Raw genomic sequence first — 113,484 nt, forward strand, 5'->3', positions numbered from 1 at the left:
CAAGAAGGTCATTGCTTTCAAGCGCGCCATCATCGCGGCAGGCTCCCAAGCCGTGCGTTTGCCTTTCATGCCCAACGACCCGCGTGTGGTGGACAGCACCGGCGCTTTGGAACTCAAAGAAGTGCCCAAGCGCATGCTGATTTTGGGCGGCGGCATCATCGGCCTGGAAATGGGCACCGTCTACAGCACGCTGGGCGCGCGCCTGGACGTGGTGGAAATGATGGACGGCCTGATGCAAGGTGCGGACCGCGACTTGGTGAAGATCTGGCAAAAGATGAACGCCAAGCGCTTTGACAACATCATGCTCAAGACCAAGACCGTGTCTGCACGCGCCTTGCCCGAAGGCATTGAAGTCACGTTCGAGAGCGCCGAACCCGGTGGCACGGCCCCCGCACCGCAGGTGTACGACCTGGTGTTGCAAGCGGTGGGTCGCACGCCCAACGGCAAAAAACTCGCCGCCGAGAAGGCTGGCGTGGCGGTGACCGACCGTGGCTTCATCAACGTCGACATCCAGATGCGCACCAACGTACCGCACATCTTCGCCATTGGCGACATCGTGGGCCAGCCCATGTTGGCGCACAAGGCGGTGCATGAAGCGCATGTGGCGGCCGAAGTGATTGCGGGCGAACTGCAAGGCAACAAAGAACTGGCAGCTGCGGCGTTCAACGCACGCGTCATTCCGAGCGTGGCCTACACCGACCCCGAAGTGGCTTGGGTGGGTTTGACCGAAGACCAAGCCAAAGCGCAAGGCATCAAGGTGAAAAAGGGCTTGTTCCCTTGGACGGCCTCGGGCCGTGCTATTGCCAATGGCCGCGACGAAGGCGTGACCAAACTGCTGTTTGACGATTCCCCCGAGGTGCATGCAAATGGGGGCCACGGCAAGATATTGGGCGGCGGCATGGTCGGCACGCACGCGGGCGACATGATTGGTGAAATCGCCTTGGCGATTGAGATGGGCGCAGACGCCGTAGACATCGGCAAAACCATCCACCCCCACCCCACGCTGGGCGAAAGCATCGGTATGGCGGCGGAGGTGGCGCATGGCAGCTGTACGGACGTGCCGCCGAGCAAGAAGTAAACACTTCGCGTCGTCAAAGAAAAAGCCCGGACGGGAAACCGTCCGGGCTTTTTAGCTGGTGGCGCACAGCAGGCTTTCGGTTTCCCCTACGCCGAGGTGGCTCGCGAACGCTTGCTGTCGCGCTTGAGCCGAATTTCAACTGTCCGACCCACTGCGCTCGCTGCTTTGACCAGGGTGTCGAGCTGAATGGACAGATTGCTCGGGTCCAATACACGGTCCAATTGGGACCGACTGGTGGCCATGCGTTGCGCCATATTCACTTTGCTGAGCTTGCCGCTTTGCATGGCGTCGTCCAGTTGCTCGGCCAATGCGCGTTTGAGCGCACGGGCCTGCACTTCTTCATAGATGCCGTCCTCTTTGAGGAAGTCATCAAAACTGCTGCCCGTGTGGGGATTGACTTTAGTTGCTTTGGCCATTGATCCACTCCTTCAAGCGTTTGGTCGCCAGTTCAATATCGGCGGGGTTGGTTTGCTGGGTCTTTTTGACAAAGGCATGCAGCAAAATCATTTCGGACTCCTCCACAGCAAAAAGCACGCGTGCGATGCGGTTGCCGATCTTGCTGCGAACCTCCCAGATTGGCCCTCGCAAATGATCGACCCGTGGTTTGCCTATGGGCCATTTGTATTGGACATAGGCAATGTCTTCGCCTACGGTTTGGCGTTCCGCTTTGTCCAAAGTCTTCAGCCATTCGCTCACCGGCTCGCTGCCAAGTGCAGACCGGTAGAAGATGGCAGGGATTTTTCTGCTCGACGACATTTATAAAGTGTACCTTATAAAGTACTTTTTGTCGGTGTGTCTGTGACCAACCGCAGCTACACCAACGTTGAGATCCAGATGCGCACCAACATGATTGGCGAGATCGCTCTGGCCATCGAAATGGGCGCAGACGCCGTGGATATCGGCAAAACCATCCACCCGCACCCCACGCTGGGCGAAAGCATCGGCATGGCGGCGGAGGTGGCGCATGGCAGCTGCACGGATCTGCCGCCGAGCAAGAAGTAAAGTACTTCTCGCTGCAAACAAAAAAGCCCGGGCGGGGAACTGTCCGGGCTTTTTTTGTATTCTTCCAATGTCCGGCAATCACCTGAATTTAAGCGGCGATCAAACGGCTTATTCACCGCATCTCAATGCGCCCCGAGGTAACACCCCTCAGCCCGCTCCCCATCCGCTTCATCACCTTCCTCGCTGCACAGCGCGGCAATCAAAGCTTGGTCCACCACATGGCCGGGTAGCAGCAGCTCTTCATTCGTCCAACGTTTGACCAAGTGGCCATTGGCCACGCCGCCGGTGTGTGGGGCTTGGTAGGCACGGCGGTGTTGCATGGTCACGCCGCTGTTGGCGTTGGCGATGAAGCGGCTTTCGCCCAAGGCCCAGGGTTCAAAGTAGGCGTTGGCCGCCGCATCCACCTGCCGGAAGTAGCTGCGTGCGCCTTCGGCGTGGAGCTTTTTGCGCACGGTGCGCGTGATGAGGCCTTGCAAGTGGTCGAGCGCGGCATCCTCCATTTGATCGAGGGCTTCGGGGCTCATGTCTTGCCCGGCCAGGGCCGCGTTGCTGGCCAGCTCGGCGGGCAGCACTTGCACCATGGCTTTGACCACATCGCGGTGCGGTGCCACGGCGGTGGCCACGGCGCGTGTTTGCGGCTGGATGGGGCAGCGGATTTCGACAAAGCGCGGTTTGACGGGGCCTGTGCAGCCATCGTGGTGGTAGTACTCGCCTTGGCTGAGGCGCCCTTTGCTGGAGCGCCCGCGCACATCGCGGTAGGTGGGGTGCTCTGTGTGTGAATTCAGGCACACCACCAAGCCGGTGGCATCGACCAATTGGTAAAAGGCCTCGCGCAATTCGGGCAACAGGAGTTGGTCGTGCAGGTAATCGGTGGGCTCTGAGCCTTCATGACCGACTTCGCCTTCAATGACCAACACAAAGGGCTTGGGCCTGCGCACGCGCCACAATGCGTTGGCAAATTCCAGCACCGAGCTGGCGTGGGCGATGTGTGGCTTGGCGCTGTGGCCCGTGGGGTCAGACATGGGAAGAATTCAGTGTGCGGTCGGGCTCGGACTGCGAGCAGGGGATTGACAGTAATTTTAGGGCTTCATTTCGCGATGGCTCAGACCAAGCCCAAGGCGTCCCAGACCCGAATCGCGGCATACGCGTCGTTGGCCGCGTAGACCAACTGTGATTCGGTCAGGCGGGCATTGGCCCAGTTGCTGGTCGCCGCTTTTTTGGACTTCATGAAGCGCTGGTTGAACAGCACCGCCACAGCGCCTTTGACGCCCATGTCTTTGCGGTAGCCGCGTTGGTGGAACACGGTGTTGAGTTCCAGAATGCCTTGAGGCTCGATGCCCAGTTTGTGGATGATGCGTTTGCGGTCATCACCCAAGCCAAAACCGGCTTTGGCGATGCCTTTGAATGCCAGCAAATCGGCGGCCACGTTTCGGCATTCGGGTTCGTGCAGCTGAAACACCCAAGCCCGTTCGGCGGTAGACAGTTGCAGGATGTGCGGGCCGTCAGACTGCTCGCCCACCTTGAAGGTTGGTTTGGATTCGGTGTCAAAACCCCAAGCCTGCGCGAGCACGAGTTGGTCATAGGCACGGCCAGCCTGCGCACCGGTGCTCACCAAGGTGATGCGGTCCAGCCCGAGTCGCTCGAACGCGGGGAGGAGGGCGATGGCCTCTTTGTCGGGGGTGGCGCGCTGCGGGGTTTGGTTTTGCATGCTTTGGCCGGTGGTCATTCGCGGGCCTGTTTTTTGGCTTTTTTCGAGCCTTCTTTGCGTTGGGTGCGTTCTGCGTCGGCTTTCTTGCCTTCGGCCAGCCATTGGGCAAATTCTTCGGGTGTTTCCAGCGTCACGCGGCCCAGAGCGGCAGACCTGAAATCGTGGATCACCAACTCGGCTGCTTTGGTCGTGTTCACACGCCCGCCGCTTTGTAGGGCGCCGCGTTGGCGGGCAATGGCTTCGAGCATGGTTTCGTCGGTGTGGCTGGCCACGTCTTTGATTTTGTAGCGGGCTTCCAGTGCTTGTGGGTAGTTGGGGATCAGGTAGTTCAGCAACTCCAGCGCCACCACTTCTTCGTCGAACGCGTTCACGCCAATGGCACCGCTGGCAGCCAAGTTGAACCCGCTTTGCTCGACGATGATGCGAGGCCAAAGAACGCCGGGCGTGTCGTACAAATAAAAATCATCGGCCAGCGTGATGCGCTGCTCGAGTTTGGTCACACCCGCTTCGTCGCCCGTTTTGGCGGCGCGTTTGCCTTTGAGGGTGTTGATCAGCGTGGATTTGCCGACGTTGGGAATGCCGCAAATGAGCACGCGCATGGGTTTGACCATGCCACCCCGGTTGGGGGCCAATTGTTGGCACGCTTCAATCAAGGCCTTGGCTGGCGAAACCATGCTGGTGTCCAGACCCAAGGCACGCACATCGGGCAAGGCGTTGTAGTGGCGCAACCAGGCGGTGGTTTGCACCGGATCGGCCAAGTCTTGCTTGCTGAGAATTTTCAGGCCTGGTTTGCCTTGAATCAGCTCGGCCAGCATCGGGTTGGCGCTGGAGCCGGGCAAGCGGGCGTCGAGCATTTCGATGACGACGTCGATGTCTTTGATGCGTTCCCCAATCGCTTTGCGCGTGAGGTGCATGTGTCCGGGAAACCATTGAATCGCCATAAAAGCCGCTGCCAACCGAAAGTCAAAGAGGGTGATTGTCGGTCACTTCAGGCTCGTACCCGGATTTTCTGCAATGGCTCGCGGGCGAGCAAGCCATTACGTCTCGCAACAATATTGGTTTTGCTCTAACGAACCAAATCTTCCATGGCATCGATCACCAAGCTGGTGCCGATGGCGATCAACAAGATATCGGAGGCGACTCGGACATATTTGTAGCCCGGCGGTGGCACGCCCAATGTGACAAGCACCGTTCTGGGCAACTCGTAATAAACCACACCTTGCGGCAGTGGCACGCCTTTGTGCCATTGTTTGGCCTGGCCTGGAGGCAAGCAGCCGGTGCCCTTTTTGGCCAAACCCGGCGGGCAAAACCCCATGTTCTCGGGTCTGCTGTAGTAGCTTTTTGCGGCCTCTAGGTGGTGCGATTGGAAATACTGCCCGATCCGAATTTCTGCAGCAGGTGAGGGTGCCGTCATGTGGTGCGGCATGAAGGGCGGCATCTCTGCAGGCGGGTGATGGGGATGCCAATGTTTGCTGCGTTGCTGCTTGGCGGCAGGGTGTTGATCGGGCGCTTTGTGCACCTGCGGCGCATGAGGCGCTGGCTTGTCTTGGCGCTGTGCTTTGCGCGGGGCTTGGTCATCGGCTCTTTGCGCTTGTGCAGTCTGTGGCAGCCACAAGACCGGCAGCAGGGCCAAGCAAGCCATGTAAACATATCGAGGAGTGGTCATGTTGGGCTTTCTTCATGGTGATACAAAACACCAGACCCGCACAAGTTATCTGACCAGATGCGCTTGCGCTGTTCGCCAACACCCACAAGTTCGATGCCGCATCACGGGACATGCCCCATCAACCGAACGCCCATGAAAAAAGGCAGCCTGGTGGAACACCATGGCTGCCTTTCGGCGGAAGCAATTGGAAATTACTTCTTCTTGTTCACGGCTGCTTTGAAAGCGGCACCAGCGCTGAAACGGGGCACGGTAGCGGCTGCAATTTTCAGCTTCTCGCCAGTGCGTGGGTTCTTACCAACGCGAGCGGCACGCTTGGCGGCTTTGAAGGTACCAAAGCCAATCAGTTGCACGTCTTGTTTTTTGGCAACCGTCTTGGTGATGATTTCAACCAGCGCGCTCACGGCACGGCCGGCAGCGGCTTTGGACATGTCAGTTTCTTTGGCCAATGTTTCGATCAGTTCTGCTTTGTTCAAGATTTTTCTCCAGATGAATAGAACGGCGAGATTTTGCCACGCAACGTGCGCTTGCCCACATAATTTTCTTAATTTAACCAACTTCTTTGACCGATGTCACTTTACATAATATACATCGTATGAATCAAATGGTGAAGCAAAGGGAACTTGAGATTCACGCCGACAGATCACCAACCCGTTTTGACCGGTTTGGATGCGGGCATGGATGCTTCAGCCGCTGGCGGCAAAACCGGCGCTGACGATTGCGCAGCGTTGGCTGTTGAACGTGTATTGACCGGACCTGCTGGGGTCGTGGCTTGCGATGACGCTGTCTGCGCAGTCACATCGTCTGCCACCAGTTTGGGTGTCTGAGCCTTGGCCGCACGCGCAGCCTGGCGCTGCAGACCTGTTTGGATCAACTCTTTGGCATTTTGGCGATGACCACGAACAGCGAAATCGAGGGCCGTCAAACCCAACTGGTTTTTGATATTCAAATCGGCACCGGCCTGGATCAAGACCTTGACCGCTTCGGGGCTGCCGTACATGGCCGCCATCATCAATGGCGTGCTGCCGTTGGGCGATTCGGCGTCGATGTACGCGCTGTTTTCGAGCAAAAATTCGATCACGGCGACTTGGCCCGTGGATGCGGCGTAATGCAAAGGCGTCCAGCCGGGTTTGTTCACATCGGCGTCGAGTTCGACCAACTGCTTGACCAAGGGCAAATGGCCCTTGAGTGCCGCCAACATCAAAACACTTTCATCCTTGTCGTTGCGGACCTCGACTTTGATTTTGGGCCAGCTAAGCAACAACTGTGTGACCTTGGGCGAAGGCTCGCGCACGGCCAGCATCAGGCCAGCATGACCTGCGGGATTGACGGTGTTTGGGTCAAACCCGCGTTGCAGCAAAGCCTGAACAGTCCTGACATCGTCGAACTGAATCGCTTTGAAATAGTCTTCGTAAGAACCTGCCCAGGAGGGCAGGTTAATAAAAATAAATCCAATTAAAACAACAGCTTTTTCAATTAAATTAATATTTAACATGAGGTTTTAGACGGCTGTTTTGGCGAACAAATTCAAGAAATTGCGAGTCGTCAACTCGCCAATCGCCTCCGAAGTTGAACCGCGAAGCTCACCCAACAACTTGGCAACATGCGGAACATAAGACGGATTGTTCAACTTGCCACGGTAAGGCACAGGAGCCAAATAGGGGCTGTCGGTCTCGATCAGCAGGCGGTCATCGGGGACAAATTGGGCGACTTCGCGCAGATCAGCTGCGGTCTTGAAGGTCAAGATGCCCGACAAAGAGATGTAAAACCCCAAGTCCAAGGCCGCTTTGGCCACCTGCATGCTTTCGGTGAAGCAGTGAAAAACGCCCCCCGCCGAGCCAGCGTCACCCGATTCGCCCTCTTCTTTCAGGATGGCAATGGTGTCATCCGACGCTTGCCGGGTGTGAATGACCAAGGGCAAGCCGGTTTGACGCGCAGCCCGAATGTGGGTGCGAAAACGCTCGCGCTGCCATTCCATATCGGCGATGGTGCGCCCGCCTTTGCGCTCGTCCATCTGGTAATAGTCGAGCCCCGTCTCGCCGATGGCCACCACCTTGGACCGGGCCGCACCATCGAGCAGGTCTTGCAAACTGGGCTCGCGCACGCCTTCGTTGTCGGGGTGCACGCCCACCGTCGCCCACATGTTGTCGTGCGCCATGGCCAAGCCGTGCACGCTGTCAAAGTCTTCCATCGTGGTGCAAATGCACAGGGCGCGGGTCACTTGGGCGGCTTCCATGGACTGCAAAATGCTGTCCAGCCGACCCATCAGTTCCGGGAAATTCAGGTGGCAATGGGAATCGGTGTACATCGTTCAGCCCTTGGACAGCAGGGTTTGTTGGGCATCGGCGGTCAGCGCTTCGAGCATCAGACCGGCATTAAAAGGGTGCTCGGCGGTGCGGGCCGATTGCATCAGTCGCTTGAACCAATCCGTGAGCACCATGACCGATGCCGAGGTGGCGGGCAACTGGGCGGCATCGAAAAAACGCGGCGCAGCACCTGCTTGACGCAACACCAGGTCGTGACAAAGCTTTTGCAAGGCATCAATGGCTTGGGCGGAGCTCATGTCGGCCAAATGCCGCGCATCGCCTTGGCGCATGGCTTTGGGCAGCGCGGCCCACCATTCGGGGGACAAACCCGATTCGGCCTGCCGCAACACATCGGTCGGCCTGCCGCCTGCGCTGCGCAGCAAAGCCTGCGCCACAGGCGCTTGCACGCCCTGCCCGGTCAACCAGGCCAGCGCTTCATCGGCCTCAGGCCACTTCATGGTGTGGGCCAGGCAACGGCTGCGGATGGTGGGCAGCAGCATGTGGCTGGCCTCGGTGGCCAGCACAAAACGCACATCGCCTGGCGGCTCCTCAAGTGTCTTGAGCAAGGCATTGGCCGTGATGGTGTTCATGCGCTCAGCCGGAAACACCAGCACCGCTTTACCGCGCCCACGGGCGTCGGTGCGCTGCGAAAACTCCACCGCATCGCGCATCGCATCCACACGGATTTCTTTGCTGGGCTTGCGGGATTTTTTGTCAATCTCGTCCTGCGCTTTTTCGGACAAGGGCCAGCCCAACTCGATCATCACCGTCTCGGGCATCAGCACGGCCAAGTCGGCGTGGGTGTGCACGGCAATGGCGTGGCAACTGGGGCAATCGCCACAAGCGCCCTGTGGGGTGGGCTTTTCGCACAACCACGCCGACGCCAAAGCCAGCGCCAATTCGTATTGACCCAAGCCCGACGGGCCTTGCAGCAACCAGGCATGCCCACGCTGGGCCAGCAAATCGGTGGCTTGGCGGGCAATCCACGGGGCGTTCAAGGGCGCGCTCATGCGCCATCCCGCCCGAGCCATGCACCGACCACACGGCTCACGTTAGCTCCAACGGCGTCCATGCTTTGGGCAGCATCGATGCGTGCAAAACGGTCTGGCATCTCGGCTTGCCGTTTGGCATACCCTGCTCGCACGGCCGCAAAAAAGTCAGCGGGCTGAGACTCAAACTTGTCGGGCACCCGGGCTGAAGCCAAGCGCTCAGCCGCTATGTGTGGGTCCAAGTCGAACCAAACCGTCAAATCGGGCTGGCGCAAAGCCCCATCGGGCAAAGCCTGCACCATGCTTTCGAGCTGGGCCAGCACCTGCCAGTCAAAGCCGCGCCCACCGCCTTGGTAGGCAAAAGTGGCATCGGTGAAACGGTCACACAAGACCACATCGCCCCGGGCCAGCGCGGGTTCGATCACTTGCACCAAGTGCTCACGGCGAGCGGCAAACATCAACAGCGCTTCGGTCAGCGCGTCCATGGGTTCGTGTAAGACCAGTTCACGCAACTTTTCGGACACCGGCGTGCCACCAGGTTCGCGGGTGCGCACCACCGCCCTGCCCGCTTCTCGACAAAGCTGGGCCACGCGCTCAATGTGTGTGGATTTGCCCGCACCGTCGATGCCCTCAAAAGTGATGAATGTGCCGCGTGTCATAAAGGTGTGATGTGAATATTCGATTGTCGCTCAAGCGGGGAGCTAAGCCCGTCAGCAGCACGTTGTCTGTTGGCCAAGCGGATGTCTTCACTGTCCGCGCTGGTAGCGGTTGACGGCCCGGTTGTGTTCATCGAGCGTGGCGCTGAAGTGGCTACTGCCATCGCCCTTGGCCACAAAGTACAGGGCCTGCGTTTTGGCGGGTTGCACCGCGGCCAGCAAAGCGGCTTTGCCGGGCATCGCGATCGGCGTGGGTGGCAAACCGGCTCGCGTGTAGGTGTTCCAAGGCGTGTCGGTGGTCAAGTGCACACGGCGCAGGTTGCCGTCAAACGCCTCACCCAGGCCATAAATCACCGTCGGGTCGGTCTGCAATCGCATGCCAATGCGCAGTCGGTTGTTGAATACGCCCGAAATCAAAGGGCGGTCAGTGCCCTTGCCGGTCTCTTTTTCGACGATGCTGGCCAACGTCAGCGCTTCTTCAAGCGACCTGACCGACACCCCGGCTTGACGAACATCCCAGGCCTGTTGCAGGTGTTTGTCCATGGACTTCATGGCCCGTTGCAAAACGGCCAAGTCGCTCGCGCCCTTGGCATAAGAATAGGTGTCCGGGTAAAAGCGCCCTTCCGGGGCCACGCCCGGGCGACCCAGTTGTGCCATCAAAGCGTCGTCGGCCAAAGCGCGGCTATCGGGCTTGAGGTTGTCGGCCTTGCCCAGCGCCTGGCGCACTTGCCGCCAGTTCCAGCCTTCCACAATCGTCACGGTGCGCAGGCTTTCTTCGCCTCGCACCAGCATGTTCAGCAGCCTTTGGGGCGTGGTGCCGGGCGCAATTTCGTAGCTGCCTGCACGCATCTGGCGCGATTGGCCCGACAGGCGAAACCAGGCGTACAAGAGCGAGGGTGAGGTCTGCGCCCCGGCGTCGGCCACGGCTTGTGCAATCGCTTTGGGCGATGTGCCGGGCTCGATCGACAAATCCAGCGCGGCTTGACGCGCATTCAGCGGCTGCTGAATCCACCAGAATGCACCGGCGCCCAGGCCCAGCGCCATCACCAGCAGGCTTGTCAGTAACTTCATCAAGCCTTTGAGCACGGCCATGTCCTTTGTTCGGGTGTCGAAAACGTGGGGGGATGATAATTCACGCCTTGCCAGACGACAGAGCCGCCCCATGAACACCCTTGCCCCATTCAGCCCTCACTCCCAGACCCTTTTGAACGGCGTCAGCGCCCTGCCCCACTTGGGCGTGATTCAGGCCCAGGGCGAAGATGCGGCCAACTTTTTGCACAACCAATTGAGCAACGACGTGCTGTTGCTGCCCGTGGGCCAATCGCGACTGGCGGCTTTTTGCTCAGCCAAGGGCCGCATGCAGGCCAGCTTTGTCGTCGTTAAAACTGCGCCCGACACGGTTTTGCTGGTCTTGAGCCTGGATTTGCTAGCCCAGACCCTCAAGCGCTTGTCCATGTTTGTGATGCGCGCCAAAGTCAAAATGACCGACGCCACCGGCCAGTGGCAGCTGCGCGGTTTGGTGGGCGACAGTGCCAAGCACTTGCTGGGCGATGCCGCGCCGTGGCAAAGCACGGTGACGGAGGGTGCTCATGCCCTGGCCTTGTACCCGTCTGTGCTGAACAACGTTCAAGTGCCCCGCGCCTTGTGGCTGGCACCCGTAAATCAGTCACTGCCTGAAGGCCCAGAATTGTCCAGCGATGTGTGGCATTGGTTTGAAGTGATGAGCGGCGTGACGCTGATCACCCAGCCCCTGTTCGAGGCTTTTGTGCCGCAAATGCTCAATTACGAATCGGTGGGCGGTGTCAACTTCAAAAAAGGCTGCTACCCCGGCCAGGAAGTGGTGGCCCGCAGCCAGTTTCGCGGCACGCTCAAGCGCCGCACAGCGCTGGTGCACAGCTCAGTGGCAATGAGCGCCGGGCAGGATGTGTTCACACCGGCTGACCCCGAACAGCCCTGCGCGACCGTGGTGCTGTGCGCGGCACGGCCTGACGGCGAAGGTTTTGATGCGTTGGTGAGCGGCACGACCGAGAGCATGCAAAGCGGTTGGCATGTGGGCAGCGCCGAAGGCGTGGCCTTAGAGTTGTCGCCCTTGCCCTACGCCTTGCTTGCAGACATTTAAGGGGTCCAGCTGGCGCCAACACTGCTGAAAATTTCAGCGATTGGCATTTGCCAGGAATCAGGTCCTAAAGTGTCAGTGGCAGAAGCGTCAGCTCAATTCACGCGCCATCTCGATGTGCGCAATTCCCGCTTCTTCAAAAACCGCGCCATGCGGCCTGAATCCTGAGCGTTTGTAAAACCCTTCTGCGCTGCATTGCGCGTGCAAAACGACTTGGGTGTCGCCCCGGTCTTTGGCTGCACTCATCAGGGCTTGCAGCACACGTTGGCCCAAATCGCTGCCGCGCATCTGCTTCTTAACAGCCATGCGGCCAATGCGGGCCACACCAGGAGCGTGTTGCAACAAGCGGCCTGTGGCCAATGGCATGCCCATGCGGTTCAGGGCCACGGCGTGCAAGGCGGTGTCGTCTTCGTGGTCCCACTCCAATTCGGCAGGCACTTTTTGCTCGTTCACAAACACCTCGGTGCGCAGCGGGCTGGCCAGTTTCTGAAAGTCGTGCCAAGAGCCCATATGCACTTGCACCATGTCTTCCCCGCGCTCAAAGCCTTCCAGCATGTCGCGCAAAGGGGCCGGGATGGGCTGGCTTTTCTTGGCCACCGGGTCGGCGTACACATAAACCAGCTCGCTGGTGATCAGCAGTTCATCGCCCCGAAAAATCGCGCCCGCAAAGGTCATGGACGAGTTGCCCACGCGGTCGCAGCGCATGCACACGTCCAGAAAATCGTCCATCTCGGCGCTGGCGTGGTACTCGACGCTGGCCTTTTTGACAAACAAATCACCCCCAAGCTGGTGCATGGTTTCGGCATAAGGCATGGCCAATTGCCGCCAATAGTCGGTCACGGCGGTGTCGAAGTACATGAGGTAGTGACCGTTGAACACGATTTTTTGCATGTCAACTTCAACCCACCGCACGCGCATGCGATGAGAAAAACGAAAATCTTGGCGTTTCATGAATCAGTTCCTGTTGTGAGCTGGATACCCGCATGCGCGGGCATGACGGATTTAGGGTAAGTGGGTGAGCAGAAAATGGGCTTTCGGGAATGGAGTGAGCACCTGCGCGGGTATGACGAATTTAGGGTAAGTGGGTGAGCAGAAAATGGGCTTTAGGGAATGGAGTGAGCACCTGCGCGGGTATGACGAATTTAGGGTAATTGTGGGAGCAGAAAATGGGCTTTGGGGAATGGAGTGAGCACATGCGCGGGCATGACGGGTATTTGTGGGTTTGTCATGCCCGGCTTGACCGGGTATCCATGACTTCAAAGGCGGCCCTCAAAGCCCGGCCAGCATCGGCATGCGCTTGCAGGGCGTCGGGGATGGCGCGGCCCATGGTGATGAAACCATGCACCACGCCTTTGTAAATTTCAAGGTCGACCGGCACACCCGCCATGCGCAAGGTGTCGGCGTATTGCACACCCTCGTCCACCAGCGGGTCGCATTCGGCCAAGCCGATCCAGGTGGGTGCCAGGCCACTGTGGTCGGGGGCGTTGCCGGGGGCAAAACGCCAGTCGTCGCGGTCTGCTTTGTCGATGTAGCCGTCAAAAAACCAGTCGATGGTCTCTTTGTCGAGCATGAAGCCGTCGGCAAATGTGTGGTGCGAGGCGGTGTCTTGCCGACCGCCGCAGCCTGGATAAAACAACAACTGCAAAGCCAGTTTCAAGCCCTCATCGCGGGCCATCAAGGCGCACACGGCGCTGAGCGTGCCGCCCGCGCTGTCGCCGCCCATGGCCAGGCGCGTGCTGTCCAAACCCAGGGTCTGTGCGTTTTGATGCAACCAGTTCAGCGCATCCCAGCTGTCGTGCACCGCAGTCGGAAATCGGTGCTCTGGCGCCAGGCGGTAGTCCAGTGAAACCACCGCGCAATGCCCGTGGCGTGAGAGCTGGCGGCACAGCACGTCGTGGGTCGTCAGGCTGCCCACGGTGAAGCCTCCGCCGTGGATGTACAGCAACACGGGCAAAGCAGACTCGCCTGTCACTTGTTTGGGGGCGTAAAGCCGGGCGGGCATGGCATGCCCATCGCGGGCGGGGATGTGGATGTTTTCTACCCGGTCCACGTGCGGTGCGGGTTGCAGGTCCAGCATGGGTCCGCCGATGTCGTAAAAAGCACGGGCCTGAGCAGGCGTCATGGCGGTCATGGGCGGGCGACCTGCGCGGTGCACCCGCTCGATCAAGCTGCGTGTGGCGGCGTTCAACAGGGCTCGGGGGTTGGTGTGGTGGCTGCTCATGGGCAAAAAGATCGACAGGGCCGTGGGTGGTGAGATCGGTTCAAACAGCAAAAGTGGCCAGTGAGAAAGGCAAGGGCCAACAAGGGTGACAGCACCCGCATGCCCAAAGGCCATTCCTGCCTCAAAATGGGCTTTGATCGTACAACGCCCTGCCAACCCAGGTCTGTCACTTGGTCGTTGTTGGGCGCAACAGTTTGGAGTATTGCCCCATGTCATTCATCAATTACGTCACCCAGATCCAGATCGACTTTGGCGCAGTCAAGCTGCTGCAAGCCGAATGCGAACGCGTGGGGATCCACAAACCCTTGATCGTGACCGACGCGGGCGTCAAAGCCGCTGGCGTGTTGCAAAAAGCGCTCGACGCCCTGCCCGGTTTGCCGGTCACGGTGTTTGACCAGACCCCGTCCAACCCGACCGAATCGGCGGTTCGCGCCGCAGCGGCCATGTACAAGGCCAACGGCTGCGACGGCTTGATCGCGGTGGGCGGAGGCTCGGCGATTGATTGTGCCAAGGGCGTGGCGATTGCCGTCAGCCACGAAGGCCCGCTCAAAACCTACGCCACCATCGAAGGCGGCTCGCTCAAGATCACCGACCGCGTGGCCCCCATCATCGCCATGCCCACCACCAGCGGCACCGGCAGCGAAGTGGCACGAGGCGCGATTTTGATCCTGGACGACGGTCGCAAAGTGGGTTTTCACAGTTGGTTCATCGTGCCCAAAGCCGCCATTTGCGATCCCGAACTGACCTTCGGACTGCCGCCCATGCTGACCGCCGCCACCGGCATGGACGCCGTAGCGCACTGCATGGAAACTTTCATGGCCGCGCCCTTCAACCCGCCCGCCGACGGCATTGCGCTGGATGGCTTGGCCAGGGCTTGGGGACACATCGAACGTGCCACCACCAACGGACAAGACCGCGAAGCGCGTTTTAACATGATGAGCGCCAGCATGCAAGGTGCCATGGCCTTCCAAAAGGGGCTGGGCTGCGTGCACTCCCTGAGCCACAGCTTGGGTGGCGTGAACCCACGCTTGCACCACGGCACCTTGAACGCCATGTTTTTACCGGCCGTGGTGCGTTTCAACGCTGCAGCCGAGTCGGTGCAAAAAGACAACCGCCTGAACCGGATGGCCCAGGCCATGGGCCTGCACAGCGGCTCGGACATTCCTGATGCCATCCGTGACATGTGCGCCCGCCTGGGCCTGCCCAGTGGTTTGGGCGCGATGGGCGTGACCGAAGGGCTGTTTGACGCGGTGATCACCGGGGCGCTGGCCGACCATTGCCACAAGACCAACCCGCGCATTGCTTCGGCAGACGAATACCGGGACATGCTGTTGACCAGCCTGTGAGGCTGGGGCCTGCTGGCGGGCGAAAAGCGCAGGTCCTTGAAGATCCGCAAGCAATCCCTGAGGGGATAAAGCGCCAATCCATGGCGTTGGTGATCCTGGTCAAGAGGGGCGTGGTGGACGCGTTTTCAACCGGGCTTTGGCCTTCTCCCTGGCCAGTGCTTTGGCCAAATGCCCTCGCGCTGCCGCATCCCAAGCCGAGCGCGCCCAGCGCACGGCTTCACTGGCATCGTCAAATACCGCCTCGGGCGCAGACCAATAAGACAGCGCCACGTCTTTGCCCTTCATGGAGAACGTAAAGGGCGTGAGGCCCAGAGCCTCAAATTCAGGGCGATTTTGCGCATCGGCTTTGAAGAACAGCTGTTGGTTCATGACGATGGCAAACATCAGCCCCTCGTGGTACAGGCCATGTCCACCAAACATGCGCCGGGCAGACACGGTGCCCCAGTCTTCGAGCAGCTCTTGCACAAAGGGTATGAAATCGCTCATACCAAAGCCGGTGAACCAAGCGCGGAACGGTGTTTCAAGCGAGCGCCAAAAGGGCCATGCGTGCCATGTGGGCCATCAAGGGGCTTCATGGCCCGGCATCTTGGCCCCCACGTGGATTTCGCCACGCGCTTGGGCCAACTCGACCTGACGTTGGCGCTCGGCCAGTTTTTCTTTTTGCTCGGGTGTGCGCTGGTCATGGCAATGCTCGCAGCTGACGCCCAAAACGTAGTGTGGCGACAACTTGTCTTGTTCGCTCAGCGGCCAGCGGCATGAGCGGCACAGATCATGGCTGCCCATGCCCAAGCCGTGGCCTACGCTCACGCGCTCATCAAACACAAAGCACTCGCCTTCCCAAATGCTTTGCTCGGGCGGAATTTCTTCCAAATACTTGAGGATGCCGCCTTCGAGGTGGAACACTTCATCAAAGCCGCGCATTTTCATGAGTGCGGTGGATTTTTCGCAGCGGATACCGCCTGTGCAAAACATGGCCACCTTGGTCTTTTTGGCGGCGTCGCCCTGCAAATGGGGCTGCGCGTCCAGCCAGGCGGGCAGTTGCACAAAGTTCTTGATGTTTGGGTTGACCGCGCCCTTGAAGGTGCCAATGGCCACCTCGTAGTCGTTGCGGGTGTCGATGACGACCACGTCCGGGTTGGCCAGCAAGGCGTTCCAGTCGGCGGGTTTGACGTACTGCCCCACGGTCTTGTTGGGGTCCAGCTCGGGCACGCGCAAGGTGACGATCTCTTTTTTGAGCTTGACCTTCATGCGGGTGAACGGCGGCTTGGGGCTCCACGACTCTTTGTGCACCAAGCTGGCCAAACGCGGATCGGCCCGCAAAAAAGCCAGCACAGTGCGGATGCCGTTTTCAGGCCCGGCGATGGTGCCGTTGATGCCCTCGTGCGCCAAAAGCAAGGTGCCTTTGACCTCGTTGGCCTCGCAACAGGCCTGCAAAGGCGCTTGCAGATCGGCGAAATCAGGCAGATCGACGAATTTGTAGAGTGCGGCGGTGAGGTAAGGGGTATCGGGTTGCATGCCCTGATTATCCCAGCCCGGCCATTTGACAGGCCGTTTGCATGCCAACACAGCCGTTAAAGGGGCCGAATGCCCTTCAAATCGGGCCGTGCAAGCCAATGAGCAAACTCATCCGCCAGTTGCTGGCTCGCACGGGCTGCGGCTTGCCACACCTTGACCCGACCCGCCAGATCGCGGTCATAGGTCATGAAATCCTGACGGTCGGGCAGTTTGCCGTTGGGCAGTGTTTTGACCCATTCGGGGTTGGGGGCCAAGACCACGGTGTGGTCCAAAAACGGACTGGCACCATGACGCCATTTCAGGACTTTGTCGAGCCAGCCTGGCACCACGTTTTTCTGGAAATGAGGGTACAGCACGATGGCACGTACGGGCCCCTGTGCAGGCGTGGGTGCCATCCAGTTCAGGTGCAGGTGGTAATCGGTGATGCCGCCGTCCCAATACGCGCCAGCGGGTGCACCGGGGATGTCGTGCACGGCTTTGAGCGCAAACGGGATGGAGCAGCTGGCCTGTAGCGCGGGCATGAAATTGCCTTCGGTCAAGGTGACTTTGAGGGTACGGAAATCTTGAGCGTCAAAAGGCAGTGCAGCACCTTGCCCAGAAAAAACCACGCGCTCCAGCCACCCGCCCAAGGCGCGGCGGCTCAGGGCATTGCTCAAAAATGCACCTGCATACCCCAGCGGCGTGGCCAAGGGGTGTTCGCGGTGCAGCACATGCCGCCCATGCGAGGTCACGATGTGCAGGCGAAATCGGGGGTGGCTCAGCGCCTCTTGGATTCGCCCACCATAAAAAGCCTGCAAGCTTTGACCAAAGGCTTCGCTCACCTGCTCGGCGCTCACGCGTTTGTGGCCCGGCAGCGGTTCGTAGTGCTGCTGAATGTAGTCGCGCTCCAACCGCGCAAACGCCGCCACGGGGTCTGTAAGGCAGGCAGTGGCCATGCGCCATGCGCCGATTGAAGCGCCCACCAGGTCCACACTTTGGCTGCTTTGCGCCAGCCATTCGCCAAAAATGAAGCGGTCCAACGGCCCAAGGATCAGCCCTTTCGGCCCACCAGCTGCCCCCGGAATGACGCCAATGTGCTCCGGCTTGAGACCGTGTTCACGGATGTGGGCCAGGGCCTTGGGGCCGGCGTGGATGTGGAGGGCTTGCATGGTGTTTACTTCTTCAACCCCTGCAACTTGGCAAACGCACTGGCCATGGCCGAGCCTGCACCGGTTGCGGGGGGCGAGGTGTAGCCACCGCCGCCACGCTGGCGGTTGTCTCGCCCTGCCCCTTCAAACTTGTTGTCTCTTGGCCCATCGCGCCGTGCAGGGGCCGCGTCGAGTTTCATGGTCAGGCTGATGCGTTTGCGGGCCACATCCACTTCAAGCACTTTCACCTTGACGATGTCGCCGGTCTTGACCACTTCGCGCGCGTCGGTAACGAACTTGTTGGCCAATTGGCTCACATGGACCAAGCCGTCCTGGTGCACGCCCAAATCGATGAAGGCGCCGAACTGGGCGACGTTGCTCACGGTGCCTTCGAGCGTCATGCCCTCTTTCAAGTCCTTGATGTCTTCTACCCCATCGGCTAATCGGGCCACTTTGAAGTCGGGGCGCGGGTCGCGGCCCGGTTTTTCCAGCTCACCCAAGATGTCTCGGATGGTGATGGCGCCGAATTTGTCGTTGGCGAACAGTTCGGGTTTGAGGGTTTTCAAGACATCCGCTCGGCCCATGATCTCTTGGATGGGCTTGGCCGTTTTGACAATGATTTGCTCGACCACAGGGTAGGTTTCAGGATGCACCCCGGTCATGTCCAAGGGGTTGTCCCCTCCCCGAATGCGCAAAAAGCCTGCGCTTTGTTCAAAGGTTTTGGCCCCCAAGCCCGTGACTTTGAGCAGGTCTTGCCGGTTCTTGAACATGCCGTTGGCATCGCGCCAGCGCACCACCGCCTTGGCCACGCTGCCAGACAGCCCCGACACGCGCGACAACAGCGGCACACTGGCGGTGTTCAGGTCCACCCCCACCGAGTTCACGCAGTCTTCGACCACGGCATCCAGGGTTTTGGCCAACTCGCTTTGGTTCACGTCGTGCTGGTATTGGCCGACGCCAATCGCTTTGGGGTCAATCTTGACCAGTTCAGACAGCGGGTCTTGCAGACGCCGGGCGATGCTGGCTGCGCCGCGCAAACTCACATCCACATCGGGCATTTCTTGGCTGGCAAATTCGCTGGCCGAGTAAACCGAAGCGCCCGCTTCGCTGACCACGACTTTTTGAATCTCAGCGCCACCGTGCAGACGGGCCAATTGCTTGATCAGGTCACCGGCCAGTTTGTCGGTTTCTCGGCTGGCGGTGCCGTTGCCGATGGCGATCAGGTTGACCTGGTGCTTTTCGCACAGCTTGGCCAGGGTGAACAGCGAGCCTTCCCAGTCCTTGCGGGGCTCGTGAGGGTAAACGGTGGCGGTGTCCACCAGTTTGCCGGTGGCATCGACCACGGCCACTTTCACGCCTGTGCGGATGCCGGGGTCCAGGCCCATGACCACGCGGGGGCCTGCGGGGGCTGCCAGCAACAAATCGCGCAGATTGTCTGAAAACACCTTGATGGCGACTTTTTCAGCCTCTTCGCGCAAGCGGGTAAACAGGTCGCGCTCGGTGGACAGGCTCAATTTCACGCGCCAAGTCCAGGCCACGCATTTGCGAATCAGATCGTCCGAGGGACGGGCCGCGTGGCTCCAGCCCAGTTGCATGGCAATCTTGCCTTCGGCAATGCTGGGTTTGCCGGGCTCAGGTTCAACAGGCAGCACCAGCTTGGCGTCCAGCATCTCTAAAGCGCGACCGCGAAACACCGCCAAAGCACGGTGCGAGGGCACCCGGCCAATCGGCTCGTCGTATTCAAAGTAGTCGCGGAACTTGGAAACGTCCGCGTTGTTTTCGTCTTTGCCATCAGACAGCTTGCTTTTAAACAGGCCTTCCTGCCACAGCCATTCGCGGAGGGTTTGGACCAACGAGGCGTCTTCGGCCCAGCGCTCGCTCAGCAGGTCGCGCACGCCATCGAGCACGGCGGCTGTGGTGGTGAAGTCCGCGCCTTCAATCGCACCAGCAGCCAGCACAAAAGCCTGCGCCTCGGCGTGCGGATCGAGCGTGGGGTTGGCAAACAGCATGTTGGCCAAGGGCTCCAGCCCAGCCTCGCGGGCAATCATGCCTTTGGTGCGGCGCTTGGGTTTGAAGGGCAGGTAAATGTCTTCCAGTTCCTGCTTGGTGGGGGCCGCCTCGATGGCGACCAACAACTCGGGCGTCATCTTGCCCTGCTCTTGAATGCTTTTGATGACCGCAGCGCGGCGGTCTTCAAGCTCACGCAAATAAGCCAAGCGGGCTTCCAGTTCACGCAGCTGGATGTCGTCCAGCCCATCGGTCACTTCTTTGCGGTAACGGGCGATGAAGGGGACGGTGGCACCGCCATCAAGCAAGTCCACCGCGGTTTTGACCTGGTCAGGGCGGATACGGATTTCTGCGGCCAGTTGGGCCAGGATTTTCTGCATGTCTCAGGTCACATCTTGAGGGGAAAGCGGGCAAGTTTGCCACAAGCGCTCAGCCTCAGACCTGCCTCAGAACGCTTGTTGAAATTCTCGATTTCTGATTCAGACATCTTTAATAAAACAAATAATTCATCAAAATCATTGACGTTAAACCATCAAAAAAATAAACTAATTAAAATTGATAAAACAATTGTCAAAAAGGAGTGGTTGATGAATTTGATGATTAAAAAAAGAGTACGCAGGGTCCATCGCGCAGTCTGCGTGGCCCTCGCAGGGATGTTGATGGTTGTTTTGACGGGTTGTCAAACGCTGGGTGGCGCTGCGATTCCGGCTGCGGAATATGAAAATTTCACGCCTAAATCGCCAGAAAAGCGAATCATGAAAGAGGTCTCTGTTCGCTGGGAAATCCGAAACGATGTCGCCCAGTACTGTGCGCGTTCGATTGGCATGGGCCGTGAGCAGGCCTACTTCACCCCGCCCGTGGCGTGCGCGGTCTGGCAAGTCGATAAAAAAGAATGTGTGATCGTCACAGGCAGCCCAACCTCACATGTGGCGCTCGGTCACGAACTTCGCCATTGCTTTGAAGGCCACTTTCACTGACCAGCCTTTGAACCCCAACACTGTCGCGTTGGGGCTCAAAGGCTTTGAGGGCGTCAAATGCTGCGCAAGGCTTGGCGCAGGCCCTCGCCCACTTCGGGTTTGGCGGCAAAAGGGTCGGGTGGGTTGCTACCCTGAACAATGGCCTCCATCCGGCTTTGCACATTGCCCAGCGCCTGCGGGTGGCTGTATATATAGAACTGGCCGCTGGTCACGGCATCGAACACTTTTTGCGCCACATCGGCGGCTGACACCTTACCGCTGCCAACCGCTTTGTCACTCTGGGCCTGGCCAATCAACTGGCTGGCGGTGGGCTTGTCAGCGGCCAGTTCGGTTGGTCGGTTGCGGTGGCTCTGGCTGATACCGGTGGGCACAAAGTAAGGACACAACACACTGGCGCTGACCTGATCGCTGACCAGCTGCAAATCCTGATACAGCGTTTCGGTCAAGGACACCACGGCGTGCTTGCTGACGTTGTAGATGCCCATATTGGGCGGCGTGAGCAAACCCGCCATGCTGGCGGTGTTGACCAAATGACCTTGGTACGCTGGATCGGCCTTGGCTGCTTCGAGCATCATGGGCGTGAACAAGCGAACGCCATGCACCACACCCCAAAGGTTGACGCCCAGCACCCATTCCCAGTCAGCGACCGAGTTTTCCCAAACCAAGCCCCCTGCCCCCACGCCCGCGTTGTTGAACACCAAATGCGGTGCACCAAAGCGCGCTTTCACGTCGGCAGCCAGTTGCGCCATGGCCACCGCATTGGACACGTCCACTTGGCGGGCCAACACCTGCACGCCTTGCGCCTTCATTTCGGCCTCGGCTTTGTCGAGTGCGTCTTGTTGCACATCGACCAGCACAAGGTTCATGCCCAGTTTGGCGCCAATGCGGGCACATTCCAGACCAAAGCCCGAGCCCGAACCGGTCAAGACGGCGGTTTTGCCTTTGAAGTTTTCGATCATGCTGATGCCTTTTTCAAAGTGAAGCCCACGCGTGGGAAATGCACATGCACAGTGCCTGCACGCTCATCGCTGCGTTTCAAGGTGTAGCGGGTGCGGGTGGCTGCGACCAACTCACCCTCGGTCGGCTCCAGGCCAAAGTGGTCGGCGGCGATCACCACGGCGCTGCCCAGCGCGATGCCGTGCTCATCCTGAAAAACCTCGCCCTGCAAAGATGCTGGCGTGGATGTCTGGGCCACTTGCAGCGCTTGTTCAGCACTGAACTTATCCGGCGTGCCGTGCCCGATGGCTTGCATGCGGACCATCCAGCTTTTCACCTCGGGTGTGGCGTCCAGAATGCCGGCCAAGGCGGGCGTGCGCTCCTGCGTGAACCAAAGGGGGTGGTAAGCCGCAAAGTCGGCCACACAGGGCTGTGCACCGAACAAAAAATCCTGTCCGTGCAGCATGTTGGCCAAGCGGCGCAAGTAGCTTTTGTAGGTGGCCGCGGCGTCTGCAGACGACATGCGGGCTGCGCCGCCGCGCATGGCACCCCGGTCGGCCACAAAGGCTTGCACGCTTTCAGCAGGGGCACCTGCAAACACCTGAGCAACACCTGCGGGCTGGAAGTTGTAGGCCATGGCGGCCGTGAACAAGGCGCTGTCTGCCCATTGCGCCACGATGCGCGCAGCGCCTTTGACGGCGTCAGGGTAAATCGTGGACTTGGGGCCGATGTGCTCCAGCACATCACAAATGAGCGCGGTGTCGCAATAAATGTCGGCACCCACCTGCAGCACGGGTGTTTTGCGGTAGCCCCCAGTCAGCGCCGTCAGGTCGGGCTTGGGCATGATCATGGGGATGAACACGCTCTTCCAGGCCAATTGCTTGTAGCCAAAAATCAGCCTTATTTTTTCGGCAAACGGCGAGGTCGGGTAGTGGTGCAGGATCAGATCGGACATGTGGCTGGCCTCAGATCAGTTTGACCAGCTGCTTGCCAAAGTTCTTGCCCTTGAGCAGGCCCAAAAACGCCTCAGGCGCAGCCGCCAAACCTTGGGCCACGGATTCGCGCGGACGCAGTTTGCCTGTGCCAACCAAGGTGCCCAGCTCTTGCAGTGCTTCGGGCCAGACTTCCATGTGCTCGCTGACGATGAAGCCTTCGATCTTCATGCGGTTCACCAAGATAAGGGCTGGATTGGCCATGGGCAGTGGTGCACCGTCATAACCCGCGATCATGCCGCAGACCGCAATGCGGGCGAAGGCGTTGGTGCGCAACATCACCGCATCGAGCACCATGCCACCCACGTTTTCAAAATGGCCGTCAATGCCGTTCGGGCAGGCTTCGCGCAATGCCTTGGACAGCGAGATGTAATCCTTGTGCTCTTTGTAGTCGATGCAGGCGTCAAAGCCCAGTTCGTTGACCACGTAATCGCATTTGTCTTTGCCACCAGCAATGCCCACCACGCGGCAGCCGCGTGCTTTGGCCAATGCACCATAAGCGCTGCCCACAGCACCGCTCGCCGCGCTCACGGTCACGGTCTCGCCTGCTTTGGGCGCGATGATTTTCACCAGGCCATACCAAGCGGTCACGCCCGGCATGCCGACCGCGCCGAGGTAATGCGACAAGGGCACATGGGTGGTGTCCACCTTGCGCAAGGCGCCCAACACATTGGCATCAACGACGCTGTATTCCTGCCAGCCCCCCATGCCCACGACTTGGTCACCTGCCTTGAATTTGGGGTGGCAACTGTCCACCACCTCGCCCACGGTCCCGCCGATCATGACCTCGCCCAGCGGCTGGGGCACGGCGTAGCTTTTGCTCTCGTTCATGCGGCCGCGCATGTAAGGGTCCAGGCTCATAAAGTGGTGTTTCACGAGCACTTGGCCATCCTGCAAAGCGGGAACAGGCGTTGCGACCTGTTTGAAGTTGGCCACAGTGGCCTCACCTTGAGGGCGATTGTCGAGAACGATTTGATGGTTGAGGGTCATGTTTGTCTCCGGAAATAAGTCAATGTAAAAAATCAGTCGGTCGAGGGTGCTGACGCCTCACGGCGGGCCACATATTTGAAAGTGCCTGTGGCGTGAGCGCACAGTTGCCCTTGGGCATCGAACACACGGCCCTCTGTGAAAGCCATGCTGCGCGTGCGGTGTAAAAGTGCGCCCTTGGCCACCAGCTTTTCAGCGCCCGAAACTTTGGCCGGGCGCATGAATGTGGTTTTCATTTCGATGGTGACCACGCCCATGTCGGGGTCTACGCTGCGAGCGGCTGTGGCCATGACCACATCGAGCAAGCTCATCACCGCGCCGCCGTGCGTCACCGCAAACGAGTTTTGGTGTTCGGCGGCAGGCGCGTAATGCAGCTCGGACTGGCCACCCTCGAATTTTTCGAGGGTGAAGCCCAGAAGGTCCACAAAGGGAATGTGCGCGCCAAAGGGGATGCTCATGCGGAACCTCGGGTAAGACTCAACCGCCAATGATGGCGCTCACGCCACCATCGACAGCCATCCACTGGCCAGTGATGTGTTTGCCAGCGTCAGAGGCAAACAACAGCGCAAGCCCTTTGAGGTCTTCGTCATCGCCCAGGCGTCTCAGTGGCGCTCCTTGGGCCAGCTTGTCGGCACCGAGTTTTTCCAGCAAGCCATAGGTCATTTTGCTGGGGAAAAAGCCCGGACAAATGGCGTTGACGGTGATGCCGTGCTCGCCCCACTCACCCGCCAGGGCGCGGGTGAAATTGATGACCGCCCCCTTGGAGGTGTTGTACGCAATGGTTTTCATCTCTGAAGGGTTGCCCGCCAGACCGGCAATGGACGCCACGTTCAAGATGCGCCCCTTGCTGCGCGGAATCATGCTGCGCTTGGCCACTTCTTGCGACAAGATGAAATACCCGCGCACGTTGAGGTTCATCACCTTGTCCCAGGCTTCAACCGGGTGGTCTTCGGCAGGTGCACCCCAAGTGGCCCCCGCGTTGTTCACCAGAATATCGATCTGGCCCATGCGCTCCAGGGTCTCGGCGGCCAGACGGCGAATGTCTTCTTCCTTGCCGCAATCGGCAGCAATCCATCGGGCATCGATGCCAGCAGCTTGCAGCTCGGCGACAGCTTCTTCGAGGTCAGCGGCCTTGCGCGAGCTGAGCACGATCTTGGCGCCGGCCTCACCCAGTGCGTGGGCCATTTGCAAGCCCAGACCGCGAGAGCCGCCGGTAACCAAGGCCACTTGCCCGGTCAGGTCAAACAGTTGTTGAACAGTGCGTGCCATCTAAGGTCTCCGGTTACTCGGTTGTGAAATCCATGCAGCGCCGTTCTTTGACGACCGTTTTCATGAAGGGTTTGATGGCCACATGATCGGGGTGATTCTGGTAAGCCGCTAGCACCTGCGCGTCATCGAGCAACATGTGCAGCACCAGATCGTTGGTGCAGTCCATGCCCGCCGTGGCGGTGGCCACTTCAAAGGTCTGGATGCCAGGCACCACCTTGGCACACGACAAAAGAAGGGCTTTGGCTTTGGCCACATTGACCGCTTTGTCGGCCCCTTCGGCGTGGTCGTGCAGGTTCCACATCACGATGTGTCGAATCATCAAAATGCCTCCTCAGGCAGGTCAGCGCAAGTCGGGTCACGGCTGCTGACCACACGCAGCCAGGCACCGATCTTGGGCAGTTCGTAGCGGTAAAAGTAGCGGCAGGCCGCGCGACGGCCTTGGGCTGCGGGCGTCGTGTCGCCGTCCAAGCAGCACGCCACATCGAGCCAGATCCACGCGATGACGGTGTGGCCAAAGGCCTGCAAATACGGCACGGCATTGGCCAACGCCTGCGCAGGCTCGGCCCCCGCCCAGGCTTGCTCGGTGGCTTGCCCGACTTGTTGAAGCGCATCGCGCAGCGCGGCGGCTTCGGGTGCCCATGACGCTTGGGCCTGGGCTGCAGTGGCCAGCATGCGCTGGGCCAGCAGTTGCAAGCCCCGACCGTTTTCCATCAACACCTTGCGGCCCAGCAAGTCCATGGCCTGGATGCCGTGGGTGCCCTCGTGGATCATGTTCAGGCGGTTGTCGCGCCAGTACTGCTCGACCGGGAAGTCGCGGGTGTAACCGTAACCGCCATGGATCTGGATCGCCATGCTGTTGGCTTCCAAGCACCATTCGCTGGGGAAACTCTTGACGATGGGCGTCAGCACTTCCAGCAGCAAACGCGCCACATCGGCGTCTTCGGCGCTGCCGGTGTGCTGTTCGTCCACCAGGCGGGCGCTGTACAAAGCCAGGGCAAGTGCGCCTTCGCTGTAGGCTTTTTGGGCCAGCAGCATGCGCTTGATGTCAGCGTGTTCGATGATGCGCACTTGCCGTTGGCTGGCGTCTTTTCCCCCTGCCCCGCTGGGCCTGCCCTGCGGGCGGTTTTTGGCGTAATCAAGGCTGGCGTAATAACCGGCCATGCCCAGCATGGTGGCGGCCATGCCCACACCGATGCGGGCCTCGTTCATCATGTGGAACATGCAGCGCAGGCCTTCGCCTGGTTTGCCGACCAGGTAACCCACAGCCCCGGCTACCGCTTGTGCTGAGCCCGCAGAGGCCACCGGGTATTTGCCCTCGCCAAAGTTCAAAAGCGTGTTAGTGGTGCCACGCCAGCCGCATTTGTGGTTCAGGCCCGCCAGCGCCACATCGTTGCGCTGACCCGTCAATTGCCCCTGCGTGTCCACCATTTTTTTGGGCACGATGAACAGCGAGATGCCCTTGACGCCGGGCACCAGTTGGCCATTCGCGTCGGGGATCTTGGCCAGCACCAGGTGGATGATGTTTTCCGACAGTTCATGTTCGCCCGACGAGATCCACATCTTGTGGCCCTTGAGTCTGTAGCGAGGCCCCAAAGCATCGGCCTCAAAGCCCGCACCGTCCGGCGTGGCGCGGGTGGTCACATCGCTAAGCGACGATCCAGCTTGCGGCTCGGAGAGGCACATGGTGCCCGAAAAGCGCCCCGAAAATTCATGGGCCGCAAACACCTGCTTTTGCAAATCGGTGCCGTGCACCATCAGCAAATTGGCGTTGCCGCTGGTCAGCATGCCCGAGCCGATGCTGACCGAGGCCATGGCAAAAAAAGCGTTGGCAGCAGCTTCGACCGTGTAGGGCAACTGCATGCCGCCCACATCGTAGTCTTGCGCCGCACTCAACATGCCGGACTCAGCGTAGGCTTTGTACGCATCTTGGGTGGCTTGCGGCAGGATGACTTTTTCGCCATCGAACTGCGGCTCTTGTGTGTCCACCAAGCGGTTAAAGGGGGCGTACTTCTCGCGGGCGATGCGCTCGCAGGTGTCAAGCACCGCATCAAAGGTTTCACGCGAGTGATCGGCAAAGCGTTCGCGGCATTGCAGGGTCTCGACTTTCAGCCAGTCGTGCAGCAAAAAATCAACGGTGGGACGCAAACTCATGGCAGCGAACTTTCAAATCGTGGATTCTTGTGGGAACGAGCCCCTGCTCGCCAATCCTGTGGCCGCAGGAGCAGCCTCCCACACAAAAAAGGGCAGAGGTCATCATGCTGCCCTCTGCCCTGAATCACATCAGCCATCTGAGCGACAGCCAAAGCGGTGTGCTTAGAGCACTTCGAAGATGCCGCAAGCGCCCATGCCGCCGCCAATGCACATGGTCACCGCCACGCGCTTGGCGCCACGGCGCTTGCCTTCGATCAAGGCATGACCTGTCAAGCGCTGGCCCGACACGCCGTAGGGATGCCCCACAGCGATCGCACCGCCGTTGACGTTCAAGCGGTCAGCCGGAATGCCCAGCTTGTCGCGGCAGTACAGCACTTGCACCGCAAAGGCTTCGTTGAGTTCCCACAGGTCAATGTCTTGCACCGTCAGGCCCAGACGCGCCAGGGCTTTGGGCACGGCATACACAGGGCCAATGCCCATTTCGTCAGGCTCGCAACCGGCCACGGCAAAACCGAGGAATCGACCCAAGGGCTTGAGGCCACGTTGCTCGGCCAGCTTTTCGTCCATCAACACGCAAGCGCCTGCACCGTCCGAGAACTGGCTGGCGTTGCCTGCAGTGACCAAGCCTCCGGGCAGCGCCGAGCGCAGGCCACTGATGCCTTCCACGGTGGTGCCTTCGCGCAGACCTTCGTCTGTGCTCACGGTCACTTGTTTGGTGGTCATGCCCATGACTTTGTCGATCACGCCTTGCGTGACGGTGATAGGGGCGATTTCGTCGTTGAACAAACCGGCAGCTTGTGCGGCACAAGCTTTTTGCTGGCTGGCAGCGCCATAAGCGTCCATCACATCGCGACCGATCTTGTAGCGCTTGGCAACTTGTTCAGCTGTTTGCAGCATGTTCCAGTAAATCTCGGGCTTTTGCTTGGCCAACGCCAAGTCACGCATCATGTGCGTGTTCATTTCTTGCTGAACACAAGAAATGCTTTCGACGCCACCCGCCACATAAACCTGGCCTTCGCCCGCGATGATGCGCTGCGCTGCCAAGGCAATGGTTTGCAAGCCCGAAGAGCAAAACCGGTTGACGGTCATGCCGGACACTGAAATCGGCAGACCAGCCTTGAGGGCGATTTGGCGTGCGATGTTTGCACCCGTAGCGCCTTCTGGTGTGGCGCAACCCATGATCACGTCTTCGACTTCGGCGGCGTCAATGCCAGCACGGGCCACGGCGTGTTGCACGGCATGGCCACCCAATGTGGCACCGTGGGTCATGTTGAAAGCGCCCTTCCAGCTCTTGGCCAGCGGGGTGCGTGCGGTAGAAACGATGACTACATTCGTCATGATGAAAACCTTTCATGTGAGGGACCGAATAGAAGATCCGGCCCCTCGAAAATTAAAAAATCAGTTGAATGTCTTGCCTTCGGCCACCAGACGCTGAATCAGCGGTGCGGGTTGCCAGAACTGGGCGTCGTCATGCGGATTTTTGGCGAAGCGTTTCATGGCTTCTGCCACATTGAACAGGCCGAGTGTGTCTGCGTAAATCATGGGGCCGCCGCGCCACAGCGGGAAGCCGTAACCCGTCAGGTAAACCATGTCGATGTCGCTGGCCTTGCTGGCAATGCCTTCTTCCAAAATGTGAGCAGCTTCGTTGACCAGCGAGAACACCAGGCGTTGCACGATTTCTTCGTCTGAAATCTTGCGCGGCGCGATGCCCAAAGCGGCACGGTGTTTTTCGATCATCTCGACCACCACAGCGCTGGGAATCGCATCACGCTTGCCTGTTTGGTAGTCGTACCAGCCCGCGCCGGTTTTTTGGCCATAACGGCCCATCTCGCAAAGCAAGTCGGCGGTTTTGCTGTACTTGAGGTTGGGCTTTTCTTGGTAGCGGCGCTTGCGAATCGCCCAGCCAATGTCGTTGCCGGCCAAATCGCCCATGCGGAACGGCCCCATGGCAAAGCCAAACTTTTCAACGGCTTTGTCGACCTGCGCTGGCGTGCAGCCTTCTTCGATCAGGAAACCAGCCTGGCGGCTGTATTGCTCGATCATGCGGTTGCCGATGAAGCCATCGCACACGCCAGAAACCACCGAGGTTTTCTTGATCTTCTTGCCGATGGCCATCACGGTAGCCAACACGTCTTTGCCGGTTTGAGCGCCGCGCACCACTTCCAGCAACTTCATCACGTTGGCGGGGCTGAAGAAATGCATGCCCACGACGTCTTGGGGACGCTTGGTGAACGAGGCGATCTTGTTCACGTCGAGAGTGGATGTGTTGGACGCCAAAATTGCACCGGGCTTCATCACACGGTCGAGCTCTTTGAAGACGGCTTCTTTCACGCCCATTTCTTCAAAAACGGCTTCGATCACCAGATCGGCCTGGCCGATGTCGTCGTAACTCAAAGTGGTCGACAACAGCGCCATGCGCTCATCGTATTTTTCAGGCTTGAGCTTGCCTTTTTTGACCTGCGCTTCGTAGTTCTTGCGGATGGTGGCCACGCCACGGTCCAGCGCGTCTTGCTTCATCTCCAGCATCTTGACGTGGATGCCTGCGTTGAGGAAGTTCATCGAGATACCGCCGCCCATGGTGCCTGCACCAATCACGGCAATTGATTTGATCTCGCGCTTGGGCGTGTCATCTGGCACGTCCGGAATTTTGCTGGCAGCACGGTCGGCCATGAAAATGTGACGCAAAGCACGCGATTCAGGCGTGAGCATCAGGTTCATGAAAATTTCACGCTCGAAGACCATGCCCTCTTCAAACTTTTTGGTGGTCGCCGCTTCTACGGCATCGACACACTTCGCAGGCGCGGGCAGGTTCTTGGCCATGCCTTTGACCATGTTCCGGGCAAACTGGAAGTAGGCATCGCCTTGCGCGTGTTTGCAAGGCAGATTGCGCACCAATGGCAACGGCAATCCGTCGGCGTGGGCAGAGGCCACTTTGCGGGCCAAGGCCAGCGCTTCTTCAGGCAAGCTCTCGACCGATTGGGCCATTGCATCAAACAGCTTTTGGCCAGGCAACATGGCCAGCATCTCGCTCTTGATGGCTTCGCCGCTGACGATCATGTTGAGCGCCGCTTCGACCCCAATGACGCGGGGCAGACGCTGCGTGCCACCGGCACCAGGAATCAAGCCCAACTTGACTTCAGGCAACGCGATGCTGGTGCCTGGGGCTGCAATGCGGTAATGGCAACCCAAAGCCAACTCCAAACCGCCGCCCATGGCGACCGAGTGGATGGCCGCCACAACGGGCTTGGCCGAGTTCTCGCAAGCACGGATGACACTCAACAAATTCGGCTCTTGGATCGCTTTAGGCGAACCGAATTCGCGGATGTCTGCGCCACCCGAAAAGGCTTTGCCGCCGCCAGTGATGACGATCGCTTTGACGCTGGCATCGTTGTTGGCTTTTTCCAGGCCATCGGTGATGCCGACACGGGTCGACAGACCCAAACCATTGACGGGCGGGTTCATCAAGGTGATGACCGCGACGTCTCCGTGAACTTTGTATTCAGCTGTCATGCTGCACTTCCTTTGCGTGAAATAAAGCGGGGGACAAAAAAGAACGACCGTTCGTTTTTGAAATATTGTAGTGGCTGAACAGACAAAAGACAGCTTGCACTGTCTCAATTGGGACGGATTTCAGACCTCCAGCCATTCCTTGCGGATGTACGTGTTCTCGCGCAGGGCTTGGGGCGTGCCCTCAAAGACGATGCTGCCATGGCCCATGACCAAGGCTCGGTCCGAAATTTTCATGGCGATGGTGAGTTTTTGCTCAATCAGCAGCACGGAAATGCCCCGACTCTTGAGCTGCTCAAGGTACTGCCCCACCAATTCGACGATCTTGGGGGCCAAGCCCTCGGTCGGCTCGTCGATGATGATGAGGTCAGGGTCGCCCATGAGGGTTCGGCACAGCGTGAGCATTTGCTGCTCGCCGCCCGACAGAACCCCGGCTTCGGTGTGCTCGCGTTCTTTGAGGCGCGGAAACATGGCATACATGTCTTCGAATGACCAGCGGCCATTTTTGCCACTGCGCTTTTGCCCTAACTGAAGGTTTTGATGCACCGTCAGTTTGGGAAAAATGTCCCGGTTTTCGGGCACATAGCCAATGCCCAAATGGGCAATTTCATAGGCCTTTTTGCCCTGAATGGGCTGACCGTTCCAGTCGATACGGCCTTGGCAATCAACCAGACCCATGATGGCCTTGGCGGTGGTCGAGCGTCCTGAACCATTTCGGCCCAGCAAAGCCACGATCTCACCTTGACCAACATCGAAGCAGACGCCGTGCAACACATGGCTTTTGCCGTAATAGGCGTGAAGGTTGTCTATATGCAACATCAATGGCCTCCTGCCTGGCTGTCAGCAACGGATGAACCCAGATAGGCTTCTTGCACTTTGGCATTGGCCCTGACCGCCTCGGGCGTGTCAAAAGCGATCACTTCGCCATACACCACCACCGCAATCTTGTCGGCCAGCCCAAACACCACGCCCATGTCGTGCTCGACCGTGAGCAGGGTTTTGCCCACGGTGACTTCCTTGATCAGGTGAATAAATCGCGAGGTTTCGCTCTTGCTCATGCCGGCGGTGGGTTCGTCCAGCAAAATCACATCGGCACCGCCCGCAATCGTCACGCCAATCTCGAGGGCGCGTTGCTCGGCGTAGGTCAGGTTCATGGCCAAGATGTCGCGTTTTTTGTCCAAACGAATCATCTCCAACAGCTGGTCTGCACGCTCGTTGGCGTCTTTCAGGCCAGACAAGAATTTGAAGAAGGTGTATTTGTAGCCCAGGCTCCACAGCACTGCGCAGCGCAGGTTTTCAAAAACACTCAACTTCGGGAAGATGTTGGTGATCTGAAAACTCCGCGCCAAGCCCATGCGGTTGATCTCGTAWGSCGTCTTSTGCTGAATGCGTTGGCCATTCAACAAAATGTCACCGCTGGTCGGGCCAAAGCGGCCACTGATCAGGTTGAACAAAGTGGACTTTCCCGCTCCGTTCGGGCCAATCACGGCCACCCGTTCACCAGGCTCAACGGCCAAATTCACGCCCCGAATGATTTCGGTTTTGCCGAAATTCTTGCGAACGTCTTTCAGCTCCAATGCGTAGGTCGTACTCATACTGCAGTCTCCCGTCGCTTGATTTCTTTTTCGATCTCGGTCTGGATCTCGCCCCACTCGGTCATGTACTGACGGCGAGACAACTCGAACAAGCCCAAGCCGGTCAACATGACAAAAGCGCAGCCAAACCAGCTGTCCAGGCCTTTGGCATTGAGTGTGGCCCCCATGAACTTGACCGTGTCACCCAATGCCGAATTGAGCTGCAGGTGATAGACCATTTCGATCATCGCGCCCGCACCGGCCAACATGACAAAGGCGGTCAGGCCCAGCCCCAGATAACTGGTCCAGATCTGGCGCAGCTTGCCAAATTTAGCCACCCGCAGGTTCATCATGATCAGGCTGGCAATGCCGCCAGGCGCATACATGACCATGAACAAAAAGATCAGGCCCAGGTAAAGCAGCCAGGCTTTCGTCAGCTCGGACAAAAGCACGAAGGCAATGATCATCAAAATGGCACCGATGATGGGACCAAAGAAGAAGGTTGCGCCGCCCAAAAAGGTGAACAGCAAATAGGCGCCTGAGCGCCCTGCCCCCACCACCTCGGCGGTCACGATTTCGAAGTTGAGTGCCCCCAAGCCCCCCGCAATGCCCGCAAAAAATCCTGCGATGATGAACGCGATGTAGCGCACGCGTTGGGTGTTGTAACCAATGAATTCAACACGTTCGGGGTTGTCCCGCACCGCATTCAAAATGCGGCCCAGCGGCGTTTGTGTGAAGGCGTACATCAAGGCCACGCTCACAAAGGTGTAGGCCGCGATCAGGTAGTAAACCTGAATTTGCGGGCCGTAGGTGATGCCAAAGAACGCCTCACCCGCCACCCGGTTGCCCGACACGCCAGCTTCACCCCCGAAAAACTCGGAAAACATCAGCGACATGGCGAACACCAGTTCGGCCACACCCAGCGTGATCATGGCAAACGGCGTACCCGATTTTCGGGTGGTTACCCAGCCCAGCAAGACGGCAAAGCCCATGCCAGACAGACCACCCACAATGGGCAGCAAGCTGACCGGAATGTGCAACTTGCCACCGCTCACGGCGTTCAAGGCATGAATGGCCATGTACGAGCCCAGCCCGGTGTAAACCGCATGGCCAAAGCTGAGCATGCCGCCCTGCCCCAACAGCATGTTGTAGGACAGACAGGCGATGATGGCGATGCCCATCTGGGCCAGCATGGTGGTCGACAGGTTGCTGGTGAACACCAGCGGTGCCATCAGCAAAACACCGGCAAATGCGCTCCAGATGATCCAGCGACCGACGTTGTAGGGTTTGAATTTGTAAACAGCAGCCATGTCTTAACCCTCGCGTGTGCCCAGAAGACCCTTGGGCCGGAAGATCAGAATCAGCACCAAGAACAGGTAGGGCAAGATGGGCGCGACCTGCGACAGCGTGAGTTTGGCAAACGAATTGTCTTGCGTGGCGGCAGACAAGACCCAGCCCATGTCCTTGGCAAGCGTCAAGAACGAATAGTCAATGGCCACCGCAAAGGTCTGGATCACGCCGATCAGGACGGACGCGAGGAAGGCCCCGGACAAAGAACCCATGCCCCCCACGACCACCACCACAAAGATGACGGAGCCGACCGTGGCGGCCATGGCCGGTTCGGTCACAAAAGTACTGCCGCCAATCACGCCGGCCAAGCCCGCCAGCCCGGTGCCTGCGCCAAACACGAGCATGAAGACACGCGGCACGTTGTGCCCAAGCGATTCGGCCATTTCTGGGTGCGTCAAGGCGGCCTGAATGACCAAACCAATGCGGGTGCGCGTGAGCAACAGCCACAAGGACAAGAGCATCAACAGGGCCACCAGCATCATGAAGCCGCGCGTGGCCGGAAACGGCGAGCACACCACGCGAATGGCAGCATCGGCTGCACTGCACATCGCTGCAGGTGCGGCACCCCAGACCATGCTCAGTCCGTTAACGGAATGATTGACCAGCGTGAAAGCAGAACTGCGCAAAATCTCGGGCGGCGGAAACTCCACCGCTGTGCGGCCCCAAACCAGTTGCACCAGTTCGAGTGCGACATAAGACAAGCCAAAAGTCACCAGCAATTCGGGCACATGGCCGAAGGGGTGCACTTTGCGCAAAGTGATGCGCTCAAACAAGGCACCACAAGCGCCCACCAACAGGGGCGCAATGACCAGTGCCGGCCAAAAACCGATCCAGCCGGTCAGAGTGTGACCAAAATAGGCCCCAACCATGTAAAAACTGGCGTGCGCAAAATTGAGCACGCCCATCATGCTGAAAATCAGCGTCAGACCGGAGCTGAGCATGAAGAGCAACAGCCCGTAACTGAGACCGTTGAGCATGGAGATGATGAAAAACTCCATAAATACTGCCACTTTCCAGGCTCTGAATGAGCCTTACTTCGTTACCGAAAGTGGGTTGGAATAATCAACCCGAGATACCGACACGGGCGCATGCGCCCAAAAAAAAGCCCGACAACTTGCTTGTTCATCGGGCCTCAGAACCCTTGGCACTTTCAGTGCCAGCCAACCTGACAGACAGCGCCTGCCGGGTTAGCCCTGCACAGCTTAGCCTGGACGCTTCATCTGGCAGCTGGTGGGCGTGCTGGACACATACGACGGGAACTCTTTGACCGGTGCCAGCGTCATGCCTGTGTTTTCAGGGCTGTAAGGGTATTTTTTGTCGGCCTTTTGCCAGACGGTCATGAACAGCGGCTGCTGCAGCTGGTGATCGGTCTTGCGCATTTGAACTTCACCGTGGTAGCTCTTGAAGGTCAGACCTTCCAAGGCTGCGGCGACTTTGACAGGATCGGTCGACTTGGCTTTGGCCATGGCCTCACCCAATGCGCTGTAGATCGAGATCACGGAGCCCGTGTAGAAGTCGTCGTTGAACTTGGTCTTGAACTCGTCCATCCACTTGCCAATATCGCCACCCATGTTGTAGTGGTTGTAGGCAATCTGGAACACGCGACCTGCACCACCTTGGCCCAGGGCCGTGGGGGTGCCAGAAACGCCTGTGTAATAAGTGTAGAACTTGCCGGTGTAGCCGCCTTCGTTGGCCGCTTTGACCAGCAGGGCCAAGTCAGATCCCCAATTGCCGGTGATCACGGTGTCGGCACCGGAAGCTTTGATCTTGGCAATATAGGGCGAGAAGTCGCGCACTTGGGCCAATGGGTGCAGGTCTTCGCCCACGATCTGAATGTCTGGACGCTTACGTGCCAGATTTTCCTTTGCGAACTTGGCGACCTGATGGCCGTGCGAGTAATTCTGGTTGAACAGGTAAACTTTTTTGATGTCCTTGTCGTCTTTCATGAAGGTTGTCATGGCCTCGATCTTCATGGACGTATCGGCATCGAAACGGAAGTGCCAGTAGCTGCACTTGCTGTTGGTGAAATCTGGGTCCACCGCTGAGTGGTTCAGGAAAATGATTTCCTTGCCGGGGTTGCGTTCGTTGTGCTTGTTGACAGCTTCAATCAACGCACCCGCTACGGAAGAACCGTTGCCTTGCGTGATGTAACGCACGCCTTGGTCCATGGCTGCTTTGAGCGCATTCAGGCTTTCAGCCGGGCTCAATTTGTTGTCAATGCCGATGACCTCGAACTTGACGCCGGCAGGATTGGTTTTGTTGAATTTTTCGGCGAAGAACTGAAAGCTTTTGAGTTGGTTGCTGCCCACGGGCGCCATCAGACCCGACAAAGGGTCGATCCAGGCAATTTTCACGGTTTCGCCCTTTTGGGCAAAAGCGCCCATAGAGCATGCAGCCAAGGCGGCTGCGGCGATCAAACGGGTTGCGATTTTCATTCAAGGTCTCCTGCGTTGTAAATCAGACTTGATCAGCGTAACCGCTCGCCATTTAAACCGGCTCGGGGTTTGCACCTAAGCCTTATCACCCGCGCGACTTTACAGCCGCACAAGATTGAGCCGGGTCAAAGACCGGGCAAAACATAATCGGCTAACTGCTCACGCAAACGGGTCTTGAGCATTTTTCCGGTGCCGCCCAAAGGGATGGCTTCCACAAACACCACGTCGTCCGGAATTTGCCATTTGGCCGTTTTGCCTTCGTAAAAAGCCAGCAGTTCTTCACGTCCGATTTCTGCGCCGGGTTTCTTGACCACACACACAATCGGACGCTCGTCCCACTTGGGGTGGCGCATGCCGATGCAAGCGGCCATGGCCACCGCCGGGTGCGCCATGGCGATGTTCTCCACATCGATTGAGCTGATCCATTCGCCCCCCGACTTGATCACGTCTTTGCTGCGGTCGGTGACCTGCATAAAGCCGTCGTCATCGATGGTGGCCACATCGCCCGTCGGGAACCAGCCGCCCACCAAGGGGCTGGCATCTTCCTGCTTGTAATAAGAGGCAATCACCCAAGGGCCTTTGACCAGCAGGTCGCCCGCCGCCTTGCCGTCATGGGGCAAAGCTTTGCCGTTTTCATCGACGATCTTCATGTCGATGCCAAAAATACAACGGCCTTGCTTCATGCGCAGCTTCATTTGTGCCGCTGCGGGCAAGCTCAGGTGCTTGTTTTTCAGCGTGCACACCGTGCCCAAAGGGCTGAGCTCGGTCATGCCCCAAGCGTGCAGCACGTCGACGTTGTAGTCTTGGCGAAAGGCATCGATCATCGAGGGCGGACAAGCCGATCCGCCAATCACCGTGCGGTTGAGCTGGCTGAACTTAAGACCTGCAGGCTTCATGTGGCCCAGCAGCATTTGCCAGACGGTGGGCACACCCGCTGCAAACGTCACACCCTCGGACTCGATCAGCTCGTACACCGATTTGCCATCCAGTGCGGGGCCAGGAAACACCAGCTTGGCGCCCGTCATGGCCGCGCTGTAAGGGATGCCCCAGGCGTTGACATGGAACATGGGCACCACCGGCAAGATCGAATCACGCGCCGAAATGCACATCGAATCGGGCAAGGCCGCCGCGTAAGCGTGCAAGACGGTGGAGCGGTGACTGTACAAAGCCCCCTTGGGGTTACCCGTGGTGCCGCTGGTGTAGCAAAGGCTACAAGCCGAATTCTCGTCTAGTTGCGGCCAGGCATAGGTGTCTGGCTGTTGGCCCATCCAGGCCTCGTAGCTCACCAAGTTTGGAATGCCGGTCTCTGCAGGCAACTTGTCGGCATCGCACAGGGCCACATAGTGGGTGATGGTGGTGCATTGGGCATGAACTGCTTGCACCAACGGCAAAAAGCTCATGTCAAAACACAAAACCTGGTCTTCGGCATGGTTGGCGATCCAGGCCAGCTGGTCCGGGTGCAGACGCGGGTTCATGGTGTGCAAAACCCGTCCCGAACCACTCACCCCAAAGTAAAGCTCGAGGTGGCGGTAGCCGTTCCAAGCCAAAGTAGCGATGCGTGCGCCCTGCGGCAGTTTCTGGACATCGAGCGCGTTGGCCACTTGGCGTGCGCGGCGTGCCACGTCTGCCCAAGCGTAGCGGTGCAGGTCACCTTCTACCCGGCGTGACACGACTTCACTGTCGCCGTGATGTTTCTCGGCAAATTCGATCAACGAAGAAATCAGCAGCGATTGCTGTTGCATCAGTCCCAGCATGGGGTGTCTCCTGTCAAGTGTGTTGTGTTTAACCAATTCATTGTGCACCCGGGCCCACGCCCAGCAGACCTTAAAACGCACTCTAAAACCCGCCAAACCCCGGGTACTTGTCAAGGACGTGACAATCCACAGTTATGGTTTCTGCCCACTTGAACACTTCTGACAGCGCTGACAATTCACGGCCCGTGCTGGACTGGACGCACCGCCTGACCCAACTCGGGCCTCGTTTTTTCACCCGCCTGCAACCCACGCCCGTGGCGGCACCGCGCTGGGCGGCCCGCAACGAAAGCCTGCGGGCCGAACTGGGCTGGCCAGCCGGTATCTTTGACGACGATCACCTCCAAGCCTTCGCGGGCAATGCGCTGATGGTGGGCTCGGACCCATTGGCCACGGTCTACAGCGGACACCAGTTCGGACAATGGGCCGGGCAACTGGGTGACGGCCGTGCGATTTGGTTGGGCGAGGCCGCATCGGCGCAAGGGCCACAAGAAATTCAACTCAAAGGCGCTGGCCGCACGCCTTATTCGCGCGGTGGCGATGGCCGTGCTGTGCTGCGCTCCAGCATCCGCGAGTATTTGTGCAGTGAAGCCATGCACGGACTGGGCATTGCGACCACCCGGGCGCTGAGCCTGGTGGCTTCGCCCGAGCCGGTGCGGCGCGAAACCATCGAAAGCGCCGCCGTGGTAGCGCGGGTTGCCCCCAGCTTTTTGCGCTTCGGGCACTTTGAACATTTTTCGGCGCAAGGCGACACCGACAGCCTGCGAGCGCTGGCTGACCATGCCATCGCACACCACTTGCCGCAGTGCCAAGAACGCATGCAACGTTGGCAAGGCAATGTTTATGCCGCCTTGCTGGACGAGGTGCAAGAGCGCACCGCTCGGCTGCTCGCGCAATGGCAGGCTGTGGGCTTTTGTCATGGCGTGATGAACACCGACAACATGAGCGTGTTGGGTCTGACCATCGACTACGGCCCCTTCCAGTTCATGGACGGCTTTGACCCCGGCCATGTCTGCAACCACTCGGACCACCAAGGCCGCTATGCCTATGGACGCCAGCCCAACGTGGCCTATTGGAATCTGTATGCACTGGCACAAGCCATTGCCCCACTGATCGACGACCAGCCCATGACCTTGCAGGTGCTGGAGGGCTACAAAACCTTGTTCCCCCAATATCTGGGAGACGCCATGCGGGCCAAGCTGGGTTTGACCGGCTCGCTGGCCCCTGAGTCAGAACGCGAAGCCGACTGGACCTTGGTCGAAGACCTGATGCAGTTGATGGCCACTGAAAAAGTGGACTTCACTCTGTTTTGGCGACAACTGAGCCATGCGGTGCTGAGGCAATCGCGGGCCACAACGCTGAACAACGAAGGCTGGAGCGCAGTGACGGATCTGGTGCTCGACCGCCCTCGCCTGCTGGCCTGGCTGGAACGTTACACCGCACGCGCAGGTCAGGGCAACTTCGCTGGCATGGGCGCTCGCATGCTGCAGACCAACCCCAAATTTGTGCTGCGCAACCATTTGGCCGAAACTGCCATCCGCCAGGCCAAGGTCGGTGATTTTTCAGAAATCGACAACCTGTACAACTTGCTAAAGTCCCCCTTCGACGAGCATCCCGGCTTTGAAGCCTATGCCGACTTACCGCCCGACTGGGCGAGCCAACTCGAAATCAGCTGTTCATCATGACCCACATCACCAAAACCGACCCAGAATGGCGCGAACTGCTGGCAGCAAAAGGCGCCGAGCCCGTGGCCTTTGCCGTGACCCGACAAGCTGCCACCGAACGCCCATTCACCGGCAAATACGAAAGCCACTGGGCCAACGGCACCTACCGCTGCATGTGTTGCGATGCCGAGCTGTTCAAATCCGACACCAAATTTGACGCGGGTTGCGGCTGGCCCAGCTTTTCGCAAGCCTCGGCAGACGGCGCGATTGAAGAACGTGTGGACACCAGCCACGGCATGCGCCGGGTCGAAACTGTGTGCGCCCAATGCGGTGCGCACCTGGGTCATGTGTTCGAAGACGGCCCTGCCCCCACGGGCTTGCGATATTGCATGAATTCCGCTTCGTTAGACTTCGAGGCTTCCTGACCGAACCCGGTTGCGCCTGCAGGGCGCACCCACAGCGCAGCAACCAGACCCATTTCATGAAATTCATCCTCGACTTTTTTCCCATCCTGCTGTTTTTTGGCGCGTACAAGATGGGCGACATCTACACCGCCACCGCGGTCCTGATGGCCGCTACCGTGGTGCAAACCGCGCTGATCTACAAGATGGACGGCAAGCTGCAAACCATGCACAAGATCACCTTGGTGCTGGTCTTGGGTTTTGGTGCCCTTACCCTGGGCCTGCATGACGAACGCTTCATCAAGTGGAAACCCACCTTGCTGTACTCGGGCCTTGCCATTGCACTGGCCGTGGCCCATGGCTTGTTGAAGAAGAACTTTTTGCACATGCTGCTAGGCCAACAACTGCAGCTGCCGCACGCGGTCTGGAACCGGCTGAACCTGTCATGGATGCTGTATTGCGTGTTCATGGCCGCCACAAACGGCTATGTGGCGGCGTATTTCAGCACCGAAGACTGGGTCAACTTCAAGCTCTGGGGCTATGCGTTCCCGCTGGTGTTCATCTTGGGCCAAGGTATTTACATCTCACGTTACTTGCCCAAAGAAGGCGTTGACAAAGAATGACGAACTTGCCCTTGCCCCTGAGCGAACAGATCCACGCCCGACTGACCGAACGCCTGCAACCAACCGCTCTGAAAGTCATTGACGAAAGCGCCGCGCACGCGGGTCATGTGGGAGCGAACGACAGCGGTCAGGGCACCCACATGCGTGTGTGCATTGCTTCACCCTTGTTTACAAGCTTGAGCCGCGTTCAGCGCCATCGCCTTGTGTATGATGCGCTGCAAGATTTCATTGACCAGGGCTTGCACGCTCTGGCCATCGAGCTGATCTGAACCCGGGCCGTCACCCATTGGTGGCAGCCCCTTTTTTTGAACCCTTGATTCAAGCCTGACACAACGTCATTGAGGAAAACAGAATGAAAAAGCAAATGCTCAGCGCCGCCCTGGTCGCCTTGCTGGCGGTTCCCGCCCTGGCGCAAAACCTGGCTGTGGTCAACGGCAAGCCAGTGCCTTCTTCGCGCGTGAATGCGCTCAAGCAACAAGTTGAAGCCTCTGGCCGCCCTGTGACGCCCGAAGTGCTGGCCCAGATCAAGGAAGAATTGATCGCCCGCGAAGTGTTCATGCAAGAAGCCAAGAAGCGCGGCCTGGATGCCTCTGACGAATACAAAACCCAGATCGAACTGGCCCGCCAGACCATCCTGATTCGCCAACTGTTTGCCGACTTTCAAAAGAAAAACCCGGTGACAGATGCTGACATCCAGGGTGAGTACGATAAATTTGTGGCAGCCAATGGTGGCAAGGAATACCGCGCCCGCCACATCTTGGTTGAAAAAGAAGACGAAGCTTTGGCCTTGATTGCCCAGATCAAAAAAGGCGGCAGCTTTGAAGACCTGGCCAAAAAAGCCTCCAAAGACCCAGGCTCTGGTGCCAACGGTGGCGACCTCGACTGGGCTGCTGCGGCCAGCTATGTGCCCGAGTTTTCGGGTGCCATGGTCAAACTGGACAAAGGTCAGATGACCGACGCCCCCGTCAAGAGCCAATTTGGCTTTCACATCATCCGTGTGGACGACGTGCGCGAAGCCCAATTGCCTAAGCTCGAAGAAGTCAAACCCCAGATTTCCCAGCAGCTGCAACAGCAAAAGCTCAGCACCTTCCAGGACAACTTGCGCAGCAAAGCCAAGATCCAGTGATTTGAGCTTTGCGCTCATTGCAGAAAACGCGACTTCGGTCGCGTTTTTGATGGTTTGTCGATGCACACAACGCTTTGGGTCAACGGGCACAGGCCAGGGCTCAGAGGCGCTTCGCTTTGCCACATCGCCCCAGCCTGCGCCCGCTGCCCCAAAGCTGGAGGTTTGCGTGAGACGTTGAATTTTTGAAGCTGGGATAATCCCAGCCCATGCAGCCCCACCAACTCGAACTCTTAGCCCCCGCCCGCACCTTCGACATCGGCATCGAAGCCATCCACCACGGGGCCGATGCCGTCTACATCGGCGGCCCCTCGTTCGGGGCGCGATCGACTGCCGACAACAGCGTGCAAGACATTGCCAAACTGGTGCAACACGCCCACCGCTATCACAGCCGCATCTTTGTCACCCTCAACACCATCTTGCGCGACGACGAACTCGAAGGGGCCCGCCAATTGGCCTGGCAACTCTATGACGCAGGGGTGGACGCCCTGATCGTGCAAGACATGGGCTTGCTGCAAATCGACCTGCCCCCCATCCAACTTCACGCCAGCACCCAAACCGACATCCGCACGCCCGAAAAAGCCAAATTCTTGCAAGACGCAGGTTTGAGCCAAATCGTGCTAGCCCGTGAACTCACCCTGCCCCAGATCGCGGCCATCCGCGACGCGGTGGACACCGAGCGCACGGTGATCGAGTTTTTTGTGCACGGCGCTTTGTGTGTGGCCTACAGCGGCCAGTGTTTCATCAGCCACGCCCACACCGGCCGCAGCGCCAACCGAGGCGACTGCTCGCAAGCGTGCCGCCTGCCCTACGAAGTCAAAGACGCACAAGGCCGCATCGTCGCGCACGACAAACACGTGCTCAGCATGAAAGACAACAACCAAAGCGACAACCTGCGCGCTTTGGTCGATGCGGGCATCCGCAGCTTCAAGATCGAAGGCCGCTACAAAGACATGGCCTATGTGAAAAACATCACGGCCCATTACCGCAAGTTGCTCGACGAGGTGCTCAACGACCAGCCCGAGTTGGCCCCGGCCTCACATGGGCGCACCACCTTCAGCTTTGAGCCCGATCCCAACCAAAACTTCAACCGCGAGTTCACCGACTACTTTGTGCAAGGACGAAAGGAAGACATCGGTGCGTTCGACACGCCCAAAAACCCCGGCCAAGCGATTGGCTGGGTGAACAAGGTCGCCGCAGACCACCTTGAGATCACCACCGACGACGCGGCCACCGAGCTGCACAACGGCGACGGCATGTGCTACTACGACCTGCAAAAAGAACTGGTGGGCCTGCAAATCAACCGCGCCGAAGCCCAAAAAGCCAAAGGCGTGTGGCGGCTCTTTCCAAAAGACCCGATGGACGGCTTCAAAGACCTGCGCAAAGGCGTGCAGATCAACCGCAACCGCGACATGAGCTGGGTGCGTACCTTGGACAAAAAATCGGCCGAACGCCGCATGGGCGTGTGGATGCAATTGGCCGAAAGCCCAAGTGGCCAGGATGAAGGCCTGCAACTGACCCTGACCGACGAAGCCGGGCACACCGGCACAGCGCACTTGGCTGTGCGCTGGCAAGCGCCCAAAGACGCCGCGCAAGCCCACGCCATTGTGCAAAGCGCTTTGGGCAAGCTGGGCGACACCGTGTTTGAGCCCATCGATGTGCAAGTGACCCTGCCCCGCCCTTGGTTTGTGCCACCGTCACAGCTCAACGCCTTGCGCCGCGACGCCGTGCAAGCGCTCGAAAACGCCCGCGCCCAAGGCCTGCACCGCCTGCCACGTGCGGTGCCCGTGGAGCCGCCGGCCCCATACCCCGAAGACACCCTCACCTATCTGGCCAATGTGTTCAACCAAAAAGCGCGCGACTTTTATGCCCAACACGGCGTGAAAGTGATCGCCGCCGCCTACGAAGCGCAAGAAGAACTGGGCGAAGTCAGCCTGATGATCACCAAGCACTGCGTGCGCTTCAGTTTGAGCCTGTGCCCCAAACAAGCCAAAGGCGTGACCGGCGTGCAAGGCACCGTCAAGGCCGAGCCGATGCAACTGATCAACGGCAAAGAAAAACTCACCCTGCGCTTTGACTGCAAACCCTGCGAAATGCACGTGGTCGGCAAAATCAAAAAATCGGTGCTGGCCGCCGTGCCCGAAAGCCCGGTGCAGTTTTACAAGACCCGCCCACCCGTGCAGGGCATGCACTGATCAGCCCAGCGGCTTGAGCAACTCGTTCAGGTCCGACTCGCCAAACAGCGGCTCTTTGCGCTTAACGGCACCTTCGTACATGTCTTGCGCCAGTTGGGCTTTGCGCTCTTGCAGGGCCAGCATGCGTTCTTCGATGGTGCCTTGCGCCACCAGTTTCACCACCCACACGTTTTTGGTCTGGCCGATGCGGTGGGCGCGGTCGGTGGCTTGGTTTTCTACCGCCGGGTTCCACCAAGGGTCGTAATGGATCACGGTGTCGGCCTGCGGCAGGTTCAGGCCCACGCCACCGGCTTTCAAGCTGATGAGGAACAGGGGCACCTGGCCGCTGGTGAACTTGTCGATGATCGCGTCGCGGTTTTTGCTTTGCCCGGTGAGCTTGACCCAAGGGATGCCCAAATCGGGCAAGGCTTTTTCGATCAGTCCCAACATTTCGGTGAACTGCGAGAACAGCAAAATCTTGCGGCCCTCGGCCACCATCTCGGGCAGCATGTCCAGCAACTGGCTCAGCTTGGCCGATTCGCGCACTTGGGCGGCCGCGCTGAGCTTGAGCAAACGCGGATCGCAACACACCTGACGCAGCTTGAGCAGCGCATCGAGGATGGTGATTTGCGATTTGCCCAAGCCCTGCGTACTCAAAGCCTCGCGCACGGTTTTTTCCATGCCCAAGCGGATGGTTTCGTACAGGTCGGCCTGCTGGCCTTCGAGCGGCACCGGCATCAGGGTTTCGATTTTGGGCGGCAACTCGCTGGCCACCAGGTCTTTGGTGCGGCGCAGCATGAAGGGCGTGATGCGGGCGCGCAACTGCGCCATTTTTTCGGTGCTGCCCTGGCGCTCAATCGGGTTGCGGAACAACTCGGTGAAGCGCCGTTGGCTGCCCAGAAAGCCGGGCATCAAAAAGTGAAACTGGCTCCAGAGTTCACCCAAGTGGTTTTCGATGGGCGTGCCCGACAGACACAAACGGTGTATGGCCGGAATTTCTGAGACCACCTGCGCTGCATTGGTGTTGGCGTTCTTGATGTTTTGCGCCTCGTCCAGCACCAGCATGTGCCAGGGCACTTGCAGCCACATCTCACGGTCGCGCGACAGGAGCGAATAGGCGGTGATGACAACGTCAAACTGGCAAAGCTCTTGCGCGGTTTCGTGACGCGACAGGCCGTGGTGGATGTGGGTGGCAAGGCCCGGACAAAAGCGTGCCGCTTCGCGCTGCCAGTTGCCCAGCAAGCTCACAGGCGCAACGATGAGCGCTGGCTGTGTCAGCCGCCCGGCCTGCTTTTCGGTCAGGATGTGGGCCAGCGTTTGCAGCGTTTTGCCTAAGCCCATGTCGTCGGCCAAGATGCCCGCCAGCCGGTGATGCCGCAAAAACTGCAGCCAGTTCAGGCCCTGCTGTTGGTAAGGGCGCAGCGTGGCTTGCAAGCCTTCGGGCAAGGGGACGTCGGGCAGCGCCGCCATTCCGCGCATTTGTTGCACCAGGGCCAACAGGCTTTGTGCGCCCTGCCAAACGGCGCCTTCGCCCAGCGATGCGGCGGTGCGCAGTGCATCCAGGCGCGACAGCCGCAGCGAATCGCCATCCCAGTCGTGCCCACGTTCGCCGTGCAACTCCATCAGCATGGACAGCCATGGCTTGATTTGGGCCGTGGGCAGCTTCACATAGCCAGGCCCTTGCAAATCAGGCAAGTACAGGTAGTCGGGCACGCGGTCGGCGTGCTTGTCGCTCAGCTCGCTGGCCGAGACGCCTGCACGGGCCATGGCCTTGAGGATCTCGGGCACCCAGGGCAGGATATTCACGCGCTGGCCGTCGATGTTCATGCCCAGCGAAAGATCGAACCAAGGCGAGGTGTCTTCAGCGACATCTTCGCCTTGATCGCCCTGCCCGCTCATGCCCACATGCACATCGTCAGCCAGGCGCAGCCAGTGGTTCAGGCCTTCGCGGCTGTGCACTTCAAACCCGGCATCGCGCAAAGGCGAAAAGTCGGATTCCAGCCAGTCCAGCCACAGGGCTTGACCTTCGGGGCCGGGCCTGCCCAGCAAGTTGTTGTCCCACAGCAAAAAGCCCAGATCGTCCAGCGTGTCCCAGATCTCAAGCTCGGCTGCCAGATCGCGCACCAACAAGCGGGCTTGGGGGCCTTGGCCAACGACGACGCGTGACTGGTGGTCCGCCCAATAGCCAGAGCAACCGGCATATTGAAACTTCAATTCGGCCTGAAACAGGCCTTGTTCACCGCGCAAGTGTTCTGGCACCGGCACGATGTACAACACGCCGACAGGCGCAACGCCCCGAATTTCGGGCATTTTTTCGATCACAGGTGGCAGGGGCAATTCGCCCATGGCATCCATCAGTTGCTGCTGAAACTTGACCGCCACACGCTCGGGCACCACGGGGGCCTGCGTGAGCAAGAGCAGGTGTTCGGCACTCATACCTTGCGTGTCCAGCAGGCCGCAGGTGCCTTGTTGCGGATCCACAAACAAAGTGGGCTCGTTCAGGCCGTGCAGCACGCCCGCCTGTGACGACTGCATCTGCAGGCGCCAACCTTCGGGGCTGTTGCCTTGCGCAGGCACGGCCTGCCAGTGGCCACTGAAGGCCACAGGCTGATCGCTCCAGACCAAAGGCCGCAGGGTTTTGCCCTCGTCCCACATGAGGCGGCTTGTGCTGCTGCACATCTTGAGCAACAACTCAGCGGCCATGCCCTGCAACTTGACCGCGCTTTGAAAGCCGTAAGAGCTGAAACTGTTGGTTGCCGGACAGGCCTTCATCAGGTCAAAAATGCCTTGCTCGCCCGGTGCACAGTTGCGCCAAACTGGGTCGCTGGGGTAAGGCTGGCTGCTGACTTTTTTGGGTTTGCCCCATTCACCGTTCGGCTTCAAAACCGCCTGCTTGATCGTCAGGTGGAACACGGGCCTGTGGCCTACGGTTGCAGCCGACAGGCAGTACAAAAAGTGTTCATTGGCTTTGCCGGGCAACGAAAAACCCGAGGGTGCATCAACAGCTTGCAAACGGGTCAACCAGTCGCGCACCTGGTATTCGGCTTGTTGCAGCGCTTTTTCTTCGCGCACACGGGTCTGGTGCTCATCGCTTTCAGCGCTTTCGGCACCCTCGCCCGCCGGGGTCAGCGGATCGCGCATGGCAACGCCTTGCATGGCGACATGGATGCCCAATGCCGCCCCGTGTTTGCACATGCGCCCCACGGGGCAAGTGCAGGTGGATCGCCAGGCTTGCAGGTTCCCGCCATCGGACACGCGCAGATGCGCCGACACCCGATACGGATCTTGCGAAGAACCCTGAACCTGCGCATCGACGCGCCAGTCTGTGCCGTCAGGCGTCAGGCAGGCCGACAAAATCTCGTTCCGGAGGTAAAGCGCAGTGCCTTTGGCCCAGGAGTTCGAGTCGAAATAAAACGCCAGCTGAGAGGGCGGGAACCATTGATCAGACATTGCACATCACGCAACTGCCCACGCACTCGCCCACGCAGAACGTCATCAAGCCACCCATTTGCGGGCGTTTTGCCACACGCGCAGCCAAGGGCTGGCGGCGTCGATGCCGCCTGAGCGGCCCAGATCGGTCCAGCTCATTTGCACGTTGCGGAACACGCGCTCGGGGTGCGGCATCATGGCCGTAAACCGCCCGTCTGCTGTGGTGACCGCCGTCAAACCGCCCGCGCTGCCATTGGGATTGAAGGGGTACTGTTCGGTGGCTTGGCCGTGGTGGTCGACAAAGCGCATCGCGCCAATGGCTTGGGCCGCATCGCCACGGTGCTTGAAGTTGGCATAGCCCTCACCGTGCGCCACGGCAATCGGCAAGCGGCTGCCCGCCATGCCTTGCAAGAACAAGCTGGGCGATTCGAGCACCTCGACCATGGACAGGCGGGCTTCAAAACGCTCGCTCTGGTTGGTGGTGAAACGCGGCCAAGCCCCGGCTCCAGGAATGATGTCGGCCAGCTCGGCAAACATCTGGCAGCCGTTGCACACGCCCAAGCCAAAGGTGTCGCTGCGGCCAAAAAAGCCCTTGAACTGTTCGGCCAGCTGCGGGTTGAAGGTGATGCTGCGTGCCCAGCCAATGCCTGCGCCCAAGGTGTCGCCATAGCTGAAACCGCCGCAAGCGACCAGGCCCTTGAAGTCGGCCAAGTGGGCGCGGCCCGTTTGCAGGTCGGTCATGTGCACGTCGTGCGACTCGAAGCCCGCTTGGTGAAAGGCATAAGCCATCTCCACATGCGAGTTGACACCTTGCTCGCGCAAGATGGCCACTTTGGGGCGCGACAGATTCAGATAAGGCGCGGCCACGTTGACCGCGGGGTCAAAGCTCAGCGCCACGTGCATGCCGGGGTCGTCGGCGCGGCCTGCGGCGGCGTGCTCGGCATCGGCGCAAGCGGGGTTGTCGCGCTGCTGGCAAATCTTCCAGCTCACGCTGTCCCAGACTTGGTGCAGGTCTTCGAGCTTGGCGGCAAACACCTCTTTGGTGTCGCGCCAAATGCTCAGTTCGCCCACACCTTTGGTGATGGTCGAATGGCTTGGACGGGTCTTGCCAATGACGTGCGTGTGTTTGGACAGGCCATGTTCGCGCAAGGTTTGCAGCACCGCGTTGCGGTCTGCGGTGCGCACCTGGATCACCACGCCCAGCTCTTCGTTGAACAGGGCTTTGAGCGTGAGCTCTTCGCGGCGGGCGCTGACTTGGCCCGCCCAGTTCTTGGCGTCGCCATGGTCGGCGCGGCTGTCGCTGATGCCGTCGCCTTCGGTCACCAGCATGTCCACATTCAGCGCCACGCCCACATGACCGGCAAACGCCATTTCGGCCACAGCGGCCAACAAGCCGCCGTCGCTGCGGTCGTGGTAGGCCAAGATCTGGCCTTTCGCCCGCAGCGCATTGATGACCTTGACCAAATTCACCAAGGCTTGCGGGTCTTCCAGGTCGGGCACGTTGTCGCCAAACTGGCCCAGCACTTGGCCCAGCACGCTGCCGCCCATGCGGTTGCGGCCTTGGCCCAGGTCGATCAAAAGCAAGCTGGTGTCGCCCTCTTGCGCGTCCAGCTGCGGCGTCAAAGTGCCCCGTACATCGGGCAAGCTGGCAAACGCGGTGATGATCAAACTCACGGGCGACGTCACTTTGCGTGTCTGACCCTTGTCGGTCCACTGCGTGCGCATCGACAAGCTGTCTTTGCCCACTGGGATCGAGATGTCGAGCGCCGGGCACAGTTCCATGCCCACGGTCTTGACGGTTTCATACAGCGCCGCGTCTTCGCCCGGCTCGCCACAGGCGGCCATCCAGTTGGCTGACATCTTGACGCGTGGCAGCTCGATCGGGGCAGCCAGCAAATTGGTGATGGCCTCGGCCACGGCCATGCGGCCCGACGCAGCGGCGTTGAGCGAGGCCAGCGGCGTGCGCTCGCCCATGCTCATCGCTTCTCCGGCAAAGCCCTGGTAATCGGCCAAGGTCACGGCCACGTCGGCCACGGGCACTTGCCAAGGGCCGACCATTTGGTCGCGGTGCGTCAAGCCTCCCACGGCGCGGTCACCGATGGTGATCAAAAAGCGCTTAGATGCCACAGTGGGGTGGCTCAGCACATCGATTACGGCTTTTTGCAAGGACACGCCAGTCAAGTCCATGGCGGGCGATTGGCGCGCCAGGGTGCTCACATCGCGGTGCATTTTGGGCGGCTTGCCCAACAAGACGTCCATCGGCATATCGACAGGCGATTCACTGCCCATGTCTTCCAACACCAGTTGGCGCTCTTCGGTGGCCACGCCGATCACCGCAAACGGGCAGCGCTCGCGTTCGCAAAAGGCTTTGAACTGCGCCAAAGACGCGGGCGCGATGGCCAGCACATAGCGTTCTTGGCTCTCGTTGGACCAAATTTCTTTGGGCGACAGGCCAGACTCTTCCAGTTGCACCGCCCGCAAGTCAAAGCGTGCGCCACGGCCTGCGTCGTTGGTCAACTCGGGGAAGGCGTTGGACAAACCGCCCGCGCCCACATCGTGGATGGCCAAAATCGGGTTGGCCGCGCCTTGTGCCCAGCAGTGGTTGATGACCTCTTGCGCCCGGCGCTCGATCTCGGGGTTGCCGCGTTGCACCGAGTCAAAGTCGAGGTTGGCGGCGTTGGTGCCGGTGGCCATGGAGCTGGCGGCGCTGCCGCCCATGCCAATGCGCATGCCGGGGCCACCCAACTGGATCAGCAAGCTGCCCGCCGGAAACTCAATCTTTTTCGTTTGTTCGGCGTCAATCTGGCCCAGACCGCCCGCGATCATGATGGGCTTGTGGTAACCACGCACCACGCCGTCCACGGTTTGCTCGTATTCGCGGAAATAGCCCAGCAAATTGGGACGGCCAAATTCGTTGTTAAAAGCAGCGCCCCCCAAAGGGCCTTCGGTCATGATTTGCAAGGGGCTGGCGATGTGCTCGGGCTTGCCGCCGGGCTGATCGCTCAAGCCCCCCCACAACTTCGATACGGTAAAACCGCTCAAACCGGCTTTGGGCTTGGAGCCGCGACCTGTAGCGCCTTCGTCGCGGATCTCGCCGCCCGCGCCGGTGGATGCACCGGGAAACGGTGAAATCGCGGTCGGGTGGTTATGGGTTTCCACCTTCATCAGCACATGGTGCAAGGCGATCTCGCTCTGGTAAGCCGCGCCCTGGCCTGAGCTTCTGGCCACAAACCGCTCAATGGTGTGCCCTTGCATCACCGAGGCGTTGTCAGAATAAGCCACCACCGTGTGCTGGGGGCTGAGCTGCTCGGTGTTGCGGATCATGCCAAACAGGCTCTTGGGCTGGGCCACGCCGTCGATGGTGAACTCGGCGTTGAAAATCTTGTGGCGGCAGTGCTCGCTGTTGGCCTGCGCAAACATCATCAACTCAACATCGGTGGGGTTGCGCTGGAGGCCGGTGAAGGCTTTGACCAAGTACTCGATCTCGTCGTCGGCCAGGGCCAGGCCCCAGGTCTTGTTGGCGTCTTCCAACGCTTTTTTGCCCATTTCGGGGCCACCGCCCAGCACGTCGACGTGCGCCATGGGCGCGGGCTCGAGCGCAGTGAACAAGGCCGCAGCCTCGTCGCGCTTGGGCATGGCCGACTCGGTCATGCGGTCATGCAACACGGCGGCAACTTGGCCCAGTTGCTCAGCGCTCAATTTGGCGGTGCCCAGCAGACCGGACTTCATGGTCAGGCGGTATTCGGTCAGCCGCTCCACGCGGCGCACAGCAAAACCACAGTTGTGCGCGATGTCGGTGGCCTTGGACGCCCACGGCGACACGGTGCCAATGCGCGGACTGACCACGATCACCGGGCCATCAACGGGGCCTGCATACGGCTCACCGTAGGTTAAAAGCGCGGACAAGGTTTGCTTTTGGGCATCGGCCAAAGCCTCTTGCGTGGCCACCAAGTGCACAAAACGGGCTGCGATGCCCTGAATTTGCGGCGAAATATCGGCCAAACGAGGCAAAAGCTGGGCAATGCGAAAGTCGCTGAGGGCGCTGGCGCCTTCGAAAGTCGTGATGTGCAGGGACACGGGGTGGCCTTGTAAAGAGACGGAAAACCGTAGCGCCGGGGCCGCTGACTGGGGCTGACCGGCAAAGGCGGTATTTTAGCCGGGGAAACCCTGATTGGAGGCCTTCCGGATGGGCGGCCAGCGTGTTTTAAACGCACGCCACAAAATCCAATACGGCGTGCCCGCGACAAGCCAAACGCTTGACTCAGACCAAATTCAGGCATAAATTCAGACCCAACAAACTCGGAGTGTTCATGCAAGCCACCCAACACATCAAGTCCATCTCTTATTTGAAGAGCCATGCCGCACAAATATCTGAAGAATTGGCGATGAATGGCACGCCTTTCATCATCACCCAGAACGGCGAAGCCAGCATGGTGATAGAAAGCGTCCAGCAATACCAGGACAAGGAAAGCCTGATCGCGGCGCTCAAACTGGTGGCCTTGGGGGAAAAAGACCGACTGGCAGGCAAAGGCCATTCGGTGCAAGAGGCCCGCGCCCTGCTGGCCAAAAAAAGAGCTGAGCGCGACGCATGAGCATCGTCCTCTTGCCCGATGCCTTGGACGACATGCTGGCGCTGCAGGATTACATGCTGAACCGATGGACGGTTGAACTTTGGCTGCAGGCAGAAGACGAAATTTTCAACAAGCTGGCCGACGTGGACTCTGGCTTGATTGACGGTGCACCCGTGGCAGAACTGGCAGCCGTGGGCATCCGGGATTACAGAACGCTCATCACATCGCATCACCGCATCTTGTACCGGACGCTCCAAGACAGCACGCCAAGCAGCACCATCGTTTATGCCGTGGCAGGACATCAGCAAAATTTTCAGACCTTGTTGCTCCAACGCTTGTTCAAACGCTGAAGGTGATTCCCCCTGCTGCCAGCACCCCAACAAACTGACTGACCCTGAGGTGATCAACCCTCTGGGATAATCACCCACCATGACCATCACCATCAAAACCGCCGAAGACATCGAAGGCATGCGCCTGGCCTGCCGATTGGCCTCCGAAGTTCTGGATTACATCGAGCCCTTCATCAAGCCGGGCATCACCACCAACGAGATCGACAAGCTCTGCCACGACTACATGGTCGATGTGCAAGACTGCATTCCCGCCCCGCTGAACTACGCGCCGGGCGGCTACAAGCCCTACCCCAAGTCGATCTGCACCTCGATCAACCACCAGGTCTGCCACGGTATTCCCAACGACAAGCCGCTGAAAAAAGGCGACTCGCTCAACATCGACATCACCACCATCAAAAATGGCTGGCACGGCGACACCAGCCGCATGTTCCATGTGGGCGACGCATCGATTGCCGCCAAGCGCCTGGCCAGCCTGACCTACGACGCCATGTGGAAAGGCATTGAGCAGGTCAAGCCCGGCGCGCATTTGGGCGACATTGGCCATGCCATTCAAAAATTTGCCGAAGGCCACGGCTTTTCCGTGGTGCGCGAGTTTTGCGGCCACGGCATTGGCCGTGGCTTTCACGAAGAGCCACAGGTGCTGCACTACGGCAAGCCCGGCACCTTGGTCGAGTTGGTGGCCGGCATGATTTTCACCATCGAGCCGATGATCAACGCCGGCAAACGCGACATCAAGGAAATGGGCGATGGATGGACCATCGTGACCAAGGATCACTCGCTGTCAGCCCAGTGGGAGCACACCGTGGTGGTGACCGAAACCGGCTACGAGGTGCTGACCTTGTCGGCTGGCAGCCCAGCAATCCCTGCTTTCATCACCGACAAAGTCGCGGCCTGATATGAGCGCGCAGGCCCCTTCTGCAGATCTGGCCGATCTGGCTCAGCTGCGCGAAACCTACAAACACGACAAAGCCGCGGTGCTCAACACCTTGGCCAACAGCGGTGCCGTCACTCGGGGCCTGAAGCAAACCTTGCGGCAACTGTCCATCTTGGCCGATGGGCTGCTGATCCAGCTGTGGCATAACGCGGGCTTTGCGCCCGAGTTGTGCTTGGTGGCGGTGGGGGGTTTTGGCCGGGCCGAGCTGTTTCCGCATTCCGATGTGGACGTGCTGGTGCTCTTGCCCGATGGCCTTTCGCCCGAAAACTCGCCCGAGCTGCAAGGCCAGCTCGAACGCTTCATCGGCAGCTGCTGGGACACGGGCCTGGAAATCGGCTCCAGCGTGCGCACCTTGAGTGAATGCCTGGCCGAGTCGGCCAAAGACATCACGGTGCAAACCTCTTTGTTGGAGTCGCGCCGCGTGACCGGCAACACCCGGCTGTTCACCGAGTTCCAAAAGCAGTACCAAGCCGCCATGGACCCGCAGGCTTTTTGGGTGGCCAAAACGCTGGAGATGCGCCAGCGCCACACCAAGTTCGAGGACACGCCCTACGCCCTGGAGCCCAACTGCAAAGAGTCGCCCGGCGGCATGCGCGACTTGCAGGTGATTTTGTGGGTCGCCCGAGCGGCCAATCTGGGTCACAGCTGGGACGAATTGGCCCGCAAAGGCCTGGCCACTCCGCTGGAAGCGCGGCAAATCAAGCGCAACGAAGCCCTGCTGGGCCTCATTCGCGCCCGCTTGCACTTGCAGGCCAAACGGCGCGAAGACCGCTTGGTGTTTGACTTGCAAACCAATGTGGCCGAATCGTTTGGCTACAGCTCAGACGTGACCCCTGAGGGCCGATTGGCCTTGCGGGCCAGCGAAAAGCTGATGCGCCAATACTACTGGGCGGCCAAGGCGGTGACCCAGCTCAACCAAATCTTGCTGCTCAACATCGAAGACCGGCTCAAAGCCGATCGGGGCGAATCGGTCAATGACTTTCGCCCGCTGAACGAGCGCTTTTTTGAAAAAGCGGGCCTGATCGAAGTGGCCAGCGACGACCTGTACCAAAAGCACCCGCACGCCATTTTGGAAACCTTCTTGCTGTACCAAGCCACGCCGGGCGTGAAAGGCTTTTCGGCCAGAACCCTGCGTGCGCTGTACAACGTGCGGGCCATCATGAACGGGCGTTTTCGGGCCGACCCGGTCAACCGGCAAACGTTTTTGCAGATCTTGCAACAGCCCCAAGGCATCACGCACGCCATGCGTTTGATGAACGAAACCTCGGTGCTCGGGCGCTACCTGTGGGTGTTTCGGCGCATCGTGGGCCAAATGCAGCACGACCTGTTTCACGCCTACACGGTGGACCAGCACATCCTGATGGTGCTGCGCAATGTGCGTCGGTTTTTCATGGCCGAGCACACGCACGAATACCCTTTTTGCTCGCAATTGGCGGGCGGCTGGGACAAGCCCTGGATCTTGTACACCGCCGCTTTGTTCCATGACATTGCCAAAGGCCGTGGCGGCGACCACTCCAAACTGGGCATCGCCGAAGTGCGCACCTTTGCCCGCCAACATATGCTGGACAAAGAGGACGCCCAGCTGATCGAGTTTTTGGTGGGCGAACACCTGACCATGAGCCACGTGGCGCAAAAAGAAGACCTGAGCGACCCCGAAGTCATTGGCCGATTTGCCGCACGCGTGGGCGATGAGCGCCGCCTGACCGCTTTGTATTTGCTGACGGTGGCCGACATCCGAGGCACCAGCCCCAAAGTTTGGAACGCCTGGAAAGGCAAGTTGCTGGAAGACCTGTACAAAGCCACCCTGCGCGTGCTGGGTGGCCGCGCGCCCGACGCCAACGCCGAAGTAGAAGCCCGCAAACGCGACGCCTTGATTGAGCTGGCCCGCCACAGCGAACCCCACGAAGGCCAAAAAGCCTTATGGGACACCTTGGACGTGGGCTACTTCATGCGCCACGACGCGTCTGACATTGCCTGGCACGCCCGGCAGTTGTCGCGCCATGTGGCCAAGCCCGCTGAAGGCCCTGCCAAACCCATCGTGCGTGCGCGCATCTCACCCGTAGGCGAAGGCCTGCAGGTGCTCGTTTTTACACCCGACCAACCTGACCTTTTTGCCCGCATTTGCGGCCACTTCGACCAATCGGGCTTCAGCATTCAGGACGCCCGCATCCACACCACCCGCACGGGCTGGGCGCTGGACACCTTCCAGATCGTCACGCCCATGCTGCCCGAGCACTACCGCGAGCTGCTGAGCATGGTCGAATCAGGCCTCACGCAAACCCTGGAAAAACAAGGCCCCTTGCCCGCGCCCACCCGTGGGCGGGTGTCGCGGCGGGTCAAGAGCTTCCCGGTCACCCCACGCGTGAGCCTCAAACCCGACGACAAAGCCCAAAGCTGGTTGCTCAGCATCTCGGCCAGTGACCGCATTGGCTTGCTTTACAGCATCGCCAGCGTGCTGGCCCACCATGGCCTTCATCTTCAATTGGCCAAAATCAGCACCTTGGGCGAACGCGTAGAAGACAGTTTCCTGATCAGCGGCGCCAAGCTTCAGCAAAACAAAGCGCAGATTGAGATCGAAACAGAGTTGCTGGCGGCGCTGCAGCCAGTCTGAGCGAGGTTATTGACTCAGGCGCGAAGAGTACCGGCAGACAGCCGGGTCAAACCAGGTTTTTGAAAACTCGGCAACTTGATTGCCCGACGTCCAGGAAACACGCTCCACGTAACCAGCGCAGTCACCCGGCAGCAGTCCTATAGGCTGCGCAGCCCAATCTGGCGCAACGGCTGCGCTGATCTGGTCTTCTACACGCGCAATCCAGACCCCCAAACGCTGTTGGTAAAACAAATACATCGAGTCGCCCAGCTCGTTGGCGCTCAAGTCGAGGCAGGCCTTTGCAGAAAACCAGATTTCCTCCAAGGCGACAGGCTGCTGACTCAAAAAACGAAGCCTGCGTACGCGCCAGCAAAACTCGCCCACACTCGCAATGGCAGGAAAGCCGTCCGGGCAAGCCTGCTTGGACACATCCAGAATATGCGCCGTAGGCAGGCCAGGGCCATCCACCAGTTCCAGACGAAACAACTCATAAATTTGCTGCTTGCCTTGCACTTGGCGCACATAAGTGCCCGAACCCTGAATGCGCTGAAGGACGCCCTGCTCTTCCAGCAAAGCCAGCGACTTGCGCAAGGTGCCGACAGCGACCGACAAACTCAACGCCAACTCGGCCTCGGTGGGCAACCTTTCACCGCCATGCCAATAACCAGCCTTGATTTGACGGGCCAATAATTCGGCAATTTGCAGGTAAACGGGCAGTGGTTTGGCGGGGTGAGCAGCGTTCATAGTCGACAGTATGACAAACCGGTGGAAACCCGCATACCCAAACCCCCCAATTCATATATGATTCATTCACATTTAAACAGGAGTCTGACATGAGCATCGTTCCGGTCAAAGGCCAAGACATCCAAGGGGCCGAGGTGGCGTGGTTTGCGCCCCTGTGTTCTGACGATTTTCGGCATCTGGGGGTGCCCGATGGCGACTTGCGCAGCAACTGGGCCAACACCAGTCGCATCGTGGAGCGAGCCGATGAGCTCGGCTTTCGAAATATCCTGTGCCCTTCTTCTTACCAGGTCGGTCAGGATACATTGACCTTTGCAGCTGCGGTAGCGCACAAAACCAAGCGCATGAACTTGCTCGCTGCCATTCGGTGCGGCGAGGTGCATCCAGCCATGCTGGCACGCACCGTGGCCACGCTGGACCACATTCTTGAGGGGCGCCTCACGCTCAATGTGATTTCGTCCGATTTTCCCGGCCAGCAAGAAGACAGTGCCTACCGCTACCGCCGCTCTTGGGAAGTGGTTGAAATCCTCAAGCAAGCCTGGACGCAAGACGAAATCAACTACGACGGCGAGATCTACAAACTCAAAGGCTTGTCAACCGACCCGGTGCGCCCCTACCAGACCAACGGTGGCCCACTGCTTTATTTCGGCGGCTACAGCCCCGACGCTCTGGCCTTGTGCGGTGCCCATTGCGACACCTACCTGATGTGGCCAGAGCCCAAAGACATGCTGGCCCAGCGCATGCGCGATGTACACGCCCAGGCCGAAAAAAATGGCCGCTTGCTGGACTACGGCCTGCGCGTCCACATGATCGTGCGCGACACCGAAGCCGAAGCGCGTGAATATGCCGCCGAACTGGTGTCACAACTCGACGACGAAAAAGGCCGTGAAATCCGCCAGCGGGCCCTCGACGCCAAGAGCTTGGGCGTCTCTCTGCAAAGCGCCAACCGTGACCGCGCAGACGAAGACGGCTATGTCGAACCCCATCTTTGGACGGGCGTAGGCCGTGCCCGCAGTGGTTGCGGCGCGGCTCTGGTGGGCAGCGTCGATCAGGTACTCAGTGAAATCGAGACCTACCAAAAAATGGGCATCCGAGCCTTTATCTTTTCGGGTTACCCGCACCTGCAGGAATGCGAAATCTTCGGGGCCAAAGTGCTGCCCCAGATCAAAACAATTTCCCTCGCCCAAGAATATGGCCGTGTTCCGGCCCAAACACCGCCCACACCCTTGGGCACAGGAGTCCGCAAATGAGTTCAAACCACATCGGCCGCATCACGCTGCCCAACGGGCGCAGCCTGAGCCGCATGGCCTATGGCGTGTGGCGCCTGTCCGAGGCTGCCGATCACTCGGTCAACGCCAACCTGGCACGCATTGACGCCTGCCTGGCCCAAGGCATCACCACCTTCGACCACGCCGACATCTACGGCGATTACAGCTGCGAAGAACTGTTCGGGCAGGCCATCAAGGCGCGCCCTGGTCTGAAAGACCAGATCGAGATCGTCACCAAAACCGACATCATGTTGATGTCCGGCAAATGGCCAGACACCCGTGTCAAACACTACGACACCAGCCCTGCACATGTCAGGGCCAGCGTCGACCGTTCCTTGGCACGCATAGGCGTGGACGTGATCGACCTGCTGCTGATCCACCGCCCAGACCCGCTGATGGATGCACAAGCCTTGGGCGAATGCCTTGATGGCCTGATCGACAGCGGCAAGCTGCGCGGTGTGGGCGTGTCCAACTTCATGCCCTTTGATGTAGACCTGTTGCAGTCACGCATGAAGCACAAGCTGCAAACCAACCAGCTCGAGTTGAGTTTGCTCAACACCGCACCCTTCATCAACGGCCAGCTGGCACACGCTCAACAGCACTGCATGCCCGTGATGGCCTGGTCGCCGCTGGGGGGCGGACGCCTGCACGCGCAAGCACACACATCGGGTACCGCAGCAGCCCGACTCGCGCCCAAGCTGGCCGCTTTGGCCCAAGCCTCGGGCACCGACACCACGGCGGTGGCCATGGCCTGGCTCATGCACCACCCTGTGCAAGTGTTGCCCGTGATGGGTTCCAACCAGCTGGAACGCATTGCCCAGTTTGCCAACGCAGAGCGTGTGCCCATGGACCGCCAGACCTGGTACGAACTGTACGAGCTCGCCAACGGCCACGAAGTGCCTTAAAGAAAGCCCCCATGCGCCATATGCACGACGAGTTGTCCACGCTGCCTGCTCCGGTCATCTCTCAAGATCCTGCCGAATACCGCAAAGCCCTGTCTTGTTTTGCCACCGGCGTCACGGTGGTCACCGCGCACTGGCAAGGCTTGGATTGGGGCATGACCTGCAACTCCTTTGCGTCGGTCTCTCTCGAACCCCGACTGGTCTTGTGGAGCATTCGCAAAGCGGCTAGCAGCCTGGAGGCGTTCACGCAATCGGGGGGCTTCACCGTCAGCGTGTTGTCCAACCAGCAAGAGGCCATCGCACGACAGTTCGCTTCGGGCGACATGGCTTCGCGTTTTAGCGGCGTGCAGCTGCAGCGGCAAGTCAGCCAACGGCAACGCCTGACCGACGCCATGGCCTGGTTCGACTGCCAGTTACACCAGCTGGTGGATGCTGGCGACCACCACATTGTGATCGGGCAGGTCCAAGAATTTGGCTGGCACGAAGACGCCCAAGCTCTGGGCTTTTGCCGCAGCCGCTTTGGTCGTTTCGAGGCACTGTCCGCATGATGCCTTTGTGGCTGATTTTCTTGCTGGTAGGGGCTGCAGGCGGGTTTACAGCAGGACTTTTTGGTGTCGGCGGTGGCTTGGTGATCGTGCCCACGCTCTACTTTTTGTGGCGCGGTGACCCGGTTCTTGGCCCCGAGGTCATGCACTTCGCGGTGGCCACATCATTGGCTTGCATCGTCATCACGTCGGTCACCAGTTCCTGGACGCACTGGCGTGCTCGCCGTCTGCAGTTTGATCGCCTGTACTGGCTGGCAGGATCGGTCAGCTTGGGCTCGGTTTCGGCGGTGATGCTGGCCAACTGGGTGCCGACCCAATGGCTCAAATTGGGTTTTGGCTTGTTTGCTTTGAGCACCTGCATCACCTTGCTGGGCAAAAAAGCCCAGCAAGCCAGTCAAGCTGCCCCAGCGCGCAACGAACTCTTAGGCGCCGGCACCTTCATTGGCCACGTCTCCACGTTGCTGGGCGTCAGCGGTGGCGCGATGACCGTGCCCTACCTGGTGCTGCGCGGGGTAGACATGCGACAGGCCGTCGTTGTGAGCTCGGCCATTGCAATCCCCATTTCACTCATCGGCGCCGTCGGTTTGGCCATCACCGGCCCACAAACAGCCCAAACTTGGGGTTATGTGCACCTGCCCGCGTTCGCGGGCATCAGCGCAGTCAGCATGCTGTTCGCCAACTGGGGCGCACGCCTGTCACAGCGCATGGACAAACGCAAACTGCAACTGGCGTTTGCCGGTTTTCTGGCCTTGGTAGCGGCGCATATGCTGGGCTTTTGAATCGCCTCGCTGCATCAGCCTTTTTTACGCGGCGGCAGCCCCGTGTGCTGCGTGAGCAACTGGCCTTTTTGAGGTTGGCCCATGCGCTTGGGGGATGTTGACAAAGAAACCGACGACTTGGCACCCGCCCCCGTGCTGTTTTTGCGCCGGGCGCTTTGATAGCCCTCTTCGGCCAGCGGCTGCCAGTTCGGGATCAGGTGGTGTTTGCCGTTGCCGATCAGGTCTGAGCGGCCCATGGCTTTGAGGGCTTCGCGCAGCAGGGGCCAGTTGTTGGCGTCGTGGTAGCGCAAAAAGGCTTTGTGCAGGCGGCGGCGCTTGTCGCCTTTGACCACGTCGACTTTTTCGCTGTCGCGGGTGATTTTGCGCAGCGGGTTGCGGGTGGAGTGGTACATGGCCGTGGCCGTGGCCATGGGGCTGGGGTAGAAGGTTTGCACCTGGTCGGCCCGAAAACCGTTCTTTTTGAGCCACACGGCGAGGTTCATCATGTCTTCGTCGCTGGTGCCGGGGTGGGCGGCGATGAAGTACGGAATGAGGAACTGTTTTTTACCCGCCTCTTCGCTGTACTTGTCAAACATCGACTTGAAGCGGTCGTAGGTGCCGATGCCCGGCTTCATCATCTTGGACAGCGGGCCGCCCTCGGTGTGTTCGGGCGCGATCTTGAGGTAGCCGCCCACATGGTGTTGCACCAGCTCTTTGACGTATTCGGGCGACTGCACGGCCAGGTCATAACGCAGGCCAGAGCCGATCAGGATTTTCTTGATGCCCTTGAGGGTGCGTGCCCGGCGGTACATATTGATCAGCGGGCCGTGGTCGGTGGTCAGGTTTTGGCAAATGCCAGGGTAGACGCAACTGGGTTTGCGGCAGGCCGATTCGATCTCGGGGCTCTTGCAGCCCAAGCGGTACATATTGGCCGTGGGGCCACCCAGGTCGGAGATGACGCCCGTAAAGCCTTTGACTTTGTCGCGGATGTCTTCGACCTCGCGGATGATGGATTCTTCGGAGCGGCTTTGGATGATGCGGCCTTCGTGCTCGGTGATCGAGCAAAAGGTGCAGCCGCCAAAGCAGCCGCGCATGATGTTCACGGAAAAGCGGATCATCTCCCAAGCGGGAATTTTTGTGGCGTGGTCGTGGCTGCCGTTGTCGTCGGCATAGCTCGGGTGCGGGCTGCGGGCATAGGGCAGGTCGAACACATGGTCCATCTCGGCCGTGGTCAGCGGGATGGGCGGTGGCGTGATCCACACGTCGCGCGCGGTGGTGCCCTCCCCGTGCGCTTGCACCAGGCAGCGGGCGTTGCCGGGGTTGGTTTCGAGGTGCAGCACGCGGTTGGCGTGGGCATAGAGCACGGCATCTTGCTTGACTTGCTCGTAGCTGGGCAGCCGAATCACGCTTTTGTCACGGGGCGGCACTTTGTGGGTGCCCTTGCCACGAAGACCGGATGCCAGTGCCGGGTTGGGCACAAAGTTGAGCGGCTGAATGATGGGTTGGATGATGGGCTGGTTGGCAGCTTGCACGGTGCGGGCTTGGGCCACAGCGGCAGACAAATTGGCCTCGACGTTTTGTGCGTTGTGGGCATCGGCCACATCCTTGGCTTCTTCCTCACGGGCACAAGTCGCGCCCTGCTCTCGCGCTTGGTCCGAGATCATCAGGTAGGGGTTGATGTGCGCCTCGACGTGTCCGGGCATGTCCACGCTGGTGGAGTCGATCTCGAACCAGCCCAAGGCCGATTCGTCACCTTGGCGGCGCACAAAGGCGGTGCCGCGCACATCGGTGATTTGCTGCACCGGCTCACGGGCGGCCAGGCGGTGTGCGATCTCGACAATCGCCCGCTCGGCGTTGCCGTAAAGCAGCAAGTCGCATTTGCTGTCCACCACCACCGAGCGGCGAACTTTGTCGGACCAATAGTCGTAATGCGCGATGCGGCGCAGGCTGCCCTCAATACCGCCGAGCACGATGGGCGTGTCCGGGAAGGCCTCACGGCAGCGCTGGCTGTAAACGATGGCCGCGCGATCGGGCCGCTTGCCGCCCACGTCGCCGGGGGTGTAAGCGTCGTCGCTGCGAATTTTGCGGTCCGCTGTGTAGCGGTTGATCATGGAATCCATGTTGCCGCTGGTCACGCCCCAAAACAGATTGGGTTTGCCCAGCGCCTTAAATGCTTCGGCGCTGGTCCAGTCGGGCTGCGCGATGATTCCAACCCGAAAGCCCTGGTTTTCCAACATGCGGCCAATCACGGCCATGCCAAAGCTGGGGTGGTCCACATAGGCATCACCCGTGACCAGCACGATGTCGCAACTGTCCCAGCCCAGTTGGGTCATTTCGGCCCGACTCATCGGCAAAAACGGGGCTGTGCCAAAGCGCTGCGCCCAGTACTTGCGGTAACTGGTCAGCGGCTTGGCGTCGCGCGGGAAAAAAGAGACGTCGGTGAAGGCGTTCATGGGCTCAATATCGGGATAACCCGCTAGTGTAGGCGGTTGGGGGTGGGCTTGAGAAACCAGCGGGTATTCAATGCAACGGGACAGGATGAGCATGCCAGCGCACTATTTTTCCGATTCAGCCACTGGCCAACAGCGCTTGCCGGACAATGGACCTATGCCGTTTTCCATCGCCGCGCCCGTCCACCACGAACTGCTCATTAAAAAGAGCCGTTTCATCGCCAGCATCGAGCCCGTTGCAGGGCGCGAAGAGGCGCAGGCTCGGGTGGCCCAGCTCAAAGCCGAACACCCTGACGCGGCCCATGTTTGCTGGGCCTTGCTGGCGGGCGGTCAGTCGGCGGCCAACGACGATGGCGAGCCCGGTGGCACGGCAGGGCGCCCCATGCTGGAAGTGCTGAGGCACCAGGAGCTGGAAGGTGTCATGGCCTCGGTGGTGCGCTACTTTGGCGGCGTCAAACTGGGTGCAGGAGGCTTGGTGCGGGCCTACACCGATGCCGTGGCTCAAGCGCTGCTGACCGCAGAAAAAATCCCGCTGATCAAGCAGACACAGCTGGCCTGCAGCGTGCCCTATGCACTCGAAGGTCTGGTGCGCCGAGAGGTCGATCTGGCCAAAGCCCAGTTGCAGGAGGTCAAGCACGGCAGCGTGGTGAGCTTGCACTTTGTCCTGCCAGAAACCCAAGCCGCCGCTTTGACGGAGCGACTGAGTGAAAGCGGACGCGGCCAATTGGTTTGGCTGGACACTGCGTTGATTGAATGAAAGCACAAGGATAATGCCGGCCATGCCCGAAATCGCCCCTCTGAACAAACCCAGCTCCAAAACCGAGCTTTTTGTGTCGTTCACCCTGCTGGCCCTGCAGGGCTTTGGCGGTGTTCTGGCCGTCGTGCAGCGCGAGCTGGTCGAGAAAAAGCACTGGATGACCCGAGAGCAATTTGTCGAAGACTGGGCCGTGGCCCAGATCATGCCGGGCCCCAATGTGGTCAATCTTTCGCTGATGATTGGGGGTCGTTATTTTGGTTTGCCCGGCGCTTTGGCCGGCGTGGCGGGCATGTTGGCAGCACCGATGGTGGTGGTTTTGCTGCTGGCCGTGGCGTTTGGCGGCGTGTCTGACGAGGCTTGGGCGCAAGGGGCTTTGCGCGGCATGGGGGCGGTATCGGCCGGATTGATTGCAGCGGTTGGCCTCAAATTGATCAGCGCCCTGCGCGGCAACCCGATGGGCATGCCGGTGTGCATCGCACTGGCAGCGGCGAGTTTTGTCGGGGTGGGCCTGCTGCGCTGGCCTTTGGCTTATGTGTTGCTGGGCACGGGCCTGGTGGCCTGCGGCTGGGCTTACCTGCAACTGGCCAAACAAGCCGCCCGCGCCGGAGAAGCGCCATGAACCCCGTGCTGCAATTGACGGCCCAGGATTGGCTGAGCCTGTTCAACCATTTTGCTTCGCTGTCGCTCTTGGCCGTGGGTGGCGCGATCACCACCGCACCTGACATGCACCGTTTTTTGGTGGACGAGTCGCAGTGGCTGAGCGACAGCCAGTTCACCTCGTCCATCGCATTGGCCCAAGCCGCACCCGGCCCCAACATCTTGTTTGTGGCTTTGATGGGCTGGAACGTGGGGCTGAATGCCGGTGCAGGCTTAGGCGGTGGTTGGATCAGCGCAGGCCTGGCCAGCCTGGGTGTATTGGTCACCATGCTCGGGATGGTGTTGCCATCCTCGGTGCTGACCTACACGGCCACGCGCTGGGCGCACCAACACCGCGAAAAACTCGGTATCAGGGCCTTCAAAGTGGGCATGGCCCCCATCGTGATCGCGTTGTTGCTGAGCACCGCTTGGCTTTTGACCATCAGCCACAAGCAGCCCGAACAAGACTGGCCGCTGTATTTGCTGACGGCGCTGACCACCCTGATGGTCTGGCGCACGCAAGTTCACATGCTTTGGCTGATTGGTTTGGGGGCTCTGCTGGGGGCGCTCGGCTGGGTTTGAAGCAGCGCTTTTTTGTCTCAGCGCGGGTTCTCGAAGAACACGGTATTTGAGTAATCGCTGATCTCGAAATACACCTTCTTCTCGGTGGGATCCGCAACCATGTTCAGGTTTTCATCGAGCACGCCGTAGCCGTAGCGGTAAGCACGGGGCTTGCCATCGTCAGTGCCCAGGGCGGTGCTGATCTTGTCCACCTTCAAAAAGCGACGAACCACTTTGTCCCCGGCATAGACTTCCAACACGCCATTGGTGCCGGTCCAGTTCTGGATGTCACGGCTGATCTTGTTTTGCTGCTCTTGGGTGCAAGCGGCGAGCAAAGTGGCGCTGAGGACCACCGCAGTCAGTGTGATCCGTTTTGTGTTGTTGTTCATTGGAAACTCCCTTGTTGATGTGTTGCTGTGCGTATCGGGGCTGAAGCCACCGACCCACAAGATACGCTTATTTGCAGGCGGGATCTTCAGCGCCAACCAAGGTGCCAATTAACTGCGCTGGCGCAGCGCCTCGTACAGGCACACACCGCTGGCCACCGAAACGTTCAGGCTTTCTACCGCGCCGCGCATTGGGATGCTCACCAGTTCATCGCAGTTTTTGCGGGTTAGCTGGCGCATGCCATCGCCCTCTGCGCCCAACACCAAGGCGGTGGGCACTTTCAGGTCGGCTTGGTAAATGCTGCGTGGCGCGTCGCCGCTGGTGCCGATCACCCAGATGCTGCGCTCTTTGAGTTCGCCCAAAGTGCGAGCCAGGTTGGTGACCATGAAATAAGGCACGGTTTCGGCCGCGCCGCTGGCCACTTTCGCGACGGTGGCGTTGATGCCTGCCGCGTGGTCTTTGGGGGCGATCACCGCGTGTGCGCCAGCTCCGTCGGCCACACGCAAGCAGGCGCCCAGGTTGTGCGGGTCGGTCACGCCGTCGAGCACCAAGAGCAAAGGCGGACCTTCGACGGTGTCGAGCAGATCGTCCAGCGAATGGTTTTGGGGAATGGGCGCGACCATGGCCACCACGCCCTGATGACCGTGGCCACCGGCCAACTTGGCCAGTCGCTCGCCATCGGACTCGATCATGCGCATGCCCGAATCGCGGGCCTTGTCGATGAACTGCCGCATGCGGGCATCGCGGCGCGTCACCTCGTAATGGATTTCAACAATGGATTGGGGGGCGATCTTGAGGCGAACGCCCACGGCATGAAAGCCGAACAGCACTTTATGGGTAGACATGCTTGGATTATCGTTGCTCAGCCACGCGTCATGACCGCTTGCAGCAAACCGGCACGGGCTTTAAGCCTGAGAGGCCGTCGATTCAGACAAACGCCCGGCCTGGATCACCAGACTGCGTTCACAGCGTGCGGCCAATTGGCGGTCGTGCGTGACCAGGACCAAGGTGGTGCCTTGCTCGCGGTTGAGCGCGAACATCAAATCCATGATGGCCTCGCCCGTGGCGTGGTCCAGGCTGCCCGTGGGCTCGTCGGCCAGCAGCAGGTCGGGTTGCACCACAAAAGCGCGGGCCAAAGCCACGCGCTGCTGCTCGCCGCCGGACAGCACTTTGGGCAGGTGCTTGAGGCGCTCACCCAAACCCACGCGTTGCAGCATGGCCGTAGCGGTGTTGCGGGCATCGGGCCGGTCGGCCAGCTCCAGCGGCAACATGACGTTTTCCAGCGCCGTCAGATTGGGCATGAGTTGGAAGCTCTGAAAGACAAAACCCACATGCTGTGCGCGCACCGCCGCCCGTTCGTCCTCGGACAATTCAAACAGCGATTGACCTGCCAACACCACTTGCCCGGCGCTGGGCGTGTCCAGCCCCGCCAAAATGGCCAGCAAGGTGCTTTTGCCCGAACCAGAAGCACCGACAATAGAAGCTGTTTCGCCCGCGTTCAAAGAGAAATCGATATCGCGCAAAATAGCCAGCTGACCGCTGGCATCCTGCACACTTTTCGAGACGCCACGCACGGCAATGATGGATTCAGGCATGCACAAACCTTTGTTAAGACGACGCCACTTTAACTGCACCCTGCTGGCCCTTGCCAGCTGGGGCTTTGGCGCGTCCACGCAGGCTTCACCCGCACAACGTATTTTGGTGGTGGGCGACTCGCTGAGTGCCGAATACGGCCTGGCCCGAGGCACGGGTTGGGTGGCCTTGCTGCAAAAACAACTGGTCCAAGACAAGCCCGGCGTCGAAGTGGTCAACGCCAGCATCAGCGGCGAAACCACCTCGGGTGGCCGCTCGCGCATGGCCGCCCTGCTGCAAAAGCACCAACCCAGCCATGTGGTGATTGAGTTGGGTGGCAACGACGCTTTGCGCGGCCTGCCCCTGAAAATGACCCAAGACAATCTGCAAGCCATGACTGGCCAGGCCCAGGCTGCGGGCGCCAAGGTCACGCTGCTGGGCATGCAAATGCCCCCCAACTACGGCTCCGACATGGCACGCCAATTTGAAGCGGCGTTTGCCCAAGTGGCTAAAAGCCAAAAAGCGGCACTGGTGCCCTTCTTTTTGAAAGGCATCGGCGATGACCCCGAGCCGCTCAAATGGTTCCAGGCCGACCGCATCCACCCCAACGAAGCCGCGCAGCCGCGGATGCTGGCCAATGTCTGGCCTACTTTGAAGAAACAATTGAAATGAGCGTTCACCTGATATCGGCCTTTGATGCCATGGCCAAACTGAACCAGTTTGACGCCATCCTGGACGCACGATCGGAAGGCGAACACGCCGAAGACCACTTGCCGGGCGCACTGAGCTGGCCTTCGCTCAACAACGAAGAACGCATCCGCGTGGGCACGCTTTACAAACAGGTCAACCCGTTTGAAGCCCAAAAGGTCGGTGCCGCGCTGGTGGCCAAAAACATCGCCCGCCACATCGAGGCACATGTGATGGACAAGCCCCGCAACTGGCAACCGCTGGTGTATTGCTGGCGTGGCGGCAAACGCAGCAACTCATTGGCGCTGATCCTGGGGCAAATTGGCTTCAAGGTGCACTTGATCGAAGGCGGCTACAAAGCTTTTCGCAAAGAGGTCGTGGAAGACACGCCGCGACAGGCGCAGCGCTTGCAGTTTCAGGTACTGTGCGGGCCCACAGGCTCGGGCAAAACACGCTTGCTGCAGGCTTTGGCGCAAACAGGCGCACAGGTGCTGGACCTGGAGGCCATTGCCTGTCACCGCAGCTCGGTGTTGGGCTTGATCCCCGGCACGCCGCAACCCACTCAAAAAGCCTTTGACACACAAGTCTGGGATGCGCTGCGCGGTTTCAGCGCAGACCGCCCGGTGTTTGTAGAAGCAGAAAGCAAAAAGGTGGGCAACCTGACAGTGCCTGCCGAGCTGATGGTGGCCATGCGGGCCAGCCCTTGCCTGCGGGTGGATTTGTCGCTGGAAAACCGGGTGAATTTGTTGCTGGAAGACTATGCGTTTTTCACGCAAGATCGCGCCTTGTTTGCCGACCGGCTGGAGCGCTTGACGGCCCTGCGCGGCAAAACCGTGGTGCAAGGCTGGCAAGAAAGAATCGAGCGGGGGGAAATGCGCGAGGTGGTGACCGAATTGCTCTCAGGCCACTACGACCCGGGTTATGAAACTTCGACTGGGAAAAACTTTGTGCATTACGCCAAAGCCCCCTTGATCGCGCCGGCCAGCCACAGCATGGACGACATGCTGACACTGGCACATCAACTGGTGAAAGTGCCGACTGAAAGTGGTCAATGAGTTTTCAGTGAGCCGTCTCCGCAAGCGCAAAAACGGTGTCAGTCAGGAGGCGTCAAACGGGAGGCGTTTGCGCGTCAGCAGCATCGGGCGCTGCAACGGCGTTGACTGAGTGGTCTGCCTCGTCGGCCGCATCTGGATCGGACCCGTCATCTGGAAAAAGACCTGATTTGCGGTCAGACTTGGCTTTGAGCTTGTCTTCTTTTTTGCGTTTCTTGGCCAATTCTTTCTGGCGCTTTTCGAATCCGTAGTTGGGTGTGGCCAAGATGGCTCCTTTAATTTGAGCTGCCCAATGTAACAGCTTCTTCAGGGCTTTCTTCCCATTCAACGCTGCCACGGTAAGCATGCCAGCTGGCGTGGCCCAACCAAGGGCCTACGACGATGATGCCCATGGCCCATGGCCACAAGGCAGCCAGCACCAAAACGCTGAGCAACAAGCCCCACAAGAACATGACCCCCGGATGGCTAAAAACCACCCGCATGCTGGTCAGCACAGCAGAAATGGCATCGGTGTCGCGGTCCAAAATCATGGGGATCGATACCACCGACAGGCCATAAACCAGCGCGGCAAAAGCACCACCCACCGCCAGATAGACGATCAAGAACTCGATGTTTTGCGGATTGAACACGGCTTCGATCACACCCGTGGTGGACGGCATGCCGGTGTTGAAGAACACCGCAAACACCACCAGCGATGCCCTACCCCACAACAATTCCAGCACCATGAGCACCAAAATCAACATGGCCATGCTGCGGATATGCCGGTCCCAACACATGAGTGATGTGGCCATATCAGGCAACTCGCCCCGCTCTCTTTTGCGGCTGACTTCGTAAAGGCCCATGGCCAAAAATGGCCCCACCAGCAAGCAGCCCGACACCAAAGACAAGGTGTATTCGGGCTTGTGCCTGAACACCAGGGCTAACACCTGCGCCATGAACCAGAAGCTCAGGCCATAAAACAAGGCAATACCGGGGTGACGAGTCAGGTCTTGCCAGCCCTTGGCCAACCAGCGAAATGGGTCAGAAAAACCCAAATGACGCATGAGCGACTGCGGGCCTTCGGGTGCTGGTGGCACATAAGGTGCTGCCATGGTGGGCAGATCAGCGGACTGTTCAGTGGGCACGGGAAGCTTGGCGTCTGCAGTCATGGGCAATCGAGTCATCGGTGAAGTGCCCAGATTACCCCCGCTAAGCGGCCTTGAACAGTCAGGAAACTACCCAGTAGGTCGGCAATTAACAGGTATTCAGGCTGATTTAAACCGGCCAACTCATGCCCAAGGCAGATGGGCTTGCATGGCTTGATTCAGATCCATCATCAGGTCTTGCGCCGACTCGAGGCCCGTAGAAAAACGCACCAAGGTGCCATGCTTCAAATGCGCAGGCCAACCCTGCCGCATAGAGCCCAGCTCATAGGGCACCACCAAGCTGACCGGGCCGCCCCAGCTGTAGCCAATTTTGAACAATTTCAGGTGGTCGCAAAACGCATCCACCTGTGCCTGGGTGTAACGGGCATCGATCATCACGCTGAACAGGCCTGCCGCCAAACCGGTGCCGGGCTTGCGCTCGCACACGGCTTGCCAATGGGCGTGCCCAGGTGCGCCTTCAAATGCCGGATGCAGCAACTGCGCACACTGCGGCTGGGCTTGCCACCAAGCGGCCAAGATGCGGGCCGTCTGGTCGTGCGCTTGGTAGCGCAGTGAAATGCTCGGCAAGGAGCGCAACACGGATTCGGCATCGTTCGCCGCCACGCCCAAACCCAAACGCATGTGGCACAGCTTGATTTTCATGTGCAAGGCCGTGTCTCGGGTGATGATGCTGCCCATCAGCACATCGCCGCCGCCACTGGGGTATTTGGTCAGCGCATGGGCGCTGATGTCAACGGCCAGACTGCCCTGCTCGCCAAGGTGAACAGCATCCCCCAACAAGTCAAAAGGCTTGAAGGCCAAACCCGCACCCCAAGTGTTGTCAAGCGCACTGCACACGCCTTGGGCTTGGCACACACGCACCAGCTCGGCCAAGTCAGGAAATTCCATGCTGACCGAGCCCGGCGCTTCCAGCCACACCAGGCGTGTGCGGGGGCTGATCTTGCGGGCCAGATCAGCGGGGTCCATCGGGTCGTAGACCTGGTGCGCGATGCCGAAATGGCGCAATTCCCCTTCGGCCAGCGCTTTGTTAGGGCCATAGGCGTTGTCTGGCAACAGCAGCTCATCGCCGCTCTTGAGCAACGCCAAAGCCACCGTTGCCAATGCGGCCAAGCCACTGGGCACCAGCACGCATTGGGTGCCGCCCTCAAGGGTGCACAAGCGCTCTTCGAGGGTGTAAGTCGTGGGCGTGCCGTGAAGGCCGTAGGTATAAGCCGATTTGTCCTTCCATTCCCGTTGGCGCATATCGGCCACAGTCGGAAAGTACACCGTTGAGGCCTTGAAAACCCCCGGCTGAGGCGCCTCAAAACCAGCGGGCGGTTGGTAGGGGTGGTGAATCAACCGGGTCGTGCCCTTGGAGAAGTCTGAATCAGTCATCTTGTCATCCTAATGCAAACAGCCTCCCAAAGGAGGCTGTGAAAAGTCAATCGGCGCAGCGCACCCAATGGGTTAGACGCTCCACTTTTCCAGCAGCTTTTCAGGGCGCATGTTGTCATAGGGCTCGAAGGGCTGGTGAATCCAGGGGTTGGTCGGCAACTCTTCGACCGAGTAGTCGGCCTTGAAGCCCGAAACGCCCTTGGTCCAGATCACGGCCGTTCGCAATTCTGTGATCGGTGTGTAGTTGTTTTTCAACTGGTCCACGACCGCACGCAAGGTGTGACCGGTGTCGGCCAAGTCGTCCACCAACAGCACTTTGCCGGCGATCTCGCCTTTGGGCGTGGTGATGTAACGGGCGATGTCCAGATGGCCTTGCACGGTACCGGCTTCGGCACGGTAAGAGCTGGTGGACATGATGGCCAGTGGCTTGTCAAAAATGCGCGACAAGATATCGCCTGGGCGCATACCGCCACGGGCCAGGCACAGAATATTGTCAAATTCCCAGCCCGACTGGTGAATCTTGATGGCGAGTTTTTCAATCAGATTGTGGTACTCGTCGTAGCTCACGTACAAGTGCTTGCCGTCTTCGGTCAACATGGGGTTACTCCAAAAAAATCAGGGGTTTGAGATCAGTGTTTGTTTGCAAAACCCGGCGCTCAGGCGCCAAAGGGGTTGTGCAACAAAATGGTGTGGTCGCGGTCCGGGCTGGTGGACACCACGTGCACAGGCACGCCCGTGACTTCAGCGATGCGTTCCAGGTAACGACGTGCCGTGGCAGGCAATTTGTCCAAGTCGGTCACGCCCACGGTGGTCTCGGTCCAGCCGGGAATTACTTCATAGATCGGCTTGCAACGGGCAATCTCGTCTGCGCCCATGGGCAGGATGTCGATGGTTTCACCATCCAGCTCGTAACCTGTGCACAGCAACAACTCTTTCAGACCATCAAGCACGTCCAGCTTGGTGATGCACAAACCCGACAGGCCATTGACCTGAGCGCTGCGCTTGAGCAAAGCGGCGTCAAACCAGCCGCAGCGGCGTGAACGGCCCGTGGTCACACCTTTTTCGGCGCCTACAGTGGACATGTGGTAGCCGGGGGTGCCAGGGGTTTCCCAGTCAAGTTCAGTGGGGAACGGGCCGCCACCGACACGGGTGCAATACGCTTTGGTGATGCCCAAGATGTAGTGCAACATGCCGGGGCCTACGCCAGAGCCTGCGGCGGCATTGCCGGCCACGCAGTTGCTGGAGGTGACGAACGGGTAAGTGCCGTGATCCACATCCAGCAAAGTGCCTTGTGCACCTTCAAACAGCAGGTTGGCACCGGCTTTGTGGGCGTCGTTGAGTTCGCGCGAAACGTCGGCCACCATGGGCAGCAGCTCTCTGGCGTAGGCCATGGCTTCAGCGTACGTGGCGTCAAAATCGACAGGCGCTGCACCCAAAATATTGACCAGAATTTCGTTGTGCAAAGCCAAGTTTTCGCGCAGCTTGTTGGCGAAACGCTCGGGGTATTTCAGGTCTTGCACGCGCAGGGCGCGGCGGGCCACTTTGTCTTCGTAAGCGGGGCCAATGCCGCGACCGGTGGTGCCGATCTTGGCCGTTCCGGCTTTCTCTTTGGCAGCTTCGCGGCCCACATCCAGTGCCACGTGGTAAGGCAAGATGAGTGGGCAAGCCTCGCTCACGCGCAGGCGCGAACGCACTTCAACACCGGCTTTTTCAAGCCCTGCAATTTCTTCTAGCAATTTCGGCACCGACAAGACCACACCGTTGCCGATGTAGCACTTGACGCCGGCACGCATGATGCCGCTGGGAATCAGGTGCAAAGCGGTTTTCACGCCATTGATCACCAAGGTGTGACCCGCATTGTGACCCCCTTGGAAACGCACCACGCCCTGAGCGCTTTCGGTCAGCCAGTCGACCAGTTTGCCTTTGCCTTCGTCGCCCCATTGGGTGCCCACGACGACTACGTTACGGCCTTGCTTCATGTTCATGCTTGAAATGTTCTTTCTCAAAGAGCTTGTACTACCCACTGCCCTGCTGCTTCAACCAGCTCGCGGTCGCAATGGAATTCGTCAACTTCGCTTTCGTGCCCGGGCAAAACGCACACCACGGTGTCGCCGCGACTGCGCAAAGAGGTAATGGCCGAGCGCAAGCTGGCCGAGTTACCCCAGGGTGCCCGGATCGCTGCACGCAGCGCCAAAGGTGTCACAGCCGACACCAATTCTTTCAAATCGAGGCTGAAACCCACAGCGGGGCGGTCACGGTCAATGCGGTGACCAAACACAGCGCCGACACCGTCATAACGTCCGCCACGGGCCAGTGCATCGGATGCACCTTTGGCGTAGATGGCGAAGCGCATGCCGCTGTAATAGGCGTAACCACGGGAATCGCCCAAGTCAAAACTGATGGCGGCACCCGGGATTTGTGCGGCCAGCCAGCGCAGCTGTGTCAGGGCTTCGGTGATGGCGGGTGTCGCAGGCAGGCACTGGGCCGCTTTGTCCAACACAGCGACATCACCGTACAAGCCCACCAAAGCACGCAAGCCATCGCGGTTGGCGGGCGAAAAGTCGTCCGTCAAGCGCGCAATCGCGCTGCCATCCTTGATGGCCAGCGCGGCGTGAATGTCGTGGCGCAAAGCGTCAGAAATGGCCTCAGCCTGCAGCAGGCTGTTGACAATGCGGGCATCGGCCAAGTCAACCTGCAAATCGCCGACACGGGCAGCACGCAGGCAGTCCAGTGCCAGTTGAAGAATCTCGAGATCGGCCTCGGGTCCGGCATGGCCGTAAATTTCGGCGCCCAACTGCAAGGGTTCACGGGTGGCATGCGGGCGTGCGGGACGGGTGTGCAAGACGGGGCCGCAATAGCAAAGACGTGTCAAGCCTGCGCGGCCCAGCAAATGCGCGTCAATGCGAGCCACTTGGGGGGTGGTGTCGGCACGCAAGCCCAATGTGCGGCCAGAAAGCTGGTCTACCAACTTAAAGGTCTGCAAATCCAGCGCTTCGCCCGTGCCCGTGAGCAGTGACTCCAAATGCTCCAGCAGCGGCGGCATGACCAGCTCGTAGCCATAGCCACGGGCGGTGTCAAGCAGTTCGCGACGGAGTTCTTCGATGTGGCGTGCCTCGGAGGGCAAGACATCGGCAATGTGATCCGGGAGGACCCAAGCAGACATGGGAATGGAGGGGGACGGTTAAAACAAAGATTTTACCGGCTTGGAGGCCGATTTCCGGGATTCGATTCAGGAAACAAGCCAGAACACCAACAATCCCGAAACAACCATGAACACGCCAAAGAAGCGGATTTGCCCGTCTTCGAGCTGCAGCAGCTGCTCGAAAAGGCGTCGCCAACGCAGTGGCGACACCATCGGCATCAAGCCCTCCAGGATGAGCATGACGCCCAACGCCAGCAGGAGGGTTTCAAGCAACGATTACTTTCGTGCAGGCGTATTGCCCGACGAACCGCGCATGCCCTTAAAAAACTCGGAGCTGCCCGGATCGAGCACCATCACGTCGCTTTTGCTGTTGAAGCTGGATTTGTAGGCTTCCAGGCTGCGGTAGAACTGCGCAAACTGGGGGTCGCGTCCAAATGAATCGGCATACAGACGCGCCGCTTGCGCATCGCCCTGCCCTTTGATTTTCTGGGCTTCGCGGTAAGCGTTGGCCACGGTCACTTCACGCTGGCGATCGGCATCAGCGCGGATTTTTTCGCCTTCAGCACCACCGGTCGAACGCAGCTCGTTGGCCACGCGCTTGCGTTCAGCCTCCATGCGGCGATAAACCGACTCGGTGATCGTGTCCACGTAGTCGGCGCGGGTAATGCGCACATCCACCACATCCACACCCCAGGGCTTGGCGCCCTTGACCACAAGAAGGACGGCCTCTTTCACATCGTCCATCAGCTCTTCACGTTTGAGCGAAAGCAGCTCCTTGACGGTGTGCTTGTTGATCTCTTCCTGGAAGGCGTTGCGCACCACACGGTTGAGCTGGTTGGTACCGGATTTTTCGTCCAAACCCACGTTTCGGATGTAAGCCTGCGGATCGGCAATGCGCCATCGCACATACCAGTCGATCACGACACGCTGCTTTTCTGCTGTCAACATGGGTTCGTTGTCTGGGCTGTCCAGGGTCAACAAACGCTTGTCGATGTAATTGACGTTTTGAAGCGGGGGGGGCAGCTTGAAGTGCAAGCCAGGCTCGGTGATGACTTCCTTGATTTGACCCAAAGCATAGACCACGCCGAATTGGCGCTGGTCAACCACAAACACGGTCGAGCTGAACAGCACAAAGGCCACCAGCAAAGTCGAAACCCACAATCCAATGCGATTCATTTTCTTTGTCCTTATCGTGGATCGCGCTCACGCGAACGCTGGAGGTCGCGTGAACGTGTGTCCACTGCACCGTTGTTGGCACTGGCTGGTGTGGCGGACGCGGTGGCATCCACAGTGGGCGGAGGCACTGAAGTGACCTGCTGCATGATCTTGTCGAGCGGCAGATACAACATGTTCGAGCCCTGCTTGCTGTCCACCAGCACTTTGGTCACGTTGCTGTAAATCTGTTGCATGGTGTCGGTGTACATCCGGTCACGCATGACTTGCGGGGCCTTCTGGTACTCGGGCAAGATGGTTTTGAAGCGCTGTGCATCACCTTCGGCTTGCGCCACGATGCGCTCACGGTAAGCATCGGCTTCTTCTTTCAGGCGTGAGGCCGCGCCCACCGCGCGGGGCACCACGTCGTTGGCATAGGCTTGGGCTTCGTTTTTGGCGCGTTCACGCTCTTGACCCGCCTTCAATACATCGTCAAACGCAGCTTGAACCTGCTCAGGGGGGCGCACACCGCCTTGTTGCAAGTTGATGCCCACCACTTCAATACCCACTTTGTAGCGGTCCAAGATGGTTTGCATTTTTTCGCGCACGCGAGGGGCAATCTGGTCACGCTCTTCGGCCAGGGCCGAGTCCATCTTCATCTTGCCCACCACTTCACGCACAGCGGTTTCCGCTGACTGCACCACGGCTTCGGTTGGGTTGCGGCTTTCAAACAAATACGCACGGGCATCGTTCAAGCGGTATTGCACGGCGAACTTGATCTCGACGATGTTTTCGTCTTCGGTCAGCATGGCCGATTCGCGCAAGCCTGTGGCCTTGATGATGTTGTCGCGGCCAATGTCCACCGACCGAATCTGGGTGACAAACACCAACTCATGGCGCTGAATAGGGTAAGGCATGCGCCAATTGAAACCCGCACCCACCGTAGAGTGGTATTTACCAAACTGCGTGATCACCGCTTGCTGGCCTTCTTGCACGATGAAAAAGCCCGTGCCCAACCAGACAAGCAAGGCCGCAGCAAGCACCACACCCAAACCCAGGTTTTTAAAGAAAACAGGCAAGCCGGGGCCACCCGAGCCACCGCCCGAACCACCAGAACCTTGTGGACCACCTTTACCGCCAAACAGCTGGCCAAGTTTGCGGTTGAAGTCACGCCAGAGCTCGTCCAGGTCGGGTGGGCCGCTTTGTTGTGGCTGCGAACCACGGCCAGGCGGTTGTTGCCAAGCGTCCGGCTTGGGGCCCGGCGGCGGAGGCACATCGCCTGCAGGCTTGTTGCCTGCATCGGGTGTTGACTTGTCGTCGTCCCGACCCCATCGGGGGTCATTCAGATTGAACATGCCTCGGATCTTTGCAGGAAGCAAGGACCATCGCAGGGCTGGCAGATGAAAATTCATAGTGAAGTGTCTTTGTCAGAATGACGAATCCGCATTGTGCCGAATTCAGGGGGCCTTCAATGCAGATCACCCGGATATTCCCGGGTCATGTCACGGGGATCTATCGGTTCTTGAACGGCTGCGGGTAATGCGGTCTTGACGATGTCGGACAAAGCCGAACGCAACAACTCAAGCCCCTTGCCCGATTTGGCACTCAAAAATACCCGCGGAACGGCCACACCGTCTTGCTCATAACGGTCCTGCATTTGCAAGGGAAAGCGCTCGGGTGCCAGTGCATCCAGCTTGTTGAAGACCAGCAACTGCGGCACGCTGTCGGCACCGATCTCGGCCAGCACTTTTTGCACTTCGGCCATTTGCTCCGGGAAATCAGGGTTGGCAGCATCCACCACATGGAGCAGCAAATCGGCTTCGGTCGCTTCTTGCAGGGTGGCCTGAAAAGCCTCCACCAGACCGTGCGGCAAATCACGGATGAAGCCCACCGTATCGGACAAGGACACCGAACGCCCTGCCTCGCCCAGATACAACTGGCGTGTGGTCGTGTCCAGCGTAGCAAAAAGCTGGTCTGCTGCAAAAGCGCGCGCTTTGACCAGGGCATTGAACAAGGTGGATTTTCCGGCGTTGGTGTAGCCCACCAAGGAAATATTGAAAGTGTCACGCCGCTCACGCTGGCGACGTTGTGTATTGCGCTGCTTTTTGACCTTGACCAAGCGCTCTTTGATGCGTTTGATCGAGTCGTTGATCATGCGGCGGTCCAGCTCAATCTGGGTTTCACCCGGGCCACCGCGCATGCCGATGCCCCCGCTTTGGCGCTCCAAGTGCGACCAGCGGCGCACCAGTCGGGTGCTCAGATATTGCTGACGCGCCAGCTCAACTTGCAGCTTTCCCTCGTGGCTGCGAGCACGTTGAGCAAAAATTTCAAGAATCAGCAAAGTTCGATCGTTGACCGGCAAGCCGATGTGACGCTCCAAGTTGCGCTGCTGGGCCGGGCTCAGGGCTTGGTCAAACAAAACCTCGACCGCGCCGTGCATCAAGGCAAGTTCTTTGATTTCGTCAGCCTTGCCGCTGCCCACAAAGAGCGCTGGATCAGGCGCTTTGCGTTTGCAGGTCAGGCGTGCCACGGGCTTGAGACCACCCGACTCGGCCAGCAAACCCAGCTCTTGCAGGTCAGCGTCGAAATGCGGCAGCCCAAAGTCAACGCCGACCAATAAGGTCGGCGCGGGTTTGTTGAATGGTGTTTCAGACAATGTCAGCAACCTCCGGCGGTAGCTTCAAACCGCTGGACGATTAAGTACCGAATCAAGCGGTGATTTCGCCGGTTTCGGGTGTGCTGAATGTCACAGAACGACCGGGAACAATGGTCGAGATGGCGTGTTTGTAAACCATCTGAGTGACCGTGTTGCGCAAGAGCACCACGTATTGGTCAAAGGACTCGATTTGACCCTGCAGCTTGATGCCGTTGACCAGGTAAATCGAGACAGGCACATGCTCTTTGCGCAGGGCGTTCAGAAAGGGGTCTTGCAAAAGTTGACCTTTGTTGCTCACGATATTCTCCGTGTTCAGAAGTTTTGAAGTGGCTGACCTTACCACAGGGCCAGCTGGTCATATTTGAGAAAAATTGATTTCCTCAAATATCAACTGGATTCTTTGTCAGCGTAAGGATTGGTGGATGTCTTCATCTCAATCCGAAGTGGCGTACCAGCCAAACTGAAGGCTTTGCGAAAGCGCCCTTCCAGAAAGCGCTTGTAGGTGTCGGTCACGTGCTCCAGCGAGTTGCCGTGCACCACGATCACAGGCGGGTTCATGCCGCCTTGGTGCGCGTAACGCAACTTGGGACGGAACATGCCACCGCGCTGAGGACTTTGGAACTGCACGGCTTCGAGCAGCAGGCGCGTCAAAATGGGCGTGCTCATCTTGCACATGGCCGATTTGTGCGCCTGGACGATCGAAGCCCAGACGGGGCCCAATCCCTGGCGTTTTTTGGCCGAAATGAAGTGCATGTTGGCAAAGCTCAAAAACGGCAACCTGTTTTCAATCGAGCGTTGCACCAACTGCCGCTGGTATTCATCGACCGCATCCCACTTGTTGATGGCCAGCACCATGGCGCGACCGCTTTCGAGCGCATAGCCCGCAATGTGGGCGTCTTGGTCGGTCACGCCCTGCTCGGCATCGAGCAAGAGCAAGACCACGTTGGCCGACTCGATCGCTTGCAGGGTTTTGACGACCGAGAACTTCTCGATGGCTTCAAACACTTTGCCTTTGCGGCGCAAACCGGCGGTATCGATCAGCTCGAATTTTTGGCCTTGGCGCTCAAAGGGCACCGAAATCGCGTCACGCGTGGTGCCCGGCATGTCAAACGCCACCAAGCGCTCTTCGCCCAGCCAGGTGTTGATCAAGGTGGATTTGCCCACGTTGGGTCGCCCGGCCACGGCCAGTTTGATCACCGAGGGATCTTCTTCTGTTTCTTCGGGCTCATCGGGCAGGTTGAGCAACTCAAAAGCCAGCTCCACCAGACCACGCGTGCCCTGACCGTGTGCAGCCGAGATGGCGATCACCTCGCCCAGACCCAGCTCGTAGAACTCGGTCAGCTGAATGCCTTCCAGCATGCCTTCGGCCTTGTTGGCCACCAACAAACAGGGCTTGCCGATCTTGCGCAGGTATTTGGCAATGTCATGGTCTTGGGCAGACAAACCGCCCCGCGCATCGACCACAAAAATGACCACGTCGGCTTCAGCCACCGCTTGTTGCGTTTGCTTGGCCATCTCTTTGTAGATGCCGCTGCTGGCGTCGGGCTCGAAACCGCCCGTATCGATCACGATGAATTCTTGACGGCCTTGTTTGCCGTTGCCGTAATGGCGGTCACGGGTCAAGCCCGCAAAATCGGCCACGATGGCGTCCCGGCTCTTGGTGAGTCGGTTGAACAGCGTGGATTTGCCCACATTGGGGCGGCCTACCAGGGCCAGTACAGGTTTCACTTAAAAATTTTCCGATCCATCATTCAGGGCGAAATCCGAAGACGCCCCCGGTGCGTGTCACCACCACCAAAGTTTGGCCAGCGGCCACGGGTTTGCCCACAATGGCGCTGCCGTCTGTGCTCAATCGTTGCAAAGGCTGCCCATCCTGACGTGACAGGAAATGCAGCCAACCTTTGTCATCACCCAACACCACCGAGCGGCCCAATACCAAGGGTGCCGTCAAGCCCCGAAAGCGCAAAGCGTCTTGCGTCCAGGCGGGCTGGCCACCCTGACGCTGCCAAGCCACGACCTTGCTGTCGGACTCGGTACCAAAAACCAGATTGTCGTCACCGTCCAAGCCTTCATGGCCTTGGGCTGGACGCGTCCACAAGGTGGTGCCGCGGTTGGCATCCACACACGAGACAGCCGACTGGAATGCGCGCACACACACTGAATTGCCAAGGCGGCTGGCCCCTGCGACCAAGTCCACCAGACGCTCCACCTCGTTGGTACCTCGAGAAGATCCCACCAGCGTCTCCCAGCGCACCGCTCCCGTGTTGGGGTTTAAAGAAGCCAAACGCCCTCCCCAGCCTGCCAGCAAGGTGTCGCCAAACGGGATCAGCAAGCCAGCTTGCTGCAACACCAATGGGTCCCCGGTGCGCTGCTGCGTCCAGAGCTTTTGACCAGAAGCACCATCCAGCGCCGTGACTGCACGGTCCGCGGTCAACACAAAAACACGTGCACCGGCCACCAAAGGCGCGGTGTAAGACAGGGCAGGCAAGCGGTAGCGCCAAACTACTTTACCGGCCTCAATGGCCACCACTTCATTGCTTCGAGTGATCACGGCAAAACGCTGACCGTCTCCACTGACCCCCGCCTGTATGGGTGTGTCGAGCTTGATGCGCCAAACATCTTGGCCGGTACTGGCATTGATCAAGGCCACTTGACCTTGAGTCGAGGCCACCGCCACTTGCTCGCCGTGAACAGAGGCAAACAGGGGCGTAGTCGCAAGACCGATGCTGTTGGTCCAGACTTTTTGAACCGTCAACTGGCCTGTCACGGATGGCAATGCTGCAGGTTGCGGCTTGTCAGGTGCGCTTGAGCAAGCGGCGATCGTGAGCGCTAAAGCGCCCATCACAGTCCAACGGGCCCAGAGGTTCGAAAAAACAATCATCACTTTGGAGTCTCCGAAACGGTGGCCGCATCAGGGTCAATGCCCAAGGCATTGAGTTTGGCTTGCACCAAACGGCGGTAGTCAGGGGTGTCTGCCAGTTTTTGCCATGCTTGCTGATACGCCGCAATGGCATCGGTATTTTGACCTTTGGCTTGCAACACGTCCCCGCGCAAGTCCGCAGCCAAACCCTGCATCGCCGGCGTGAATTCACCGCCCAATGGCTTCAAGGCTTCGTCGTAAGCCTTGGCATCGAGATGCAAAGCCGCCAAACGCATGCGCGCAATATCGCGATACGCCTTGTCAGAGGCGCCATTGGCAACCCAACTCAAAGCATCACGCGCTGCATCGGTTTTGCCTTGCGCTTGCAGGGTTTTGGCCGCCAACAAAGCCGATTGCTGGGCAAATTGGGTGCTGCCGAATTTGTCTTTCATGTCGGCCAAACTGCGCTCGACACGGCTGACATCACCAGAGGCCACCGAGCGCTCGACTTCATCATAAAGTGCAGAGGCTTTGGCAGCTTGGCTTCGCTCCCAATACTGGTAACCGTTCCATGCGGCATAACTGCCCAAAATAGCAATCAGCACCCAGGAAATCAGGTTGCCCCAGGTCTTCCAGAAATGCTTGATCTGGTCGAGTTGTTCTTGTTCTTCAAGGTCGAGTGGAGTGGCCATGGTGTATTACTGCTGTGCGCATCAAAGCGTGGATTGTAGGCTGTGGCCCCAGTCGGCCACGGTGCTCAAAGACTCGGTGCGCTGGGCCCCTTCGCCGTCGCGCAGCGATTTGACCGCCACCCGACCTTGGGCCAATTCTTCGGCCCCAAACACCAACGCAAAACGGGCGCCTGAGGCGTCGGCTTTTTTGAATTGGGACTTCATGCTGCCCATGCCCTCGCCGCTGCCCGCGTGCATTTGGGCCGATACGCCCTGAGCGCGCAAGGCTTGAAGGACCTGCATGGCCACTGGCAAAGCAGCGGCTTCGGGAATGATGGCGTACACATCGGGGGCCAGATCGGGCAAAGCCTCGCCCTGCTCTTTGATCAGTTCGAGCACGCGCTCGACACCGAGCGCCCAACCCACAGCGGGCGATGGCTTGCCGCCAATTTGCTCGATCAGGTAGTCATAACGGCCACCGCCACAAATGGTGCCTTGCGAGCCCAAGCGGGTGGTGATGAACTCGAACACCGTGAGGTTGTAGTAATCCATGCCCCGCACCAAACGCGGGTTGATGCTGTAGGCCACGCCGTTGGCGTCCAGGATGGCTTTGACCGCGTTGAAGTGCGCCAAAGAGGCTTCACCCAAAAAGTCGAGCAAACGCGGTGCGGCCTCAACCACGCTTTGCATGGCCGGGTTTTTGGTGTCCAGGATGCGCAGTGGGTTGCTGTGCAGGCGGCGTTTGGCTTCTTCGTCCAGCACATCGCTGTGCTTTTCGAGGTGGGCAATCAGCGCAGCGCGGTGGGCCTGGCGCTCAGCGGGCTGGCCCAAGCTGTTCAGTTCCAGTCGCACGTCCTTGAGGCCCAACACCTTCCAAAGGTCATTGGCCAGCAAAATCAGTTCGGCATCCACCTCGGCACCGCCAAAACCCAGCACTTCGGCACCGATTTGGTGGAACTGGCGGTAACGGCCGCGCTGGGGACGCTCATGGCGAAACATCGGCCCCATGTAGTACAGGCGTTTGCCGCCTTCGTACAGCAGGTTGTGCTCAACCACGGCCCGAACCAAGCCTGCGGTGCCTTCTGGGCGCAAAGTCAGCTGTTCGCCATTAAGGCGGTCCTCAAAGGAGTACATCTCCTTTTCCACGATGTCGGTCACCTCGCCCAAGCCGCGCACGAACAGCGCGGTGGGCTCCACAATGGGCAATCGCACATTGCGGTAGGCGTAACGCGCCATCAAATCACGCACCTGGGCCTCCAGCCATTCCCAGCGGGCAGACTCAGGCGGCAAGATGTCGTTCATGCCCTTGACGCCCACCAGCTTCTGGGCTTTTGCCATTTTTTCGGCCTTGGGGGCGTTTTCTTTCGAAGACTCGCTCATTTTTTCTCAGCAGATCCGGAACCAAAACGATTCTCAATGTAGTTTTCAACCAGCACCTGAAACTCTTGCGCGATGCCATCGCCGCGCAAGGTCAGTCGCTTTTCGCCGTCAATGAAGACCGGAGCAGCAGGCGCTTCACCGGTACCCGGCAAACTGATGCCGATGTCGGCGTGCTTGCTCTCGCCGGGGCCGTTGACGATGCAGCCCATCACAGCCACCTTGAGGTTTTCAACGCCGGGGTAACGCACTCGCCAAACGGGCATCTGGGCGCGCAAAAAGTCGTCGATTTGTTTGGCCAAATCTTGGAAGGTGCTGCTGGTGGTGCGCCCACAACCGGGGCAAGCGGTCACGCTGGGCACAAAAATGCGCAAACCCAGTGACTGCAAAATCTCTGAAGCGATCACCACTTCTTGCGTGCGCGCTTCGCCCGGCTGCGGCGTGAGCGAGACACGAATCGTGTCGCCAATGCCCTCTTGCAACAAGATCGATAAGGCCGTGGCCGACGCCACCGTGCCCTTGGTGCCCATGCCCGCCTCGGTCAAACCCAAATGCAAGGCGTAATCGGTGCGGCGGCCCAGCTCGCGGTAGACAGAAATCAAATCTTGCACACCCGACACTTTGCACGACAGCGCGATTTGCGCGCCATTGAGGCCCATGGCCTCGGCACGCTGAGCAGACGAGATGGCCGAGCTGATCAAAGCTTCGTACATGACCTGCCGCGCCTCCCAAGGCTGGGCACGCTGGCTGTTGGTGTCCATCAATTCGGCCAGCAAATCTTGGTCGAGGCTGCCCCAATTCACGCCGATGCGGATGGCTTTGTCAAACCGCATGGCCGCTTCGATCATCTGGCCAAACTGCACATCACGTTTGTCGCCTTTTCCCACATTGCCGGGGTTGATGCGGTATTTGGACAGCGCCTCGGCACAGGCCGGATAGTCGGTCAGCAGGCGGTGGCCGTTGTAATGGAAATCGCCGATCAAGGGCACGTCGATGCCCATTTTGTCGAGTTGGTCGCGGATGTGCGGCACAGCCTGCGCTGCTTCGGGCGTGTTGACCGTGATGCGGACCATCTCGGAGCCGGCAATCGCCAGTTCCTTGACCTGGATGGCAGTGCCGATCACGTCCACCGTATCGGTGTTGGTCATGGACTGCACACGCACAGGTGCGCCACCGCCCACGGTGACCACGCGCGAACCCCAGACCACTTTGGACTGGCGGCTGTGTCGCTTGGCTGGCAATGCGATGTCAATCGGGGATGGAGAAATCATGGCTTCACCTCAAATCGGGCAGTGTTGACCTGGGTGTGTGGCTTGAGGTCGAAAGCTTGACCCTTGACAGACAATTGAACAGCATCGGCACGGCCCACCACCACCGAAACAGGCAAAACAGCAGTGACGCGCTTGGTTTCGCCCGAATTCAAAACGCCATTCCAGATGAGTTGTTTTTGACCATCCCGCACCTCGATCCAGCTGACATTTTGGGCACTGAACAACAACTCGGACGTGGCTGAGGCCACCGCAACGGGTGCCGAAATAGCTGCCACAACGACGCCGGGCGCGCCCAAGGGCGTTGCCTCAGACGCGGACATGGCCAACTCTGTCGGGTTCAAAGGTGTGGCCAAAGACACCGGATCGGCGGGGCTTGTAACGGCCTCTGCTGCAGGCACTGACACGGCCACCACATCGGGCAGACCATTCAACCAGCCCAACTTTGAGGGGCCAGGCAACCAGATCAACGCTGCAATCACAACCAGCATGCCAACGGCTGCCCACAAAGCCTTGCCCGGCACCTCGAAAGTGGAGCGAGGCATGCGGCCCAAATCAACGGGTGGGGTGTAGGCATAGCGCACAGCACCATGCGGCTCCAAGTAGTTGGCCGATTGTGGCAACAAAGCCAAGATCGGGGCTGAATCGACGCGCAACTGTCGGCACACGCTGGCGGCTAAACCTCGGGCAAATACAGGGCTTGAATCGGTTGGGTACTCGTCTGCCTCCAGGGCCGCCAACTGCCGCACGGGAACCTTCAAGTTCGCCGATAAAACCGCCAAATGCACACCGGCCGCTTGCCGGGCCGCTTTCAACAGACTGCCAGCAGTCGCGGCTGGAGCGGGAGAAACGGGTGATGCTCCGCTGTCAGAGGCGAGCGTAGAACTGTCAGGGTTTGTGTTTTCAGGCATCGCGAGGCTCCTGGACTTGAACAGAAGAAACGGGTACCAAGCGAATGGTGCGTTGCTGCGCCATGCGGCTTTGAACTTGCGTGCGGTCTTTCACATCACCGGCCAATTGCCCGCAAGCGGCGTCGATGTCATCCCCTCGGGTTTTACGAACCGTGGTCACCAAGCCCGCTTCTTGCAGCTGTTTGGCAAAGGCCTGCACGCGGCCGCTGGACGAGCGCAGCAAGCCAGAAGCCGGAAATGGATTGAAAGGGATCAGGTTGAACTTGCAACGCAGGCCCTGGCGAGCGTGCTTTTGCACCAGATCAATGAGCTGGCTGGCGTGCTCGGGCTGGTCGTTGACGCCATCGAGCATGCAATATTCAAAAGTGATGAAGTCGCGCGGCGCATGGGCCAAATAACCGATACAAGCCTGCATCAGTTCATCCAGCGGGTATTTTTTATTCAATGGGACCAAGTTGTCACGCAATGCATCGTTTGGCGCATGCAGCGACACCGCCAATGCCACCGGACAATCGGCCGACAAACGCTCGATCATGGGCACCACGCCCGACGTGGACACAGTGACCCGGCGCCGCGACAGGCCATAGCCGTGGTCGTCGAGCATGGCACGCAAGGCGGGCACCAGAGCTGAGTAGTTTTGCAGGGGCTCGCCCATGCCCATCATCACCACGTTGGAGATGACACGGTCTTCAGTTTGCAGGTGCTTGCGCAAAAAATGCTCAGCGAACCACAGTTGCGCCAGAATTTCTCCGGTCGTCAGGTTGCGACTGAAGCCTTGGTGGCCTGTAGAACAAAAACGACATCCCACAGCGCATCCGGCTTGGGAAGAAATGCACAAGGTGCCCCGATCGTCTTCGGGAATAAACACCGATTCGATGGCGTTGCCATCGCCGACATCAAACAACCACTTGATGGTGCCGTCGGTCGAGATGTGTTGACTGATCACGGGCAGCGCTGAAACGTGCGCGTGAGAGTGGAGTTTTTGGCGCAAAGACTTGGCCAAATCACTCATTTGATCAAAATCAGCAGCGCCCCGCTGGTGAATCCAGCGGAACAACTGGGTGGCTCGAAAGCGTTTTTCGCCCAAACCCTCGCAAAAAACGGCCAAACCATCCAGATCAAATTCGAGCAGGTTGGCCGTCATGGGGGCAAGGTCGCGCTAGAGCCGCGACGCTATCAGCGTGCGTAAACGTTCATGCCGGCGAAGAAGAATGCAACTTCTGCGGCAGCAGTTTCAGGGGCGTCAGAACCGTGCACAGCGTTGGCATCAATGCTGTCAGCGAAGTCAGCACGGATCGTGCCAGCGTCTGCTTTCTTGGGATCGGTCGCGCCCATCAGGTCACGGTTCTTGGCAATGGCGTTCTCGCCTTCCAGGGCTTGGATCATCACGGGGCCGGAGATCATGAAATCAACCAGATCTTTGAAGAAAGGGCGTGCGCTGTGCACAGCATAAAACTGCTCGGCTTCGCCACGCGACAAGTGAGCCATCCGTGCGGCAACGACTTTCAGGCCGGCAGCTTCGAAACGGGCATAGATTTGACCGATGACGTTCTTGGCGACTGCGTCGGGCTTGATGATGGAGAGTGTGCGTTCGATGGCCATGGTATTTCCTGTACGAAAGTGTTTTAAAGCATTTTTGCCATGCGGCAAAGCCCGCTATTCTAACCCGAGCAGACCCGCCAAATGACACTGTGGCGCCGCATGGCCCCACAGTAGAAACTGAAATTAACGGCTCCGGCCACCGCCGCCACGCCCACCACGGCCTGGACCGCCTGGGGCTTTTTTCAAACGGTTGAAGCTCTCCGCGCCAATGTACTTGGCCTCACTTTTCGGGGCATCCGACTTGGCATGCAAGCCAGACCCGCCTGCAGCCTGGTTGGGTTTGGCTGCAGGTTTGGCCCGTGGCACCGCTGTGCCCATGCGGCCCTGCCCCCCCGTGCGTGGGCGGCGGTCATTGCGATCGGTTCTTGAGACCGGACGCGGCACAGCCGTCTTGGTGCGATCAAGGGTGCCCGCAGCGCGCATGAGCGCACGGATATCGGACTCGTCCAGCTCCAGCCAAGCCCCCCGACGCAAACCGTGAGGCAACACCATTGCACCGTAACGGATGCGGATCAGGCGGCTCACCGCATGACCCACCGACTCCATCATGCGGCGCACCTCGCGGTTGCGGCCTTCAGAAATAGTGACGCGATACCAGCAGTTCGAACCTTCGCCGCCGCCGTCTTCAATGGAGCCGAACTGAGCCGGACCGTCGTCGAGGTTGACACCGTCGAGCAGTTTTTGTTTTTCGTCTTTGCTCAATGCGCCCAAAACGCGCACCGCGTATTCACGCTCGAGGCCGAAACGGGGGTGCATCAACTGATTGGCCAGCTCGCCTGAGCTGGTGAACAACAAGAGGCCTTCCGTGTTCAGGTCCAGACGACCCACAGACTGCCATTTGCCGTTTTGCAGGCGCGGCAATTTGCGAAACACCGACGGGCGGTTTTGCGGATCGTCATGGCTGACGATTTCGCCTGCGGGTTTGTGATAGGCGATCACCCGGGCTGGAGGCGGGTCAATGCGAATGTGAATGGGTTTGCCATTGACCTTGATCTGGTCACCGTATTGCACGCGCTGGCCTACGTGGGCCGGCTCGTTGTTGACCGAAATTCGGCCTTCGGCAATCAGCTTTTCCATTTCCAGACGCGAGCCCATGCCGGCTTGCGCCAGCACTTTGTGCAATTTGGGCGAATCGGTCTGGGGGGCCAGCACGCGCTTGCCCAGGTCGATAGCGACGTCTTCGGTGGCTTCCTCATCGTCAAACTGACCCGAGACCACATCGGCCAGCTCAATCGGTTTATAGGTCGACTCGGCATGCAGGTCCGCCTTGGGTTGGCGAGCTGCGGCATCGGGTGCGGACGAGCGCTTGTCGTCGTGATTTGCTTGGTTCATTTGTTGGAGGACTCTTCGCCATGCAGCGGACGGTCAGGGTGGTTATCTGGGTTCGCAGACAGGCTAGGATCATCACTGTGATCGGGGTGAGCGCCAGAGGCGTCGGGGGCAGCGGCATCTTCCGAATCGGCCACGATGGGCATCTCGAAAGGCAAGGCGTTGATCGCGTCTTCGAGCGACAAGGAGGGCTGAACAGGCAGTTCGTCAACCAAGCCGGACAAAGCCGACGTTTGACCATCGACCTGGGAAAGCATGGGCAGCTGATCGAGAGAAGCAAGCCCCAAATCATCGAGAAACTGGCGCGTGGTGGCGTACAAACCTGGTCGACCCACGGTTTCCCGGTGGCCAATGACTTCCACCCATCCGCGGTCTTCCAACTGCTTGAGGATTTGTGAGTTGATGGTCACGCCTCGAATATCTTCCATATCGCCCCGGGTCACCGGCTGACGGTACGCAATGATGGCCAGTGTTTCGAGCACCGCACGGGTGTATTTAGGTGGCTTTTCGGGGTGCAGGCGGTCCAGAAACTGACGCAACTCAGGCCGGCTTTGAAAGCGCCAACCGCTGGCCACGCTGGTCAACTCAAGCCCTTTTTGAGCCCACTCTTGTTGTATGTCTTGCAGCATTTGCCGCAGGGTGTCGGCCCCGAGCGCATCGTCAAATAACACGCGCATGTCGCGCAATGACAAAGGCTGACCTGCTGTGAGCAAGGCCGTTTCCAGGACACGTTGGGCTTGCGCCGTGTTCATGTGTCGATCTTTCGGGAGAAAAAACGCCTCACGGCGTAAAAGGTGCAGAGGTGATGGCCGTTTTTGTGAAAAACAGCCCCGTTCTGGAGAGGCTTGGCCACTGACCAAACCCTGGATTCGCGCGGGCCAGTGAATCTGGCTCAAGCTCCCTGGGAGGGCAGATTGTAGCTGAGACCCCAAAGAGCCAGTGCGTCGGCCATGTCAGTGGGCAAGGAAGACCTCAGATCGATCGATTGTCCGGTGATCGGATGGACAAAGGCCAGATGCCAGGCATGCAATGCCTGGCGCTCCATGCCTGCGGCTTTGACACCACCGTAAACGGCATCCGCGAGCAAGGCGTGCCCGACATGGGCCATGTGAACCCGGATCTGATGGGTGCGCCCTGTGTGCAAGGTGCACTGGACCAGACAACCGAGGTTGTTTTGATCCAGCACCTCGATCGTGGTCGCGGCTGTTTTGCCCGATTGGTAAGTCAAATCGACCACCGCCATGCGCAGGCGATTGGCTGGATCCCGACCAATGGGGGCCTCGACGGTCATGGGGGATGGTGCCGTCCAGGGCTTGTGGGCAATGGCCAGATATTGGCGATGGACGTCACGGGCCGCGATTTGCTGCACCAGGGCATCCATGGCCTGGCGCGTGCGCGCCACCACCATCAAGCCACTGGTGTCCTTGTCCAAGCGATGGACAATGCCCGCCCGAGGCACATCGGAGGCCAGTGGGTCCAAGGCCAACAGCCCATTGAGCAAGGTGCCGCGCCAGTTGCCCGGTGCCGGATGCACCACCAGACCAGCAGGCTTATTGATCACGCGCAGGTGCGCATCTTCGTAAACCACATCGATCGGCATGTCTTCGGGCACAAAAGCCTGAGACTGGGGCGTGGCCCGCAGTGTGACCTCAACCCGGTGCCCCAAACGCACTTTGGTCGACACCTTGGTGACCACGCGCCCGTCAATCAATGCATCACCCTGCTCAATGAGTTGCTGCAAATAGCTGCGCGAAAACTCAGGCACCATTTGCGCCAAAGCTCGGTCCAGTCGCTGGCCGTGCAAAGTCATGGGCACCTGGGTCGTGCGCACCTCCTCGTCCGCAGCCTCCAGCGCGCGTTCACCGTCTTCCATCAAGGCAGAGGGCTCTTCCATTTCGGGGTCGGTCGATATAATCAAGGGGTTCAACAGTACAAGGGTGTCACAGATGCGAAGCTTCAGATTATCGACGGTTCCAGCTGGCCTGGCTTTGGCCGTGGGCCTGTTTCTGTCAGGCTGCGCCAACACCCAAAAAGATGTGACCGCGGGTTGGACGCCCGAGAAAATTTACAGCGAAGCGCGTGACGAAGCCAACGCAGGCGCTTGGGACAAGGCCATCGGCTATTACGAAAAACTCGAAGGCCGTGCTGCAGGCACCGTCCTGGCGCAACAAGCCCAAATCGACAAGGCTTACGCCCAATACAAAACAGGCGACAAAATCCAGGCGGTGGCAACCCTGGACCGCTTCATCCGTTTGCACCCAGCCAGCCCGGCATTGGACTACGCGATCTACCTCAAAGGTTTGGTCAATTTCAACGACAACCTGGGCATGTTTTCGTTCCTGACCAGGCAAGACCTTTCCGAGCGTGACCAAAAAGCGGCCAAAGACTCTTATGAGGCTTTCAAAGAGTTGAGCACGCGCTTTCCCGCGTCTAAATACGCCCCCGAAGCACGCCAGCGCATGTTGCACATCGTGAATGCACTGGCCGCTTATGAGGTTCATGTTGCGCGTTACTACGCCAGCCGTGGTGCGCACGTCGCCGCCGTGAACCGTGCTCAGCAAGCCATTGCCGAATACCCGGGCGTGCCCGCTGTTGAAGAAGCCCTGGGCATTCTGGTCAGCTCTTATGGCGCGATGGGCATGACCGCTTTGCGCGACGACGCCAAGCGCGTGCTAGAGAAAAACTTCCCACAGTCCGATTACCTCAAGGCCGAAGGGGTCAAGAAGTCGTCCAGCTGGTGGCGTCTGTGGTGAATTGACGCAAAGTCGATAAAAACTCGGCATGCCCGCTCAGGCGGCGCATCTCCGGCAAGCCCCGCACCAGTCTGCGTCCATACGACATGGTGGTCAGGCGCGTATCGCACACCACCAAAACCCCTCGGTCTGTTTCGCTGCGAATCAAGCGCCCGGCCCCTTGCTTGAGCGCCACAGCAGCTTCGGGCAAAGCATGATCGGCAAAGGCACTGCGCCCCTCTCGCGTGACGCGCTGACTTCTCGCCTCGAACAGCGGGTCTCCGGGTGGTGGAAACGGCAACTTGTCGATGACCACCAGCTGCAGCGCATCGCCGGGGACATCAAAGCCCTCCCAAAACGATGCAGAAGCGACCAGTACACAACCCGCACGGCCATCGCCTGCACCTTCCCTGAAACGCTCCATCAAGCGCCGCTTGGGGCTTTGGCCCTGTACCAGCACTTCGACATTCGCAGCCGGGTCGAGACGTGTTTGCAAATACTCGCCGATCGCGCGCATGGCGTTCAAGGTGGTCGTGAGCACCAGCGTTCTGCCCCCCAACAGCTCCACCGCTTCGACCACCAACTGCGCCACATGCCCGGCGTGGCCTGGATCGCCCGGTTTGGGCAAATGGTCGGGCACATAAAGTGCGGCTTGCTGGGCGTAGTCAAAGGGGCTGCTGACCTGCATCACTTGGGCCGAAGTCAAGCCACAAGGCTCGGTGAACCAGCGCAAGCTGGGCTCATCACCCAGCGTGGCTGAGGTGAAAATCCAGGCGCGTTGGCCCACACCGCTGCCTTGGGTCGCTTGCGGGTCAGATCCGTGGCGGGGGTCTCCGGCCATCAGGGCCTGAATAGATTCGGGGTCTGAAGCCTCGTCATCTAGCGCCTCATGGTCTAAAACCAAAGGGGCTTGAACGGGTCTCGTCAAAGCAGAAAAGGCCTGCGCGATGTCCAGCGGCGACTCGATTAACCGCAGTTGAGCGCTGACTTCCGCCCAGCGAACGCCTTCAGGATCGGGGACCTTTGAAAACAAATCTGCCTTTTGACTCAACTCGCATGCGCGTTCAAGCAAGCGCTGAAAATCCGGTGCCAGTTCGGCCACGGTTTCGAGCCCATTTTGCAGCTGCGCCAAAGCCTGCAACACATTTTGCAGAGCAGGCGTCCACTCAGACCCTTCGACACCTTCGGGCAAGGTCTCTGTCCATCGCAGACGGACCGAGCCCCGGTGCATGCCAGCTGCCAGACGCAAATCACGGGAAGATTTTTCCAGACGGTCCGTCAACGCATGCCAGTCAACCAAACCACGCGCCAATTGCAAACCCGTGGCCAGCACATCGCGCGACAACTCCAGCAACTGCACCGTTGACAGCTGCTTGCCCAGAAAATTCACACCGATCTCGTTGAGTTGGTGCGCTTCGTCAAACACGGTGACGCGCACTGTCGGCAACAGCTCGGCCACGCCCGATTCACGCACCGCCATGTCGGCAAAAAACAAATGGTGGTTGATGACGACCACATCCGACGCCATCGCCTCTTTGCGGGCCAGGTTGACGTGACAGGCCCGGTAACGCGGGCAGCTGGAGCCCAAGCAATTGTCACGCGTCGAGGTGACCAAGGGCCACAAAGACGAACGCTCGTCCAGCCCCGTCAGCTCGGCCATATCACCCGTGCGGGTGGCCTGCGACCAGGTTTCAATTTTGGCGAGTGCGCGCTGCGCCCCCGGTTGAGCAGACTCGGCACTGTGCCGTGCTTGCTCCATGCGGTGCAAACACAGGTAATTGGAACGTCCCTTGAGCAAGGCCACCCGAATGGGCAGGCCCAACACCTCCACCAGCCGTGGGATGTCACGGGAAAACAATTGGTCTTGCAGGGCTTTGGTCGCCGTCGACACCAGGGCCCGCTGGCCACTCAGCAACACGGGCACCAGATAAGCATAGGTTTTGCCCACACCCGTGCCGGCTTCAACCACCAGTTGGCCGCCCTGCTCCAGGGTCTGGGTGACCGCCATGGCCATGTCGGTCTGGCCAGCTCTTGGTTGAAACCCGGCCACAGCCTGCGCCAAGGCACCATTGCTTGACAGGGTCTCGGAGACCCTTTGAACAAGCAAACTCAAGCCGGCTCCTTGGGGTCTAACATCCACTGCAATTGGGCCATTTGGTCGCGTAAAGCCAAGCGGCGTTTTTTGAGCCGCCGCAAAAGCAGCTCGTCCAAAGGCTGGGTGGCCAGAACAGCTTGGTCGATCAAGGCATCAAGGTCCGCATGTTCCATCTGCCATTCGATCAATTGCCGCTGAGGCGAACGCAAATCCTCGAAATGGTCGGTCGTCATGGTGTGCTGCGGTTTTCTGGCTGCTTACCTTCAAGGCGCAAATTGCGCTGCTCGGTTCGCCACTGGCGCTCTTGTACGTTCAACAACAAGTCTTGCTGGCGCAGTGGCTCCAGTGATGCGCGGCGTTTTTTGCGGGCATCACTGAGACAGGCGTTGACCGCAAATTTTTGCCAACAGGCTTTTGCGTCTTCCTGGTAAGTGGCCATGATCAGCCCACGCTGTTGGACGATCTCTTCGCGCTGCACGCGGATGAAGTCAGGCACGGCCACCAAGGACTGAGCGCACAGCCCGCCGGTGCTCAACGCGGCCAAGACCGCCAACAGACAACGTTTCATGTGAGATGCGTGTCCACAGTGCGGTGCTCTAGCGCCAGAAATTCGCTGGACTGCATCTCGTGCAAACGCGAGACGGTACGCGGAAATTCATGCGACATGGGGCCTGAGGTGTAAAGCGCCTCTGGCGCGACAGCGGCCGACATGATCAATTTGACCCGGCGGTCGTACAGCACATCGATCAGCCATGTGAAGCGCCGCGCCTCAGAAGCCATGCTGACCGGCATGTGCGGCACATTGCTCAGCATGACCGTGTGGTACTGAGTGGCAATTTCAAGGTAATCGTTTTGTGAACGCGGACCGCCACAAATGGCCTTGAAGTCAAACCAAACCACGTCGCCCGCGCGGCGCTTGGCATTGATTTGGCGGGCCTCGATCTGCAACACCGGGTCTTCATCGGGGCCTGTGGCCAGGCGGTTGAATGCATCGTGCATCTCAACATCGGCCTGCTCGCCCAAAGGGGTGTGGTACAGCTTGACCATCTCGAGCGTGCGACGTCGGTAATCGGTGCCGTTGTCCACGTTGAGAACCTGCATGCGCTGGTTCAGCAAAGCAATAGCAGGCAAAATGCGGTCGCGGTGCAAGCCATCCGGGTACAGGCCATTGGGCTCGAAATTGGAGGTGGTGACAAAGCCCACGCCGTTGTCGAACAGCGCCACCAACAGGCGGTGCAAGATCATGGCGTCGGTGATGTCGGCCACATGGAACTCGTCAAAGCAGATCAAGCGATAGCGCTTGGCCATGCGCTTGCCCAATTCGTCCAGCGGATTCACAGTGCCCTGAATGGCTGTGAGTTCGCGGTGCACTTCGCGCATGAACTCGTGGAAATGCAAACGGGTTTTGCGCTGGATGGGCACCGCCGCAAAAAAGCAGTCCATCAAGAAGCTTTTGCCGCGGCCAACGCCACCGAACATGTAAACCCCTTTGGGGATTTCCGGGCGGCTGAGGAACTTGCCCAGCAAACCCGAACGCTTGGATTTGTAGGCGGCCCATTCGCTGGCGCAACGCTCTAGCGCTTCGATGGCCCGCAACTGGGCGGGGTCACTTTGATAGCCCCGCTTTTGGAGCTCTTCTTCGTAAACGGCACGAACGGACATGGGTGACTTGCTCTTCGATTCAAAAACAAAACCCGGGACAAAGCCCGGGTTTTCAGGGTTGCAGAACTTTACCCCAACTCGCCCCAAACCGCAGTTCAGGACGCGTCATGGGCTCAGAAGTTCAAAGTGCGCTTGTCAACGGCCAAAGCCGCTTCTTTGGTCGACTCGCTCAAGGACGGGTGTGCGTGGCAGATGCGGGCAATGTCTTCTGCGCTGGCACGGAATTCCATGGCCACCACGGCTTCGGCAATCAACTCTGACGCCATCGGGCCCACAATGTGAACGCCCAAAATCTCGTCGGTTGTGGCGTCGGCCAACATTTTCACCATGCCGGTCGTATCGCCCAAAGCGCGTGCACGGCCATTGGCCAAGAACGGGAACGAACCCGCCTTGTAGGCCACACCGTCGGCCTTGAGTTGCTGCTCTGTGCGGCCAACCCAAGCGATTTCGGGACTCGTGTAGATGACCCAAGGAATGGTGTTGAAGTTGACATGGCCGTGCTGGCCCGCAATGCGCTCGGCCACGGCAACGCCCTCTTCTTCGGCTTTGTGTGCCAGCATCGGGCCGCGCACCACATCGCCCACCGCCCAGACGCCGGGCAGGTTGGTTTTGCAGTCAGCGTCCACCACAATCGCGCCGCGCTCGTCCAGCTGCAAGCCCACAGCCTCGGTGTTCAAGCCGATGGTGTTGGGCACACGGCCAATCGAGATGATCAACTTGTCAGCGTCCAGCACCACAGCTTCGCCTTTGGCGTTGGTGTAATTGACGGTCACGCCCTTTTTGCCATTGACGATCTCGCCGACTTTCACGCCGAGTTCGATCTTCAGGCCTTGCTTGTCGAAAGCCTTTTTGGCTTCTTTGGCGATTTGCTCGTCCACCGCGCCCAAGAAAGTCGGCAGACCTTCGAGGATGGTGACTTCAGAGCCCAAACGACGCCAGACCGAGCCCATCTCGAGACCGATCACGCCGGAGCCGATCAGGGCCAGCTTTTTGGGCACAGTGCCCACGCGCAAAGCACCGTCGTTCGACAACACGTTGACTTCGTCAAACGGCGTGCCGGGCAAAGCGCGGGCATTGGAGCCGGTGGCGATGATGACTTGCTTGGCCGTGATGGCCTCTTCGGTCTTACCGGCCACGTTGATCGTGTAACCGCCTTCGGCTTGGCCGGCAAAGCTGCCGCGACCGTGGAAGAAGGTGACTTTGTTTTTCTTCAGCAGGTACAAAATGCCGTCGTTGTTTTGCTTCACAACGTTGTCCTTGCGGGCAATCATCTTGGCCACGTCCATCTTCACGTCTTTGGCGCTGATGCCGTGCTCTGCGAAGTGGTGATTGGCGTGGTCAAAGTGCTCGCTGGACTGCAACAAGGCCTTGGATGGGATGCAACCCACGTTGGTGCAGGTGCCGCCGGGCGCTGGGCCACCGGCTGCGTTTTTCCACTCGTCGATACAGGCGACTTGGAAACCGAGTTGGGCAGCGCGAATGGCTGCAATGTAGCCACCGGGGCCACCGCCGATGACAACGACGTCGAATTGTTTGCTCATGGTATTTGTCTTCTCAATGGACAACGCCCCCGAAAAGGGGGCATTGCAGATTCAGGGAAATCAGATGTCGAACAGCAGGCGGGCTGGGTCTTCCAGCGCTTCCTTCATGGCGACCAAGCCCAAGACAGCTTCGCGGCCGTCGATGATGCGGTGGTCGTAAGACATGGCGAAGTAGTTCATGGGGCGAACCACGACTTGGCCGTTTTCCACCATGGCGCGGTCTTTGGTCGCGTGCACGCCCAAAATCGCGGACTGGGGTGGGTTGATGATGGGGGTGGACATCATCGAGCCGAAAGTGCCGCCGTTAGAGATCGAGAAAGTACCGCCGGTCATCTCTTCGATGCCCAGTTTGCCGTCACGGGCTTTCACGCCGAATTCGGCGATCTTTTTCTCGATGTCGGCAAAGCTCATCTGGTCGGCGTTGCGCAAGATGGGCACCACCAAACCACGTGGCGAACCGACCGCGATACCGATGTCAAAGTAGCCGTGGTACACGATGTCATTGCCGTCCACCGAGGCATTGAGCACGGGGAATTTCTTCAGGGCGTGCACTGCTGCCTTGACGAAGAAGCTCATGAAACCCAACTTGCAGCCGTGTTCTTTCTCAAAACGGTCTTGCATGCGCTTGCGCATGTCCATGACCGGGGCCATGTTGATCTCGTTGAAGGTGGTCAAGATGGCGTTGGTCGATTGCGATTGCAACAAACGCTCGGCCACGCGGGCACGCAAACGGGTCATAGGCACGCGCTGCTCTGGGCGATCGCCCAATGCCACGGCGGGCGCAGCCACTTGGGCCAGCACCTTGGTCGGTGCCCCTGTGGGGATCACAGCGGCGGTTGACTTGACACCACCGACCACGGCAGACAACACATCACCCTTGGTGACGCGGCCATCTTTACCGGAACCGGCAACAGAGCCAGCAGCCAGGTTGTTGTCAGCCATCAGCTTGGCGGCAGCGGGCATGGCCACGCCAGCCATGTTGCCACCCGTGGCTGGGGCTGCAGCAACAACAGCAGCAGCGGGGGCTGCGGCTGGAGCGGCAGCGGCTGGTGCAGCGCTGGCGCCTGCTTTACCTTCGGTGTCGATGCGGGCAATCAGTTGCTCGGCCGCGACGGTGCCGCCGTCAGCGACAAGGATTTCACAGATCACGCCAGCAGCGGGTGCAGGCACTTCGAGCACGACTTTGTCGGTTTCGATTTCGATCAGGATCTCGTCAGCAGCAACAGCTTCGCCGACCTTCTTTTTCCACTGCAACATGGTGGCCTCGGCCACGGACTCGGACAGCTGGGGTACTTTGACTTCTACGATAGCCATTTTGAATTCTCTTTAAAGGTTAAACGCAAGGTTGTTCTGGAAGATCACTTGGTCAGCACGAAGCCCTTGAGCTTCGAGAAGGCCGCTTCGATCAATGCTTTTTGCTGGTCCTGGTGCAGGTGTGAATAACCCACCGCTGGCGATGCAGACGCTGCGCGACCGGCATAGCCCAGTTTTTGACCTTCGAGCATGTTCTCGTGGATGTTGTGCTGAATGAAGAACCAGGCACCCTGGTTTTGTGGCTCGTCCTGGCACCACACGATGTCGGTGGCGTTGGGGTACTTCTTGATTTCGGCTGCGAAGGCCTTGTGTGGGAAGGGATAGAGCTGTTCCACGCGGATGATGGCGGTGTCGTCAGCGCCTTTGGCTTCACGCTGTTTGACCAGGTCGTAGTACACCTTGCCCGAGCAAGCGATCACGCGCTTGACCTTGTCGGCCTTGAGGGGCTTGTTCTCAGGGATCACGGTCTGGAAGCTGCCTTTGGTGAACTCGGACACCGGGGAAGTGGCGTCCTTGTTGCGCAACAGCGACTTGGGCGTGAAGATGACCAGTGGCTTGCGAATGTCGCGCACCATTTGGCGACGCAGCACATGGAAGATCTGGCTGGCCGTGGTCGGCTGCACGATCTGCATGTTGGTGTCGGCAGCCAACTGCATGAAGCGCTCAACGCGTGCTGAGCTGTGCTCAGGGCCTTGGCCTTCGTAGCCGTGTGGCAGCATCAAGGTCAGGCCGTTGACACGGCCCCATTTGACTTCGCCAGAAGCAATGAACTGGTCGATCACGACCTGTGCGCCGTTGGCAAAGTCGCCAAACTGAGCTTCCCAGATCACCAAAGTGCTGGGGTCGTTGGAGGCATAACCGTATTCGAAACCCAACACGGCCTCTTCGGACAGGATCGAGTCGATCACGACAAACGGTGCCTGCTTGTCAGAGACGTTTTGCAGCGCAACGTAAGTGCCGGTGTCCCATTTTTCGCGCTTTTGGTCGTGAATCACGGCGTGGCGGTGCGTGAACGTGCCACGGCCACAGTCTTCGCCAGACAAACGCACGGGGTAGCCGCTGGCCACCAAGGATGCGAAAGCCATGTGCTCGCCCATGCCCCAGTCCACAGGCGTGTCGCCACGGCCCATGGCAGCGCGGTCGTCATAGACCTTCTTGACCAATTGGTGCGGTGTGACCGACTCTGGAATGGTGGTGATCTTCTCGGCCAAACGCTTCCAGTCGGCCAGAAGGATGGAAGTGTCACCCGCGTCGGTCCACTTCTTGCCCATATACGGCGCCCAGTCCACGGTGAACTTGGTCTTGAAGTTGGTCAGAACAGGTTCGGTCGTGTTTTTACCAGCGTCCAATGCCGCACGGTAGGCCTTGGCCATGTCGTCGCCAATGGTCTCGCCCAAGCCTTGGGCAGACAGCTTGTCTGCAAACAACTTGCGGGTGCCAGGGTGTGTCGCGATCTTTTTGTACATCAGCGGCTGGGTCAAGGCAGGTGTGTCCTGCTCGTTGTGGCCCAGTTTGCGGAAACACACCACGTCCAACACGACATCCTTCTGGAATGTCATGCGGTATTCCAGCGCCAATTGCGTGGCCAGCACGACGGTCTCTGGATCGTCCGCGTTGACGTGCAGCACAGGTGCCTCGACCATCTTGACGATGTCGGTGCAGAACACGCTGGAGCGCATGTCGCGGGGGTCAGAGGTGGTGAAACCGATCTGGTTGTTGATGATGATGTGGACAGTGCCGCCTGTGGAGTAACCACGGGTTTGGGCCAAAGCCAAAGTTTCTTGGTTCACGCCTTGACCGCCGAAGGCCGAGTCACCGTGCACCAACACGGGCAGCACTTGCTTGCCCAGCGGGTCATCACGGCGGTCCATGCGGGCACGCACCGAGCCTTCCACCACGGGGTTGACGATTTCCAGGTGCGAGGGGTTGAAAGCCAGCGACAAGTGCACAGGGCCACCGGCGGTGTTCACGTCCGAGCTGAAGCCCTGGTGGTATTTCACGTCACCGGCAGGCAGGTCTTCGGGGGCGGTGTGGTCGAACTCGGCAAACAGGTCCGCAGGCAATTTGCCCATGGTGTTGACCAGCACGTTCAAACGGCCACGGTGGGCCATGCCAATCACCACTTCTTGCACGCCTTGTGCACCGGCTTGTTGGATCAGCTCGTCCATGGCGGCGATGAAGCTCTCGCCACCTTCGAGCGAGAAACGCTTTTGGCCGACGTATTTGGTGTGCAAATAACGCTCAAGGCCTTCGGCTGCGGTCAGGCGGTCGAGGATCTGCTTTTTCTTGTCAGAGCCAAAGCTCGGCTTGCTGCGGATGCTTTCGAGCTTTTGCTGCCACCAGCGCTTTTCAGCCTGCTCGGTGGTGTACATGTACTCGGCACCCAGCGTGCCGCAATACGTCTCGCGCAGCGCATTGAGCAGCTCACGCAAAGACATGTTGTTTTTGCCGAAAAAGGTGTTGCTGGTGTCGAACACGGTTTCTTGGTCGGCGTCAGAAAAGCCGTAGAAAGCGGGATCGAGATCAGGAATGTTGGGGCGCTCGGTGCGCTTGAGCGGGTCAAGGTCAGCCCAGCGCTGGCCCACGTTGCGGTATGCGGCAATCAGCTGCTGAACAGCGGTGCGCTTGCGGCCCATCTCGACGTTTTCACTGGCCATGACCACTTTGGTGCCACCGGCTTTGGCGCGTTCGGCAAAAGCGTTGATGACGGGCAAATGGGGAACGTCTTTGGCGTTGGAGCCGTCCACTGCGGGAACGTGCTGGAGGGCATCAAAGTACTCGCGCCACGAGTCGGGCACGCTGCCTGGATTGGCCAAATAGTTTTCGTACATCTCCTCGACATAGGGGGTGTTGCCCCCGAAGAGATGGGTATTGCCTGAGTAGGCAGAGTAGACGGAATTTGTCTCGCTCATATTTCGCTGACCTCCGTTTCCCTCGGGGAAACATTAGTTGGTTGAGATTTACCTTCCGCGACACGGCTGAACCGGTTGGCGGATGCGACTGTGGCATGGGAAGGGCCTGAGTACAGCGCGCATTGTGCCATGGCTTGTCCGATGTCTAACTTACAGGCCCAAGAAGCATGGATGAAAAAAGACCCCGCCAAGGGCGAGGTCCAGTGTCATCAAGTTTTGATCAGATCGACGATTTGCTGCAAGGCAGCGGGATCGTCCATGGTGGTCAAGTCACCAGGATCACGGCCTTCGGCCACGGCCTGAATGGCCCGGCGCAGCAGCTTGCCACTGCGGGTCTTGGGCAAAGCCGTGACAAACAGCACCCGCGAAGGCCGGGCCACCGCGCCCAGTTGCGAGTCAACCACTTTCATGACTTCGGCTTCGAACGTTTTGCGAGCTGCGGCGTCGGTCAGACCCGAAGTGTCCTTGGCGATGGCAAAAGCCATGGCCACTTGGCCCTTGAGCTGATCCGCCACACCGACCACCGCCACTTCGGCGATGTTGGGGTGGCTGGAAATGCTCTCTTCAATCTCGCGGGTGCCCAGGCGGTGGCCCGCGACGTTGATCACATCGTCGGTACGGCCCAAGATGAAAAAGTAGCCATCTTCGTCCCGCACCGCCCAGTCAAAGGTGCTGTACACCAGCTTGCCCGGCACGGTTTTCCAATAGGTTTTGACGAAGCGCTCGTCGTCGCCCCAGATGGTTTGCAGGTTGCCGGGTGGCAGTGGGCCTTCGATGGTCAACACGCCCTTTTGATTGGCGCCGGTCAGCTCTTCGCCGGTCTGATCGTCGACCAGCTTGACGTTGTAGCCATAAACGGCCTTGCCGGGCGAGCCAAACTTGCTTTCGGCTTTTTCGACGCCGTTGCAGATCGTCAAAATCGGCCAACCGGTTTCGGTCTGCCAGTAGTTGTCGATGATGGCCTTGCCGTTCAGGCCTTCAGAAATCCACTTGGCAGTGGGCTCGTCGAGCGGTTCACCGGCCAAGAACAGCGCTTGCAGGCTGGACAAATCGTATTTGGTCAGCAACGCGGGGTCTTGTTTTTTCAGCACACGGATGGCCGTGGGCGCGCTGAACATGACGTTGACCTTGTACTTTTCGACCAGGCTCCACCAGATACCGCCGTCGGGTCGGATGGGCAGGCCTTCGTACAAGATGGTGGCCATGCCGCCAATCAGTGGACCGTAAATGATGTAGCTGTGCCCCACCACCCAGCCGATGTCGCTGGTGCAGAAAAACGTGCCGCCGGGCTTGCCCTGGTAAATGTGAGGAATGCTGGATGCCAGTGCCACGGTGTAGCCACCCGTGTCGCGCTGCACGCCTTTGGGCTTGCCGGTCGTGCCCGATGTGTACAAGGTGTAACTGGGGTGAGTGGATTCAACCCACTCGCAAGGCACCACCGTGTCCATGTGCTTGGCGCGCTCGGTGGCGTAATCCACATCGCGACCGGCCACGGGGGTGAAAGCCACCAGTTGGCGGTCGACCATGATCACGTTGGCAGGCTTGTGGGCAGACAGCTTGATGGCTTCATCCAGCAGCGGCTTGTAAGGCACGCCTTTGCCGCCGCGCGAACCGGCATCGGCGCTGATGATGACTTTGGGCGAAGCATCTTCGATGCGGGTGGCCAGCGAATGCGAGGCAAAGCCGCCAAACACCACCGAGTGAATGGCCCCCAGACGGGCGCAGGCCAGCATGGCAAACGCCGCTTCCGCGATCATGGGCATGTAAATCAGCACACGGTCGCCCTTGACCACACCCAGGTCCTTCAAGATGGCCGCCATGCGTTGCACTTCGGCGTGCAGGTCGCGGTAGGTGTAGGTTTTTTCTTGATTTGTTTCGGTCGAGACAAAGATCAGCGCAGGCTGATCGGCACGCTCGGCCAAGTGGCGGTCTACCGCGTTGTGGCACAGGTTGGTTTCACCACCCACAAACCATTTGGCAAACGGCGGATTGCTGTAGTCGCAGATTTGCTGCGGCTGGACTTTCCAGTCCACCCGTTTGGCCTGCTCGGCCCAGAAGGCGTCGCGGTCGTTGATTGAACGTGCGTGAAAGTCAGCAAAGCTGCCCATGAAAGTCTCCTGAATGCCTGCAAATTGAATTCCGGGAGGGTGCGACGCAAGCCGATCACCGCTCTTCTGAATTCATAATTATGGGCAGAGGACTTGCAACAAGCTGACTTTAGGCCACGCAAGCCTCAGCGCACGGCCAGTTTCAATCCAGCAAACCGGCCCGCGCTGCAAGGATCACTTGAACAGGCTTTGCAGCAGCTTGAAGTCGGGGTGCTCGGCTGTGCGGACCCACTCAAAAGCCACCATCTCGGCGGTCACCAGCTCAGCCCCTGCCCCGGCCAAACGGTCATACGCCGCATCGCGGTTGCGTTCGGTGCGCGAGCTGCAGGCGTCGGTCACGACCCAAACCTCAAACTCGTCTTCGAGCAGATCGAGCGCGGTCTGCATCAGGCAAATGTGGGCTTCACAGCCCGCCAGCACAATGGTTTTGCGCTCTTGAGCACCGGCTTGGGGCTTTTGCAAGTGGCGCGGCAAGCTGCGGGCGTTGCCACGCGGGGCCTGCACGGGTTCGGGCTGCAGCCATTCGCCCAAGCCCTCTTCGACCGCGCTGAACTGCATCTTGGCCAGCACTTGACGGCAGTGGCTGCGGATTTCGGGCGGCATCTCACCCAAACGTGACGGGTTTTGCTCGGTGCCCCAAGTGGGCACCGCAAGCGCTTGAGCCAAAGTGGCCAGTCGGGCGGCATTGGCCCAGACCGCATCGGCGTCCAGCATCACGGGTTTCAAACGGGCCTGGAAATCCACCAGCACCAATTGGCTTTCATCTGCATCCAACAACATATCGGCATTCCATTTTGTAATGGCCGTGATTGTCGCAGGAGGCAGGCCGGGCATCCGTTATGCTCAAACAAACCCCCAACCCCACAAAAAATGAAAACACAAATTGATCACCTGGTGGTGATGGCCTCAACGCTCGAAGCGGGCGTGCAATGGTGCGAAGAAACACTCGGCATCACGCCAGGCCCAGGCGGCGAACACGAAAAATACGGCACCCACAACCGCCTGTTCAAAATCGCTTCGCCCAAATTCCCCTTGGCTTACTTCGAAATCATCGCCATCAACCCGGCAGCGGTCATTCCCAAACGTTCGCAAGTACCGCGCTGGTTTGACATGGACAACAAAGCCTTACAAAAAGCGGCGGCAGAGCAGCCACGACTGGTTCACTTTGTGGCGAGCACCGACGATGTCAAGGCGGCCCGGCATGTGTTGCGCACCCAAGGCATCGAACGCGGCCAGGTGGTGCACGCCAGCCGCAAATCGAGCAAAGGCACGCTCAACTGGCAAATCACCGTGCGCGAAGACGGTGAACGGCTATTTGACGGCTGCATGCCCACCCTGATTCAGTGGGGCAAGCCCGATGCCACCGAACCGCTGCGCCTGCACCCGCGCAACAGCCTGCCCCGCTCGGGCGTGACCCTGCATAGCCTGGTCGTGAGCCACCCCAGCGCGGCCAAACTGCAAGCCGCTTATGAATCTCTTGGCCTGGAGGGCGTGGGCATCGAGACCGGCGCGGCCAACCTGGTGGCCACACTTCAGACCCCAAAAGGTCTGGTGCAGTTGCAAAGCCTCGGGGTTTAAGCGGTCGAACACAGGGACAGACCCAATGCCATCGCCCGGCTTGAGCCAGCTTTTTCCTGCGATGTGAAAGCCCAACGCTTGCAGCCAGGCCTGCATGCTCTGAATGGTGGATTCAAGTGGGGCCTTTTTGCCGAGCAACTCACTTTGCGGATTCACGAAAAGTGCCTTGTTATAAGTGCCTTGTTTTAAGGGAGCCCGGTTTGGCAAAGTCGGCGTCCACCCAAGCTTGGGCGCTTTGGCGGTTGAGTTTAAAACCGGCCTCGACCTTGATTTCTGCCAAAACGTCACCGCCATCGTCCTGCGCAGTCAGCGTCGCGTAGGGGCTGTCCTCGTCGGGCACGATGTCCAGCAACACCGTCACGCGGCCCATCTTCGGCCCTTGGCCGTTCACCGTCACAGATTGGTGCAATTGGGCGTGCAGCTGTTGCTCACTGCGGCGCACAAATTCACTGGCCGTTTTCACCAGTGTGATGAAGGCATTGCCATCCAGCGGTTTGGGGTTCTTTTTGTCACGGCCCATAGTCCACGGGCCAATCAACGCCGCCTCGGACTCGCCATCTTTGTACATGGCCACCGCCCAACCGTCGTCATCGTCGTTTTTGATGATCTTGGCCGTCCATTTTTCATTTTGCCAAAGGCGAGGTTCCTGAAGCAGGGGCGTATCTTGGGTGTCGTCGGTCATTGTGAAATTACAAAAAATTTGTGCTGATCATGCACCAAGGTGCACAGGTGTTCGGCACCTTCAAGCCTGAATTGTGCTGACTTGGCGCAGGCAGCCTATCGAGGCTAAAGCCCTCGACCGGCCGGATAGCACCATCAGAGACGCAAGAAACAGGTACAGCTTTCAGGGCCGCAAATGCAAAGCCAGCAGCAGCACTTGGCTGACGCCCTGCTCGCGCAAAAGGGCCGCCGCCACGGTAGCCGTCCAGCGGGTTCGAACATCGGTGGCCACCAGCAGCACCGGTCCGGCGGGCATGGCTGCGTCGCCCACCCAGCGCATGGCCGACTCCAGATGCGCCACCACAGGGGTGGACGCCACGTCGTCTGGCGCTGGCCCACCCGTCCAACTGAAACCATCTTGCAACCACAAGCGCCCCTTTTGGGCAATGTGTGCGGCCAAGCGGCGGTTGCCCGCCATGTCGGGTGCAGGCAATGGCACCACGCACACCGGGCGTGCCGGCCAAGTCTTGGCCCAGCGCCCCAACATGGCCACCGCCCCGGCCAGCAACTCGTCAGGCACGTCACCCGGCGCAGCTTGGCGCAATGCCTGCAATTCGGCGACCCAGCCCGGATCGTCGGCAAACGACACCGCACGGCCCGCGTCAAAACCTTGAATGCTGCCTTTGCGCTTGACCCCGGCGGGCCAGCGTTTGCGCGGTTCGATGTCCACGTCCATGCCCCGCAAAAAGTCGCGGGCGGCGATCAATTTGTCGGGCGAAGGGGCCAGCCCCGGAAACGGCAGATGCCCCGTACACACCGAGCAGCGGCCACACGGCGCGGGTGATGGGTCGTCCAGCGCGGTTTGCAAATACGCCATCAGGCACCCTTGGCCGTGCGCGTACTGGCGCATGATGCCCGCCTCTTGCTGGCGCACTTGGGCCAGCGCCGCCCATTTGACGCTGTCGTGCACATAAGGCACACCCGTGGCCCGCCAGGCGGAGCCGTCTTTGTCGACCACGCCCTCGACCGCCAAAATTTTTAAAAGCGCTTCGAGCCTGCCTCGGCGCACGCCCGTGTCGGCTTCGATCTCGATCAGGCTGCGGCCATCGCCGCCCAAGCTTTGCAGCACCTTGGCCGCCGTTTGGGGGTCGGGGATCGAGGCGGTGGCAAAGTAATCCCAGATGCGCTCGTCTGCATCAGATGGCAGCAACACGCCCTCGGCATGCGCCACCGCTCGCCCTGCCCGCCCCACCTGCTGGTAATACGCCACCGGGGTCGATGGCGAGCCCACATGCACGCAAAAGCCCAGGTCGGGCTTGTCATAGCCCATGCCCAGCGCCGAAGTGGCCACCACCGCCTTGACCTGGTTGTGGCGCAAACGGTCTTCCACTTTCAGGCGGGTGTCGGCATCGATCTGCCCGGTATAGGCATCGACCGCGAAGCCGCAGCTGCGCAAAAAAGCCGTGAGCCGCTCAGCCTCGGCCACCGTCAACACATACACAATGCCCGAGCCGGGCAACTGCGCCAGCGCATCGGCGATCCAAGCGTAGCGCTGCAAAGGCGACAAGCCCGGCACCACCGACAGCGTGAGCGATGTGCGGGCCAGCGTGCCGCGAAAAGTCACTGTGCTGACGCCCGATTGCGATTGCGATTGCGATTGCGATTGCGATTGCGATTGCGATTGCGATTGCGATTGCGATTGCAATTGAGCGCCTATGTCGAGCGTGACCCGCTCATTGGCGGTGGCCGTGGTGGCCAACACGCTGGCCGTGGGGGTCGACAGCAGCGCCCGCGCCAGGCGCTGGTAGTCGGGCCGAAAATCAAAGCCCCAATCGCTGATGCAATGCGCCTCGTCGATCACGATCAGGCCCACGCGCGCCAACAAAGCCCCCAGCCGCGCCGCAAAGCGGGGGTTGCCCAAGCGCTCGGGCGAAACCAGCAGCACATCGATCTCATCGGCATCGAGTTGCGCAAACACCTCGTCCCAGTCGTCCACATTGGTGGAGTTGACCGTGGCCGCCTTCAAACCCGCCCGTTCGGCTGCCGACACCTGGTCGCGCATGAGCGCCAACAAGGGCGACACCACCAGCGTGGGGCCAGCGCCCGTGCTGCGAATGGCGTGGGTGGCCGCCCAATACACCGCCGACTTGCCCCAGCCTGTGGCCTGCACCACCAACACGCGCGAGGCGGGTTGCAGCACGGCGTGCACGGCGTCCACCTGATCAGCTCGCGCCAATGCAGCTGGCCCGGCCAAGCGGGCCAGGATGGTGTGCATGTGGTGCTCGGCAAAGTCGCGGCTTGGCGAAGCCTGCGCATGCAAGTGGCTCGGTGTGTTCATGGGCTCCCCTGTCCGCCTGGTTGGGCGTGTTTTTGATCAAGGCCGATTGTGCAACGCACACACGACAGCCAACGGCGCTGGGACGCCAAACATGGGGCTGTTATCCAGCCATCTGAGCAGCCAGCCAGACCCGCACAGCGGGCAGGTCAAACGATTTCCTGAATACCCAGCTCAAGAATCATTTGAATACAAAAAGATGAATCATGCCTCTAGAATGAAACGACTACCTTGTTGTTCATTTTTTAGAGATTGCTAGATTCAAATGGCTCATCCCGGCAATTCCTCCAACAGCGCAACGCCCCACGCCCAAGAACTACAAGACCAGCTCAATGACCGGGCCGAAGCCTTCAGCAAAGAGTTCGCCCTTGCCAGCTACGAAATGGGCCAAGCGCAAAACTTTGTGCGCGAGCTGTGCGGGGTGTATGGGCTGAACTACCTGCGCTCAGTTGACTTTGAGCGCCGCGTGGCCAAAGGCAGCGGCGGCGGCATCAACCGCATCGACGGCTTTTTTCCTGGCTTGCTTTTGGTGGAGATGAAATCACAGGGCAAAGACCTGGCCGAAGCCTACGAACAAGCCAAGGGCTACATCCCCAAACTGAAAAACCCAGAAGACGTGCCGCGCTTCATTCTGGTCAGCGACTTTCAAAACCTGCACCTGTACGACGCCAGCGGCCTGAACCCGCCCATCCAGTTCAAGTTGGCTGACTTCAAAAGCCACGTCAACGATCTTGATTTTTTGCTGGGCTACGAGCGCATTTACCAGCAACGCCAAGCCCAAGCCAGCATCGAGGCGGCCAACCGTCTGGGCAATCTGCACGACGCCGTCAAACAAACCGACTACCGGGGCCAAGACCTGCAAACCCTGCTGGTACGCCTGTTGTTTTGCCTGTTTGCCGACGACACCAGCCTCTTCAACAAAGAAGACGCCTTCAAACAGGCCGTGCAAAGCAGCAACAGTGCGGGCGACGATTTGGGCGGCAAGCTGCAAAAAATCTTCCGCCGTCTGGACACCAACCCCAACACCTCGGCCCATGCCGATGCCAGCACGCAGCGCACCGATGGGCAATATGCCTACCTGCTCGACTTTCCGTACGTGAACGGTGCGCTGTTCACCAAACGCATCGAAGACCCAGAATTTGACGCCGCCTCGCGCCAAGCGCTGCTGGGCTGCTGCGAGATCGACTGGTCTGAAATCAGCCCCGACATTTTTGGCACCCTGTTCCAGCACATCATGCATTGGGACGACGAAGAGGCCGAGGGCAAAAGCAAAAAACGCCGTGACTTTGGAGCCCACTACACCAGCGAGCGCAACATCCGCCGCGCCATCGACCCGCTGTTTTTAGAAAGCCTGCAAGCCGAACTGGCGGTGTGCAAGGGCGACGCCAAAAAGCTCAAGAACTTCGTGACCAAACTGGCCAGCCTGAACTTTCTCGACCCCGCCTGCGGCTGTGGCAACTTTTTGGTAGTCACCTACCGCGAACTGCGCTGGCTAGAACAGCAAACCCTGCTGGCACTGAACAACATTCCGGGTGCCCAACAAACCATGCCGCTGTGCAACGTGCACCAGTTTCACGGCATCGAGATTGACCCCACCGCCGCCGAAATCGCCACCGTGGCCATGTGGCTGACCGACCACCAAATGAACCAGCGCTGGGCCAACGGCTACAAGCGCATTCCGTTGGTCAGCAAAGCCAATATTCAGCAAGGCAACGCCCTGCGCAAAGACTGGAACGAAGTGATTGCGGCCCCCAAGGTCAGCTTCATTGTGGGCAACCCGCCGTTTTTGGGCTACACCCAGCAAAGCACCGAGCAAAAAGCCGACATGGCGCTCATCTTTGGCAAAGCCCAGGGCACGGGCGTGCTGGACTACGTGACCGCTTGGTACGTCAAGGCATTTGCGCAAATCAAGGCCAATCCCCAGATCAAGGCCGCATTTGTCTCCACCAACAGCATCACCCAAGGCGAGCAGGTTTCGGTGTTGTGGCAACCGCTGTTTGACCAAGGTCTGCACATCCTCTTTGCGCACCGCACGTTCAAGTGGAGCAACGAAGGCTCGGGCGTGGCGGCCGTGCATTGCGTGATCGTGGGCTTTGGGCTGGAAAAACCCAAAAAGTGCGATTTATGGGACTACGGCCAGCAAATTGGTGGCGACGGCCTGCTGAAAAAGACGCGACGCATCAACGCCTATTTGGTGGATGCGCCATCGATTTTTTTATCCAATCGGCGCGAACCTCTTTGCAAGGTATCGCCCATGAACAAGGGCAGCCAACCCACCGACGGTGGGCACCTGTTGTTAAGCGCAGACGACGAACAAGCCATTCGCGACACCGACCCTATGGCGGCCCGCTTCATCCGGCCCTTTTTGGGGGCTGACGAGTTTTTGAACAACACGCCACGCTATTGCCTGTGGCTGGCCGTCATGACCGAGGCCGATCTGGCGGCATCGCCCGAATTGCAACGGCGCACCCAAGCGGTCAAGGCCATGCGCCTGGCCAGCCCCAAAGTACCCACCCAAAAACTGGCCACCACGCCGCATTTGTTTGGCGAAATTAGGCAGCCAGCGGGTGACTACCTGCTGGTGCCCTTGCACTCTTCCGAAAACCGGTCCTTCATTCCCGTGGGTTTCTTTGGCAGTGATGTCATATGCAGCAACGCCAACTCACTCATTCCCAACGCGACGCCCTACCACTTCGGCGTGCTCAACGCCACCATGCACAACGCGTGGATGCGCGCCGTCTGCGGCAGATTGGAGAGTCGATACCGCTACTCCAACACCATCGTCTACAACAACTACCCCTGGCCCACGCCCAGCCCCGCGCAGCAAGCGGCCATCGAAACAGCGGCCCAAGCCGTGCTGGACGCCCGAGCCCAGCACGCCGACAAAAGCCTCGCTTGGCTTTACGACCCTGAGAACCTGCGCAAAAACAAAAGCCTGCAAGCCGCCCACGACGCGGTGGACGAAGCCGTGGACGAGGCCTATGGCTACGAAGACAGCAACGACGACACCAGCCGCGTGGCGTATTTGTTCAAGCTTTACGAAAAACTGGCCTTGGCTCCGATGCTGGAACCCGCCGAGCCCGCCTCAACCTCAAAGACCTCAAAGACCCCAAAGACCCCAAAGACCCCCAAACTGCGCCAAGCCAAAGCGAGCGCCAAAAGCCGTGGCGCATAAATACTTTTGCGATGACACCCGACACGGCCCTGCACCGAACGGCACAACCCAGCCCTCGTGATAACGGCTCCCTCGGGAGCCGTTTTCTATGGGGTTTGGGGCTCGTCTTGCGGCAAAGTCGCCAACAAGGCCATGCCTGCGGCCATGACGGCGGCCGTCAGCCAAAGTGCCCCTTTGAAGGTGCCCGTGGCTTGCGCCATGGCCCCCGCCACCACAGGGGCGATCATTTGGGCCGCGCCATAGCTCAAAGTCAGCCGGGCCATGGCCTTGCCCGGGTTTTGCGGGGCTCTGCGGCCCACCAGTGAAAGTGTCATGCTGACGATGCCAATGAAGGTGGCACCGTAACCGATGGCCCCCATCAGCGCAGCCGCCAAAGAACCCGACACTGCGGGCAAGACGACCGACAGCGTCTGCAAGCCAAAGGCCAACAACAAGGCCCGCGTGTCGCCCCAACGGCGGGCCACTTTGTCCCACAAAAACACCGCAGGCATGGCCGCCAAACCCACCAAGGCCCAGGCCAAGGCACCCTGCCCGGCCAAAGCCGGTTCGCGCTCGACAATGGCCACCGTGAAGGTGGCGCTGATGACAAAACCCCAGCCCGCCGCAAAGTAGCTGCCGGCCATGGTCAGCATCCAGCGGCGTGAAATCAGCGGCACCACAGCGCCTGACACTGCGGGCGCGGGGGCTGGCGGCACAGGCGGCCGCCACAACCAGGCCGGCACAAAGAAAACCAGGCCGATGGCGGCAAAGGCCAGCCACTGGTCAGACCAAAGCGTCCAATAAAACGACAAGGCCCAAGCCCCGGCGGCAGAAACCACCACGCCCAGACCAATGCCAATGAAATACAGCCCCAGCTCAGGGCGACGGCCCTGCCGCATCAACCACCCCAGCACCAAGCCCGAACCCAGCAGCATGCCGGCGGCACCACTCACCCCCCCCAAATAACGGGACAAAGCCCAAGCCGGCATCCAGGTGGTGAGCGCCATGGCGGCGGTGGTCAGCAAGGCCAGCCACAGGCCCAGGCCATACAAGCGATGTCGCCAACGGCTGTCATCGATCCAGGCCACTGCCAAGGCCCCCGAGATGTAGCCCGCGTAGTTGATGGCCGCCAGCCCACCTGCAGCGGCGTCGGTCAGCCCCGTTTGCAACTGCATGACGGGCAGCAAGGGCGTAAACACAAAACGAGCCAGGCCAAGAGTCAACACCAGACCGCAAATGCCGCCCGTGATGACTTGCCAGGGTTGTAAAGAGGGGGTGTGGGCGTCTGACATGGGTCTTGCATGTTAGCGGACTGGGGTGATTCGGCGAGTCACCCGCGCGGCGTGGCCCGCGGACCCAAGAAAGAGATTGTTATTTTTATTGATTTTTTGACAAATTTAATGCAAATATCACCAATTGGGGATGTTCTAAAGAAGCCATGAGCTTGAAAATATCAAATGTAAGAATTATTAAAGTTTTGTTGATTTTTATTGAAATCAACATCGCCATAACCAGTTCTGAAACGGGTGCACGTCAAGCCCATCGGTGCCCCCAAAAATATTGAACCGTTCATTTGAGATCCCCGACATGTCGACAGAGACTTCGCTGCCAGGACCCGAAATTTCTGAATTTGTCACCAGTTCCCAAGCGGCCAAACGGCTGGGCTTGTCGATGGCGACCATCCAAAAACTGGTCGACAACAACATATTGCAAGCTTGGAGAACATTTGGCGGTCACCGCCGCATTGCCTTGTCGTCGGTCTTGCGCTACCAAAACGCCAACAGTTTCGACAAGATCAGCCGTCTGCCTTCAGATCGCCACTCTAAAGTGATGATGGTCATTGAGTCGCAAGACCTGACCACCCGCCTGAGCAAAGAGGTGGCGCAATGGGGTTTGCCTGTTCAGGTGTCATTTTTTGAATCCTTGACCGAGGCTTTGCTGGAGTTACTGAGCGACAAGCATGAGTTGCTGGTGGTTCAAACCACTGCCCCCAGAAAAGAGCAAGAGAAGTTTCTGGAAATTTTGCAAAAATTCATCAACTCCCGGCACACCGTGGCCCACACCTTGGTCTTGAGCCAAGAAGAAGACTTGTTGGCAACTTTGAACCCCGATGCAAACCCTGTCAGCATTCAGGTGTTCGACAAAGATTTGTCACCCCTTTGGATGTCAGCGTATCTGGCCGGTTTTGTCGCCCAGCGGCGCGGCTAAGCCAACCAAACAGCCACTCAGATGTGGCCCCAAACCATCAGGGCATCACGCCCTTCGGTGACCAGGTCGACCTTGGCGCCCACGGGCAGCAGCACCTTGGTTTCGACATGGCCAAACGGCAGGCCGGTCAACACAGGCGCCTTGATCTGACTGCGCAGCCAGTCCACCACGGTGGCCAGCTTGAAGCCTTTGTCGTGCGCTGGCACCAGTTTGTAGTTGCTGAATTGCCCCACGAGCACCGCCTTTTGCTGGGCCAACACGCCCGCATGCAAAAGCTGGGTAAGCATGCGCTCGACGCGATAAGGGTGTTCGCCCACATCTTCCAGGAACAGCACACCGCCCTTGACCTGCGGAAAATACGGCGTGCCCAGCAATGAGGTCAGCACCGTCAGGTTGCCGCCCCACAGCGGCGCGTCTTTGACCCACACGCGGCGCTCGGCCTCGGCCTTGGGCAGTTGCCAGCCGGTGCCCTCGCCTTGCTCTAACAACAGGTCGTCAAAGCACGCTTGCATGATGTCGTCGGGCTCCTGCACAGGGCCAAAGTCTTCGCCCAAAGCAGGGCCTTGCCAGCTGATGCGCCCGGTTTTGGCCAACACGGCTTGGTTGAAGGCGGTGAAATCGCTCAGGCCCACAAACTGCATGCCGCCATCAATGGCTTTGGCAATGGCCTTGTAGGGCAAGGCGGGCAGGATGCGCGTGAGGCCGTAGCCGCCGCGCGAGATGAGGGCCACATCGGCGCCACTGGCGGCGGCGCGGCCCATCGCGGCGATGCGGGTGGCGTCATCGCCTGCAAAGCGCATGTGGCTGGCCAGCGCGGCTTCATCGACTTCGACCTGATGCCCTTGGGCTTGCAGGCGCTTGAGGCCCCGGCGAAAAGCGGCTTTGTCGCGCACCGCGCTGGACGGAGAAAAAATATAAATGTGGGCCATGGGCTGTGTTCTTTTTCAGGGCTTGAAGTGTCGCACAGCCGCCTCGGCAATCGCCCTGCCCTGCTCTTGCACAAAATGGCCCGCATCGGGCAGCAGCATGGGCTCGGGGCAGCCACGGATCTGGCTTTGCAAATGGCGCATCACCGGCTCACCCAGCACCGGGTCTTGCTGGCCAATGGCCATCAGGCTTTGGCCCTGCCAATCGCGTTGCCAAAAGGCTTGGGCTTGGCGCGAAATGGCCGCGCCGGGTGCATCGGCCATGGCCGGCACCATGGGCGGAAAGGCCCTGAGCGCGGCGCGAAAGCCTTTGTCTGGGAATGGCGCGTTGTAGGCCGCTGTCTCAGCGGGCGTCATGCCGGGGTTGCCCCGCGCAAACAGCTTGCCCACATCGAACTGCGGCTGGCTTTGGCACCAGTCGCGCCAGGCCAAAAAGCCCGCACTCAGGGGCTGCTCACCTGTGGCCAAAGTGGTGTTCATGACCAGCAGGCCCTTGTAACGCGCTGGCGCGGCCATGGGCAAGGTCAGGCCCACAATGCCGCCCCAGTCTTGCACCACCAACACCACGCGCTGCACATCCAGCCGCGCCAGCAAATCCAGCAAGGACTGGCGGTGCGTTTCAAACTGGTGAAAGCGGTCTTTTTTGGGCTTGTCGCTTTTGCCAAAGCCGATCAAGTCGGGTGCCACCACGCGGTGCCCCGCCGCCAGCCAGACCGGGATCATCTTGCGGTAAAGGTAGCTCCAGGCCGGGTTGCCGTGCAGGCAAAGCCAGGTCAGTGGCGCGTCTTGGGGGCCTTCGTCCAGGTAATGCATGCGCAGGCCTGCGATGCTGGGCAGGTCATTCACGTAACGGGGCGGCCAAGGGTAGTCAGGCAAACCGGCAAACGCCGCATCGGGCGTGCGCAGCGCGTCTTCGCGCACGGGGTCGGCATTC

103 protein-coding genes and 1 pseudogene (2 of these 104 running past the window's edge) are annotated in these 113,484 nt (G+C 59.4%); 28 read left to right on the plus strand and 76 right to left on the minus strand.

The annotated features are described in order from the left end of the window. On the plus strand, window positions 1-1,078 hold the 3' portion of the coding sequence (lpdA, locus tag BN3544_RS04400) for a dihydrolipoyl dehydrogenase (protein WP_026036471.1). The gene continues 779 nt to the left of window position 1, outside the view; only the last 1,078 of its 1,857 coding nucleotides appear in the window; the start codon falls outside the window, past its left edge; its stop codon occupies window positions 1,076-1,078. 86 nt (window positions 1,079-1,164) lie between these two features. Here the strand turns inward: lpdA (BN3544_RS04400) and BN3544_RS04405 are convergent, their stop codons facing one another. Further along, the gene (locus BN3544_RS04405; RefSeq protein WP_019428969.1) at window positions 1,165-1,494 is read right to left on the minus strand and encodes an XRE family transcriptional regulator; all 330 of its coding nucleotides are present in this window, start codon (window positions 1,492-1,494) and stop codon (window positions 1,165-1,167) included. Beyond that, a complete protein-coding gene (locus BN3544_RS04410) occupies window positions 1,478-1,834 on the minus strand; it encodes a type II toxin-antitoxin system RelE/ParE family toxin (RefSeq protein ID WP_019428970.1) in 357 nt (118 codons plus the stop codon). The genes BN3544_RS04405 and BN3544_RS04410 overlap by 17 nt, the downstream gene beginning before the upstream one ends. Before the next feature lie 87 nt (window positions 1,835-1,921). On the opposite strand from BN3544_RS04410, the pseudogene BN3544_RS04415 reads away from it, so the two are divergent. Further along, window positions 1,922-2,080 (plus strand): annotated as a pseudogene (locus BN3544_RS04415) (hypothetical protein); the annotation flags it as partial. A 122-nt stretch (window positions 2,081-2,202) separates the two neighbouring features. Here the strand turns inward: BN3544_RS04415 and BN3544_RS04420 are convergent. From BN3544_RS04420 to mltG, 10 genes are all read right to left on the minus strand, one after another. Continuing rightward, window positions 2,203-3,102 carry a hypothetical protein gene (locus BN3544_RS04420; protein WP_019428972.1) on the minus strand — a complete coding sequence of 300 codons (900 nt, stop codon included), beginning with the start codon at window positions 3,100-3,102 and terminating at the stop codon, window positions 2,203-2,205. Between the two features lie 80 nt (window positions 3,103-3,182). Beyond that, a complete protein-coding gene (locus BN3544_RS04425) occupies window positions 3,183-3,806 on the minus strand; it encodes a 3'-5' exonuclease (protein WP_019428973.1) in 624 nt (207 codons plus the stop codon). After that, window positions 3,803-4,729: a ribosome biogenesis GTPase YlqF gene (gene ylqF / locus BN3544_RS04430; protein WP_019428974.1), complete on the minus strand. Its 927-nt coding sequence runs from the start codon at window positions 4,727-4,729 to the stop codon at window positions 3,803-3,805. Before ylqF ends, BN3544_RS04425 begins: the two co-directional genes overlap by 4 nt. A gap of 125 nt (window positions 4,730-4,854) precedes the next feature. Next, on the minus strand, window positions 4,855-5,454 hold the full coding sequence (locus BN3544_RS14350) for a hypothetical protein (RefSeq protein ID WP_193364652.1): 600 nt from the start codon (window positions 5,452-5,454) through the stop codon (window positions 4,855-4,857). 191 nt (window positions 5,455-5,645) lie between these two features. Further along, the gene (locus tag BN3544_RS04440; protein ID WP_019428976.1) at window positions 5,646-5,927 is read right to left on the minus strand and encodes an HU family DNA-binding protein; all 282 of its coding nucleotides are present in this window, start codon (window positions 5,925-5,927) and stop codon (window positions 5,646-5,648) included. 167 nt (window positions 5,928-6,094) lie between these two features. After that, window positions 6,095-6,946, minus strand: coding sequence for an ankyrin repeat domain-containing protein (locus tag BN3544_RS04445; RefSeq protein WP_081499347.1), 852 nt, complete (start codon window positions 6,944-6,946; stop codon window positions 6,095-6,097). Between the two features lie 6 nt (window positions 6,947-6,952). Then, entirely contained in the window at window positions 6,953-7,759 is an 807-nt protein-coding gene (locus BN3544_RS04450; RefSeq protein ID WP_026036473.1) for a TatD family hydrolase, read from the minus strand. A 3-nt stretch (window positions 7,760-7,762) separates the two neighbouring features. Continuing rightward, window positions 7,763-8,767 carry a hypothetical protein gene (locus BN3544_RS04455; protein WP_019428979.1) on the minus strand — a complete coding sequence of 335 codons (1,005 nt, stop codon included), beginning with the start codon at window positions 8,765-8,767 and terminating at the stop codon, window positions 7,763-7,765. Next, complete coding sequence (tmk, locus tag BN3544_RS04460; RefSeq protein ID WP_019428980.1) at window positions 8,764-9,405, minus strand: dTMP kinase; 642 nt, start codon at window positions 9,403-9,405, stop codon at window positions 8,764-8,766. Before tmk ends, BN3544_RS04455 begins: the two co-directional genes overlap by 4 nt. 87 nt (window positions 9,406-9,492) lie before the next feature. After that, the gene (gene mltG / locus BN3544_RS04465) at window positions 9,493-10,494 is read right to left on the minus strand and encodes an endolytic transglycosylase MltG (protein WP_019428981.1); all 1,002 of its coding nucleotides are present in this window, start codon (window positions 10,492-10,494) and stop codon (window positions 9,493-9,495) included. Between the two features lie 70 nt (window positions 10,495-10,564). Here mltG and BN3544_RS04470 point away from each other — a divergent pair, with 70 nt between their 5' ends. Further along, window positions 10,565-11,521, plus strand: coding sequence for a CAF17-like 4Fe-4S cluster assembly/insertion protein YgfZ (locus tag BN3544_RS04470; RefSeq protein ID WP_019428982.1), 957 nt, complete (start codon window positions 10,565-10,567; stop codon window positions 11,519-11,521). Between the two features lie 87 nt (window positions 11,522-11,608). On the opposite strand, the gene BN3544_RS04475 is transcribed toward BN3544_RS04470, so the two are convergent. Both BN3544_RS04475 and BN3544_RS04480 read right to left on the minus strand, forming a co-directional pair. Beyond that, complete coding sequence (locus BN3544_RS04475; RefSeq protein WP_019428983.1) at window positions 11,609-12,469, minus strand: YbgC/FadM family acyl-CoA thioesterase; 861 nt, start codon at window positions 12,467-12,469, stop codon at window positions 11,609-11,611. A 274-nt stretch (window positions 12,470-12,743) separates the two neighbouring features. Next, window positions 12,744-13,739 carry an alpha/beta hydrolase gene (locus tag BN3544_RS04480; protein WP_050999072.1) on the minus strand — a complete coding sequence of 332 codons (996 nt, stop codon included), beginning with the start codon at window positions 13,737-13,739 and terminating at the stop codon, window positions 12,744-12,746. A 209-nt stretch (window positions 13,740-13,948) separates the two neighbouring features. Between BN3544_RS04480 and BN3544_RS04485 the strand changes: the two genes are divergently transcribed. After that, on the plus strand, window positions 13,949-15,085 hold the full coding sequence (locus BN3544_RS04485; RefSeq protein ID WP_019428985.1) for an iron-containing alcohol dehydrogenase: 1,137 nt from the start codon (window positions 13,949-13,951) through the stop codon (window positions 15,083-15,085). A gap of 99 nt (window positions 15,086-15,184) precedes the next feature. Here BN3544_RS04485 and BN3544_RS04490 read toward each other — a convergent pair whose 3' ends face one another. The 4 genes from BN3544_RS04490 to BN3544_RS04505 form a co-directional block, all read right to left on the minus strand. Further along, window positions 15,185-15,571 (minus strand): TfoX/Sxy family protein, encoded by a 387-nt coding sequence (locus BN3544_RS04490; protein ID WP_019428986.1) that lies wholly within the window; start codon window positions 15,569-15,571, stop codon window positions 15,185-15,187. Between the two features lie 75 nt (window positions 15,572-15,646). Next, on the minus strand, window positions 15,647-16,600 hold the full coding sequence (locus tag BN3544_RS04495; RefSeq protein WP_026036476.1) for an oxygen-dependent tRNA uridine(34) hydroxylase TrhO: 954 nt from the start codon (window positions 16,598-16,600) through the stop codon (window positions 15,647-15,649). A 56-nt stretch (window positions 16,601-16,656) separates the two neighbouring features. Continuing rightward, window positions 16,657-17,748 (minus strand): patatin-like phospholipase domain-containing protein, encoded by a 1,092-nt coding sequence (locus BN3544_RS04500; protein WP_019428988.1) that lies wholly within the window; start codon window positions 17,746-17,748, stop codon window positions 16,657-16,659. Window positions 17,749-17,753: 5 nt separating this feature from the next. Continuing rightward, window positions 17,754-20,114 carry a Tex family protein gene (locus tag BN3544_RS04505; RefSeq protein ID WP_019428989.1) on the minus strand — a complete coding sequence of 787 codons (2,361 nt, stop codon included), beginning with the start codon at window positions 20,112-20,114 and terminating at the stop codon, window positions 17,754-17,756. Between the two features lie 78 nt (window positions 20,115-20,192). Between BN3544_RS04505 and BN3544_RS14405 the strand changes: the two genes are divergently transcribed. Next, on the plus strand, window positions 20,193-20,711 hold the full coding sequence (locus tag BN3544_RS14405; RefSeq protein WP_231733888.1) for a hypothetical protein: 519 nt from the start codon (window positions 20,193-20,195) through the stop codon (window positions 20,709-20,711). A gap of 53 nt (window positions 20,712-20,764) precedes the next feature. Here BN3544_RS14405 and BN3544_RS04515 read toward each other — a convergent pair whose 3' ends face one another. The 15 genes from BN3544_RS04515 to BN3544_RS04585 form a co-directional block, all read right to left on the minus strand. Further along, window positions 20,765-21,670: an SDR family oxidoreductase gene (locus BN3544_RS04515; RefSeq protein WP_019428992.1), complete on the minus strand. Its 906-nt coding sequence runs from the start codon at window positions 21,668-21,670 to the stop codon at window positions 20,765-20,767. Next, complete coding sequence (locus tag BN3544_RS04520) at window positions 21,667-22,602, minus strand: glutathione S-transferase family protein (RefSeq protein ID WP_019428993.1); 936 nt, start codon at window positions 22,600-22,602, stop codon at window positions 21,667-21,669. Before BN3544_RS04520 ends, BN3544_RS04515 begins: the two co-directional genes overlap by 4 nt. Before the next feature lie 10 nt (window positions 22,603-22,612). Further along, complete coding sequence (locus BN3544_RS04525; protein ID WP_019428994.1) at window positions 22,613-23,629, minus strand: NADP-dependent oxidoreductase; 1,017 nt, start codon at window positions 23,627-23,629, stop codon at window positions 22,613-22,615. A 32-nt stretch (window positions 23,630-23,661) separates the two neighbouring features. Next, a complete protein-coding gene (locus BN3544_RS04530) occupies window positions 23,662-24,084 on the minus strand; it encodes a PaaI family thioesterase (RefSeq protein WP_019428995.1) in 423 nt (140 codons plus the stop codon). A gap of 19 nt (window positions 24,085-24,103) precedes the next feature. Further along, window positions 24,104-24,895, minus strand: a complete 792-nt coding sequence (locus BN3544_RS04535) for an SDR family oxidoreductase (RefSeq protein WP_019428996.1) — start codon at window positions 24,893-24,895, stop codon at window positions 24,104-24,106. A gap of 13 nt (window positions 24,896-24,908) precedes the next feature. Then, a complete protein-coding gene (locus BN3544_RS04540; RefSeq protein WP_019428997.1) occupies window positions 24,909-25,214 on the minus strand; it encodes a Dabb family protein in 306 nt (101 codons plus the stop codon). Beyond that, complete coding sequence (locus BN3544_RS04545) at window positions 25,214-27,046, minus strand: acyl-CoA dehydrogenase (RefSeq protein WP_019428998.1); 1,833 nt, start codon at window positions 27,044-27,046, stop codon at window positions 25,214-25,216. Before BN3544_RS04545 ends, BN3544_RS04540 begins: the two co-directional genes overlap by 1 nt. Before the next feature lie 162 nt (window positions 27,047-27,208). Next, window positions 27,209-28,384 (minus strand): acetyl-CoA C-acyltransferase, encoded by a 1,176-nt coding sequence (locus BN3544_RS04550; RefSeq protein WP_019428999.1) that lies wholly within the window; start codon window positions 28,382-28,384, stop codon window positions 27,209-27,211. Window positions 28,385-28,444: 60 nt separating this feature from the next. Further along, window positions 28,445-30,556 carry a 3-hydroxyacyl-CoA dehydrogenase NAD-binding domain-containing protein gene (locus BN3544_RS04555; protein WP_019429000.1) on the minus strand — a complete coding sequence of 704 codons (2,112 nt, stop codon included), beginning with the start codon at window positions 30,554-30,556 and terminating at the stop codon, window positions 28,445-28,447. Window positions 30,557-30,676: 120 nt separating this feature from the next. Next, complete coding sequence (locus BN3544_RS04560; protein WP_019429001.1) at window positions 30,677-31,372, minus strand: ABC transporter ATP-binding protein; 696 nt, start codon at window positions 31,370-31,372, stop codon at window positions 30,677-30,679. Next, window positions 31,372-32,148 carry an ABC transporter ATP-binding protein gene (locus BN3544_RS04565; protein ID WP_059355978.1) on the minus strand — a complete coding sequence of 259 codons (777 nt, stop codon included), beginning with the start codon at window positions 32,146-32,148 and terminating at the stop codon, window positions 31,372-31,374. Before BN3544_RS04565 ends, BN3544_RS04560 begins: the two co-directional genes overlap by 1 nt. After that, window positions 32,145-33,437, minus strand: coding sequence for a branched-chain amino acid ABC transporter permease (locus BN3544_RS04570; RefSeq protein ID WP_019429003.1), 1,293 nt, complete (start codon window positions 33,435-33,437; stop codon window positions 32,145-32,147). The genes BN3544_RS04565 and BN3544_RS04570 overlap by 4 nt, the downstream gene beginning before the upstream one ends. 3 nt (window positions 33,438-33,440) lie before the next feature. Then, window positions 33,441-34,475 carry a branched-chain amino acid ABC transporter permease gene (locus tag BN3544_RS04575; RefSeq protein ID WP_019429004.1) on the minus strand — a complete coding sequence of 345 codons (1,035 nt, stop codon included), beginning with the start codon at window positions 34,473-34,475 and terminating at the stop codon, window positions 33,441-33,443. Window positions 34,476-34,679: 204 nt separating this feature from the next. Beyond that, a complete protein-coding gene (locus BN3544_RS04580; RefSeq protein WP_019429005.1) occupies window positions 34,680-35,912 on the minus strand; it encodes a branched-chain amino acid ABC transporter substrate-binding protein in 1,233 nt (410 codons plus the stop codon). Between the two features lie 125 nt (window positions 35,913-36,037). Next, window positions 36,038-37,666, minus strand: coding sequence for a 3-(methylthio)propionyl-CoA ligase (locus BN3544_RS04585; RefSeq protein WP_019429006.1), 1,629 nt, complete (start codon window positions 37,664-37,666; stop codon window positions 36,038-36,040). Window positions 37,667-37,800: 134 nt separating this feature from the next. Between BN3544_RS04585 and BN3544_RS04590 the strand changes: the two genes are divergently transcribed. From BN3544_RS04590 to BN3544_RS04615, 6 genes are all read left to right on the plus strand, one after another. Beyond that, window positions 37,801-39,348: a protein adenylyltransferase SelO gene (locus BN3544_RS04590; protein ID WP_019429007.1), complete on the plus strand. Its 1,548-nt coding sequence runs from the start codon at window positions 37,801-37,803 to the stop codon at window positions 39,346-39,348. Continuing rightward, the gene (gene msrB / locus BN3544_RS04595) at window positions 39,345-39,752 is read left to right on the plus strand and encodes a peptide-methionine (R)-S-oxide reductase MsrB (protein ID WP_019429008.1); all 408 of its coding nucleotides are present in this window, start codon (window positions 39,345-39,347) and stop codon (window positions 39,750-39,752) included. The genes BN3544_RS04590 and msrB overlap by 4 nt, the downstream gene beginning before the upstream one ends. 56 nt (window positions 39,753-39,808) lie before the next feature. Further along, entirely contained in the window at window positions 39,809-40,351 is a 543-nt protein-coding gene (locus BN3544_RS04600) for a septation protein A (RefSeq protein WP_019429009.1), read from the plus strand. Next, entirely contained in the window at window positions 40,348-40,620 is a 273-nt protein-coding gene (locus BN3544_RS04605; protein ID WP_019429010.1) for a BolA family protein, read from the plus strand. The genes BN3544_RS04600 and BN3544_RS04605 overlap by 4 nt, the downstream gene beginning before the upstream one ends. Before the next feature lie 83 nt (window positions 40,621-40,703). Then, complete coding sequence (locus tag BN3544_RS04610) at window positions 40,704-41,477, plus strand: peptidylprolyl isomerase (protein ID WP_019429011.1); 774 nt, start codon at window positions 40,704-40,706, stop codon at window positions 41,475-41,477. 206 nt (window positions 41,478-41,683) lie between these two features. Next, window positions 41,684-43,669, plus strand: a complete 1,986-nt coding sequence (locus tag BN3544_RS04615; RefSeq protein WP_019429013.1) for a peptidase U32 family protein — start codon at window positions 41,684-41,686, stop codon at window positions 43,667-43,669. Here the strand turns inward: BN3544_RS04615 and BN3544_RS04620 are convergent, their stop codons facing one another. Next, the gene (locus BN3544_RS04620) at window positions 43,670-47,098 is read right to left on the minus strand and encodes a DEAD/DEAH box helicase (RefSeq protein ID WP_019429014.1); all 3,429 of its coding nucleotides are present in this window, start codon (window positions 47,096-47,098) and stop codon (window positions 43,670-43,672) included. Window positions 47,099-47,143: 45 nt separating this feature from the next. Continuing rightward, window positions 47,144-51,154 (minus strand): phosphoribosylformylglycinamidine synthase, encoded by a 4,011-nt coding sequence (gene purL / locus BN3544_RS04625; protein WP_019429015.1) that lies wholly within the window; start codon window positions 51,152-51,154, stop codon window positions 47,144-47,146. Between the two features lie 233 nt (window positions 51,155-51,387). Here purL and BN3544_RS04630 point away from each other — a divergent pair, with 233 nt between their 5' ends. From BN3544_RS04630 to BN3544_RS04645, 4 genes are all read left to right on the plus strand, one after another. Next, a complete protein-coding gene (locus BN3544_RS04630; RefSeq protein ID WP_019429016.1) occupies window positions 51,388-51,669 on the plus strand; it encodes a type II toxin-antitoxin system Phd/YefM family antitoxin in 282 nt (93 codons plus the stop codon). Next, a complete protein-coding gene (locus BN3544_RS04635) occupies window positions 51,666-51,998 on the plus strand; it encodes a type II toxin-antitoxin system RelE/ParE family toxin (RefSeq protein ID WP_019429017.1) in 333 nt (110 codons plus the stop codon). Before BN3544_RS04630 ends, BN3544_RS04635 begins: the two co-directional genes overlap by 4 nt. 79 nt (window positions 51,999-52,077) lie before the next feature. Continuing rightward, window positions 52,078-52,893, plus strand: a complete 816-nt coding sequence (map, locus tag BN3544_RS04640) for a type I methionyl aminopeptidase (protein WP_019429018.1) — start codon at window positions 52,078-52,080, stop codon at window positions 52,891-52,893. A 1-nt stretch (window position 52,894) separates the two neighbouring features. Continuing rightward, complete coding sequence (locus tag BN3544_RS04645) at window positions 52,895-55,543, plus strand: [protein-PII] uridylyltransferase (RefSeq protein ID WP_019429019.1); 2,649 nt, start codon at window positions 52,895-52,897, stop codon at window positions 55,541-55,543. 6 nt (window positions 55,544-55,549) lie between these two features. Here the strand turns inward: BN3544_RS04645 and BN3544_RS04650 are convergent, their stop codons facing one another. Further along, window positions 55,550-56,266: a GntR family transcriptional regulator gene (locus BN3544_RS04650; RefSeq protein WP_019429020.1), complete on the minus strand. Its 717-nt coding sequence runs from the start codon at window positions 56,264-56,266 to the stop codon at window positions 55,550-55,552. An 89-nt stretch (window positions 56,267-56,355) separates the two neighbouring features. On the opposite strand from BN3544_RS04650, the gene BN3544_RS04655 reads away from it, so the two are divergent. Genes BN3544_RS04655 through BN3544_RS04670 form a run of 4 tightly spaced genes read left to right on the plus strand, consistent with a single transcriptional unit; the run spans window position 56,356 to window position 59,757 of the window. Then, window positions 56,356-57,513, plus strand: coding sequence for an LLM class flavin-dependent oxidoreductase (locus tag BN3544_RS04655; RefSeq protein ID WP_019429021.1), 1,158 nt, complete (start codon window positions 56,356-56,358; stop codon window positions 57,511-57,513). Beyond that, window positions 57,510-58,436 (plus strand): aldo/keto reductase, encoded by a 927-nt coding sequence (locus BN3544_RS04660; RefSeq protein WP_019429022.1) that lies wholly within the window; start codon window positions 57,510-57,512, stop codon window positions 58,434-58,436. Before BN3544_RS04655 ends, BN3544_RS04660 begins: the two co-directional genes overlap by 4 nt. Window positions 58,437-58,447: 11 nt before the next feature. Then, window positions 58,448-58,981, plus strand: a complete 534-nt coding sequence (locus BN3544_RS04665) for a flavin reductase family protein (protein WP_197409902.1) — start codon at window positions 58,448-58,450, stop codon at window positions 58,979-58,981. Continuing rightward, window positions 58,978-59,757 (plus strand): sulfite exporter TauE/SafE family protein, encoded by a 780-nt coding sequence (locus BN3544_RS04670; protein ID WP_019429024.1) that lies wholly within the window; start codon window positions 58,978-58,980, stop codon window positions 59,755-59,757. The genes BN3544_RS04665 and BN3544_RS04670 overlap by 4 nt, the downstream gene beginning before the upstream one ends. Before the next feature lie 14 nt (window positions 59,758-59,771). Here the strand turns inward: BN3544_RS04670 and BN3544_RS04675 are convergent, their stop codons facing one another. Further along, the gene (locus tag BN3544_RS04675; protein WP_019429025.1) at window positions 59,772-62,189 is read right to left on the minus strand and encodes a YgiQ family radical SAM protein; all 2,418 of its coding nucleotides are present in this window, start codon (window positions 62,187-62,189) and stop codon (window positions 59,772-59,774) included. A 154-nt stretch (window positions 62,190-62,343) separates the two neighbouring features. On the opposite strand from BN3544_RS04675, the gene BN3544_RS04680 reads away from it, so the two are divergent. Genes BN3544_RS04680 through BN3544_RS04690 form a run of 3 tightly spaced genes read left to right on the plus strand, consistent with a single transcriptional unit; the run spans window position 62,344 to window position 64,161 of the window. Then, entirely contained in the window at window positions 62,344-62,943 is a 600-nt protein-coding gene (locus BN3544_RS04680) for an IMPACT family protein (RefSeq protein ID WP_026036479.1), read from the plus strand. A 13-nt stretch (window positions 62,944-62,956) separates the two neighbouring features. Further along, window positions 62,957-63,562, plus strand: coding sequence for a chromate transporter (locus BN3544_RS04685; protein ID WP_019429027.1), 606 nt, complete (start codon window positions 62,957-62,959; stop codon window positions 63,560-63,562). Then, on the plus strand, window positions 63,559-64,161 hold the full coding sequence (locus BN3544_RS04690; RefSeq protein WP_019429028.1) for a chromate transporter: 603 nt from the start codon (window positions 63,559-63,561) through the stop codon (window positions 64,159-64,161). The genes BN3544_RS04685 and BN3544_RS04690 overlap by 4 nt, the downstream gene beginning before the upstream one ends. Before the next feature lie 17 nt (window positions 64,162-64,178). Here the strand turns inward: BN3544_RS04690 and BN3544_RS04695 are convergent, their stop codons facing one another. The 3 genes from BN3544_RS04695 to BN3544_RS04705 form a co-directional block, all read right to left on the minus strand. After that, a complete protein-coding gene (locus tag BN3544_RS04695; protein ID WP_019429029.1) occupies window positions 64,179-64,529 on the minus strand; it encodes a hypothetical protein in 351 nt (116 codons plus the stop codon). A gap of 108 nt (window positions 64,530-64,637) precedes the next feature. After that, window positions 64,638-65,372, minus strand: a complete 735-nt coding sequence (gene rlmB, locus BN3544_RS04700; protein WP_019429030.1) for a 23S rRNA (guanosine(2251)-2'-O)-methyltransferase RlmB — start codon at window positions 65,370-65,372, stop codon at window positions 64,638-64,640. A gap of 60 nt (window positions 65,373-65,432) precedes the next feature. Beyond that, window positions 65,433-66,122 (minus strand): ABC transporter ATP-binding protein, encoded by a 690-nt coding sequence (locus tag BN3544_RS04705; RefSeq protein ID WP_019429031.1) that lies wholly within the window; start codon window positions 66,120-66,122, stop codon window positions 65,433-65,435. Here BN3544_RS04705 and BN3544_RS04710 point away from each other — a divergent pair. Together BN3544_RS04710 and mnmH are read left to right on the plus strand one after the other, a co-directional pair. Continuing rightward, on the plus strand, window positions 66,121-66,771 hold the full coding sequence (locus tag BN3544_RS04710; protein ID WP_019429032.1) for an arylesterase: 651 nt from the start codon (window positions 66,121-66,123) through the stop codon (window positions 66,769-66,771). The genes BN3544_RS04705 and BN3544_RS04710 overlap by 2 nt on opposite strands. Next, window positions 66,768-67,841 (plus strand): tRNA 2-selenouridine(34) synthase MnmH, encoded by a 1,074-nt coding sequence (gene mnmH, locus BN3544_RS04715; RefSeq protein ID WP_019429033.1) that lies wholly within the window; start codon window positions 66,768-66,770, stop codon window positions 67,839-67,841. The genes BN3544_RS04710 and mnmH overlap by 4 nt, the downstream gene beginning before the upstream one ends. A gap of 52 nt (window positions 67,842-67,893) precedes the next feature. On the opposite strand, the gene BN3544_RS04720 is transcribed toward mnmH, so the two are convergent. From BN3544_RS04720 to BN3544_RS04825, 22 genes are all read right to left on the minus strand, one after another. Then, window positions 67,894-68,103, minus strand: coding sequence for a hypothetical protein (locus tag BN3544_RS04720; RefSeq protein ID WP_019429034.1), 210 nt, complete (start codon window positions 68,101-68,103; stop codon window positions 67,894-67,896). 10 nt (window positions 68,104-68,113) lie between these two features. Next, window positions 68,114-68,986, minus strand: a complete 873-nt coding sequence (locus tag BN3544_RS04725) for a DUF2189 domain-containing protein (RefSeq protein WP_019429035.1) — start codon at window positions 68,984-68,986, stop codon at window positions 68,114-68,116. A gap of 120 nt (window positions 68,987-69,106) precedes the next feature. Then, a complete protein-coding gene (locus BN3544_RS04730; protein WP_019429036.1) occupies window positions 69,107-70,357 on the minus strand; it encodes a PLP-dependent transferase in 1,251 nt (416 codons plus the stop codon). A 72-nt stretch (window positions 70,358-70,429) separates the two neighbouring features. Continuing rightward, window positions 70,430-70,954 (minus strand): phosphoribosyltransferase, encoded by a 525-nt coding sequence (locus BN3544_RS04735; RefSeq protein ID WP_019429037.1) that lies wholly within the window; start codon window positions 70,952-70,954, stop codon window positions 70,430-70,432. A 59-nt stretch (window positions 70,955-71,013) separates the two neighbouring features. Continuing rightward, window positions 71,014-72,342, minus strand: coding sequence for an adenylosuccinate synthase (locus tag BN3544_RS04740; protein ID WP_019429038.1), 1,329 nt, complete (start codon window positions 72,340-72,342; stop codon window positions 71,014-71,016). A 17-nt stretch (window positions 72,343-72,359) separates the two neighbouring features. Further along, a complete protein-coding gene (locus tag BN3544_RS04745; protein WP_019429039.1) occupies window positions 72,360-73,520 on the minus strand; it encodes an ATP phosphoribosyltransferase regulatory subunit in 1,161 nt (386 codons plus the stop codon). A gap of 66 nt (window positions 73,521-73,586) precedes the next feature. Further along, the gene (locus BN3544_RS04750) at window positions 73,587-73,772 is read right to left on the minus strand and encodes a DUF2065 domain-containing protein (RefSeq protein ID WP_019429040.1); all 186 of its coding nucleotides are present in this window, start codon (window positions 73,770-73,772) and stop codon (window positions 73,587-73,589) included. 3 nt (window positions 73,773-73,775) lie between these two features. Further along, complete coding sequence (gene hflC / locus BN3544_RS04755) at window positions 73,776-74,675, minus strand: protease modulator HflC (protein WP_019429041.1); 900 nt, start codon at window positions 74,673-74,675, stop codon at window positions 73,776-73,778. 11 nt (window positions 74,676-74,686) lie between these two features. Then, window positions 74,687-76,063, minus strand: coding sequence for an FtsH protease activity modulator HflK (gene hflK / locus BN3544_RS04760; RefSeq protein ID WP_026036481.1), 1,377 nt, complete (start codon window positions 76,061-76,063; stop codon window positions 74,687-74,689). Between the two features lie 56 nt (window positions 76,064-76,119). After that, window positions 76,120-77,316: a GTPase HflX gene (hflX, locus tag BN3544_RS04765; RefSeq protein WP_019429043.1), complete on the minus strand. Its 1,197-nt coding sequence runs from the start codon at window positions 77,314-77,316 to the stop codon at window positions 76,120-76,122. A gap of 43 nt (window positions 77,317-77,359) precedes the next feature. Continuing rightward, window positions 77,360-77,623 carry an RNA chaperone Hfq gene (gene hfq / locus BN3544_RS04770; protein ID WP_040506060.1) on the minus strand — a complete coding sequence of 88 codons (264 nt, stop codon included), beginning with the start codon at window positions 77,621-77,623 and terminating at the stop codon, window positions 77,360-77,362. 71 nt (window positions 77,624-77,694) lie between these two features. After that, window positions 77,695-79,035 carry a ribosome biogenesis GTPase Der gene (gene der / locus BN3544_RS04775; RefSeq protein ID WP_019429045.1) on the minus strand — a complete coding sequence of 447 codons (1,341 nt, stop codon included), beginning with the start codon at window positions 79,033-79,035 and terminating at the stop codon, window positions 77,695-77,697. 19 nt (window positions 79,036-79,054) lie between these two features. After that, on the minus strand, window positions 79,055-80,188 hold the full coding sequence (bamB, locus tag BN3544_RS04780) for an outer membrane protein assembly factor BamB (RefSeq protein ID WP_019429046.1): 1,134 nt from the start codon (window positions 80,186-80,188) through the stop codon (window positions 79,055-79,057). Next, window positions 80,188-80,859, minus strand: a complete 672-nt coding sequence (locus BN3544_RS04785; protein WP_019429047.1) for a YfgM family protein — start codon at window positions 80,857-80,859, stop codon at window positions 80,188-80,190. Before BN3544_RS04785 ends, bamB begins: the two co-directional genes overlap by 1 nt. 21 nt (window positions 80,860-80,880) lie before the next feature. Then, window positions 80,881-82,176 carry a histidine--tRNA ligase gene (gene hisS, locus BN3544_RS04790; protein WP_026036483.1) on the minus strand — a complete coding sequence of 432 codons (1,296 nt, stop codon included), beginning with the start codon at window positions 82,174-82,176 and terminating at the stop codon, window positions 80,881-80,883. Window positions 82,177-82,214: 38 nt separating this feature from the next. After that, window positions 82,215-83,486 (minus strand): flavodoxin-dependent (E)-4-hydroxy-3-methylbut-2-enyl-diphosphate synthase, encoded by a 1,272-nt coding sequence (gene ispG, locus BN3544_RS04795; protein ID WP_019429049.1) that lies wholly within the window; start codon window positions 83,484-83,486, stop codon window positions 82,215-82,217. After that, window positions 83,483-84,394 (minus strand): helix-turn-helix domain-containing protein, encoded by a 912-nt coding sequence (locus tag BN3544_RS04800; protein WP_081499348.1) that lies wholly within the window; start codon window positions 84,392-84,394, stop codon window positions 83,483-83,485. The genes ispG and BN3544_RS04800 overlap by 4 nt, the downstream gene beginning before the upstream one ends. After that, on the minus strand, window positions 84,387-85,538 hold the full coding sequence (rlmN, locus tag BN3544_RS04805; protein WP_019429051.1) for a dual-specificity RNA methyltransferase RlmN: 1,152 nt from the start codon (window positions 85,536-85,538) through the stop codon (window positions 84,387-84,389). Before rlmN ends, BN3544_RS04800 begins: the two co-directional genes overlap by 8 nt. A 32-nt stretch (window positions 85,539-85,570) precedes the next feature. Beyond that, the gene (gene ndk / locus BN3544_RS04810) at window positions 85,571-85,996 is read right to left on the minus strand and encodes a nucleoside-diphosphate kinase (RefSeq protein ID WP_019429052.1); all 426 of its coding nucleotides are present in this window, start codon (window positions 85,994-85,996) and stop codon (window positions 85,571-85,573) included. A 123-nt stretch (window positions 85,997-86,119) separates the two neighbouring features. Next, entirely contained in the window at window positions 86,120-87,328 is a 1,209-nt protein-coding gene (locus BN3544_RS04815; protein ID WP_019429053.1) for a pseudouridine synthase, read from the minus strand. Further along, window positions 87,325-88,077, minus strand: a complete 753-nt coding sequence (gene scpB, locus BN3544_RS04820) for an SMC-Scp complex subunit ScpB (protein WP_019429054.1) — start codon at window positions 88,075-88,077, stop codon at window positions 87,325-87,327. Before scpB ends, BN3544_RS04815 begins: the two co-directional genes overlap by 4 nt. 140 nt (window positions 88,078-88,217) lie before the next feature. Further along, complete coding sequence (locus tag BN3544_RS04825) at window positions 88,218-89,219, minus strand: RluA family pseudouridine synthase (protein ID WP_019429055.1); 1,002 nt, start codon at window positions 89,217-89,219, stop codon at window positions 88,218-88,220. Window positions 89,220-89,271: 52 nt separating this feature from the next. Here BN3544_RS04825 and BN3544_RS04830 point away from each other — a divergent pair, with 52 nt between their 5' ends. Next, on the plus strand, window positions 89,272-90,078 hold the full coding sequence (locus tag BN3544_RS04830) for an outer membrane protein assembly factor BamD (RefSeq protein ID WP_026036484.1): 807 nt from the start codon (window positions 89,272-89,274) through the stop codon (window positions 90,076-90,078). Here BN3544_RS04830 and BN3544_RS04835 read toward each other — a convergent pair. The 9 genes from BN3544_RS04835 to BN3544_RS04875 all read right to left on the minus strand — a co-directional run bounded on the left by BN3544_RS04835 (window position 90,044) and on the right by BN3544_RS04875 (window position 102,469). Further along, entirely contained in the window at window positions 90,044-92,071 is a 2,028-nt protein-coding gene (locus BN3544_RS04835) for an ATP-dependent DNA helicase (RefSeq protein ID WP_019429057.1), read from the minus strand. The two genes, BN3544_RS04830 and BN3544_RS04835, sit on opposite strands and share 35 nt — an antisense overlap. 95 nt (window positions 92,072-92,166) lie before the next feature. Beyond that, complete coding sequence (locus BN3544_RS04840) at window positions 92,167-92,385, minus strand: DUF465 domain-containing protein (RefSeq protein WP_019429058.1); 219 nt, start codon at window positions 92,383-92,385, stop codon at window positions 92,167-92,169. After that, on the minus strand, window positions 92,382-92,720 hold the full coding sequence (locus BN3544_RS04845) for a hypothetical protein (RefSeq protein ID WP_019429059.1): 339 nt from the start codon (window positions 92,718-92,720) through the stop codon (window positions 92,382-92,384). Before BN3544_RS04845 ends, BN3544_RS04840 begins: the two co-directional genes overlap by 4 nt. After that, window positions 92,717-93,814 (minus strand): cell division protein ZapE, encoded by a 1,098-nt coding sequence (zapE, locus tag BN3544_RS04850; protein WP_019429060.1) that lies wholly within the window; start codon window positions 93,812-93,814, stop codon window positions 92,717-92,719. The genes BN3544_RS04845 and zapE overlap by 4 nt, the downstream gene beginning before the upstream one ends. Window positions 93,815-93,927: 113 nt before the next feature. After that, window positions 93,928-95,355 carry a dihydrolipoyl dehydrogenase gene (gene lpdA, locus BN3544_RS04855; RefSeq protein ID WP_019429061.1) on the minus strand — a complete coding sequence of 476 codons (1,428 nt, stop codon included), beginning with the start codon at window positions 95,353-95,355 and terminating at the stop codon, window positions 93,928-93,930. A 60-nt stretch (window positions 95,356-95,415) separates the two neighbouring features. Continuing rightward, entirely contained in the window at window positions 95,416-96,669 is a 1,254-nt protein-coding gene (gene odhB / locus BN3544_RS04860) for a 2-oxoglutarate dehydrogenase complex dihydrolipoyllysine-residue succinyltransferase (protein ID WP_019429062.1), read from the minus strand. A gap of 44 nt (window positions 96,670-96,713) precedes the next feature. Further along, window positions 96,714-99,581, minus strand: coding sequence for a 2-oxoglutarate dehydrogenase E1 component (locus BN3544_RS04865; RefSeq protein ID WP_026036485.1), 2,868 nt, complete (start codon window positions 99,579-99,581; stop codon window positions 96,714-96,716). Window positions 99,582-99,790: 209 nt separating this feature from the next. Continuing rightward, the gene (locus tag BN3544_RS04870; protein WP_019429064.1) at window positions 99,791-101,689 is read right to left on the minus strand and encodes a propionate--CoA ligase; all 1,899 of its coding nucleotides are present in this window, start codon (window positions 101,687-101,689) and stop codon (window positions 99,791-99,793) included. Window positions 101,690-101,863: 174 nt separating this feature from the next. Then, entirely contained in the window at window positions 101,864-102,469 is a 606-nt protein-coding gene (locus BN3544_RS04875; RefSeq protein WP_026036486.1) for an isochorismatase family protein, read from the minus strand. Between the two features lie 90 nt (window positions 102,470-102,559). Between BN3544_RS04875 and BN3544_RS04880 the strand changes: the two genes are divergently transcribed. Beyond that, entirely contained in the window at window positions 102,560-103,267 is a 708-nt protein-coding gene (locus BN3544_RS04880; RefSeq protein WP_019429066.1) for a VOC family protein, read from the plus strand. Between the two features lie 169 nt (window positions 103,268-103,436). Here BN3544_RS04880 and BN3544_RS04885 read toward each other — a convergent pair whose 3' ends face one another. Continuing rightward, the gene (locus tag BN3544_RS04885; RefSeq protein ID WP_019429067.1) at window positions 103,437-103,949 is read right to left on the minus strand and encodes a hypothetical protein; all 513 of its coding nucleotides are present in this window, start codon (window positions 103,947-103,949) and stop codon (window positions 103,437-103,439) included. Between the two features lie 162 nt (window positions 103,950-104,111). Next, window positions 104,112-106,265: a RecQ family ATP-dependent DNA helicase gene (locus BN3544_RS04890; protein ID WP_019429068.1), complete on the minus strand. Its 2,154-nt coding sequence runs from the start codon at window positions 106,263-106,265 to the stop codon at window positions 104,112-104,114. A 262-nt stretch (window positions 106,266-106,527) separates the two neighbouring features. On the opposite strand from BN3544_RS04890, the gene BN3544_RS04895 reads away from it, so the two are divergent. After that, window positions 106,528-109,437, plus strand: coding sequence for a class I SAM-dependent DNA methyltransferase (locus BN3544_RS04895; protein WP_019429069.1), 2,910 nt, complete (start codon window positions 106,528-106,530; stop codon window positions 109,435-109,437). Between the two features lie 86 nt (window positions 109,438-109,523). Here the strand turns inward: BN3544_RS04895 and BN3544_RS04900 are convergent, their stop codons facing one another. Then, window positions 109,524-110,708, minus strand: a complete 1,185-nt coding sequence (locus BN3544_RS04900) for a YbfB/YjiJ family MFS transporter (protein WP_019429070.1) — start codon at window positions 110,706-110,708, stop codon at window positions 109,524-109,526. A 295-nt stretch (window positions 110,709-111,003) separates the two neighbouring features. On the opposite strand from BN3544_RS04900, the gene BN3544_RS04905 reads away from it, so the two are divergent. Further along, the gene (locus BN3544_RS04905) at window positions 111,004-111,624 is read left to right on the plus strand and encodes an excisionase family DNA-binding protein (RefSeq protein ID WP_019429071.1); all 621 of its coding nucleotides are present in this window, start codon (window positions 111,004-111,006) and stop codon (window positions 111,622-111,624) included. A gap of 17 nt (window positions 111,625-111,641) precedes the next feature. On the opposite strand, the gene BN3544_RS04910 is transcribed toward BN3544_RS04905, so the two are convergent. After that, the gene (locus tag BN3544_RS04910) at window positions 111,642-112,553 is read right to left on the minus strand and encodes an LD-carboxypeptidase (protein WP_019429072.1); all 912 of its coding nucleotides are present in this window, start codon (window positions 112,551-112,553) and stop codon (window positions 111,642-111,644) included. A 15-nt stretch (window positions 112,554-112,568) separates the two neighbouring features. Continuing rightward, window positions 112,569-113,484: the 3' portion of a tRNA adenosine(34) deaminase TadA gene (tadA, locus tag BN3544_RS04915; RefSeq protein WP_019429073.1), read on the minus strand. It continues 455 nt past the right edge of the window; 916 of the gene's 1,371 nt are visible here — the last part of the coding sequence; its start codon lies off the right edge, out of view; the stop codon is at window positions 112,569-112,571.

Origin of the sequence: Limnohabitans sp. Rim47 (assembly GCF_001517545.1) — a bacterium.
Taxonomy (GTDB): Bacteria; Pseudomonadota; Gammaproteobacteria; order Burkholderiales; family Burkholderiaceae_C; genus Limnohabitans_A.

What these genes read in the sequence shown, in the direction of transcription:
- BN3544_RS04890 (WP_019429068.1), bottom strand. Translation starts at nt 106,265, where the DNA reads ATGAACACACCGAGCCACTTGCATGCGCAGGCTTCGCCAAGCCGCGAC.
- BN3544_RS04520 (WP_019428993.1), bottom strand. Translation starts at nt 22,602, where the DNA reads ATGTCCGATCTGATCCTGCACCACTACCCGACCTCGCCGTTTGCCGAA.
- BN3544_RS04470 (WP_019428982.1), top strand. Translation starts at nt 10,565, where the DNA reads ATGAACACCCTTGCCCCATTCAGCCCTCACTCCCAGACCCTTTTGAAC.
- msrB (WP_019429008.1), top strand. Translation starts at nt 39,345, where the DNA reads ATGACCCACATCACCAAAACCGACCCAGAATGGCGCGAACTGCTGGCA.
- BN3544_RS04910 (WP_019429072.1), bottom strand. Translation starts at nt 112,553, where the DNA reads ATGGCCCACATTTATATTTTTTCTCCGTCCAGCGCGGTGCGCGACAAA.
- BN3544_RS04745 (WP_019429039.1), bottom strand. Translation starts at nt 73,520, where the DNA reads ATGTCTGCTTGGGTCCTCCCGGATCACATTGCCGATGTCTTGCCCTCC.
- BN3544_RS04705 (WP_019429031.1), bottom strand. Translation starts at nt 66,122, where the DNA reads ATGCCTGAATCCATCATTGCCGTGCGTGGCGTCTCGAAAAGTGTGCAG.
- BN3544_RS04475 (WP_019428983.1), bottom strand. Translation starts at nt 12,469, where the DNA reads ATGAAACGCCAAGATTTTCGTTTTTCTCATCGCATGCGCGTGCGGTGG.
- BN3544_RS04865 (WP_026036485.1), bottom strand. Translation starts at nt 99,581, where the DNA reads ATGAGCGAGACAAATTCCGTCTACTCTGCCTACTCAGGCAATACCCAT.
- BN3544_RS04650 (WP_019429020.1), bottom strand. Translation starts at nt 56,266, where the DNA reads ATGAACGCTGCTCACCCCGCCAAACCACTGCCCGTTTACCTGCAAATT.
- BN3544_RS04590 (WP_019429007.1), top strand. Translation starts at nt 37,801, where the DNA reads ATGGTTTCTGCCCACTTGAACACTTCTGACAGCGCTGACAATTCACGG.
- BN3544_RS04410 (WP_019428970.1), bottom strand. Translation starts at nt 1,834, where the DNA reads ATGTCGTCGAGCAGAAAAATCCCTGCCATCTTCTACCGGTCTGCACTT.
- BN3544_RS04680 (WP_026036479.1), top strand. Translation starts at nt 62,344, where the DNA reads ATGCCGTTTTCCATCGCCGCGCCCGTCCACCACGAACTGCTCATTAAA.
- BN3544_RS04500 (WP_019428988.1), bottom strand. Translation starts at nt 17,748, where the DNA reads ATGCAAGCCCTCCACATCCACGCCGGCCCCAAGGCCCTGGCCCACATC.
- BN3544_RS04685 (WP_019429027.1), top strand. Translation starts at nt 62,957, where the DNA reads ATGCCGGCCATGCCCGAAATCGCCCCTCTGAACAAACCCAGCTCCAAA.
- BN3544_RS04735 (WP_019429037.1), bottom strand. Translation starts at nt 70,954, where the DNA reads ATGTTGACCGAAGACGGCAAGCACTTGTACGTGAGCTACGACGAGTAC.
- BN3544_RS04615 (WP_019429013.1), top strand. Translation starts at nt 41,684, where the DNA reads ATGCAGCCCCACCAACTCGAACTCTTAGCCCCCGCCCGCACCTTCGAC.
- ndk (WP_019429052.1), bottom strand. Translation starts at nt 85,996, where the DNA reads ATGGCCATCGAACGCACACTCTCCATCATCAAGCCCGACGCAGTCGCC.
- ylqF (WP_019428974.1), bottom strand. Translation starts at nt 4,729, where the DNA reads ATGGCGATTCAATGGTTTCCCGGACACATGCACCTCACGCGCAAAGCG.
- BN3544_RS04905 (WP_019429071.1), top strand. Translation starts at nt 111,004, where the DNA reads ATGTCGACAGAGACTTCGCTGCCAGGACCCGAAATTTCTGAATTTGTC.
- BN3544_RS04815 (WP_019429053.1), bottom strand. Translation starts at nt 87,328, where the DNA reads ATGAACCAAGCAAATCACGACGACAAGCGCTCGTCCGCACCCGATGCC.
- hisS (WP_026036483.1), bottom strand. Translation starts at nt 82,176, where the DNA reads ATGGCAAAAGCCCAGAAGCTGGTGGGCGTCAAGGGCATGAACGACATC.
- mnmH (WP_019429033.1), top strand. Translation starts at nt 66,768, where the DNA reads ATGAGCGTTCACCTGATATCGGCCTTTGATGCCATGGCCAAACTGAAC.
- zapE (WP_019429060.1), bottom strand. Translation starts at nt 93,814, where the DNA reads ATGTCCGTTCGTGCCGTTTACGAAGAAGAGCTCCAAAAGCGGGGCTAT.
- BN3544_RS04600 (WP_019429009.1), top strand. Translation starts at nt 39,809, where the DNA reads ATGAAATTCATCCTCGACTTTTTTCCCATCCTGCTGTTTTTTGGCGCG.
- BN3544_RS04690 (WP_019429028.1), top strand. Translation starts at nt 63,559, where the DNA reads ATGAACCCCGTGCTGCAATTGACGGCCCAGGATTGGCTGAGCCTGTTC.
- hflC (WP_019429041.1), bottom strand. Translation starts at nt 74,675, where the DNA reads ATGAATCGCATTGGATTGTGGGTTTCGACTTTGCTGGTGGCCTTTGTG.
- BN3544_RS04620 (WP_019429014.1), bottom strand. Translation starts at nt 47,098, where the DNA reads ATGTCTGATCAATGGTTCCCGCCCTCTCAGCTGGCGTTTTATTTCGAC.
- BN3544_RS04530 (WP_019428995.1), bottom strand. Translation starts at nt 24,084, where the DNA reads ATGAGCATCCCCTTTGGCGCGCACATTCCCTTTGTGGACCTTCTGGGC.
- BN3544_RS04670 (WP_019429024.1), top strand. Translation starts at nt 58,978, where the DNA reads ATGATGCCTTTGTGGCTGATTTTCTTGCTGGTAGGGGCTGCAGGCGGG.
- BN3544_RS04645 (WP_019429019.1), top strand. Translation starts at nt 52,895, where the DNA reads ATGAGCGCGCAGGCCCCTTCTGCAGATCTGGCCGATCTGGCTCAGCTG.
- BN3544_RS04635 (WP_019429017.1), top strand. Translation starts at nt 51,666, where the DNA reads ATGAGCATCGTCCTCTTGCCCGATGCCTTGGACGACATGCTGGCGCTG.
- BN3544_RS04655 (WP_019429021.1), top strand. Translation starts at nt 56,356, where the DNA reads ATGAGCATCGTTCCGGTCAAAGGCCAAGACATCCAAGGGGCCGAGGTG.
- BN3544_RS04695 (WP_019429029.1), bottom strand. Translation starts at nt 64,529, where the DNA reads ATGAACAACAACACAAAACGGATCACACTGACTGCGGTGGTCCTCAGC.
- BN3544_RS04880 (WP_019429066.1), top strand. Translation starts at nt 102,560, where the DNA reads ATGAAAACACAAATTGATCACCTGGTGGTGATGGCCTCAACGCTCGAA.
- BN3544_RS04525 (WP_019428994.1), bottom strand. Translation starts at nt 23,629, where the DNA reads ATGACCCTCAACCATCAAATCGTTCTCGACAATCGCCCTCAAGGTGAG.
- BN3544_RS04585 (WP_019429006.1), bottom strand. Translation starts at nt 37,666, where the DNA reads ATGCTGGGACTGATGCAACAGCAATCGCTGCTGATTTCTTCGTTGATC.
- rlmN (WP_019429051.1), bottom strand. Translation starts at nt 85,538, where the DNA reads ATGACGGCCAACCTGCTCGAATTTGATCTGGATGGTTTGGCCGTTTTT.
- BN3544_RS04825 (WP_019429055.1), bottom strand. Translation starts at nt 89,219, where the DNA reads ATGGAAGAGCCCTCTGCCTTGATGGAAGACGGTGAACGCGCGCTGGAG.
- BN3544_RS04710 (WP_019429032.1), top strand. Translation starts at nt 66,121, where the DNA reads ATGCACAAACCTTTGTTAAGACGACGCCACTTTAACTGCACCCTGCTG.
- BN3544_RS04875 (WP_026036486.1), bottom strand. Translation starts at nt 102,469, where the DNA reads ATGTTGTTGGATGCAGATGAAAGCCAATTGGTGCTGGTGGATTTCCAG.
- BN3544_RS04785 (WP_019429047.1), bottom strand. Translation starts at nt 80,859, where the DNA reads ATGGCCACTCCACTCGACCTTGAAGAACAAGAACAACTCGACCAGATC.
- BN3544_RS04455 (WP_019428979.1), bottom strand. Translation starts at nt 8,767, where the DNA reads ATGAGCGCGCCCTTGAACGCCCCGTGGATTGCCCGCCAAGCCACCGAT.
- BN3544_RS04800 (WP_081499348.1), bottom strand. Translation starts at nt 84,394, where the DNA reads ATGCCTGAAAACACAAACCCTGACAGTTCTACGCTCGCCTCTGACAGC.
- tmk (WP_019428980.1), bottom strand. Translation starts at nt 9,405, where the DNA reads ATGACACGCGGCACATTCATCACTTTTGAGGGCATCGACGGTGCGGGC.
- BN3544_RS04570 (WP_019429003.1), bottom strand. Translation starts at nt 33,437, where the DNA reads ATGGCTGCTGTTTACAAATTCAAACCCTACAACGTCGGTCGCTGGATC.
- BN3544_RS04480 (WP_050999072.1), bottom strand. Translation starts at nt 13,739, where the DNA reads ATGAGCAGCCACCACACCAACCCCCGAGCCCTGTTGAACGCCGCCACA.
- BN3544_RS04835 (WP_019429057.1), bottom strand. Translation starts at nt 92,071, where the DNA reads ATGGCCATGGCGGTCACCCAGACCCTGGAGCAGGGCGGCCAACTGGTG.
- BN3544_RS04555 (WP_019429000.1), bottom strand. Translation starts at nt 30,556, where the DNA reads ATGACAGCTGAATACAAAGTTCACGGAGACGTCGCGGTCATCACCTTG.
- mltG (WP_019428981.1), bottom strand. Translation starts at nt 10,494, where the DNA reads ATGGCCGTGCTCAAAGGCTTGATGAAGTTACTGACAAGCCTGCTGGTG.
- BN3544_RS04445 (WP_081499347.1), bottom strand. Translation starts at nt 6,946, where the DNA reads ATGTTAAATATTAATTTAATTGAAAAAGCTGTTGTTTTAATTGGATTT.
- BN3544_RS04900 (WP_019429070.1), bottom strand. Translation starts at nt 110,708, where the DNA reads ATGTCAGACGCCCACACCCCCTCTTTACAACCCTGGCAAGTCATCACG.
- BN3544_RS04675 (WP_019429025.1), bottom strand. Translation starts at nt 62,189, where the DNA reads ATGAACGCCTTCACCGACGTCTCTTTTTTCCCGCGCGACGCCAAGCCG.
- BN3544_RS04495 (WP_026036476.1), bottom strand. Translation starts at nt 16,600, where the DNA reads ATGCAACCCGATACCCCTTACCTCACCGCCGCACTCTACAAATTCGTC.
- rlmB (WP_019429030.1), bottom strand. Translation starts at nt 65,372, where the DNA reads ATGTCTACCCATAAAGTGCTGTTCGGCTTTCATGCCGTGGGCGTTCGC.
- BN3544_RS04405 (WP_019428969.1), bottom strand. Translation starts at nt 1,494, where the DNA reads ATGGCCAAAGCAACTAAAGTCAATCCCCACACGGGCAGCAGTTTTGAT.
- BN3544_RS04725 (WP_019429035.1), bottom strand. Translation starts at nt 68,986, where the DNA reads ATGACTGCAGACGCCAAGCTTCCCGTGCCCACTGAACAGTCCGCTGAT.
- BN3544_RS04560 (WP_019429001.1), bottom strand. Translation starts at nt 31,372, where the DNA reads ATGTTGCATATAGACAACCTTCACGCCTATTACGGCAAAAGCCATGTG.
- BN3544_RS04845 (WP_019429059.1), bottom strand. Translation starts at nt 92,720, where the DNA reads ATGAAACGTTGTCTGTTGGCGGTCTTGGCCGCGTTGAGCACCGGCGGG.
- BN3544_RS04870 (WP_019429064.1), bottom strand. Translation starts at nt 101,689, where the DNA reads ATGGGCAGCTTTGCTGACTTTCACGCACGTTCAATCAACGACCGCGAC.
- ispG (WP_019429049.1), bottom strand. Translation starts at nt 83,486, where the DNA reads ATGATTTCTCCATCCCCGATTGACATCGCATTGCCAGCCAAGCGACAC.
- odhB (WP_019429062.1), bottom strand. Translation starts at nt 96,669, where the DNA reads ATGGCTATCGTAGAAGTCAAAGTACCCCAGCTGTCCGAGTCCGTGGCC.
- BN3544_RS14350 (WP_193364652.1), bottom strand. Translation starts at nt 5,454, where the DNA reads ATGACCACTCCTCGATATGTTTACATGGCTTGCTTGGCCCTGCTGCCG.
- hflK (WP_026036481.1), bottom strand. Translation starts at nt 76,063, where the DNA reads ATGAATTTTCATCTGCCAGCCCTGCGATGGTCCTTGCTTCCTGCAAAG.
- BN3544_RS04740 (WP_019429038.1), bottom strand. Translation starts at nt 72,342, where the DNA reads ATGAACATGAAGCAAGGCCGTAACGTAGTCGTCGTGGGCACCCAATGG.
- BN3544_RS04580 (WP_019429005.1), bottom strand. Translation starts at nt 35,912, where the DNA reads ATGAAAATCGCAACCCGTTTGATCGCCGCAGCCGCCTTGGCTGCATGC.
- BN3544_RS04830 (WP_026036484.1), top strand. Translation starts at nt 89,272, where the DNA reads ATGCGAAGCTTCAGATTATCGACGGTTCCAGCTGGCCTGGCTTTGGCC.
- BN3544_RS04535 (WP_019428996.1), bottom strand. Translation starts at nt 24,895, where the DNA reads ATGGCACGCACTGTTCAACAACTGTTTGACCTGACCGGGCAAGTGGCC.
- BN3544_RS04490 (WP_019428986.1), bottom strand. Translation starts at nt 15,571, where the DNA reads ATGAGCGATTTCATACCCTTTGTGCAAGAGCTGCTCGAAGACTGGGGC.
- BN3544_RS04730 (WP_019429036.1), bottom strand. Translation starts at nt 70,357, where the DNA reads ATGACTGATTCAGACTTCTCCAAGGGCACGACCCGGTTGATTCACCAC.
- BN3544_RS04540 (WP_019428997.1), bottom strand. Translation starts at nt 25,214, where the DNA reads ATGATTCGACACATCGTGATGTGGAACCTGCACGACCACGCCGAAGGG.
- BN3544_RS04450 (WP_026036473.1), bottom strand. Translation starts at nt 7,759, where the DNA reads ATGTACACCGATTCCCATTGCCACCTGAATTTCCCGGAACTGATGGGT.
- BN3544_RS04885 (WP_019429067.1), bottom strand. Translation starts at nt 103,949, where the DNA reads ATGACCGACGACACCCAAGATACGCCCCTGCTTCAGGAACCTCGCCTT.
- BN3544_RS04485 (WP_019428985.1), top strand. Translation starts at nt 13,949, where the DNA reads ATGTCATTCATCAATTACGTCACCCAGATCCAGATCGACTTTGGCGCA.
- BN3544_RS04550 (WP_019428999.1), bottom strand. Translation starts at nt 28,384, where the DNA reads ATGACGAATGTAGTCATCGTTTCTACCGCACGCACCCCGCTGGCCAAG.
- BN3544_RS04610 (WP_019429011.1), top strand. Translation starts at nt 40,704, where the DNA reads ATGAAAAAGCAAATGCTCAGCGCCGCCCTGGTCGCCTTGCTGGCGGTT.
- map (WP_019429018.1), top strand. Translation starts at nt 52,078, where the DNA reads ATGACCATCACCATCAAAACCGCCGAAGACATCGAAGGCATGCGCCTG.
- BN3544_RS04630 (WP_019429016.1), top strand. Translation starts at nt 51,388, where the DNA reads ATGCAAGCCACCCAACACATCAAGTCCATCTCTTATTTGAAGAGCCAT.
- BN3544_RS04840 (WP_019429058.1), bottom strand. Translation starts at nt 92,385, where the DNA reads ATGACGACCGACCATTTCGAGGATTTGCGTTCGCCTCAGCGGCAATTG.
- BN3544_RS04660 (WP_019429022.1), top strand. Translation starts at nt 57,510, where the DNA reads ATGAGTTCAAACCACATCGGCCGCATCACGCTGCCCAACGGGCGCAGC.
- BN3544_RS04575 (WP_019429004.1), bottom strand. Translation starts at nt 34,475, where the DNA reads ATGGAGTTTTTCATCATCTCCATGCTCAACGGTCTCAGTTACGGGCTG.
- scpB (WP_019429054.1), bottom strand. Translation starts at nt 88,077, where the DNA reads ATGAACACGGCGCAAGCCCAACGTGTCCTGGAAACGGCCTTGCTCACA.
- BN3544_RS04420 (WP_019428972.1), bottom strand. Translation starts at nt 3,102, where the DNA reads ATGTCTGACCCCACGGGCCACAGCGCCAAGCCACACATCGCCCACGCC.
- BN3544_RS04545 (WP_019428998.1), bottom strand. Translation starts at nt 27,046, where the DNA reads ATGAGTTTGCGTCCCACCGTTGATTTTTTGCTGCACGACTGGCTGAAA.
- BN3544_RS04505 (WP_019428989.1), bottom strand. Translation starts at nt 20,114, where the DNA reads ATGCAGAAAATCCTGGCCCAACTGGCCGCAGAAATCCGTATCCGCCCT.
- lpdA (WP_019429061.1), bottom strand. Translation starts at nt 95,355, where the DNA reads ATGAGCAAACAATTCGACGTCGTTGTCATCGGCGGTGGCCCCGGTGGC.
- BN3544_RS04895 (WP_019429069.1), top strand. Translation starts at nt 106,528, where the DNA reads ATGGCTCATCCCGGCAATTCCTCCAACAGCGCAACGCCCCACGCCCAA.
- BN3544_RS04425 (WP_019428973.1), bottom strand. Translation starts at nt 3,806, where the DNA reads ATGACCACCGGCCAAAGCATGCAAAACCAAACCCCGCAGCGCGCCACC.
- BN3544_RS04665 (WP_197409902.1), top strand. Translation starts at nt 58,448, where the DNA reads ATGCGCCATATGCACGACGAGTTGTCCACGCTGCCTGCTCCGGTCATC.
- BN3544_RS04605 (WP_019429010.1), top strand. Translation starts at nt 40,348, where the DNA reads ATGACGAACTTGCCCTTGCCCCTGAGCGAACAGATCCACGCCCGACTG.
- BN3544_RS04515 (WP_019428992.1), bottom strand. Translation starts at nt 21,670, where the DNA reads ATGATCGAAAACTTCAAAGGCAAAACCGCCGTCTTGACCGGTTCGGGC.
- bamB (WP_019429046.1), bottom strand. Translation starts at nt 80,188, where the DNA reads ATGATTGTTTTTTCGAACCTCTGGGCCCGTTGGACTGTGATGGGCGCT.